Below are 100,076 nucleotides of genomic sequence, written 5' to 3'. Positions count from 1 at the left end.
GAGCGCGCAGTCCCGCGGTTGGCCCCAGAGCCGGCCGCGGGACTTTTTTGTGCCGTCAGTGCGGCGTCGGGCGCTGCGGCGTCAGACGAAATCCATCTCCACCTGGAGGAAGCGCTCTGCCTCCGCTATGGCGGCTTCAAACGCCTCCCGCTCCGTGGGGGACTTCCGCGGCTCGCGGGGGTGCCACTCGTGGGGCGAGGAGTGCACGCGTGTGAAGCCGCCGTCGGGCGGGGCATAGAAGATGCCGAACCGCTGGACGGGCCATTCGGGAGAGGTTTCGGGGGCCACCAGCAGGGCGGCATTGAAAGCCGGGTTGAACCACTGGGCTATGGGCCGGCGCCGGTCCTCGGTGAAAAGTCCCGCCGCATAGAGCGCTGCCGACTGCGCACTGGTCTGGGTGCACAGCCGGTCCCACCACAACGGCAGAATGCCGGAGTCGCACCGCTGCCACGTGGCCGGAAGCGGGGGATGATCCTGCCAGTGGGGCACGTAACAACTTTATCGCGCAGGTACCCCAGCGAACAGATGGCCTGACGTCGATCGCCCCCGGTCCGGAGGTACGGCGCGGCTTGGTGGGAGCGGCGGGTCAGGACCGGTTCCACGGTCCTGGATTGACGCGGTACAGCAGGGCAGAACCGACGACGGCGCCCACCAGGATGCCCAGCGCCGCGTTGCCCATCATCCTGCCGGCGAAGAATCCGGCCACGGCGCCGAGGATGGCTCCGAGGAACAGCCCTCGGCCGTTGCGGTGGGGTTTGCGGGTCATGGTGCCAGCCTACCCGGGGTGCAGCAGGGGACCTCAGTGGATCGAAGGCACCGTCCGGGGCCGGACCACAAGCCACAGGGCGGCGGCTGCGAGGAAGATGCAGCAGGCCTGGACCGCGCCCATGGGGGTGGCGGAATTGCCTCCCAGCCACCCGACGACTGGGGAGATGATGCCGGCCATCATGAACGTGGACGCGCCGAGCAGGGACGCAGCCGTGCCGGCCTGCGCCCCGTGGCTGGCCAGCGCCAGGACCTGCACGCAGGGGAAGGTGAATCCGGTGCCCAGGATGTAGAACCACAGCGGAACCAGGACGCCCCAGAGCCCGAACCCCAGCTGGTCGAACACGACGATCAGCACGGCCATCAGGAACATCCAGGCCGTGGAGCAGGCCAGGATCCACTGCGGCGGGACGCGCCTTATCAGCCGGGAGCTTGTCTGGACCCCCGCGACGATGCCCAGCGAGTTGATGCCGAAGAGCAGGCCGTACTGCTGGGGTGAGAACCCGAAGACGTCCTGGAACAGGAAAGGGGAGGCCGAGAGGTAGGTAAACAGGCCACCGAAGTTCATCCCGCCAAGCATCAGCAGCCCCACGAAGATCCGGTCGGAGAAGAGCACACCGTACCGTTGCCGGGCCGTCAGTCCGGACTGGCCGCGTTTCTCCCGCGGCAGCGTCTCCCGGACCAGCACGATGGCGGCGAGGATCACCACGGTGCCGTAGCAGGCCAGGAACACGAAGATGCCGGGCCACGGCATGACCAGGAGCAGCTGGGATCCAATGACGGGCGCCAGGATGGGCGCGAGCCCGTTGACCAGCGCCATCCGGGAGAACATCCGGACCATGGCGTACCCGCTGAACAGGTCGCGGACCATGGCCATCGCCACCACGCCGCCGCCGGCCGCGCCGATACCCATGAGGACGCGGAACACGCCAAGGGTCGCGATGTCGGTCGAGAACGCCGCCCCGAGGGAGGCAGCGATGTGCAGGGCCGTGGCCAGGATCAGCGGGAGCCTGCGCCCGAACTTGTCGCTGAAGGGTCCCACCACCAGCTGCCCCAGGGCGAAGCCGACGGTGGTGCCGGTGAGCGTCAGCTGGACGGCGGCTTCCGAGACGTTGAGGCTCGCTTCCAGGGCAGGGAAGGCGGGCAGGTAGAGGTCCACGGTGAAGGGCCCGAGGGCGGTGAGCGCGCCGAGTAGAAGGATGTACAGGAGTTTCTGCCGGCGGCTGAGCGCATCGCCCGGGTTGGTGGTGGTCACAGAGAACCATCCTAGGGCTGACAGATCAGACTTTTACAGCGTTGGAGGGCTCGCCGGGGCTAATTCCAGAAGTTCAGGCTGACCCTGAATGATAGTTTTGTCAGCGGGGGCGCGCGGACGCACCGGAAACCCCCGAAAGCAGCGAAAAAAATCGACGACGGACCAGTAAGGCGGAACCTATGAGCGGGCGTCACAGCGGGCGGACCAACCAAGGACTGCGTATCACTGCGCTGCCAAAGACAGTGAAACTGGCCCTCAAACTTGCGCCGCGCCAGCTCAATGATGAGATCGCCCTGGCCAAGATCGAAGCGAAGCGCAAAGGCAAGCAGCTCGGCGTCGCCGGTGCGTTCTTCGGCGTGGCCGCCGTTTTCCTTGCACTGCTGGTCACCGGTCTGATCGTGGCAGCCATCATGGGCCTGGCCACCATCATGCCGGCCTGGCTGGCTGCGCTGCTCGTCAGCGCGGTCTTCCTGCTTATTGCGCTGATTGGCGGGCTCATCGGCCTCCGGAAGTTCAAGCAGGCCATGCCGCTGATTCCGGAGGACACGGTCCGCGGCCTGAAACACGATCTGGGCATCGCCAAAGAGGGCTCGGACTTCAACGCCGCCGTGCTTGATCCCAATTCGCCCCAGGCGAAGGCCGCCGCGGAAGCAAAGGCCGCGGAGAAGGCCAGAGAGAAGGCGGACAAGGAAGCCAAGAAGTCGGCCGAGGCTGTGGATGTCCCTGTGGCCACCGAGCCTGAACTCCGCCGCCGGCTGAAGCAGCGCCGTGAACACCTGACCGGTGTGCGCGATGAGCTTGGCGAGGAACTGGACGTGAAGACCCAGGCCCAGGCCCTGCTCGGCGTCGCGAAGCACCGCGCCGCGGAGGGCAACGAGAAGTTCCAGGAGGCCCGCGGACGTGCCGCCGAACGTTTCGCCGCCATGTCGGCGTCGGCGCGCTCCGGGGCTTCGGAGGCCTCGCTGCCCGGACAGCTGGAGGCGCGCTGGAAGCCGCTGCTGGCCCTCGCTGCATCCACGGCCGTCCTGCTCACGCTGCTGCGGAAACTCTTCAAGAGCTGAGCCTTGCCCTGAACGAAGACTGTAAGAGGCCGCCGGCCGCGGAGAGGGAGGCCTGATGAGATTCATCGGCGCTGGTTCCCGTGCCGGGCGGCCGCATGTCGATCGTGATCTGGTCTACACCGTCCCCAACCTCCTCACGGTACTGCGCTTCATGGGCGTGCCGATTTTCGTCTGGCTTGTTTTGGCCCGGAAGGAATACGGAGTAGCAGTGCTGGTGCTGGCCATCATGGGCAGCACCGACTGGATTGACGGATATGTCGCCCGGCGGTTCAACCAGACTTCCAAACTGGGGCGCGTCCTGGACCCCATCGCCGACCGGCTAGCCCTGATAGCCGTCGCGGTCACCCTGGTGATCGCCGGCGTCGTGCAGTGGTGGTACCTGGCAGCGTTGGTGGTCCCCGATGCCGTCCTGCTGGGCATGTCGCTGTTCTACTTCCGCGGCCACCCGGACCTTCCCGTCAGCCTGGTGGGCAAGGCCCGCACGGGCCTGCTGCTGCTGGGTACTCCGCTCCTGATGCTGTCCAAGCTGCCCATTCCGTTCGCCGGGGCATGGTTCGTGGCAGCCTGGGTGGTTTTGGGGCTGGGTCTCGTTGGACACTGGATTGCCGGCTACAACTATTTCTGGGCGATCCGCCGCAAAGGAAAAATGCTGGCTCCCGACGACGGCGGGAACGGCTGATGGTCTGGGTGGCGGTTGCGCTTGCGGTCATGGGCGCCTTTTGCCTCGCCTTTGGCGCCCAGCGCCAGGGCAGTGCCGTCAAGGCGGACACCGGGGGGCTGGCGCTGAGTTCCAACGGCTTCCTGCGGCTCCTGCGGAACCCACGGTGGGTCTTTGGCCTCTTCCTCCTCTGCCTTGGCATGGCCATGAACTCGGTAGCACTGGTTACGGCACCGCTGACCGTGGTCCAGCCCATTGGCGCCATCGCCCTGGTGATCACCACCGTGGTCAACACCAAGGACCAGGGGTTGAGCATCAACCGGGCCACGGTGGTGGCCATCACCGCGTGCGTTACGGGTTCGGCGCTGTTCGTCCTGCTTGCCGTGACTGTCACGCAGGAGAGCCACCACGTCACGCCTGAAGACGAACTCACGATTGTGCTGCTGCTTGCCCTGGCGGTGGGCATCTTCGGCAGCCTCGCGGCCATGTTCAAGCACCGCATGAGCGCGTTCATTTACATTTTGGGTGCCGGCATCCTGTTTGGTTTCGTGGCCGTGCTGACCCGGATCATCGGCAAGCATCTCCTGGACCCGAACGGCCTGTTCCTCCTCAACGTGCCGTGGTATTCGGTGGTGGCCATTGCAGCGGCCGGGGGACTCGGGTCATGGTTCGTCCAGAGCGCCTACTCCTCCGGTCCGCCGGATCTGGTGATCGCCGGCCTCACCGTGGTGGACCCTATTGTGGGCATCGCGATTGGCATCACGATCCTCGGCGAGCTGCGCCCCGATGTCCACGCCGTCCAGGCGATTGCCATGGGTACGGCGGCAACCCTTGCTATCGTGGGGGTAATTGCCCTTTCAAGACACCATCCCGAGGTCACCAAGCGGAAGAAGGACGTTCGGAAGGCCACGGGCAGGGCGTCCCACTAGCCGGTTTTACTGCGGAACAGGCAAGAATGTGCCGGTGCATCACGTGCCGGCACCGGCCGGTGTGGTCAGCCGCAGCCGACCACCATGACCACCAGGAGCTTTCTACGTGACCATGCCCGACGCCCAGCGTCCACTGACCATCCTTATCGCGGCCGACACGTACCCGCCACACGTTAACGGAGCCGCCCAGTTCGGCTACCGGCTGGCCAAAGGCATGACGGCTCGCGGACACGATGTCCACGTGCTGGCGTGCCGGCAGGACAAGGGCAGGAGCTTTACGGAGTTCCGCGCCGAAGCCACTGTCCACCGCCTCCGCTCGCACAGCGTTTTCACGCACGAGTACTTCAGGGTCTGTTTCCCGTGGGAGATCAAGAAGGAAATCAGCCTCCTGTTCGACAAGGTCCAGCCGGACGTAGTGCACATCCAAAGCCACTACATGATCGGCGAGCACGTCCTGTATGAGGCAGTGAAGCGCGGCGTCCGCGTCGTCGCCACCAACCACTTCATGCCGGAGAACCTCAACCCGTTCCTGCCGTTCCCGCAGTGGTTCAAGGACATCATCGGAAAGATCTCCTGGAAGGACATGGGGAAGGTCATGGGCCTGGCGGACGTCGTTACGACGCCCACGCCGCTGGCCGCGAAGGCCATGCATCAGCATGCCTTCCTGCGCAAGGTACTGCCGCTGTCCAACGGCATCGACTCGGCAGCCTACGAACCCAAGCCCGACGAGGTCATTGAGCCGCACGAACACCCCACGGTGCTGTTCGCGGGCCGCCTGGCCGAGGAGAAGCACGTGGACGTGCTGATCAAGGCGGTGGCCGCCACCCCCGCGGACCTGAAGGTCCATCTTGAAATCGTCGGCGGCGGCGAGGTCCGCCCGTCGCTGGAGGCCCTGGTGGAACGGCTCGGCCTGCAGGACCGGGTGAAGTTCCTGGGCCTGGCCAGTGATGACGAACTGCGTGAGGCCTACATCCGGGCTGACCTGTTCTGCATGCCCGGTACCGCGGAACTGCAGTCACTGGTGACCCTGGAGGCCATGTCCGCGTCGACGCCTGTCCTGCTGGCGGACGCAATGGCCCTTCCGCACCTGGTGCGCGACGGCGAGAACGGCTACCTGTTCACGCCCAACGACAGCGCAGACCTGGCAGCTAAGATCACCCGGATTCTCCGGCTGCCGGCCGAAGAGCGCAAGGCCATGGGCGACGCCAGCCGGTGCATGGTGGAACCGCACAGCATCCAGGGGACCCTGCAGACATTTGAGGACCTCTACTACGGGGCGAACTACGAGGACAAAGTGGTCTAGGGGCCGGGGTTGCTTGAGGTTGCCGGTGTGTGAAGTGGTCTGAAGCCCTTCGCCGGTTTGCTAGAGTGAATCTGCCCCGCCGACGACGGGCCCCCTTCCGGGCCGGCGCTGGCCGGGCGCACCTCCCGGTATGCGGGGCCGGTGCACGGGGCTATAGCTCAGCTGGTTAGAGCGCGGGACTCATAATCCTAAGGTCCTCGGTTCAAGTCCGAGTAGCCCTACCTCCAGAGCCCTGATTCGCGTCATCGCGGGTCAGGGCTCTTCTTCTTTTCCAGGCTGGTCGCCGGGCATAGAGTTCGGCCATGACCATAGACGTCTCCACGGCCGGGTTGCTGGCGGAGGTCATTCCCGCCCTTCTCGTTTTCCTGGCACTCGAGGACCGGCTGTCACCATCCAACATCCCACGCCGAAAATGGCGGCGGCGGCTGACGCGCTGGCGTGAAGCCGCAGTAGTGGCCAACCTGTTTGCACTCGCTTTCTGCCTGGCCATTGTTGTGACCAAGGCCGAGTACTTTCTGCTGAGTTGGTTCATCGCGGCCAGTGTCGCCTACCTCGTCGGAGTGCTCGCGCTGCTGTTCGCCGGCATGTTCCGAAGCGAAGAGGGCCGGGTTCCCCGGGAGGACTGAGCCATGGAGGATCGGGCGGTGTTGCGCTTTCCTTCTGCCTTCCCGTGCTGTAAGTTACTCATCAGTAACAAGTCCTGGCCGCGGCCTTCTCCGCCGCGGCCGCAGGGCACTGGGTCACTGCAAGGAGCGCCATGTCCGCCGCTGAAACCGACATCAACAGCCTGCCCTACGCCGACGGCGACTTCTTCTCCTTCGAGCAGCTGCTCACTTCCAAGGAGCGGGACAGGCTGGCCGAGGTCCGCTGCTTCCTGGCCCGGGAAGTGAAGCCCATTGCGGTGGACTGCTGGAACCGCGGCGAATTTCCCATGGACCTGATTCCCAGGCTGGCCGAGCTCGACCTCGTCAGCCCGGTGCGGCGGCAGGGCTATTCCAATCTGTTCGCCGGCATTGTGCACGCGGAAGTGACCCGCGCGGACGCGTCCATCGCCACCTTCATGGGTGTGCACGACGGGCTCTTCGCCGGCTCCATCGAAGCCCTGGCTTCCCGGGAGCAGCAGGATGCCTGGCTGCCGGACATCTACTCGCTGCGCAAGATCGGTGCCTTCGGGCTGACGGAACCCCTCGGCGGTTCCGATGTCGCCGGCGGCACGCGCACCACCGCAAGGCGGGACGGTGACCGCTGGGTCCTCAACGGCGCCAAGCGCTGGATCGGCAACGCAACATTCTGCGACTGGGTGGTGGTCTATGCGCGTGATGTGGCTGACAACCAGGTCAAGGCTTTTCTCGTGGACACCACGCTGCCGGGGTTCAGTGCAACGAAGATCGAGAACAAGATCTCGCTGCGGACCGTGCAGAACGCGGACATCACCCTCGACAACGTGGTGGTGCCGGACTTCTTCAAGCTGGCCAACGCCAACAGCTTCCGCGATACCAATAAGGTCCTCAAGGTCACCCGCCTCGCCGTCGCGTGGCAGGCAGTGGGCCAGCAGCTCGCCGCCTTCGACGTGGCCAGGCGCTACGCCGTGGAGCGGCACCAGTTCGGGCGCCCGCTGGCCTCCTTCCAGCTGGTGCAAAGCCAGCTGGTCCAGATCCTGGGGAACGCCGTCAGCTCCATGGGCATGATGGTGCGGCTCGCCCAGCTCGAGGATGCCGGCCAGGCCAAGGATGAGCAGTCAGCCCTCGCCAAGGCCTTCACCACTGCGCGGATGCGGGAAAGCGTTGCAATCGGCCGCAGCCTCCTCGGCGGTAACGGCATTGTGACGGACTTTGAAATGGCAAAGATCTTTGCCGACGCCGAGGCGATCTACTCCTATGAGGGCACCCACGAAGTGAATACCCTGGTGGCGGGGCGGGCCATCACCGGCGTCTCCGCGATCGTCTAGTCCGCGACCGTCCAGTCCGCGATCGTCGGGCAGCTCAGTTCAGCAGCTTAGTTCACAACAGCTCAGTTCAGCGGCAGCAGCACCGAGGGCCGCAGGTCCAGGATGAAGGACAATGGGTTGAGGTACTGCTCTCCGCGGCGGACGCCCCAGTGCACGCAGGGCGAGGAGCCGCAATGGCCGGCCAGCAGGGTGCCCACCACGGCGCCCTTGGCCACGGAAGCGCCCTTCCTGAGTGTGCTCCGCACCGGTTCGAAGCTGCTGCGCAGGCCATTGCCGTGATCAATGGTGATGACGGACCGGTCCACCACCACGCCCACGAAGCTGACGGTGCCGGACTCCGGGGCGGTGACCGGACCGCCGTCGGACGCTGATCCAAGGTCCACGCCCCGGTGCCCGCTCAGCCACGGTTTGTCAGGCGGGTCGAATGGGCGCAGGACCGCCGGCCGCGGCGCAAGTGGCCAGCTCCAGCCCGCCGGCGCCGCCGTGGTGGCCCGAACGGGGGAGACCGGTGGCAATGCTAACGGTACGGGTGCGGCGGCCGCCGTCGTGAGCAGGAGCAGCGACGCCATCACAAAAGCTCTCATGTCCCCAGCATGGGCGCCCGATCCACCGGCAGGAACGGGGCCTCCGGCCTATGTGGAAAACGCCGCAAGTTGCACCAGGGACGCGGCGGGACCGGTGCATTTGCCGCGGTCCGCTGTAGTACACTTGGTGGAGCAGTTTGCTGTGCCCTCAACGCATTCCATTTCGTGGCTAGCGTCAGCACACCCCATTCAGGAGTGCGGGGGAGCAGCAGCTGACTACGCGTATCCAGCCCTCCACCACCGGTAAGCAGTCGCTTGCTGCTGCGGAGGATTGTGCCTCTTGCGGTCAGGCCCGGCCACGGTCCTGATGAGAAGTGCAATGGATGCCAGGAGCCTGTGCCCGCCCGGGTAAGGCTAATAACCGTCAACTATTGGCAGGGTAAGAGCGGCCGCGGCCGCTCTCATGAATGACCTGCCGGAAGGAGCGTCGGCATGCCCGTCGTAACCATGCGCCAGCTGCTTGACAGCGGCGTCCACTTTGGACACCAGACCCGCCGTTGGAACCCGAAGATGAAGCGCTTCATCTTCACCGAGCGCAACGGCATCTACATCATTGACCTCCAGCAGTCGCTGTCCTACATCGACCGCGCCTACGAGTTCGTCAAGGCCACCGTTGCCCACGGCGGCACCGTGCTGTTCGTCGGCACCAAGAAGCAGGCTCAGGAAGCCATCGCCGAGCAGGCCACCCGCGTTGGCCAGCCGTACGTCAACCAGCGTTGGCTCGGCGGTATGCTCACCAACTTCCAGACTGTTGCCAAGCGTATCCAGCGCATGAAGGAACTCGAAGAGATCGACTTCGACGACGTCGCCGGTTCCGCTTACACCAAGAAGGAACTGCTGCTTCTGCGCCGCGAGCTCACCAAGCTCGAGTCCAACCTCGGCGGTATCCGCAACCTGACCAAGGCACCGTCCGTGCTGTGGGTTGTCGACACCAAAAAGGAGCACCTGGCTGTTGACGAGGCCAAGAAGCTCAACATCCCGGTTGTTGCCATCCTGGACACCAACTGCGATCCGGACGAAGTCGACTTCCCGATCCCGGGCAACGACGACGCCATCCGCTCCGTGAACCTCCTGACCCGCGTTGTTGCTGACGCCGTTGCTGAGGGCCTCATCGCCCGCAACCAGCGCGCAACCGGCACCACCGAGACCCCGGAAGAGCCGCTGGCTGAGTGGGAGCGCGAGCTCCTCGAAGGCAGCAAGACCGAGGAAGCCCCGGCTGCCGAGGCTGCTCCCGCCGCAGAAGAAGCTCCCGCCGCAGAGGAAGCCCCGGCTGCTGCCGAGGGTACCGACTCCGCGAAGTAACAACTTCATCGGGATTTCCGGGCGCTGTCCGCAGCGTCCGGGCAACTGACAGGATGGCCGCTCACCATGTGAGCTGCCGTCCTGTCGGTCCGTACACACAAAAATTTTCTAGACAGAGGGGTTCACATGGCGAACTACACTGCCGCTGATATCAAGGCTCTGCGCGAGCGCACCGGCGCCGGCATGATGGATGTCAAGAAGGCTCTCGACGAAGCCAACGGCGACGCCGAGAAGGCGATCGAGATCATCCGCATCAAGGGCCTGAAGGGCGCCACCAAGCGCGAAGGCCGCTCCACCGCTGAAGGCCTGGTTGCTGCCAAGGTCGCCGGCGGCGTCGGCGTAATGATCGAGGTCAACTGCGAGACCGACTTCGTCGCCAAGGCTGACAAGTTCATCCAGCTGGCTGACAAGGTGCTGGCCGTCGCCGTCGAGTCCGGCGCTGCCGACCTCGAGACCCTGCTCGCCACCGATGTTGACGGCAAGCCGCTGTCCGAGGTTGTCGTCGAAGAGGGCGCAATCCTCGGCGAAAAGGTCGTTGTCCGCCGCATCTCCCGCATCGAGGGCGCTACGGTCGACGCTTACCTGCACAAGACGTCCAAGGACCTCCCGGCCCAGGTCGGCGTCCTGTTCGCTGTTGACGGCGAAGGCGAAGCAGCTGCCACCGCCGCGCACGACGTTGCCGTTCACGTTGCAGCCATGGCCCCGAACTACCTCTCCCGTGAGGACGTTCCGGCTGAGCTCGTCGAGTCCGAGCGCCGCATCGCCGAGGAAACCGCAAAGGCCGAGGGCAAGCCCGAAGCTGCGATGACCAAGATCGTCGAAGGCCGCGTTACCGGCTTCTACAAGGGTGAGGTCCTGGTTGACCAGGCCTTCGCCAAGGACGCCAAGAAGTCTGTGGCGCAGGTCCTCGAAGAGGCCGGCGTCAAGGGAACCGCGTTCACGCGTTTCCGCGTCGGCTCCTAGTCTGACAAGCAAGGGGGTGGCCACTTCGGTGGCCGCCCCTTTTGCATGCACCGGCCACATAAGAAATATGAGCGCTGGCCGGATGCGCGATAACCTAGCTCAGAGTTCACCAACCGGAAGGCACCATGGAAGCCGTCAATACTCCCGTCCAGTCAGAGAAGAGCAGGCGCCGGGTTCTCCTGAAGCTGTCCGGTGAAGTCTTCGGCGGCGGCAAGCTGGGCGTCGACCCGGACACCGTTCGCGCAGTGGCCAAGCAGATCGCTGCCGCCGTTCCCGACGTCGAGGTGGCCATCGTGGTTGGCGGCGGCAACTTCTTCCGCGGTGCCGAGCTGTCCCAGAGCGGGATGGACCGTTCGCGTGCCGACTACATGGGCATGCTGGGAACCGTCATGAACTGCCTCGCCTTGCAGGACTTCCTGGAGCAGGCCGGTGTTGAGACCCGGGTCCAGAGCGCCATCACCATGGGACAGGTGGCCGAGGCCTACATTCCCCGCCGCGCCATCCGCCACATGGAAAAGAACCGCGTAGTCATCTTCGGTGCCGGCGCAGGCCTGCCGTACTTCTCCACGGACACCGTGGCTGCCCAGCGCGCACTCGAGGTGCACGCCGACGTGGTGCTCATGGCCAAGAGCGGCGTGGACGGCGTATACACCGCCGACCCCAAGAAGGACCCGACCGCTGAAAAGCTGGAAAACCTCAGCTACGACGACGCGCTGCGCCGCGACATCCGCGTCATGGACCAGACCGCCATGACGATGTGCAAGGACAACAAGCTCTCCATGGTGGTGTTCGGCATGGAAGGCGAAGGCAACGTCACGCGTGCCATCCGCGGCGAAAAGCTGGGAACGCTGGTCACGCCCTAGTTACAGCTAGGATATTTCTAGGACGGTTCCGCCCACTGGGCGGGACCAGGATTGTGAAATGCCCGGTTTGCCGGGAACCAATTTCTGAGGAGAGACCGTGATCGAAGAAACCTTGCTCGAAGCCGGGGACAAGATGGACAAGGCTGTTGAGGTCGCCAAGGAAGACTTCGCCTCGATCCGCACCGGGCGGGCAAACCCGGGCCTGTACAACAAGGTCATGGTGGAGTACTACGGCACCCCCACCCCGCTGCAGCAGCTGGCATCCTTCGCGATCCCGGATGCCCGCACCATCCTCATCACGCCGTTCGACAAGACCGCCCTGCGCGACATCGAACGGGCACTGAGCGACTCCGAGGTCGGCGCCAACCCGTCCAACGACGGCAACGTCATCCGCATCACCATTCCGGAGCTGACGAAGGAACGCCGCAAGGAATACGTCAAGATCGTCAAGGCCAAGGGCGAGGACGCCAAGGTGTCCATCCGCAACATTCGCCGCAAGGCCAAGGAAACCCTGGACCGGCTTGTCAAGGACGGCGAAGCCGGCGAGGACGAGGGCACCCGCGGTGAAAAGGAACTCGACGCGATCACCAAGCAGCACGTCGAGGGAATCGACGAGCTCCTCAAGCGCAAGGAAGCTGAGCTGCTCGAGGTCTGATGGGCCAGGCACAGCAGGCCCCCGGTGCGCGGGCCCGAACCCGGACCCGCCAGCCAAGGCCCAACCCCACTCCTGGGGCCGGGCGTAACCTTCCGGCGGCAATCGCCGTGGGCCTGGCCATGCTCCTGGCGGTGCTCGGCGGGCTGCTCTTCCTGCCGCTCGGCTTTGTTGCCGTGGTTACGGCCTTCGCCGCCTTCGGCGTGTGGGAGGTCTTCCGCGCGCTCGAAGCCAACGGCACACGCCTGCCCATTGTGCCCGTCATGGTGGGCACGGTGGCCATGCCGTTCTCGGCCTACTTCGGCGGGCTGGAAAGCCTGCTGTTCGCGATGCTCGCCAGCAGCGTGGCGGCGCTGCTCTGGCGGTCCGTGGAAAGCGCAACCGGCTCGGCCCGCAGCATTTTCGCCGGGGTGTTCACCCTCGCCTGGGTGCCCTTCCTGATCAGTTTCGCCGCGCTGCCGCTGCACGTCGAGGGCGGCGCCTCCCCGGTGGGCCCATGGCCGGGCGGAACTGTGCCGGAGGGCGCCTGGCAGATCGTCATCCTGCTGCTCCTGGTGGTTTCCAACGACACTTTTGGGTACCTCGTAGGCGCGCGGCTGGGCAAGCACCCCATGGCGCCAAAGATCAGCCCGAAAAAGTCCTGGGAGGGTTTTGCCGGATCCATTGCGGGCGCCATGGTCGTCGGGATCCTGGCCAGCATCTTCCTGCTGAACAAGCCCTGGTGGGTGGGCGTCGTGCTGGCCATCGGCATGGTTGCGGCCGCCACCGCCGGAGACCTCGCCGAATCGATGGTCAAACGCGAACTCGGCGTCAAGGACATGAGCAGCATCCTGCCGGGACACGGCGGGGTGATGGACCGGCTCGACTCGATCGTGTTCGCCTCGCCGGTGGCCTTCATGCTGTTCGTCCTGTTTTCCGGGACCTGAGTTCCGCCAGGCCTGCTTGTCGCAGGAGTGCCTTCCCGCAGGTGCCTCTGGCACCCGGCCATCCGCGACGCCCTAGAATAATGCGGTTACGAACCGCCGAAGAAGTATCGAAGGAAACATGGTGAGAGTGGACAGCAAGCGGCAGATTCCGGCGTCGTTCGAACGCGTGGCGCGGACGGACTACGGCTACAACGCAAAGCAGGTGGACCAGTTCCTGCAGCAGGCCCGCGTATCACTGGAGACGCCCGAAGCGGCCGCCCACCCGCTCAAGAGCGCCGACGTCCGGTCCGTGTCCTTCGACCCCATCAAGGGCGGATACTCCGCCACCGCCGTGGACGCCGCCCTGGACCGTCTGGAAGACGCCTTCGCCCGCAGGGAGCGGGACGACCTTATCGCCGAACGCGGCGAGGACGCCTGGCTCCGTCAGATCGGACAGCTTTCCGGAACGCTGCGGGGCCGCCTTCACCGGCCCGACGGCGAGAGGTTCCGCCGCCCGGTCAAGAAAAAGGCGCGCAGCTACAACACCAAAGACGTGGACGCCCTGTGCCTGGACCTGATCGGCTACCTGGAACAGGACAAGCCCCTCAGCGTTGACAACGTACGCCGGGCCGTCTTCCGGCCTGCCGCCGGCAAGGACGGCTATGAGGAGACCCAGGTGGACGCCTTCCTCGACCGGGTGGTCGAGCTGATGGCCGCCATCGACTGACAGCCTGGCCAGCAGTGCTGGCTGGCCGCTCAGCGCTCCGTGGCCAGCGGCCGCTCGGGCGTGTGGAGCCGGGTCATCACCCTGGTGATGGTCCGCGGCACCCGGGAACTGGTGGCACGCGACGCCAGCACCATCACGGTGAAGGCTGCCGGTACCGTCCAGGCTGCGGGCTGCGCCAGCCACGGCGGCGTTCCCGCCACCCCCAGCAGTGTGCCCGCCACCATGGCGCCGCCGCACAGCAGACCGCCGGTCACCATCCCCGCGATGGCCCCGGCGTCGGTCAGGCCGCGCCACCAGATGCCGAGCAGCAGGACCGGACAAATGGTGGACGCCGTAAAGGCGAACACCAGGCCCACGCTCCCGGCGAGGGCCAGCGAGTCCGTCATGAGCGCCAGGCCCAGCGGAACGGTGATCGAGACCAGGGCCGCCACCCGGAAGCCGCGCACGCTGCCGCCCAGCACGTCCTGGCTGATCACACCGGCCAGCGAGACGACGAGCCCCGATGTTGTGGACAGGAACGCGGCGAAGGCCCCCGCCACGACGAGCGCGGACAGCAGCTCTCCGGCCGGGCCCCCGACGAGGCGGCCCGGAAGCAGCAGCACCAGGGCATCCGCCTGCCCCGCCCGTGCCAGGTCCGGGGCGAACAGGCACCCGGCCAGTCCGTACGCCGTCGGAAACAGATAGAACACAGACAGCAGGCCCAGCACGATCAGCGTGGTCCGGCGCGCCGATTGCCCGTCGGGGTTGGTGTAGAAGCGGACCAGGACGTGCGGCAGTCCCAGCGTTCCGAACAGCAGGGCCACGAGCAGCGAGATGCTCTGGTAGGGGCTGGCCGGATTCGCCCCGCCCGGGTTCGTGGCCACTGCCGGCAGGGCGGGACCGCCATCCTCCGCCAGCACCAGCAAAATGAAGATGAAGGGCACGGCCAGTGCCGTGAGCTTCAGCCAAAACTGAAAGGCCTGGACGAAGGTGATGGAGCGCATGCCGCCAGCCACCACGGTGAGGCACACCACCACCACGACGGCGGTCGAACCGGCCCAGGACGGCAGTCCGGTGGTGGTCCGGATGGTCAGGGCAGCGCCGTGCAGCTGCGGGACGATGTAGAGCCAGCCCACAATGACCACGGCAAGGCTGGTGACACGGCGCACGGCCCGCGAGTCGAGCCGGGCTTCGGTGAAATCGGGGATGGTGTAGGCGCCGGAACGCCGGAGCGGCGCGGCCACGAACAGCAGAAGCATCAGGTACCCGGCGGTGTAGCCAACGGGGTACCACAGGGCATCCGTGCCGGACAGGAGGATCAGGCCGGCCACGCCCAGGAAACTCGCGGCGGAAAGATACTCTCCGCCAATGGCCGACGCGTTCCACCAGGGCGGCACGGTCCGGGAGGCAACATAGAAGTCCCCGGTGGTGCGAGAGATCCGCAGTCCGTAGAAGCCGATCACCGCCGTCGCCACGGAAACGGCGGCCACCGCCGCGATGCCCACTGCCGGGTTCACCGCAGGATCACCTGTTCCCTGCGAGGTCGCGGTAACGGGCTTCGTTCCGCGCCGCGCTGCGGATATACAACCAGGCGCTGATCCCGGTGACCGGGTAGATCCCGGCGCCCAGCAGGAGCCAGTCGAACGGGATCCCGGCAACCCGGGTCTGCGCCAGGCCCGGTATGGCGGCAAGCAGCAGCGGAAACGCGCCGAGGATCAGCAGGAAGCCGCCGGCCACCACCAGGGCAAGCCGGAGCTGGGAGCGGATCAGCGAGCGGACGAACACCTGGCCGACGGCCGACTCCTCGGCGGACTCGCGCGGCTCGGCCGAGGAGTCGGCCGGCATGCGGGAGGCCGAACGGGGCGCCGTGACCCTGACCCGCGTCATGCCTGCGGCCGGATCCGGGTTGCCTCAAGCTTCTCGCGGACGGCCGGCAGGTGCCGCCGGCTGATCGGCAGTTCCGCGTCCTCGACGGAGACGCTCGGGCGGACCGCGGCGAGCTTGAGGTGTGAGACATGGGCGAGGGCCACCAGATAGGACCGGTGGGTGCGGATGAAGCCTGCGTCCGCCCACTGCTGTTCCAGGTCGGCGAGGGGAACCCTGATCAGGTAGCTGGCATCGGCGGTGTGGAGCCGGGCGTAGTCGCCCTGCGCCTGGACGTAGGTGACGTCGTCGCGCCGGATCATCCTGGTGGTGCCGCCCTGGTCCACGGTGATCATTTCCGGCGTGGCACCGCCGTCGCGGATCAGTTCACTGATCCGGCCAACGGAGCGGGCCAGCCGCTCGGCCCGAACGGGCTTCAGGAGATAATCGACGGCCGCAAGCTCGAAGGCCTCCAGCGCGCAGTCCTCGTCAGCTGTCACGAACACGACGGCGGGCGGCCGGCGGCTGCGGGAAATGGCCCGGGCGATGTCCAGGCCGGATACCGCCGGCATGTGAATGTCCAGGAAGACGGCGTCCACCGCCTCAGCGTCCAGGACCCGCAGCGCCTCGGCGCCCGAGGAGGCGCGCAGGATGGCGCCGATCCTCTCATCACGGCCCAGGAGGAAGGCAAGCTCCTCAACTGCGGGCAGTTCGTCGTCGGCGACGAGAACGTTAATCATGCTCCTAGATTATCTTTCGGACCCGCCGCTTCCGGGTTAGAACCTCCGGCGCCAGCAGTTTCAGGCATCATGGTCCGGCTGCGACTTCGGGACCCGCATGGTGATGAGCGTGCCCTCGCCGGGAGCCGTCTCGATTACCAGGCCGTGGTCGTCGCCGTACACCTGCCGGAGCCGGGCGTCGACGTTCCGTAGGCCCACGTGATCACCGTCCACATGGCCGGCCAGCATGGACTGCAGCTGCACCGGGTCCATGCCCACGCCGTCGTCCTCGATGGTGACCTCCGCGAACGCACCCGAGTCGTTGGCTGAGATGGTGATGTGGCCCGGCCCCTCCTTCGCCTCCAGGCCGTGCCGGACCGCATTCTCGACGAGCGGCTGCAGGCTCAAGAACGGGATCACCGTGCTCAGCACCTCCGGGGCGACCCGCAGGCTGACCTGCACCCGCTCGCCGAACCGAGCCCGCTCCAGCAGCAGGTACCTGTCGATGCACCGCAGCTCCTCGGCCAGCGTGGTGAAGTCCCCGTGCCGCCGGAACGAGTACCGGGTGAAGTCTGCGAACTCCACCACGAGTTCGCGCGCCCGGGCCGGATCGGTGTTGATGAAGGAGGCGATGGCGTTGAGCGAGTTGTAGATGAAGTGCGGGCTGATCTGGGCGCGGAGGGCCCGTACCTCCGCCTCCATCAGGAGCGTCCGGGAGGCGTCCAGCTCGGCCAGCTCCACCTGTGCGGCCACCCAGTCGGCCACTTCCGTGGTGGCGCGCACCAGCCCTGCGCCCGCCTGGGGCGCGAAGGCCGCCACGGCTCCCACCACGCGCGCGCCGGACCGGACGGGGGCCACGACGGCGGCGCCGACGGATCCGGACTTGGGGGAGTGGAGCTGCAGGTCGGCGGCGTTGAACACCTGGGTCCTGCCGCTCGAGAGCACGTCCGCGGCCAGCGCCATCAGACCCGGACGCAGCTCCTCGGCGGTCCCGTCCCAGGCCAGCACGCCGGATACGTCCAGAATGGCCAGCGCGTCACAGCCAAGCAGGGCCCTCAGCTGGCGGCTTGCCTTGGCGGCACCCGCGGGGTTCAAACCCGTCCGCAGATGCCGTCCGGCTTTCGACGCGGCGTGGAGGGTGTTGTAGGTGGCCCGCTCGGCGTCGGTCCCCAGCTCCCGGAAGGAGCGCAGCACCTTGAGTCCGACGGCGACGACGACGGCCACCGCGAGCGCGATGACGGCCATGGCGGCCGCGGAATAGAGAGGGGAGTCCGGCATGCTGCCAGCGTAGCGCGTGCCGTTTGGCGCAGTAGCGCCGCCGTTGACCGACGGGAGCGCGAAACCACTGGCGTATCGGCCCCTCCTCGGCGCACAGTGATGGCAGTCACATTGGCTGGTGCAGTGCGGCCGTGTGCGATTCAGTCTCAACGAGGAGGAATGATGGGTAACGATGCCCGAACCCCGGCCGCGGCGGCGGCCGCGGACTTCGAGGAAGTCCAGGCCACGCAGCAGTTCAAGGAACTGCGCAAGCGCCACCGCAGCTTTGTGTTCCCCATGGCCATCGCGTTTCTGCTCTGGTACTTCGCGTACGTCATCCTTGCCGCCTACGCCGTGGACTTCATGTCCACCAAGGTGTGGGGCAACATCAATGTCGGCATCATCATGGGGCTGCTGCAGTTCGTGACCACCTTCGCCATCACCGGCTGGTACGTCAGCTACTCAAACCGGCGCCTGGACCCGATCGCCGCGGACATCCGGCACGGCATCGAAGGCCACGAGTATGACAAGTCCGCCAGCAGCACGCCGGGCCGTTCAGTAAGCGGGGAAGCAAAATGATCACCATACCCGCAGCGGTCGACGTCGCCGCACTCAAGGACACCACGTTGCTGAACATGGGCATCTTCGCCCTGTTCGTCGCCGTCACCATGGTCATCGTTCTCCGGGCCAGCCGGAACAACAAGACGGCCGCCGATTACTATGCCGCCGGGCGTTCCTTCACGGGTTCGCAGAACGGCACCGCCATCGCGGGCGACTACCTGTCGGCGGCCTCCTTCCTGGGCATCACCGGCGCCATCGCCATCAACGGCTACGACGGGTTCATGTACTCCATTGGCTTCCTGGTCGCCTGGCTCGTGGCTCTCCTGCTGGTGGCGGAGCTGCTCCGGAACACGGGCAAATACACCATGGCCGACGTCCTGTCGTTCCGCCTTCGGCAGCGCCCGGTCCGCATCGCAGCTGCCATCTCCACGCTTGCAGTCTGTTTCTTCTACCTCCTGGCCCAGATGGCCGGCGCCGGAAGCCTGATCTCGCTGCTGCTGGGCATCAGCGACTGGGGCGGACAGGCCCTGGTGATCATCGTCGTCGGGGCCCTGATGATCATGTATGTACTGATCGGCGGAATGAAGGGAACTACCTGGGTGCAGATCATCAAGGCCTGCCTGCTCATCGCCGGTGCCGCCGTCATGACCCTCTGGGTCCTCGCCATCTACGGGTTCAACCTCTCCAGCCTGCTGGGCGGCGCGGCCGAGGCGGCGAACAACCCTGCCGTGCTCAACCCCGGCCTGCAGTACGGCAAGACCGAAACGTCCAAGCTGGACTTCATGTCCCTGGCCCTGGCCCTGGTCCTGGGGACGGCAGCCCTGCCGCACGTGTTGATGCGCTTCTACACGGTGCCCACTGCCAAGGAGGCCCGCAAGTCCGTGGTGTGGTCCATTTGGCTGATCGGGCTGTTCTACATCTTCACGCTGGTCCTCGGCTATGGCGCCGCTGCCCTGGTAGGGGCCGACACCATCAAGGGCGCCCCCGGCGGCGTCAACTCGGCAGCGCCGCTGCTGGCCTTCCACCTGGGCGGCCCGTTGCTGCTGGGCTTCATCTCGGCCGTGGCGTTCGCCACGATCCTCGCCGTGGTTGCCGGGCTCACGATTACCGCCGCCGCCTCGTTCGCCCACGACATCTATGCCAACGTCATCGCCAAGGGAAAGGCCGACGCCGACACCGAAGTTAAGGTGGCCCGCCGCACTGTCATTGTGATTGGCATCCTCGCCATCCTGGGCGGGATCTTTGCCAACGGCCAGAACGTGGCCTTCCTGGTGGCGCTGGCGTTCGCCGTGGCCGCCTCCGCCAACCTGCCCACCATCATCTACTCCCTGTTCTGGCGCCGGTTCACCACACAGGGTGCGGTCTGGAGCATGTACGGCGGGCTCGCATCCGCCATCATCCTGATTGCGCTCTCGCCCGTGGTGTCCGGCGGCGCGACCTCCATGATCAAGGGCGCTAACTTCGCCATCTTCCCGCTGAGCAACCCGGGCATCGTGTCCATCCCGCTGGCCTTCCTGCTGGGCTGGCTCGGCACGGTCCTGGACAAGAGGCAGGAGGACCGCAGCAAGCAGGCCGAGATGGAAGTCCGGTCGCTGACCGGGGTTGGCGCCGAGAAGGCCGTGGAACACTAGCAGCTTTCCGTTCGCTCAGACTCCCGACCCAGCAAGCAGGAGCCCTCGCGCGCCGCGCGGGGGCTCCTGCCGTGCCTGCCGCCGTCGGGCGTGTCCGTCGGGGGCATAAGGCGTGTGGTTCAGGGCGAGTGGTGGCCCCCGGTGTGTTCACCGTGCGGCACCGCGAACTCGCCCGCCGTCGATGCGGCGAGTCCCGGCGTCGTGATGGCGGCAACCAGCAGTGCACCGGCGAAGGCTGCGGCGATGAGTGGCCCCGCACCCAGGCGGCCCGATGCGTCCTGACCGGAACCGCCGGGAAGATTGGGGGACCTGCGGCCGAGCCATGACGTGGCCGCGAGGATCATGAGGGTCAGGAGCAGGGCGGCGAGGTGGCTGATACCCAGGCCGGCCATCCCGCTCCCCGCGCCGAGGACAATGGCCGCCCCGTGCGCGGCGGCTGCCGCGGGCAGCAGGAGGGCGGAGGCCCGCGGCACCGGGAAACGGTTCCTGCTCAGCCCGGCAACCGTCCACCCCAGCAGGGCTGCACCCCAGAGCAGGGCGGCCGTGGCTACGGCCACCCTGCCGGGGAAGTTGGTGCCGGAGGCAGCGAACAGGCTGGAGGCGACGGCGAGGTTGACCGCTGCGGCGCCGAGCCCGGCAAAGCCGGCGACGAGCCTGACGGCATCGGAACGGGACGTTCCCTGCGTTGCCGGAACTGCCGCCATGGCCTGGCTGGTCATCATCTTTCAGGCGCAGGGTCTTCTAGGCGCGTGCCGTGGCGGGGACCTTGTCCAGGGACAGGCCGACGCCGAGCAGCAGGACCGCGCTCGCCAGGTGGAGAACATTGTCCGCACCGTTGAGGGCAATGATGTTCAGGGGCGAGCTGAGCAGGAACAGACCGAGGATGCCCACGAGCAGGTACACCGCACCCACCGCCGTGTTGATGGTGCGCGCCAGCCGGACATCCTTGACTCCGGCGTAGAGGAGGGCGGCGCCGATCGCGAGGTGAATCACGTTGTGCAGCGGGTTGACCTCGAAGATGATCAGGTTGGAGCCTTCAGTGGAGAAGAAGCCGACTCCAGAGGTCACGGCGAAGCCGACGAGTCCCACCAGCAGGTAGACGGCTCCGAAGACAGTGGCGATAAGACGGTTCGGTGAGTTGCGCATGGCCCAAATTCCTTCCGGTTGCCGGCCTGGGACAGGAGCCCTGGCCAGATTTGCGGAGCCCCGGCTGGGAGTCCCGGAAGCGATTCGGTTCCGGTGCGCGCTTGGATGGGTGTGCGCTTGGATGTGTGCGCGGTCAGACGATGGTCACGCCTTTGGCCGGAGCTTGATGGTGACCAGCTTCAGTTCGTCCTTGCCGGCGAAGCGGTACACCATCTCGATGTCCTTGCCCTGGCATTTGATGAGCCCGGCGACATCCGCAATGTTGTTCTCGTTCTGGGTGCTGACTTTGAGGTCGTCGTAGGCCGTGGTGCAGGACGGGTCCAGCTGGAGGCTCTTGACGCCTGCCGCGAATTCCTCGCGACTCAGCTGCTCCTTGAGGCTCGGGTCCATGTAGTCGTTGTAGGCCTTGTCCGTGTCGCCGGCGATGACCAGCTTCGTGAAGTCGTCCGCGAGGTCGCCGGCCTGCCGGGTGGACCCGCCCACCAGGTTCACCAGGAGCAGGACGCCGACGATTACCAGCAGGAGCACGCCTGCCACAATGCCCACCACGATCCAGAGGCCCTTGCGGCTTTTGGCCGGTGGCAGGCCCGGCAAGCCGAACGGGGAAGGCGGAAGGGCCCGCCGTCCGGGCTGCTGTGGTCTGGGCTGGTAGGGGCCGGGCTGCTGTGGGGGGAGCGGGGGATTGCTCAACGGTGGGCCTTTCCGGCACCGCACTGGCGGCGCTCCGACTAACGGGGGCACAGCCGGCGCCCGGTCACTTTGTGGATTAGCCTATAGCGCCCGCGCGCTTTTGCATCGAAGCGCCAAGCCGTGATGGTTTCCCGCCGTTACAGATGGCCAGGTGCGCTCAGTCTTCCGCCGAGTTGCGGTCAAGTAGCGGCTGGATCCGGAACGGTATCAGTTCACCCATCGCCAGGGCGGTGTCGGTCCTTTCGACGCCGTCGCAGGCCAGGATCTTCCCGTTGATCCGGAAGAGGTCTTCGGCGTCCAGTGCCACCACGCGCAGCAGCAGGTCTGCCGAACCGGTCAGGCCGTAGCCCTCGAGGATCTCCGGCACGGCCGCCAGCTCCTCGGCGAGCGAGCCAAGCTTTTGCTGCTGGACATGCACCGAGATGAAAGCCATCAGCGGATACCCCAGGGACACCGGATTGATGCGCCGCTCAAACGACAGGAAAGCATGCTTCTTTTCGAGCTGGGCCATCCGCGCCTGCACCGTGTTGCGGGAGAGGCCGAGCTTCTGGGCCAGGGCCACCACGGTGCGGCGCGGGTCCTGTGCCAGGGCGGAGAGCAACCGGGTGTCTGTGCCATCCAAAGCTTGCATAATGCGCAAGGCTAGCACGGTCCGAACCTGCTAAACAGTGCATTGTGCTCAGTTTTGGCCGCGGTGGTTGTACCACTTGAACATTGTGAGTATGGTCACAATTAACCGGGGCAAAGGCGCCCGGGAGGCCGGAATGCGGCGGTATCACGAGTCCTGCCGCGGGATGGTTACACGACGTCAGAAGGTTGCGGCAACAGTGGTGACAGACGATGCGGGCCAGGGCGGAACAGCCGCCGGCCAGGACAACAATGCAGGGCACCAGGGTGGCGCGGGCCACAACATGGTCCAGCTGATCACCCCCGCGGGGGAGCGCGTCAGCCATCCGGAGTATGACCCCTGGGTCAGGGACATATCAGACGAGCAATTGTGCTCGCTCTACGAAGACCTGGTGGTGATCCGGCGGATCGACAAAGAGGCAACAGCGCTGCAGCGCCAGGGCGAACTGGGCCTCTGGCCGCCGCTGCTGGGCCAGGAGGCCTCGCAGGTGGGATCCGTTCGGTCCCTGCGGGATGACGACTTTATATTCCCCAGCTACCGCGAAAACGGCGTGGCCTACTGCCGCGGGGTAGACCTGTCGGACATCCTGCGTGTCTGGCGCGGCGCTGCCTCCGGCGGCTGGGATCCGTACGCGGTCAACATGGCCATCCCGCAGATCGTCATCGGCGCGCAGACGCTGCATGCCACCGGATACGCCATGGGAATCCAGAACGACGGTGCGGACTCCGCGGCGATTGTGTACTTCGGCGACGGTGCCACAAGCGAGGGCGACGTCAACGAGGCCATGGTCTTCGCCGCCAGCTTCCAGGTGCCCCTGGTGTTCTTCTGCCAAAACAACCACTGGGCCATCTCCGAACCGGTGCGCCTCCAGTCCCATACCCAGCTTGTGGACCGCGGGGCTGGATTCGGCATCCCCAGCATGCGGGTTGACGGCAACGATGTCCTGGCGGTCATGGCAGCCACGCGGGTTGCCCTCGACCGGGCCCGCCGGGGCGGCGGCCCCACCTTCATCGAGGCAGTCACTTACAGGATGGGCCCGCATACGACGGCGGATGATCCCACCCGGTACCGCGACCCCAATGAGCTCGAGGATTGGGCGGCCAAGGATCCGATTGGACGGGTCCATGCGCTGCTTGACCGGAAGGGCCTATTCACCGAGGAGTTCGAAGCCGGCGTGCGGACCAAGGCAGACGCCGTCGCCCGTGAGCTGCGTGCCGGCTGCGTCGGCATGCCGGACCCCGAACCCCTCGACGTCTTCAAGCACGTGTACAGCACCCCCAACTCCTGGCTGGACCGCCAGCAGGACCACTACTCCCGTTACCTTGCCTCCTTCGGCGATCCTGAAGGGGCAACACAAGAAGAAGGTGCACGTCGATGACGCAGATGACCTTTGCGCGGGCAATAAACTCAGGCCTCCGCAGATCCCTCGACAACGATCCCAAGGTGCTCCTCATGGGCGAGGACATCGGCACCCTGGGCGGCGTCTTCCGCGTGACCGACGGACTGCAGAAGGACTTCGGCAACCACAGGGTGGTGGACACGCCCCTGGCCGAGTCCGGCATTGTGGGCACCGCGGTTGGCCTGGCCTACCGCGGGTACCGGCCGGTGGTGGAAATCCAATTCGACGGCTTCGTCTATCCCGCGTTCGACCAGATCGTGTCCCAGGTGGCCAAGATGCATTACCGCAGCCGGGGCGCCGTAAAAATGCCCATCACCATCCGCATCCCGTTCGGCGGCGGCATCGGATCGCCGGAGCACCACTCCGAATCACCGGAGGCCTACTTTGCCCACACGGCGGGCCTGCGGGTGGTCACCCCGGCCAGCCCGCAGGACGCCCACACCATGATCCAGCAGGCTATTTCCTGCGATGACCCCGTGGTGTTCTTCGAGCCCAAGCGCCGCTACCACGACAAAGGCGAAGTGGACGAGTCGCTTGATCCCACTTCGGCCCCACCGATGGGCCAGGCCCGGGTGGTCACGGACGGCAGCGACGTTACACTCGTGGCCTACGGGCCACTCGTGAAGACGGCCCGTGACGCTGCCACGGCAGCCGCGGACGAGGGCGTCTCGGTTGAGGTCATCGACCTACGGTCGCTGGCTCCGGTGGATTTCGCCACCGTGGAGGCCTCGGTCCGCAAGACGGGCAGGCTGGTGATCACCCACGAGGCCGGGCAGTCGGGCGGGCTCGGTGCCGAGGTTGCGGCCAGCATCACCGAGCGCTGCTTCTACCACCTTGAGGCGGCACCGGTCCGCGTCACCGGGTTCGACGTGCCGTACCCGTATTCGAGGGTGGAGATGCACCACCTTCCGGATCTGGACCGGATCCTCGACGGTGTGGACCGCGCGCTGGGCCGGCCGAATTCGCTGAGCGGGCTGGAAGGATGACCGCCACCATGATCAAGGAATTCCGGCTGCCCGATCTCGGCGAAGGACTGACCGAATCCGAAATTGTCAGCTGGAAGGTGGGGGTCGGGGACACCGTCAGCCTGAACCAGATCATCGCCGAGGTGGAGACCGCCAAGGCAGTGGTGGAACTGCCCTCACCGTTCGCGGGGGTGATCACCGCCCTGCACGAACAGCCGGGAACCGTCGTGGAGGTGGGCAAGCCGATTGTCTCGTTCGAGGTTAAGGACGACGCCGGTAACCAGAGCGCCGCGGCCGTTCCGGCTGAGCCGGCGCTTCCCAAGAGGGAACCCAACCTCGTCGGGTACGGCGCCGTCGTCGAAAGCACCGGTCGTCCCGTCCGACGGCAGCGAACGCTGGCTGAGCCCGCCCCGGTGGTTGAGCCTGTCGAAACCAGGCCTGCGGACACCAACACAGCCGAGCGGCCACGTTCCACGCCGCCCGTCCGGAAGCTGGCCAAGGACCTCGGAGTCGATCTTGAGAGCGTCCCGGGGACCGGCCCCAGCGGTCTGATTACCCGTGACGATGTGCGCAATTTCGTGGGCGGCGGGGATGTTCCCGCGGCCGCCCAGGAGTTGGCAGCGCAGGAACTGCAGCCGGCGCGGGCACAGGGCGAGCGTGAGGTGCGGACACCGATCAAGGGTGTCCGCAAGTTCACGGCCGCTGCCATGGTCAGCAGCGCCTTTACGGCACCCCATGTGACGGAGTTCCTCACGGTCGACGTCACCCCGGCCATGGAGTTGCTGGCCAGGCTCAAGGAAAGCAAGGCCTTCGCTGGCCACAAGCTCACGCCGCTAACCCTCGTGGCCAAGGCTGTCCTGATCGCATTGCGGCGGAATCCCGGCCTGAATGCGAGGTGGGATGAGGCCAACCAGGAGATCGTCCAGTTCAACTACGTGAACCTCGGCATCGCGGCCGCAACTCCGCGGGGTCTCACCGTTCCCAACATCAAGGATGCGGACCGGCTGGCGCTCGTCGACTTGTCCACCGGGCTCGCAGAACTGACGGATACCGCCAGGGCAGGTAAGACCAGCCCGGCGGACCTCTCGGGCGGCACCATCTCCATCACCAACATCGGTGTCTTCGGGATCGACGCCGGAACGCCCATCCTCAACCCGGGGGAAGCCGCGATCCTCGCCATGGGCGCCGTCCGGAAAACTCCGTGGGAGTACCAGCATCAGGTCGCACTGAGGCAGGTCATGACGCTGAGCCTCTCCTTCGACCACCGGCTGGTGGATGGCGAGCAGGGGTCCAGGTTCCTGGCCGACGTAGGTGCGCTGCTCGCGGATCCCGGCATGGCCTTCGCGCTGGCCTAGCCGCAAGTCATAGAGGTTTGCCTGCCGCCCGGGCTGGAGCGGCAGGCAACCGGCCAGCAGGGTCAGTCGGAAAGCGGGCTGGCCGTCACCAGCAGGGCCGCCAGCGCCATGCTCTCCAGAAGCGGCCGCGCCGACTTGATGGCCATCCGGCTTCCGTGGTTACGGACGGAGTGCGGCGTGGAGTTGATCAGGCCGAACGTCGCGTGGGCGCGCATGCGGAGGTCGGCCGTGTCTGTTGTGCCATGGATGCCGGCGAGGACGTCCACCCACACTTCCACGTAGTTGCGCTGCAGGGCGCGTACCTGTGCCTGGTCTTCGCTGGTCAGATTGCTGAAATCCCTGTCCTGCACCCGGATCACGTCGGGGTTGCTGAGGGCGAAGTCCACGTGGAACTCCACCAGTCGGTGGAGGGCCGCGGAGGGATCGGCGGCGTCGGCAACCACGTGGCGGCCGCCGTCGAGCAGGTCCTGGCTGACGGTGAGCAGCAGCGCGCCCAGCACAGCCTGCTTTCCGGGGAAGTGGCGGTACACGGCGGGTCCGCTCACGCCTGCGGCTGCGCCGAGGTCCTCGAGGGAGACCCGGTTGAACCCGTTGCCGGCGAAGAGCGTGGCCGCGGCGGACAGGAGCGCCTGCCGGCGGGATTCCTTCGCCCGGCTGCGCTGCGTCGGACCGGTTGTCTCGCGGCCGGCTGCGGCCTGGCCGGGAGCGGTGAGCTCTCGATCTGTGGTGGGCACATTTCCTCCTCGGAACCCAAAGAACTTTACCAACATCCTGTGTTGGACATCACAGTTACTTGAGACTAACCTAATCTCAGTTACGAGGCACTAACCGAAATGCGGCAGGACTGCCGCTGGCAGTGCCCGGGAATGGAAGCGGTCAATGGAGACACTCGCCAGCCGGCTGGATACCGCCGGCAGCGCATTCGAGGCCAACAACCTTGCGCAGCGCGCGCTCGCCGATGAGCTGCGGAAACGTCTTGCGACGGCGGCGCTGGGCGGGCCGGAGAAGTCCCGTGAGCGGCACATGGCGCGGGGCAAGCTGCTTCCCCGCGAGCGGATCGACCGGCTTCTCGACGACGGCAGCCCCTTCCTCGAGATCGCCCCGCTGGCTGCCAACGGCATGTACAACGACGATTCGCCCGGCGCCGGCATCATCGCAGGCATCGGCCTGGTGCACGGCCGCCACGTGCTGGTGATTTCCAATGACGCCACCGTCAAGGGCGGCACCTACTATCCCATGACGGTGAAGAAGCACCTCCGGGCCCAGAAGATCGCGCTCGAGAACCGGCTCCCGTGCATCTACCTCGTTGATTCGGGCGGAGCCTTCCTCCCCAAGCAGGACGAAGTCTTTCCGGACCGTGACCATTTCGGCCGGATCTTCTACAACCAGGCCCGAATGTCTGCTGCCGGGATTCCCCAGATCGCCTCGGTCATGGGCTCCTGCACCGCGGGCGGTGCCTACGTTCCCGCGATGAGCGATGAAACGGTCATCGTCCGCAACCAGGGCACCATCTTCCTCGGCGGGCCGCCGCTTGTGAAGGCTGCTATCGGCGAAATCGTCAGCGCGGAGGAGCTTGGCGGCGGTGACGTACACTCCCGGATCTCCGGCGTCACGGACCACCTCGCCGAAAACGACGAGCACGCCCTGCAGATCGTCCGCGACATCGTTGCCACGCTGCCCCGGCCCGCCGCGCCGGCCTGGGACGTGGAAACCGCCGTCGAACCTGCCGCCGTGCCCGACCAGCTCTACGGCGCCGTCCCCACGGACGTCAACGCCCAGTACGATGTCCGCGAAGTGATCGCCCGGCTGGTGGACGGCAGCCGCTTCCACGAGTTCAAGAAGAACTACGGCCCCACCCTGGTGACGGGATTCGCCAGGCTCCACGGACACCCTGTGGGCATCGTGGCAAACAACGGCGTGCTGTTCAGCGAGTCAGCGCTGAAGGGCGCGCACTTCATTGAGCTGTGCGACCAGCGCGGCATTCCGCTGCTCTTCCTGCAGAACATTTCCGGCTTCATGGTGGGCAAGGACTACGAGCAGGGCGGAATTGCCAAGAACGGCGCCAAGATGGTGACCGCCGTGGCCACCACGCGCGTGCCCAAGCTGACGGTGGTGATCGGCGGATCCTTCGGCGCCGGCAACTACTCGATGTGCGGCCGGGCCTATTCGCCACGATTCCTGTGGATGTGGCCCGCCAGCCGCATCTCCGTCATGGGCGGCAACCAGGCCTCCAGCGTCCTGGCCACCGTCAAGCGCGACCAGTACGAGGCAGCAGGGCAGGAGTGGTCTGCAGCGGATGAAGAGGCGTTCAAGGCCCCCATCCGGCAGCAGTACGAGGACCAGGGCAGCCCCTACTACTCCACGGCGCGGCTGTGGGACGACGGCATCATTGACCCCGCCGACACCCGCACCGTGCTGGGCCTGGCCCTCGACGTCGTTTCCCGCGTCCCGCTGCCGGAGACCTCCTTCGGCCTCTTCCGAATGTGAGCCGGCGATGACCATTAGCAGCGTGTTTCGCACCGTCCTGGTGGCCAACCGCGGCGAGATTGCCTGCCGGGTGATCAGGACCCTGCGCGCCATGGGCCTCCGTTCCGTTGCCGTGTACAGCGATGCCGACGCCGGCGCCCGCCACGTGCGCGAGGCCGACGCCGCCGTCCGGATCGGCCCCGCCGCGGCCGCCCAAAGCTACCTCAGCATCGACGCGATCATCAGGGCCTGCCAGAACACCGGTGCCGAGGCGGTGCACCCGGGCTATGGATTCCTGAGCGAGAACGCGGACTTTGCCAGGGCGCTGGAGGCCGCCGGCATCGCCTTCATCGGTCCCGGGGTCGAGGCCCTGGATGTCATGGGGGACAAGATCCGCTCGAAGAACCACGTGGCCCGGTACGGCGTTCCGGTGGTTCCGGGCATCGCCGAGCCCGGCATGACGGATGAGGAACTCATCGCCGCCGCCCCGGCCGTGGGGTTCCCCTTGCTGATCAAGCCCTCGGCGGGCGGCGGCGGCAAGGGAATGCATGCGGTGGACCGGCCCGAGGACCTGCCGTCCGCCCTGGCAACGGCACGCCGGGTGGCTGCGAGCGCGTTTGGGGACGACACCCTGTTCCTGGAACGACTGGTGACGTCCCCGCGGCACATCGAGGTTCAGGTCCTGGCCGATACGCACGGCAACGTCATCCACCTGGGGGAGCGCGAGTGCTCCCTGCAACGGCGGCACCAGAAGGTTATCGAGGAGGCGCCGTCACCCCTGCTGGAATCGCTGGCCGACGGCGAGGCCGTCCGCGCCAGGATCGGCGAGGCCGCGTGCCAGACGGCCCGCAGCGTCCACTACGCCGGCGCCGGCACAGTGGAGTTCCTCGTTTCGGACGATTCCCCCGACGAGTTCTTCTTCATGGAAATGAATACCCGGCTCCAGGTGGAGCATCCCGTGACGGAAATGGTCACCGGCATCGACCTCGTCGAGTGGCAGGTGCGCATCGCCGGCGGTGAGGTGCTCACGGTCGGGCAGGACGACGTCGTTCTTAACGGCCACGCTGCGGAGGCCCGGGTCTACGCCGAGACCCCGCACCGGAACTTCCTGCCGTCCTCGGGCGAAGTGGTGCTCCTCGACGAAGGCGGCAGCCTCTTGACGCCGCGCGGTCGGCCAGCCCCGCAAGGCCCTGCGGCTCCCGGCACCGGTCATCTCCAAACCCAGGAGGTGCGCATCGACTCATCGCTGCTTCCGGGACTGGAAATTTCCAGCGACTACGACCCCATGCTGTCCAAGGTCATCGCCTGGGGGACCGACCGCAAGGCTGCCCTCGACAAACTGGACGCGGCGCTGGAGCGGTACACCGTCCTTGGCATCGACACCAACGTGGAGTACCTGCGGCTCCTGATCAATGACGAGGACGTCCGCGCCGGCCGCCTGGACACCACGCTGATTGACCGCAAGATGCCGGAACTGGGGTTCCGGGACATCGGCAGCACGGAACTCGCGGCCGCTGCCCTGTGGCTCTGGCTTGGCGAGGCCAGTGGAGTTGAGGCCGGTGGAGTTGAGCCCGGCGGGGGGCGGTCAGGCATCCTGTCGCCTTGGGACAGCGCGCGGGGCTGGCGCCTCGGCGCTCCGGCGCCTTGGCGGCTAAGCTTCGGCCTTCCCGGTGGTGCCATGGCCACCGTGGCGATCACCTGGCCGGGCGGCGGCGCCGCCGACGCCGGCCATGCCCTGGTCAGCGTCGACGGCGGGCCGGAACGGACAATCCGGGTCCCCGGACCGGCGGCTGACGCCGCCGGACGCGAAGCCGCCGGAGCTGACGCCGCGAGACCCCGAGCCGAGCCCAACGGACCCGGACTCAGTGTCATCACACTCGAGGTGGAGGACCAGCAGCACACGTTCGCCATCAGTGGTTCCCGGGAAATGGAGCCCGACGGCGACCATCGGCGGAAAGCGCGGCCGCGGCACGTTTACGTGGGCAGCGGCGGCTGGTCCTGCGGACTCGAAGTCCTCACCCGGGAGTCTCGCCTGGAGCGGGTGCTGGCCGCCGTCGAGCGGGAAGAGGGTGCCGCGGACCCGGAAGTCCGGTCACCCATGCCCGGGACCGTCGTCGCAGTGCCGGCGCGCGACGGCGAGCAAGTGACAGCAGGACAGGTGCTGCTGTCCGTTGAGGCCATGAAGATGGAGCACCAGCTCGTGGCCGAAGTCTCCGGCACGGTCCACATCAGCGTCAGTACGGGCGACCTGGTGAAGGCCGACCAGGTCGTCGCCACCATTCACGCGGCCACCATTCACGCGGCCGGCACCGCACCCCAGGATTCAACAGATGAACGTAAGGAGGCCTAGCCATGGCCGATTTTGACCTCAGCGAGGAATACCAGGATCTCAGCAAGACCGTCCGCGAATTCGCCGACGAAGTGGTGGCCCCCGTCTCCGCCAGGCACGACGAGGAGCACAGCTTCCCCTATGAAGTGGTCTCGCAGATGGCGGACATGGGGCTGTTCGGCCTGCCGTTCCCGGAGGAATACGGTGGCATGGGCGGTGACTACTTCGCGCTGGCCCTCGCGCTGGAACAGTTGGGGCGCGTGGACCAGTCCGTGGCCATCACACTTGAGGCCGGTGTTTCGCTCGGTGCGATGCCCGTCTACCGTTTCGGCACCGAGGCCCAGAAGCAGGAGTGGCTGCCGCTGCTCGCGTCCGGAAAGGCGCTCGCCGGCTTCGGCCTGACCGAGCCGGAGGCCGGCTCGGACGCCGGCGGCACGAAGACCACGGCCCGCTTGGAAGGCGGCGGCGACGCCACTAACTGGGTCATCAACGGCAACAAGGAATTCATCACCAACTCGGGAACTGACATCAGCAAGCTGGTGACCGTCACCGCCGTCACGGGGGAGCAGGAGCGCAAGGACGGCAGCATCAGGAAGGAGATCTCCACCATCCTCGTGCCCACCGACACGCCCGGCTTCAAGGCCGAGAAGGCGTACAACAAGGTGGGCTGGAACGCCTCGGACACACACCCGCTGACGCTGCGGGACGTCACTGTTCCCGAGGCGAACCTGCTGGGGGAGCGGGGGCGGGGCTACGCCAACTTCCTGTCCATCCTGGATGAGGGCAGGATTGCCATCGCCGCCCTGGCCACCGGCGCTGCCCAGGGATGCGTGGATCTTTCGGTCCGCTACGCCAAGGACCGCAGCGCCTTCGGGACCAATATCGGCAAGCACCAGGCCATTGCGTTCAAGATCGCCCGTATGGAGGCGCGTGCCCATACGGCCCGTCTTGCGTACTACGATGCGGCCGCCCGGATGCTCGCCGGCAAGCCGTTCAAGACCCAGGCGGCCATAGCTAAGATGGTCGCAGGCGAGGCGGCCATGGACAATGCGCGGGATGCCACCCAGGTATTCGGCGGCTATGGCTTCATCAACGAGTTCACCGTGGCGCGCCACTACCGGGACTCCAAGATCCTGGAGGTCGGGGAGGGCACCACGGAGGTCCAGCTGATGCTGATCGCCCGGGAACTGGGGCTGTAACAGGCCCGGTGGCCGTGTCTGTCGAAAGTCTGTGGAGACGCCGAAAGGATCAACGATGATTGACAAGGTTGTTGCCAGCGCTGACGAAGCGGTCGCCGACATAGCCGACGGCGCATCGCTCGCCGTCGGGGGTTTTGGCCTGTGCGGGATCCCGGTGGCGCTGATCGACGCCCTCCACCGACGCGGCACCACGGACCTGGAGACTGTCAGCAACAACTGCGGCGTGGACGACTGGGGCCTGGGGATCCTCCTCCGGGACGGCAGGATCCGCCGGACCGTCAGCTCGTACGTGGGGGAGAACAAGGAGTTCGCCCGGCAGTACCTTGCCGGTGAACTGGAAGTGGTCCTGACCCCGCAGGGCACCCTGGCAGAGAAGCTGCGCGCCGGCGGTGCCGGCATCCCCGCTTTTTACACCAAGGCCGGCGTGGGGACCCAGGTGTCCGACGGCGGCCTGCCGCAGAAATACGACGCCGACGGCGGCATCGCCGTCGCGTCCCCGGCGAAGGAAGTGCGGAGCTTCGGCGGCGTCGACTACGTCCTGGAGGAGTCGCTTACCCCCGACTACGGCCTGGTCCACGCCTGGAAGGGCGACCGCCACGGGAACCTCGTCTTCCACGCCACGGCCATGAACTTCAACCCCCTTTGCGCCATGGCGGGACGGATCACCATCGCGGAGGTGGAGGAACTCGTGGAGCCGGGCGAGCTGGATCCCGAACACGTCCACCTGCCGGGCATCTTCGTCCAGCGGGTGGTGGTGGTGCCGGAATCCGAGAAGCGCATCGAGAAACGGACCGTCGCACTGTCCGCGGCAGCAAGCACCGGAACCACCGAACAGGCAGGAGCGTAGCCATGGACCCGAACAGCGCGGACCCGAACAGCCCCCTGGCTCCCCGTCCCGAAGCCGTCCGTCACGAGTACCGCCGGGCCGCCTCCTCACACCCCGAGGGGAAGGGCTGGACCCGCAATGAACTGGCCGCCCGCGTGGCCCAGGAGCTGAGCAACGGCCAGTACGTGAACCTCGGCATCGGCATGCCCACCCTGATCCCCAACTACATCCCGGCCGGCGTTGAGGTGGTCCTGCACTCCGAGAACGGCATCCTCGGCGTCGGCCCCTACCCCGGCGAGGACGAGGTGGATCCCGACCTCATCAATGCCGGCAAGGAAACCGTCACCGTCAACAAGGGCGCCGCGTTCTTCGACTCTGCGCAGTCCTTCGGCATGATCCGCGGCGGGCATGTGGACGTGGCCGTGCTCGGTGCCATGGAGGTGGCCGCCAACGGGGACCTCGCCAACTGGATGATCCCGGGAAAGATGGTCAAAGGGATGGGCGGCGCCATGGATCTGGTCTTCGGAGCCAAGAAAGTGATCGTGATGATGGAGCACGTGGACCGCAGCGGGAAACCGAAGATCGTGGACCGCTGCTCCCTGCCCTTGACCGGCAAGGCGTGCGTGGACCGCATCATCACCGATCTCGCCGTCCTCGACGTGACTCCCGACGGCCTGGTCCTGCGCGAGCTCGCCCCAAACGTGTCCGCGGAAGATGTTGCCGCGGCCACGGGCGCGGAGCTGTTCGAGGAAGACCAGGAACTCACCGTATGAGTGCGGTTTCGGCAGGTCCAACCGCCGGCGGTGCCCGGGTGATCGAGCAGCGCGGACTTTACTTCGAGGAACTCGAGGAGGACGTCGTTTACGCCCACCGCCCCGGCCGGACCGTCACGGAGGCGGACAACGTGCTGTTCACCACCATGACCATGAACACGCAGGGGCTGCACCTGGACGCGGCCTGGAGTGCGGGCCAGCCCTTCGGCCAGCGGCTGGTGAACTCCATGTTCACGCTGGCGACGGTGGTGGGGCAGTCCGTCGGCCAGCTGACCCAGGGCACCATCATTGCGCAGCTCGGGCTGACGGACGTCTCCTTCCCGCACCCGCTCTACCACGGTGACACGCTGTACACCGAGACCGTCATCACCGGTAAACGCCTGTCCGGGTCACGGCCGGGGCAGGGCGTCGTCACCATGCAGCACACCGGCCGCAACCAGGACGGAACTGTGGTGGCATCTGCCACGCGCAGCTGCCTGATGTGGACGCGCGAGGCGCATATAGAGGCGCAGCGGGGCAAATAATCGGACAATGACTGTATGACTTTTGTGATGGGTCCTGCCCTGCTCTTCTGCCCTGCCGACCGCCCCGAACGCTTCCAAAAGGCCGCCGAGCGCTCCGATGCCGTCATCCTGGACCTTGAGGATGCCGTGGCGGCGCCGGACAAGCAACGGGCTCGGGGCGCCATCCTTGCCCAGCTCGGCGGCTCCGGCGACGGGCCGGAGCTCGACCCCAGCCGGACCATCATCAGGATCAACCCGGCCGGCACCGAGGACTTCGAGAAGGACCTGCACTGCCTGGCGCACACGCCTTACCGCACCGTCATGCTCGCCAAGGCAGAGAGCGCAAGCCAGCTCCGGGCCCTGCCGGACTTCCACGTGATTGCTTTGTGCGAGACGGCCGCGGGCGTGGTCCACGCGCCCGCTATCGCCGCCGAACCCAACGTGGTGGCCATGATGTGGGGCGCGGAAGACCTGCTCGCCTCCCTTGGCGGCACCTCCAGCAGGAACGACGACGGCGGCTACCGCGCCGTTGCCCTGCACGCCCGTTCCGCGGTGCTCCTGGCAGCGGGCGCAGCCGGCAAGCAAGCCGTTGACGCGGTCTACGTGAATATCCCCGACCTTGACGGGCTGGCCGCGGAGGCCCGGGACGCCGCTGCCTCCGGGTTCGGATCCAAGGCCTGCATCCACCCCAGCCAGGTGGCCGCCGTCCGATCCGCCTACGCACCCTCGGGCGAGGACGTGGCCGCTGCAACGCACCTGCTGGAGGCAGCAAAGGAAGCCGGTACGGGCGTGTTCCAGTACCAGGGCCGGATGATCGACGGCCCCATCCTCCGGCACGCGGAGTCGGTGCTCCGCAGAGCCCGGTAGGTTCCGCAGAACACGGCGGGTTCGGCAGGGCACGGTAGGTTCCACTGAGCCGGGCAGCCCGCCGTCGTCCTCGCTATATCCCGGACGCCATCATTTCCCTGCCCGCAGGGAGATGGGCGGGATTGCCTCATAGAGCGGTGTCCGGATCCAGCGCTGCCCGGTCTCCCGGAACTCCGCCCGGGTGGCGAAACGGTACAGGTAGGTGCGGGCGCGCACCCAGCGGGGGCGTTCGCCGTCGAACGGGTCGACGCGAAGCAGCCCCAGCATGGCCGCGTCAGCCTCGAGCAGCTTGCCCAAGAATGCGTAAAACCATTCCTCGTGGACCGTGCGCAGGGGCAGGAACCACATGAGCCAGTCCAGCCGCAGGTGGTAGGGCGCCCACTGCCGGGGCAGCCGGCGCACGTCGCCGGGTTTTCCCTTGAAGCCGTACTCGCGCCAGTCGGCCGCATCGTCAGGCTCCTCGTCCAGGGTGCCCTCCACCGCCACCTCGATGCGCTGCTTGGTGACCGTGCCGAATGCGCCGTACGTGTTCACCAGTTGCCAGCGGTTGAAGCTGGCGTTCATCAGCTGGTACTCGGAGAACAGATTGCGGATGGGCCAGTAGCTGAGGACCACCAGGAGCAGGGACGCGGCCAGCGTAATGAGAAGCCACCAGAGCGGCGTCTCCCCGGTGGTGTGCCATTCCAGCGGAAGGACCGGCAGCACTGCATGCGCCACGGGATCGCTGACGCCGGCGAAGGCCAGCACAATCGCAATCCAGTTCAGCCAGGCAAAATTGCCGCTGGCCACCAGCCACAGCTGGGTGAAGATGATGATGCCCGCCGCAATGCTGCCCAGCGGCTGCGGCGCGAAGAGGAAAAACGGCACCACCAGTTGGGCGAAGTGGTTTCCCACCACCTCCAGCCGGTGGAAGGGCTTCGGCAGCAGATGCGCCTGCCTGCTGAGAGGGCCGGGCATCGGCTGGGTCTCATGGTGGTAGTACAGGGCGGTGAGGTCGCGCCACTCCCGGCCGCCGCGGATCTTGATCATGCCGGCACCGAATTCCAGCCGGAACACCAGCCAGGCCACAAGGATGAGGATGGTCCTGGGCGGATCGGTCTGGTCCGATCCCAGGAACGCCACGGTGAAGCCGGCCTCCAGGAGCAGCATCTCCCAGCCGAACCCGTAGAACGTCTGGCCCACGTTGACCACCGACATGTACAGCAGCCACAAGGACAGGAAGGCGATCAGCGGCAGCCAGGGCGGGCCCAGCTGGGGGAGGCCGAGGACCAGGAGGCCGGAGATGGCCAGCCCCGCTGTACACACTGCCCGCAACAGCCGGTCCGAGTAGCGCCAGCGGAACAGCGTGGGCCTGCGCATCCGGCTGAAAGCCTTCAGATACTCCGGAACGGGAAGGAGTCCGCGCTCGCCGAGGAGCGCGGGAAACTGGTTGAGGGAGGAGAGGAACGCAACGAAATAGAGTGCGGCGACCCCGCGCTGCAGCACCTGCCGGGCGAATTCATAGTCCGGCGCGTCGAACCATGCGGCCCAGTCCACGGGCACCACGTTACCCCGGCGCCGATGGGCGTCAAGGTGCTGCAACCTACCCGCGCAGCCTGCCTGCGCCGGTCGGCCCGTCCGTCGGCCACTGGCGGTGCGGGATACTTAAGCCATGCAGATTTCCGGCTCCAGCCGTCCAGACAGCCAGCCGCGCACCATCGTCATCCTCGGATCCACCGGTTCCATCGGCACCCAGGCGATTGACGTCGTCGACGGCGCCCCCCACCTTTTTGAGGTTGTGGCGCTGAGCGCCGGGGGCGGCAACCTCGAACTCCTCGCCCGGCAGGCCGTGCACACCCGGGCCGGGGCCATCGGCATCGCCGAAGGTGATCCCGGGCGCCTCCGGGACCTGATCAGCGACGCCGCACGGGTAGCCGGGCTGGGGGACTACCGGCCCGAGATCATCGCCGGCCCCGACGCTTCAACCAGGATCGCCGCCGTGAAGGCGGACGTGGTGCTCAACGGCATCACTGGCTCGATTGGACTGGCGCCCACCCTCGCCGCGCTGGAATCCGGCGCCACCCTGGCGCTTGCCAACAAGGAATCCCTGATCGTCGGCGGCTCGCTGGTCAAGGCCGCCGCCGCGGAGGGACAGATCGTGCCGGTTGACTCCGAGCACTCCGCCATCGCCCAGTGCCTTCGCTCGGGGACGGCCGCGGAGGTGGACAGGCTCATCCTGACCGCCTCCGGCGGACCCTTCCGCGGCCGCACCCGCGAACAGCTCTTCGCCGTGACACCGGAGGAAGCGCTGGCCCACCCCACCTGGGACATGGGCCTGATGGTCACCACCAACTCAGCCAGCCTGGTGAACAAGGGCCTTGAAGTCATCGAGGCGCACCTGCTGTTCGACATCCCCCTGGACAGGATTGACGTGGTGGTCCATCCGCAGTCCGTGATCCATTCCATGGTGCAGTTCGTGGACGGTTCCACCATCGCCCAGGCCTCGCCGCCGGACATGCGCCTGCCGATTGCCCTTGGCCTGGGCTGGCCGGACCGGGTGCCCAGTGCTGCCGCACCCTGCGACTGGACCCAGGCCACCAGCTGGACGTTCGAGCCGCTGGACTCCTCCGCGTTCCCCGCCGTCCGGCTGGCCAAAGACGCGGCAAAGCACGGAAGCACCTACCCCGCTGTGTTCAACGCCGCCAATGAGGAAGCCGTCATGGCTTTCCATGCGGGCAGGATCCGGTTCACGGACATCGTGGACACCATCGAGGCCGTCCTCGGCGAACATTCGGGTTCCTCCGGGCTAACGGTCGGATCCGTGCTCGATGCTGAGAAATGGGCACGTGCGCGCACCCACGAACGTTTAGCAGTGAGCAGTCTCTAGGAAGCAGCAGATCTGAAGCATGAGTCCCGTTATCCTCTTTATCCTTGGTGTCGTCTTTGTGGCGGTCGGCATCGCGGTATCCATTGCGCTGCATGAGGTGGGCCACCTGGTACCCGCCAAGCTGTTCAAGGTGCGCGTCACCAAGTACATGATCGGCTTCGGCCCCACCCTTTGGTCGACCAAAAAGGGCGAAACCGAGTACGGCTTCAAGGCGCTGCCGCTGGGTGGCTATGTGTCGATGATCGGCATGTACCCGCCCAACAAGGAGGACGGCTCGGTCCGCCCGTCCAGCACCGGCATGTTCCAGACGCTGGCCAGCGAGGCCCGCTCCATGGCCCATGAAGATGTGGGGCCGGGGGACGAGAACCGCGTGTTCTACCGGCTTCCGGTCTGGAAGAAGATCATCATCATGCTGGGCGGCCCGGCAATGAACCTGCTGATCGGCCTGGTGCTCACGGCCGTGCTGCTCATGGGCTTCGGCATCTCTGAGCCCACCACCACCATCGCGGATGTTTCCAAGTGCCAGGTCAAGGCGGGGGAGACAGTCGACCCGAACTCGGCCGACTGCAAGCCGACTCCGGCCGCTGCCGCCCAGCTCAAGCCCAATGACGTCATCACCGCCTTCGACGGAAAAGCCGTGACCAGCTGGGACCAGCTCACGGGATGGATCCGCTCGTCCGCGGGCAAGGAAGTGTCCATCACGGTGGAGCGCGACGGCTCGCCGGTGACCAGCACTGTCACCCCTGTTCTGTCGGCACGCCCGGTGGTCGGTCCGGACGGGCGCCAGGCGAAGGACGACGCCGGGACCCTGCTGTACCAGGAGGTCGGCTTCCTGGGCATCGGTGCGCAGACCGCCCTGGTTCCCCAGCCGGCGTCGTCCGTCCTGCCCATGGCGGGGGAGAACATCAAACAGGTTGCCGGGGTGGTCCTCAATCTACCGGCCCGGGTAGCCGGCGTCGCCAAGGCGGCGTTCAGCGAAGAACCCCGCGACCCCAACGGCCCCATCAGCGTGGTGGGCGTTGGCCGCGTAGCTGGCGAGGTGGCCGCCATGGAGGAGGTGCCTGCCCAGGCCCGGCTTGCCGCCTTGGTGGGACTGCTCGCCGGGCTGAACTTTGCCCTGGCAGTCTTCAACCTGATTCCGCTGCTCCCGCTCGACGGCGGCCACGTGGCCGGCGCACTCTACGAGGCAGTGCGGCGGCGGGCGGCAAAGCTGCTCGGCAAACCCGACCCCGGCGCCTTCGACATCGCCAAACTGCTGCCGGTGACCTACGTGGTGGCGGCGCTGCTGATGGGGATGGGTGCGCTGCTGATCTATGCGGACATCGTGAAGCCGGTGAATCTCTTCGGCTAGTTCCCTCATGTTCAGCCTTGATTGGCTGATTACTGAAAATCAGCTCCAAATGATTGATTTCGGAATCTAAGCCGGATACGGTTCATTCATGTACGTCCTGACCATCGACCAGCGTGGCAGCACCGGCGACGTGGACCGTGTGCCCGAGCTCCTCGGAGACCTCGGCAGCCGTTCCGGTGTCCGTTTTGAACGCTCCGTTGGCGACGAAGTGCAGGGCGTCCTGCAGGACCCCGCCTTGGTGGTGGACGTGGCCCTGCACGCCCTGCGAAGCGGGCACTGGTACGTCGGGATCGGCGTCGGCCCGGGGGACCTGCCGCCGGACGCGAGCCCGCGCGAAGGGTCCGGCGCCGCCTTTGTTGCTGCCCGCCGGGCGGTGGAGCGTGCCAAGTCGGCCGCGAGCCATGTCCCCGCCGCCGTGGTCGCGGGGAGCCGGGAGCACGAGGCCGCCGTGGCGTGCGCCAACGCGGAAGCGGTACTGCGGTTGGTCGGCGGCCTGGTGCAGGCGCGGACCGAGGCCCAGTGGCGCGTGGTGGATGCCCTCCGTGCGAAGAGCGGTGCAGCAACCGAACAGGGCTCCGGACGCCACGGACTCCAGAAACAGGTGGCGCGGGAACTGGGAATCACGGAACAGTCGGTGAGCCGGGCCGTCCTCCGGTCGGGCTGGCAGGAAGAATGGGCCGCAAGGCCGGCGGTGGAAATGCTGCTGGCGACCGCCCACCGCCTCATCCTGGGGAACCCCGCCGCCGGGACTCAGGACGGCCATGACAACCGAGGAGAAGCGTGAACGCAGTCTGGATCGCAGCCGCCCTGCTGACGGCCGGATTCGTGGGCTGGCCGGTCACGGCCCTGGTTTTCCGGCTGGCCCGCACCATCGACGACAAAGCCGACGCCGCCGCCAGCGCCGGCAGGGACGCCGCAGACGACCCCTCGGCCGACGTGACGGTGGACAGCCCGGCCTCGGTGGACAGCCCGGCCGCAGGGGACAGGGTGAATACAGTGAACGGCGACATCACCGTGGACGCTGGTGGTGCGGCGGCGCCGGAGCCCGGAGGCGAGGCATCGGCCAAACGGATCCTGCGGGGCGGGGCCATCATCGGGGTGCTCGAGCGGCTGGCAGTCTGCCTCGCCATTCTGGCCGGGCAGCCCGTGGCAATCGCCTACGTGGTGGCCATCAAAGGCCTGGGCCGCTTCGCGGAACTCAAGGAAACGCCGGTGGCCGCGGAGCGGTTCATCATCGGGACCCTGGCCTCCATGCTGTGGGCCGCGGGAGTTGCCGCCTTCACGAAGGTCGTGCTCCTCGGCTAGCCCGGCCGCGGGATAGGGTATCTCTATGACTGTTTTTGCTGTTGAGTACGTATACGACGCCGAGTCCTCCGAAACGCGAGCGGCCGCCCGCCCCGCCCACCGCGAATGGACTGCAGGACTCGCGCAGGACGGCAGGCTTCTGGCCAGCGGACCCTACGGCGACGGCGCAGGGGCCCTGCTCATTTTCAAGGCGGCCGACGAAGCCGCACTCAACGAGATCCTCCGGCAGGATCCCTTCGCGGCAGCGGGCGTCATTTCCGGCACGCGAACCACCGAATGGGCACCCGTGACCGGTCTCCTGGCTGAGCACGCAGCCTAGCCGCCCCGCACCACCGATTTTCGAATTCAAGGAGTCCACGTGACCTCGGTCAGCCTGGGAATGCCATCCGCACCACCGCCCGTCCTTGCCCCGCGACGCAAGACGCGCCAGATCAAGGTGGGCTCCGTCGGCGTCGGTTCCGATTTCCCCATCAGCGTGCAGTCGATGACCACCACGCCCACCACGGACATCAACGCCACGCTGCAGCAGATTGCCGAGCTGACGGCCTCCGGCTGCGACATCGTCCGCGTGGCCTGCCCGTCCGCCGATGACGCGGAAGCGCTTCCGATCATCGCCCGGAAATCGCAGATCCCGGTCATCGCCGACATCCACTTCCAGCCGAAGTACGTCTTCGCGGCCATCGAGGCCGGCTGCGCTGCGGTGCGCGTCAACCCGGGCAACATCCGCAAGTTCGACGACCAGGTCAAGGAGATCGCCAAGGCGGCCAAGGACCACGGCACGTCCATCCGCATCGGCGTGAATGCAGGATCACTGGAACCGGGCATCCTGAAGAAGTACGGCAAGGCCACTCCGGAGGCCTTGGTCGAATCGGCGGTCTGGGAAGCCTCGCTCTTCGAGGAGCACGGCTTCCACGACTTCAAGATCTCCGTAAAGCACAATGACCCGGTGGTCATGGTGGCGGCCTACGAGATGCTCGCTGAAAAGGGCGACTGGCCGCTGCACCTTGGCGTCACTGAGGCCGGCCCCGCCTTCCAGGGAACCATCAAGTCGGCCACAGCGTTTGGCGCCCTCCTCTCACGCGGCATCGGCGACACCATCCGCGTCTCCCTGTCTGCCCCTCCCGTCGAGGAGATCAAGGTGGGCAACCAGATCCTGCAGTCGCTGAACCTGCGTCCCCGCAAGCTGGAAATTGTCTCGTGCCCGTCCTGCGGGCGCGCCCAGGTCGACGTCTACACCCTCGCCGAGCAGGTCACCGCCGGCCTCGAGGGGATGGAGATCCCGCTGCGCGTTGCCGTCATGGGCTGCGTCGTCAACGGCCCGGGCGAAGCACGGGAAGCTGACCTCGGCGTCGCCTCCGGCAACGGCAAGGGCCAGATATTTGTGAAGGGCGAGGTCATCAAGACTGTCCCCGAGAGCCAGATTGTTGAGACACTGATCGAAGAGGCCATGCGTATCGCGGAAGAGATGGGGGAGGCCGATGGCGAAGATGCTGTCAAGGGTAGCCCCGTGGTTAGCGTCTCATAAGGACGGCGCCGTGCCGGACGGTGCCACCGTCCGGGTACTGGGTGTTGCGGACACCCGTCAGCTGCGCGAACTGGCAGAGATCGATCCCGTCGCCAACGTGTTCATCCTGGCGCATCTGGAGTCAACAGACTCTGCCGCGCCCACCCCGGGCGGAGCCAACGTCCTGGGCGTTTTCGACGACGACGCGCTGGTTGGCGCCTGCTGGGCAGGCGCCAACCTGGTCCCCGTCCAGCTCGACCCCGAGCTGGCCGGAGCGGTGGCTGATGCGGCCCACCGCTCCGGGCGCCGGTATGCGTCGATCTTCGGACCGGCCGGAACGGTCCTTGCGCTGCACAGCCGGCTGGAGGAGCTGGGCCACGTGGCCCACGAGGTACGGCCGGACCAGCCCCTCATGACCATTTCCGGCCCTCCGGCCGTTGAACCGAACTGGGAGCTGGGGTACGGGCAGTACGCAGATTTCGACGCCATCCTCCCTGCCTGTGCAGCGATGTTCGAGGAAGAGGTTGGCTACTCGCCCTACCTCGGCGGCCGCGACTTTTACAGCCGCCGGGTGGCAGGCCTGATCCGGCAGGGACACTCCCTGGTCCACCTGAAGGACGGCGAAGTCGTGTTCAAGGCCGAGTTGGGTGCTGTCACCGCCGAGGTCACCCAAGTGCAGGGCGTCTGGATGAACCCCAGCCACCGCGGACTCGGCCTGAGCGCCGGGTACATGGCGGCCGTGGTGCTGCTGGCCCAGAAAATGGCGCCAGTCACCAGCCTGTATGTCAACGACTACAACTCCCGGGCGAGGGCCACCTACGAACGCGTAGGTTTCCGGCAGGTGGGGACCTTCGCCACAGTTCTCTTCTAGCCGCGGCCAACGCCCCACCGGTGGCACCGGATTTGAAATCGGTGACGGCTATCACATAGGTTCGTCCTACCGGGTTTTCGGACTCGGGTGGTCTCTCGAGAATTAGCGGCATGACCGGCCGCGGAGCCACGCCGCCACAGGGATGACCAGCCGTAAACGGCCAGGGGCTTCACCTGCGGGGCGTGGCTTTCCTGTTCAGCTCCCACAGGGCCCGCAACCTGTGCTGCTGCCCAGCCGGTACATTAGTACCCAGACAATCAGCACTTCCCCCAGAAACGGACACCTACCCGTGGTTCTTCGACTCTCCAAGCTTTTCCTGCGCACCCTGCGTGAAGACCCCGCTGACGCCGAGGTGGCCAGCCACCGGCTGCTCGTGCGTGCGGGATACATCCGCCGCGCGGCTCCGGGCATCTACACCTGGCTGCCGCTGGGACTGAGCGTGCTGCGCAAGGTGGAGCAGATCATCCGGGAAGAGATGGCCGCCATCGGCGCCCAGGAAGTTCACTTCCCCGCACTGCTCCCCAAGGAGCCCTACGAGGCGACCAACCGCTGGACCGAATACGGCGAAGGGCTGTTCCGGCTGAAGGACCGCAAGGGCGGGGACTACCTGCTGGCCCCCACGCACGAGGAGATGTTCACCCTGCTGGTTAAGGACCTGTACTCCTCGTACAAGGACCTGCCGCTGAGTATTTACCAGATCCAGAACAAGTACCGCGACGAGGCACGTCCGCGCGCCGGCCTTCTCCGCGGCCGTGAGTTCATCATGAAGGACTCCTACTCGTTCGATGTCGACGACGCCGGGCTGGACGCCAGTTACGCAGCCCACCGCGCGGCGTACCTGAAGATCTTCGAGCGGCTGGGCCTGGAAGTCATTCCCGTCACGGCCACCGCAGGTGCCATGGGCGGCTCCAGGAGCGAGGAATTCCTGCACCCCACCGACATCGGCGAGGACACCTTCGTGCGCTCGGCCGGCGGCTACACGGCCAACGTCGAAGCCGTGACCACGGTGGTTCCCGCGGACATCGACTTCACCAACGCCCCGGCCGCCGAGATCCGTGACACCCCGAACACGCCCACGATCGACACGCTCGTGGCAGCCTCCAATGAGCTCGTGCCCCGCAGCGAGGCCGACGGCGGCCCCTGGACTGCCGCTGACACGCTCAAGAACGTTGTTCTGGCCGTCACCCTGCCCACCGGGGAGCGCCAGATCGTGGTCCTCGGCGTCCCCGGCGACCGGGGTGTCGACCTCAAGCGCGTCGAGGCCAACATCGGCGCCTACCTCCCGGTCGCCGGCGAAATCGCCGTCGAGGCCGCCGGGGAGGAGGACCTGGCCCGGAACCCGCTCATCGTGCGCGGTTACCTCGGCCCGGGCATGTCGCTGGGCGCACCGCTCCTCGGCCTCGAAGGCGCCGCCAAGCTCCTGTACCTGGTGGATCCGCGCGTCGTCAGCGGAACCGCCTGGGTGACCGGTGCCAACATGGCGGGCAAGCACGTCTTCGGGCTCGTGGCGGGACGCGACTTCACGTGGGATGGCGTCATCGAGTGCACCGAGGTGCGCGCCGGCGACGAGGCCCCGGACGGTTCCGGACCGCTCGAAACCGCCCGCGGCATCGAGATGGGACACATCTTCGCGCTGGGCCGCAAGTACGCCGAAGCGCTGGAGCTGAAGGTCCTGGACCAGAACGGCAAGCAGGTGGTGGTCACCATGGGTTCCTACGGTGTGGGCGTCACCCGTGCCGTCGCCGCCCTGGCCGAATCCAACCACGACGCCAAGGGTCTCGTCTGGCCCCGCTCCGTGGCTCCTGCCGACGTGCACGTCGTGGCCGTCGGCCGCGGCGAGGAGATCTTCGCCGCCGCCGAGCAGCTCGCCCTTGAGCTTGAGGGCGCCGGCCTGGAGGTCATCTACGATGACCGGCCCAAGGTTTCCCCGGGCGTGAAGTTCGGCGACGCCGAGCTTGTGGGCGTGCCCACCATCCTCGCCGTAGGCCGCGGACTGGTGGACGGCGTCGTCGAAATCAAGGACCGCCGCAGCGGCGAGGCTGAAAATGTGGCCGTGGACAAGGCCGTTGACTACGTGGTCAACGCCGTCCGCAGCAACTGACCGCCCGCCCTCCCGGTGGTTTCGGGGTTTGAGTCGATCCAGCTCGCCACTATCGTCCTGATAGTGGTGGCTGGCTTCTCCGCGGGATGGGTGGACGCCGTCGTAGGCGGCGGCGGCCTGCTGCAGCTGCCGGCGCTGTTGCTTGTGCCGGGGATTACCCCGGTGCAGGCACTGGCCACTAACAAGATGGGCTCCATCTTCGGCACAACCACCAGCGCCGTTACCTACTACGGCCGGGTCCGGCCCGATCTGCGGACGGCCGTTCCGATGGCCGCGATCGCGCTGGCGGGCAGCTTCGGCGGTGCGCTGCTGGCCACCCGGCTGCCGGCGGAGGTATTCAAGCCGATCATCGTGGTGGCCCTGGTTGCCGTCGCGCTGTTTACCGCCCTTAGGCCCGACGCCGGACACCTCACCGAACTCCGGCACGGCGGCCGCACACACTACGTGGTGGCCTGCGCCATCGGCGCCGTGATCGGGTTCTACGACGGCCTGATCGGCCCCGGCACCGGATCGTTCCTGGTGATCGCGCTGGTTTCCGCCATGGGGTACGCCTTCCTCGAGGCCAGCGCCAAGGCGAAAATCGTCAACATGGCAACGAACGCCGGGGCACTCATATTTTTCCTGCCGCACGGCTCCCTGCTTTGGGGAGTCGGCCTGCTGCTCGGCGCGGCGAACATGGCCGGGGGCTACCTCGGCGCACGCACCGCCGTGAAGCAGGGGAGCAAGTTTGTCCGTGTGGTGTTCCTCGTGGTTGTTTTCGCCCTGATCGTTAAGCTCGCCTTCGACGTGTGGCAGGAGAACTTCGCCTAAGTTGGGTTGCCGGCGCGGCTGGCTTTCCGGCTTAACTGGTTTTCCGGCTGAGCCGGTCTCCGGCGAAGCTGCGTTCTCGCGGGCGGTACAGGGACGGCGTAGCATGCCTCTATGTCAGCCGGTGCGGAACCGTACAGGGATGCCCTGGCTGCCGCCGTCCGGCATGCGACGCGCTGGCTGGAAAGCCAGCCCAGCCGCCGGGTTGGTCCGCAGCAGGCAGCACGGGAACTCGCGGCAGCGTTCGACGGAGCGTTGCCGCAGTCCGGCATGCCCCCGGCGGCCGTCGTGGATTACCTGGCCAGCCACGCGGAACCTGGGCTCATGGCCATGCCATCCGGACGCTTTTTCGGCTGGGTCATCGGCGGTACGCTCCCGGCTGCCATGGCGGCCGACTGGCTCGTCAGCGCCTGGGACCAGAACTCGGTGCTCCGTTACGCCACGCCAGCCATTGCCGCCATTGAGGATGCCGCGGGCCAGTGGCTGCTGCAGCTGCTGGGCCTGCCGGAGGAATCCGACGTCGGTTTCGTCACCGGCGCCACCATGGCCAACTTCACCGGGCTGGCGGCCGCGCGCTGGCGGCTTCTGAAGGGCGCCGGCTGGGACCTGGAACGCGACGGGCTCTTCGGCGCTCCGCGGATCCACTGCCTTGTGGGGGAGGAACGGCACGAGACGGTGGACCTCGCGCTGCGCTACCTGGGAATGGGCAGCCCCACAGTGGTTCCGGCCGACAGCCAGGGACGCATCGACGCCGCGGAGCTGGACTGTGCCCTGGACCGGATTGCGCTGAAGCATGCAGCCGCGAACAGTCCAGGCGCCGCACAGTCGGGCGGATCCCAGGGTTCGGAGCCGGCCCCCGTGCTGGTGTGCCTGCAGGCCGGAAACCTCCACTCGGGAGCCTTCGACCCCTTTACCGCAGCCGTCGCGGTGTCCAAGGCACACGGCGCCTGGGTGCACGTGGACGGGGCCTTCGGCCTCTGGGCGGCGGCCGTCCCGGAGCTCGCCGGGCTGACCGCTGGCGTGGAACGGGCCGACTCCTGGGCCACAGACGCCCACAAGAGTTTGAACGTCCCGTACGACTGCGGCGTGGTCGCGGTCCGGGATGCGCAGGCGCTGCGCAGCGCCATGGGGCTGCACGCCAGCTACCTCCTCCAGGATGCCGACGGCTTGGGCGATCCCAGCCAGCGGGTTCCGGAGCTTTCCCGCAGGGCCAGGGGAGTGCCCGTGTGGGCAGCGCTGAAGTCCCTGGGCAGGGACGGTGTGGCCGGACAGATCCGCCGCCTTGCCACATCCGCTGCCCAGCTCGCCGAACAGCTCACGGCCATTGACGGGGTGGAAGTCCTCAACGACGTCGGCTACACCCAAATCTCCGTGGCCTTCGGCGACGACGCCACAAGCCGGCGTGTGGCGGAGAGGCTCATCGCCGACGGAAAGGTATGGATGTCCGGTTCCCGGTGGCACGGCAGGGACGTGGTGCGGATATCTGTCAGCAACTGGACCACCGACGCCGATGACGTCACCACCGCGGTGGAGGCGGTGCGGGCCGCCTTCCAAGCCGTCCGGTCGGGCGGGCACTGACAGCCCTGTGCTCTCTGGGGCCCTAGGACGGCCATGTGTTCATGGCATCCTCGCCGGGTTCGGGCAAGTCGTGGGCAGCCGGAAGCCCGTCCAGCGTCCGGCCGGCAAGTGTGCTCGCTACCCACAGGGACCGGGCCATGTCACCGCCGTGGCCCGGCCTCGAGGCGTAGTGCAGTGCGTTGTCCACCTCTCTGGCTAGGCTCCACTGCCGGGCCACTTCCGGGTCCAGCCCGGCCGCGACGCTGAAGTCATGGCACCTTGCCAGCAGGCCGGCGGCGGGATCTGTTGCCGGCAGGTCCGGGATCCGGTTCCAGAGCACGGGAGCCACGGCGAATTCCGCCTCGCCCACCATCGGCTGGGGGTCGATGGCGGCAAAGCCGTCGGCGGCAATGTTCCGGACCGATTGGTTCCTTGCCGTACTGTTCGCTCGGGAGTCAGGCCTGGCCAAAATATTGAGGTAGTGGAAGTCCGTGTTGACGAGGACGTCCTCCGAGGAGCGGCGGCCAACGGCGCCTCTGGTCTGGCAAACCTCGAGTGCTGCCTCCAGCAGCCACCGGGGAAACGGACGGCCCAGCTGTTCCCAGTCGGCGGGCAGGTCGTCGCTCCACTGTTCGGCCCGGGCGGCCACGTGCACAAATTCCTGCCACTGCGGCCGGGCGTCGGGCACGAGGCTCAGCTCCCGCATCAGCCCGCCCCACACCTCAAGGGCGGTGTCCATCGGCTCTGCCCGGAGTGACCTGCCGGCATCCAGGCGCTCGAGGAGCATTGAACACGTTCCGGCGTCGGAGGCCAACAACTTCACCGCGCCATGGCCGTTCCACAGTGCCAGCGCATGGCGTTCCACGAGTGCTTCATCGTGCGGAAAGGCCACCTTCAATGCTGCTGCAGATCCCGCGGCGCGGACCGGAACCACAACCGCGCCGTGTCCGCTCCAGGGAAACACTCCCGGTTCCAGGTCAAGCTCAAGCTGCCACTGGTCGAGCCGGCCGCGGATCATGTCCGGAAGGGAGGCCAGCCAGGCCCTGCCGGCGCTGCTGCGGGAGTAGCGGCGCGTCAGGTCCAGGGGGATGGGAACGTCTGCTGGCCGACTCACAGCTCCAGCGTAGTGGAGCGGTCCTTGCGGATTGGGGAGGCCGGACGGCTCCTGCCCGGGCGATACCGGTGGCACTGCCTGCACGGAGGTTCCGCCGTCGCCCTTCCCCACGTCTGGCTTGGAGTTCTTGTCCAGATAATGGCCGCTGAAGGCCCTTGAAGTCGCGACAAATGGACAAAACCTCCTAGCCGGCGGCCGGGATGGCACCTACACGATGCCGCTGGCGCCCAGCAGGTTGCCGATGGTGAACGTCGCGGCCAGGGCAAGGCCGCCACCCACCACCACGCGTGTGCCAGCCCGGGTCTTTGAACCGCCGCCGATCCACGCGCCGACGGCGCCCGTTACGGCCAGGGCCAACAGGACTGCTCCGAAAGTCACCGCAACCCGAATGTTTTCGGGAGGGAGCAGGATGGCCAGCATCGGCAGAATTGCCCCCAGAGTGAAGGCGATGGCGGACGCAAAGGCGGCATGCCAGGGGCTCACGATGTCCTCTTCGTCAATATTGAGCTCCGCGGACAGGTGTGCGGCCAGGGCGTCGTGCTCTGTCAGTTCCCGCGCCACATTCCGGGCTGTTTCCTCGCTAAGGCCCTTGCTGCGGTAGATCGCGGTGAGCTCCAGCAGCTCCACTTCCGGTTCCTCGGCAAGTTCGCGCCGTTCCTTCTCGATCAGCGCCTTTTGGCTGTCGCTCTGGCTGCTGACGGAGACGTACTCGCCCAGGGCCATGGATACGGCACCGCCCACGAGCCCGGCAGCACCGGCCGCGAGGATGGGGCCGTTGTCACTGGTAGCACCGGCCACGCCCACTACAATCGCAGCGACCGACACAATCCCGTCGTTTGCTCCGAGGACACCGGCACGCAGCCAGTTCAGGCGGTGCACGAGGTCGTTGCTGTGGGGCTCATTGGCGTGCTGCCCCTCAGAGGGCAACGCAGATCTGTCCGCTGAATCCATGGCTCCAGCAAACCACTTTGAAGCAGCCGGCTGCCAGTGGGCTGTCGCCGGCCAGCCCGCGCCTAGGGTGCGCCAGGTGTTGCCGCTGCGCTGCCGTCGGTCTGGCGCGGTGAGGGCGTAGCCGGTTCCGGAAGCTCCGGCAGGAGCGCGGTGTCCAGCACAATGCCGGGTACGGGGCCCGGATCGGACCCCCAGCGCGTGGTCCGCTGGGCAGCCGCGACCAGTGAGGTGACGGCCCACCGCCGGGTTTCACCCTCACTCAGGGCCACAAGGTCGCCGTAGACCGGGAGCGTTCCTGCTTCAAGGCTGGCCAGTCCCGCAGCCGGCTTCTGCAGGAACGAGGTGTCCAGGGTGTAGCCCGGTTCACGGGGAGGAACTGACACGCAATGAGTGCGGGTGTAGGCCTCGGCCTGGCCAACCAGGGTTTCATGCGTAGCCAGCAGGGACCTCGCTTGGTCTGCGGCCGGCGCGGCCAGGCGCGTCAGCGCTACCTGGTAGCCGTACACGGTCTCAACTTCTGTGCGGACTACCCGGTTCAGGGCGGCGGCGAGCGTGGCGCTGTCAGACGGGTCCGCTGTTTTGGTGGACTGGTTACTGTCCTTTGGCTGGGCGGCACCGCCTGTCTCGGCGGTGTTGCCTGAGGGGGCACCCTCGCCAGAGGGGCTGGTGATGGGGCACACCGTGGCCGCGTTTCGCTGCGTTGTCGCAGGCGCCGGGAGGGCAGGCGGCGGCGTGCCGGCAGCCTGTGCCAGCGTTGTCGCCTGCAGCAGCTGGGCGGTTCCTACCGCGGCGAGCAGGCGGGCCATCCCGCCGTCGGCCTTCTCTGCATGGGTGAGGCGTTCCTTGCCGCTCGTGGACAATGCGGCGACCAGCGCTGGCAGCGTGGCCGGGCGCGGCGGTGCTGTCCCCGGTGATGCAGCGGCGGACGGACCGGCGGTTCCCGGCGCCCCTGCCGTTGACTTTGCCCCGGCCTTTGCGCCAGCGCCGGGCGCTGAAGTGGGGGTGGCACCGCCCGGAAGGAGGAGCGCCCGAGCCTGCGTAGTCAGCAAAGTCACAGTGTGCGAAAACAGCTGCCGCCGCGCGCCCGACGACCCATCCGCGAGCTGCTGGCTGGCAGCCCTCAGATCCAGCGTTTGAGCGAGCGCGGCGGCACGTGCCTGTTCGGAGAACGGGGGAGCTGCCGGTGCCGGGGATTCCCGCGGAATCAACGCAAAACCGAGGCTCAGCACCAGGAAAGCGGCGAGTGCCAGCAGGCCATACCGGAGATAGCTGGCCGGCGTTCTTTTTCGCCCGCTGTCGTCGTTCACAACAGACCATGTTGTCACGGCCCCCGGGAAGTCCGTGCACCAAGCCGCCCGGAAAATCGCTACGCTAGTACACACAACATCATCTAACGGGAGGCGGCCGGCATCGTGAGCAATGCAGAAGCCACGACTTCATCAGACCGGACCGACGCGGGAAAGGCTGAACCCGCGGCTGTCCACAATCCCGAGGCTGAGCGCCTCCGGGCGCTGCTGGAGCCCGCAGTCCAGTCGCACCGGCTTTACCTCGAGGATGTTGCCATCCACATCGCAGGTTCCAACCGCGTGGTCCACGTCGTGGTGGATCTGCCGCAGGAAGAGACAGGCGGGGTGAGCCTTGACGTCATCGCAGACATCTCCAAGGAACTCTCCGAGATCCTGGACAGCGACCCCAGCACGGACAGCCGTCCCTATGACCTTGAGGTTTCATCGCCCGGCGTGGGGCGTCCACTGACCGAGCCCCGGCACTGGCACCGCGCCCGCGGCCGGATGGTTGCGGTCAACGTGATCCAGGGCGAAAACGTCACAGGCAGGATCAGCTCCGTTGACGACGCCGGCGTGACCCTGGTTCCCGAAATCGCCGTGAAAAAGGGCATGAAGCCCAGGCAGGGCGACCCCGTAAAACTTCCTTTCGACAAGATCCGCAGCGGAAAAGTCGAAATTGAGTTCAGCCGCCTCGACGAGGCCGGTCTGGAAACTGAGCACAATGGACCTTCTGAGGAGGCCTGATGGATATTGACATGAGCGCGCTGAGACTCCTGGAGCGTGAGCGCGAGATCCCGCTGGACCTCCTCATCCCCACGATCGAGCAGGCCCTGCTCGTCGCCTACCACAAGTCGCCGGGCGCCTTCGAGAAGGCCCGCGCGGAGCTGGACCGCAAGAGTGGCCACGTGACCATCTGGGCCACCGAAATCGACGACGACGGCGCACCCGTCGGCGAGTTCGAGCACACGCCCGCCGGGTTCGGCCGCATCGCCGCCAGCACCGCCCGGCAGATCATCCTGCAGCGGCTGCGCGACGTTGAGGACGACAACGTCCTGGGCGAATTCAAGGGCCGCGAGGGTGAACTCGTTGCCGGGCTGATCCAGCAGGGCAACAACCCCCACATGATCCAGGTCAACCTCGGCGCTGTGGAAGCCCTGCTTCCGCCGCCCGAGCAGGTGCCGGGGGAGAAGTACATCCACGGCAACCGGCTGCGCGCGTACGTCATCGACGTGCACCGCGGGACCAAGGGCCCGTCCATCACCCTGTCGCGTTCGCACCCGGGCCTGGTTCGGAAGCTTTTCGAACTGGAGGTCCCCGAGATCGCCGACCGCTCCGTGGAGATCGTGGCCCTGGCCCGCGAAGCCGGGCACCGCACCAAGATCGCGGTCAAGGCAAACACCCAGGGCATCAACGCCAAGGGTGCCTGCATCGGCGAAATGGGCTCGCGTGTGCGGGCGGTCATGACCGAACTGAACGACGAAAAAATTGACATCGTTGACTTCAGCGAGGATCCGGCCACCTTCATCGCAAGCGCACTGTCGCCGTCGCGTGTGAATTCAGTCACCATCACCGACGAGGCCACTCGCTCGGCCCGCGTCGTGGTGCCGGACTACCAGCTCTCCCTTGCCATCGGCAAGGAGGGCCAAAACGCCCGCCTCGCCGCCAAGCTGACGGGGTGGCGCATCGATATCGTCTCCGACGCCGCCGCTCCCCGCGGTTAGCGCTGCGCCCGGCAGGGGTCAGACCGTCCGGCACAAGCCCTCACCTCGACCGATCTGCCCGCCCCTGCGGCGGGCAGTTTCGGTTTCCCGTTTCGGGTATGGGGCCCGTGAGGGGCTAGAATAGAACGTGGCCGCGCCTAGCGGCCGGCATCAGCGTGTTCGTGCGCCCGGGTTCCTGCCGCAAAGCAGGTCCTGCCGAAAGGCAGTGGCGGGTGGCCGGGCAGGCAGATAGGTACAGGCAGGAAGATACTCGGCAGTGGCACACGTGCAACAACTCGGGAATCAGCCGCAGCGTACCTGCATTGGATGCCGGAAAAAGGGGCCGCGGTCAGAGTTGCTCCGGCTCGTCTCCGACACCGGCGGTTCGTCCGCCGTCGTGGTGGATGAACGACGCCGGATGGCTGGCCGGGGTGCATGGCTGCACCCCAGCGAAGCGTGCCTGGCCCTGGCGGTCAAGCGGCGAGCCTTCGGTAGGGCCCTCAACGGGTCAACCGGAACCGCCGCCGTCGAACGCCGGATAACGGCAGGAGCGCACGCTGCGGATGTCCCGGCGTCTGCAGTACCAACCGTCCAACCTGAAAGCGGGTCAGAAATCTGATGGAAACCCGATGAGTTCCCAGCGATGAGCGCGTAACGATGACAACTTTGTTGCGCTCTGCAATGGGCCTTTCAGCTGTAACCGCAGCGGGGGCCCGCAGTAAGAAGTAGACGGTTCGTGCCTGGCTCGGTGCGGACCGAGACAGGAGAAATGTGGCCAAGGTCCGCGTACATGAGCTTGCAAAAGAGCTCGGTATTACTTCCAAAGATGCAGTGACCAAACTGCAGGAACTGGGCGAATTTGTTCGCTCCGCCTCTTCCACCATTGAGGCCCCCGTGGTGCGGAAACTCCGCAACGCGTTCCCGGCTGCCGCCGCTTCGAAGTCCGAAGCCCCCGCAGCCGCCCCCAAGTCCCCGGTCAAGCCGGCGGAATCCCGTCCCGCGCCGGCTCCCGGCCCCGCTGCCCCCAAGGCTGCGGCGCCTGCTCCCGCACCGGCTCCGGCTCCCGCACCGGCCCCCAAGGCCGAGGCGCCTGCAGCTCCGGCTGCTCCCGCCGCCCCGGCAGCTCCGGCTGCCTCGACGCCTGCTGCGCCCTCCACTGGTGCCAAGCCGGGAGCACGTCCCGCGCCCAAGGCTGAGACCCCGTCCCGTCCGGGGGGCGCTCCGCGTCCCGGTGGCCCCCGCCCCGGCAACAACCCCTTCGCCACGTCCCAGGGCATGCCCCGCGGCCGCGGTGGAGACGGCGAACGTCCGCCGCGCCCGGGCAACAACCCGTTTGCAACTTCCCAGGGCATGCCCCGTCCCGGTGGCGGCCGCACTGACGGCGAGCGTCCCGGCGGCCCGCGTCCGGCAGCCGGTGCAGGCGGACCCCGTCCCGGTGCTCCGCGTCCCGGCGCTACGCCCGGCCCGCGTCCCGCGACCGGCGCAGGTGGCCCCCGTCCCGGCGGTCCCCGTCCGGGTGCCGGTGGAAACCGGCCCACGCCTGGCATGATGCCTAACCGCACCGAGCGTCCCGCACCTGCAGGTGCCGGCCGTCCCGGTGGCGGCGGACGCGGTCCCGGCCGTCCCGGCGCTCCCGGAACCGGCGGTCCCGGTGGCGGCGGCGGTGCTCCGGCCGGCGGTGGCTTCGGCAAGGGCGGCCGCGGTCGCGGTGGCACCCAGGGTGCGTTCGGTAAGGGCGGCGCTGGGCGCGGCAAGCAGCGCAAGTCGAAGCGCGCAAAGCGCCAGGAACTTGAGCAGATGAGCGCACCGTCGCTGGGTGGCGTGAGCGTACCCCGCGGCGACGGCAACACCGTTATCCGGCTCCGCCGTGGCTCGTCCATCACGGACTTCGCCGACAAGATCGAGGCGAACCCCGCCGCACTGGTTACCGTGCTCTTCCACCTCGGTGAAATGGCCACGGCAACGCAGTCGCTGGACGAAGACACCTTCGCCCTGCTCGGTGAGGAACTCGGCTACAAGCTGCAGGTCGTTTCCCCGGAGGATGAGGAGCGCGAGCTGCTCAGCGCCTTCGATATCGACGTCGAAGCCGAACTCGAGGCAGAAGGCGACGAAGTGCTTGAGGCGCGTGCGCCGGTTGTTACCGTGATGGGTCACGTTGACCACGGTAAGACCCGCCTGCTGGATGCGATCCGGAACTCCGACGTCGTTGCCGGCGAGCATGGCGGCATCACCCAGCACATCGGTGCTTACCAGATCAGCCACGAGCACGAAGGCGTCGAACGCGACATCACCTTCATCGATACCCCGGGCCACGAGGCGTTCACCGCCATGCGTGCCCGTGGTGCGAAGGTCACGGACATCGCCATCCTGGTTGTGGCAGCGGACGACGGCGTGATGCCGCAGACCGTTGAAGCCCTCAACCACGCCCAGGCGGCCAACGTGCCGATCGTCGTGGCCGTGAACAAGATTGACAAGGAAGGCGCGAACCCGGACAAGGTCAAGGGCCAGCTCACCGAGTACGGCCTGGTTCCCGAAGAATACGGTGGCGACACCATGTTCGTTGAGGTCTCTGCCCGCCAGAACCTCAACATCGACGAACTGATCGACGCCGTGCTGCTGACTGCCGATGCCGCGCTGGACCTCCGGGCCAACCCGGACAAGGCGGCCCGAGGCATCGCCATCGAAGCGAACCTGGACAAGGGCCGCGGTTCCGTGGCCACCGTCCTGGTGCAGTCCGGTACCTTGGCTGTCGGCGACACGATCGTGGCCGGCACGGCACACGGCCGCGTCCGTGCGATGTTCGACGAAGATGGCGAAGCCCTCGACGTCGCACTGCCGTCCCGTCCGGTCCAGGTCCTTGGCCTGTCCAACGTGCCGCGAGCCGGTGACACCTTCCTGGTGACCGCCGACGAGCGCACGGCCCGCCAGATCGCCGAAAAGCGTGAAGCGGCCGACCGCAACGCCCAGCTCGCCAAGCGCCGCAAGCGCATCAGCCTGGAAGACTTTGACCAGGCGGTCGCTGAAGGCAAGATCGACACCCTCAACCTCATCCTCAAGGGTGACGTGTCAGGTGCCGTGGAAGCCCTCGAAGACGCGCTGCTCAAGATCGACGTCGGCGAAGGCGTACAGCTCCGTGTCATCCACCGCGGTGTCGGTGCGATCACGCAGAACGACGTCAACCTGGCAACGGTCGACAGCGCCGTCATCATCGGCTTCAACGTCAAGCCCGCCGAGCGTGTTGCCGAACTGGCAGACCGCGAAGGCGTGGACATGCGCTTCTACTCCGTCATCTATGCAGCAATCGATGACATTGAGCTGGCCCTCAAGGGCATGCTCAAGCCGGAGTACGAAGAGGTCCAGCTGGGCACTGCCGAGGTCCGCGAAGTGTTCCGTTCCTCCAAGTTCGGCAACATTGCAGGCTCCATCGTTCGCTCGGGCACCATCCGACGCAACTCGAAGGCCCGCATCACCCGCGGCGGCAAGCTTATAGGCGACAACCTCACGGTGGAGACGCTCAAGCGCTTCAAGGACGACGCTACCGAGGTCCGCACGGACTTTGAGTGTGGTATCGGACTGGGCTCGTACAACGACATCACCGAAGGCGACATCATCGAGACCTTCGAGATGCGCGAGAAGCCGCGCGTCTAAGTCTCATGCTTCACTTGCGGGGCCGTTGGAATTTTTCCGGCGGCCCCGCCCCTTCGCTGGGTGGCCTACGTCTTACGACGTCGGCCACCCAGCTTCGGCAGCGGAGCTGGCCTTCCCAACACTCGCAAGCTCGCGTCGGGGCCCTAGGCCATCTCCTTAGATGCCACTCCCAGCGCCCACAATTGCTACGGGCTAACGTTGTTCCATGCGTTTGCCCGACCAAGTTTTCTATTTCCATCCAGGAGGATGTCATGGCTGATCCGGCACGCGCTGCCAAGATGGCGCAGCGGATTAAGGTTGTTGTTGCTGAGGCTCTGGGCCGGAAGGTGAAGGATCCCCGGCTTGAGGGCATTACTGTCACCGATGCCCGTGTGACCAATGACCTGCAGCATGCCACCGTCTACTACACCGTGTTTGGCGACCAGGCCGTGCAGGCTGATGCGGCCAAGGGGCTGGAGAAGGCCAAGGGCGTGCTCCGGCAGGAAGTTGGCCGGAACATCACCGCCCGGCTGACTCCCACGCTTGAGTTCATCGCCGACCAGATCCCCGTGAACGCGTCCAACCTCGAAGAACTGCTCCGGACCGCTAAGCAGCGCGATGCCGAGGTTGCCGAGCTGGCCCGGAACGCCAAGCACGCGGGCGAAGCCGACCCGTACAAGAGCGACGCGCAGCCGGACGTGGAAATCGACGAAGACGACTTCGACGAAGAGGACCTCGATCTGGCGGACGACGAGGCAATCGACGAGGACCGGAACCACTAACGGTGCCGGTTCTGCGCCGCAGAGCCCATGCCATCATGCACTGAAGGGGTGCGGTCGGATCTTTCGATCCGGCCGCACCCCTTGCTTTTCCTGTCCCTACTTTTCGCTAGTCATCGAGTGGGGCCTTTACGACTCTGCCGTCCGGCGCCGTGTTCGGTGCCGGCAGCGAGTTGACCGTCGCGTAGATGGTGCCGCCCCTGATGTCGACGTCGGCCGTGAGCGTTCCCGGAAGCACTACCGTCTGCTTGCTTGAATGGGCGGACAGCCTCAGCACACCCTTGCCGAAGAGGGACGCGACGTACACGTTCCCGTCGTCGTCCATATCCAGGCCGGTCGGTGACATCACGTCGTCGGCGAACAGCTTGACGCGGCCGTTGTGGGGGTTGACCTTGTACACCGCTCCACGGGCACCCAGTGCCGGGTCCTCCGGTCCGCCGGGCAGCACGGAGACGTACAACCAGCCGTCTGGTCCGCGCTCCACGTCGGTAGGCACGGGCTCGAACCGGTAGGTATGGCCTGCGACGCAGCCCGGAAGTTTCAGAGCCGCGGTTTCTTTGGTGGTGAATTTGTGCGGTCGGGGCGGCAGCACGGCTACAGTTCCAGCCCTGCCTGATTTCACGTCGACCGACACGATGCTATTGGCTCCGGCGTCGGCAACGTAGATGGTGTTCCCGTAAACCTCGATCCCATACGGATGGGAATCGATGTGCCCCTTGTAGGAGACCTCCACATCCTTCGGCAGCTGCTTAGCGCACGCGGCCGGAAGGTCGTTGAAGCCGTAGCTCGTGCCGCCGTCCGCGTTGTGTTTCACCTCAAGGGCAGCGAGGTCGCCGAAGGTGCGGTGCTTGCCGTCGGCGCCTATGCTTCTGAGGTGTCCGGCCAGCGGCCTGGGATCCATGGGGCCAGCGCCCTGGCTCTCGGCCAGGTAGATGGTGCGGCCGCCCCGGTCACTGCCGGCCACGTCCCAGGCTGCGTTCCGGTAAACCATCGACTTGCTGCCGTCGCGGGCAACTTTCGTCAGCTTCCCCGCGAATTCCTCGCTAACCAGAACGGAACCGTCCGGTCCGTCGCTGAGGTGTAGCGGGCTAAGCAGGCCTTTTGTGAGCACGGTCGGCGCGGACTGGCTTTCTGCTGCTTTACCTGCCGGGGCTGCGTGGCCCGCCGGCGACGCAGACAAGAGGAGTGAGGCAGCCGCGACAGCCGCCAAGAGCGCTCGTTGCTTTTCCATACCGTCTCCAATGTCAATCCTGCGCATCCAGAACATTGAGACCGATATAAGGTCCGAAAATCGGGTCCCCCGACGCGCGTATTTTAAGCCCGGCCTTCGCGGCTTGTCGATGGGCCGGAGCTTGCTTGGACCGGTGAAAGGTTTCTGGGGAGCCTGCGGACGGGCTAAAAATGTCAGACCCCCTCATCAGACTGTTTCTATGGAAGCCGTTGGGGGATTCACCGATCACCGGGCCTTATGGTCGAGTGCCGGCGGGTTGGCTTCCGTCCGGAAGAACGACGGCGGTGGGTTGCCTGCGCTCACTGGCATCGCCGGCGGGGCTAATAATGTCAGACCCCCTGATCAGACTGTTTCTATGGAAGCCGTTGGGGGATTCACCGAACACCGGGCCTTAGGGCCGGGTGCCGGTGGGTTGGCTTCTGAGCCGGTTTCCGTTGGTGCCAACGCCCTTCAGAGCGTTCCTGTTGGCGGTGGCGCCAGTGTCGTCGAGGGGGACGTGGTTGATCAGGCCTTGGCTTTGCTGGAACCGGACACGATCACTGCCGAGGACACTGCGTTGTGGGGTTTCGGGCAGGCCGCGGATTTCGCGGACCGGCTCGAGCAGCTCTCTCGGCGGGTGGAGCGTCTGCAGGTGGTCGCCGCCGGCGCGGTGGACCGTTCCCGCATCGCCGCGGTCACCGCCGCGGCATCATCCCTCGTCGCCGTCCCGGCGCCTGCCCCCGTGCCGGTGCCTGAGCCCGCCCCGGTGGCTGACCCGCCGCCGGGGGATGACGGGTCCCGGAACAGCGTCGAGTTCCTTCGGGACAGGCTGCGGATCAGCTCCGCGGAAGCCCGCCGCCGGATCGGACTGGCCGACGCCGTCCTGCCCAGGACCGGTTTCGGCGGGCAGCAGCTCCCCCCGAGGTATGAGGAGCTCGCGGCCGCGGTCGGCGGCGCCCAGATCAGCTCCCGCGCGGCGACCACCATCACTCTGGCCCTGGACCGGGCACGGCATTTCACCACCCCGGACCATACAGCCGCGATGGAACACGACCTGACCCTGGCCGCCGTCGAGAACGACGCCGACTTCCTCACCCGCGTCGCCAAACACTGGGCCGAGGCGATCGACCAGGACGGAACCGAACCCTCCGAAGCGGCCCTCCGGCAAATCCAGGGCGCCTTCATCCGCCGTCCCAAACACGGCCTGCAGCACCTGGAAATCTTCGCCACCGCCGAACAGTTCGAAACCATCACCACCGTCATGAACACCGCCACCAACCCCCGCACCCCGGCACCCGGCCACGGCACTGGGACCGACGGGACCAGCGACGACGGAAGCAGTAGTGACGGGAACGCTGAACCGGACAGCCTCGCAGGGTGGGACACCGCGGGTCCGCCGGAGGTCTCCCTGGATCACCGGTCACAGGGGCAGAAGCGGCTCGACGGGCTCGTCGGCGCGTTGCAAACTGTGCTCACCACCGACACCCTGCCGGCCAACGGCGGCCACCGGCCCCAGATCCTGGCCACCATCAACTACCGCGACCTCCTCGCCGACCTCCAACACCGGCGGGACGCACAATGGGCCCAAAACGCACAATGGACCCAGGAAGCCCAGTGGGCCAGTGATCTACAGACAGCCCAAGGCGGTCAGGAGCCGCGGCCGGCTTACCTTGGCGGGGCCAGCCGCGGCCGGACCGACCAAGGCACGGCATTGTTCGCGTTCGGCGGGCCGGTGAACCCGGCCACGATCCGCAAAATAGCCTGCGACGCCGACATCATCCCCGTCGTCCTCGGCGGCCAGGGCAGGATCCTGGACATCGGGCGCGCCTCACGCGTCTTCCCGCCCCACATCCGCAAAGCCATCATGGCCCGGGACCAGGGCTGCGCGTTCCCCGGCTGCACCATCCCCGCCGCGTGGTGCGAAGCCCACCACATCACCTACTGGTCCCGCGGCGGAACCACCAGCACCGGCAACGGCGTCCTGCTCTGCAGCCATCACCATCACCTCATCCACAAAGAACACTGGCACATCGAAGTCACCAACGAGGTGCCCTGGTTCAAACCCCCACCAGAACTCGACCCCCACCGAAAACCCCGCCGCAACAACTACTTCCACTCACGACCCCAACGGGAATGAACGTGAGCTGGCAGTCCCGCAGCACCATCAGGCTGGCTATGATCAGACCATGCGCGCCCACCCCTCAGCTGCAGACGTGACCGAATACCTGACTGAAGCCGTAGCCTTGGCCCAACGGAACGTCGCCGCGGGCGGCGGGCCCTTCGGCGCGCTCGTGGTAACAGCCGACGGCACCGTTCACGAAGGGGTCAACCGGGTCACCCGGGACAACGATCCCACCGCCCATGCCGAGGTGGTGGCAATTCGGACCGCCGCCAAGGAGACCCGGAACTTTGACCTCAGTGGCGCTGTCCTGTACGCCAGCTGCGAGCCCTGCCCGCTGTGCCTTGCGGCGGCGCTCTGGGCGCGGATCGACCAGGTCTACTTCGCCGCCGACCGACACGGAGCAGCCGCCGCGGGGTTCGACGACGCCGTCTTCTACGAATACTTTGGAGGCGCCCGGCCCGAATTGCTGCCGGTCAGCCAGGCCCAGGTTCCGACGTCGGAAGATCCGTTCGACGCCTGGCGCAAGAACGCCGAACGCACCGACTATTGAGCACACGCTCCTGAGCAGCGCTAGTCGGCGTGGGGAACGGCCGTAGCTTCAGATTCGGGCTGCGGGAGCACCTGTTCCGTGGCTTTTTTCTTATTGACGCGGTCTATACCCCGGAGCACACTGGCAGCGTGGGGGCATGGGAAAGGAGCCCCGGATGGCATGGCAAATCGAAGGCACGTACTTCGAAAACTGTAACTGCGACATGGTCTGCCCGTGTGCCACCTCTGGCCTTACTTTGCCGGGGGATGAGGACCGCTGCAAGGTTGCATTGGCCTTCCACGTCCACAAGGGTGACGTCAACGGCGTCGACGTCGGAGGCCTGAACGTCTGCGTGGTGACCGATGCTCCCGCCCTAATGAGCGACGGCGGCTGGAAGGTAGGCGTCCTGATGGACGCCGCCGCCTCACCCGAGCAGGCCGAGGCGCTCGGGGCCGTGTTTGGCGGTCAGCTGGGCGGGCCGATGGAGGGCCTGGCTCCTCTGATCGGGGAGATGCTGGGCATGGAATCCCGCGATTTCACTTATGAGGATGACGGGAGGGAGCACCGCGTCCGCATCGGCACGGCGGTCGACATGTTGGTGGAGGACTTCGTCTCGCCACTGGACCCGACCGGCGCCGGCGTCAAGGTCAGCGGCATCGGCTTCCCCGCCGACACGTTGGCTGCCGGACGTGCCACCACGTCCACGGTGGATGTCTTCGGCTTGTCGTGGGACAACGCCGGAAAGAACTCCTTCTCGGCACCGTTCGCCTGGTCGGCCTGACTTGTCGGGGCAGGCACATGTGACAGTCCGCAACCACGCGGCACTGCTGGTGTTGCTTGGCTGCGCGGCTGTCGCTTGGTACTTCACCGTCCTGGGCTTCCGGGAGATGGCTCCCGGGCCCGGGACTAGGGGGTTCGGACTTGCCGGATTCCTGGCGGCGTGGACGCTGATGATGGCGGCAATGATGCTTCCGGCATTATCGCCCCTCACCGCGGCTTATCTGCGGTCCATCCGGTCGAACGGGAGTGCCGCCGTCAGGGCGGTCCGAACCGCCGCGCTCGTTGTCGGGTACCTGGCGGCGTGGACGGTCTTCGGCGCCGTCGCCTTTGCGGCCGCGCTGCTGGCGGCCCAGTTGGCAACATCAGCGCCGGATGTCGCACCGTGGGTGGGGGCCGGGATGCTGGTGGCCGCGGGCAGTTATCAGCTGACGCCGCTCAAGGACTTCTGCCTCCGTCATTGCCGCTCACCGCTGGCGTTCCTGCTCCATGTCTCGGGCTACAAGGGCCGGCTCCGTGACCTGCGCGTCGGGCTTTACCATGGCCTGTACTGCATCGGATGCTGTTGGGGGCTGATGGTGGTTCTTGTGGCCGTGGGTGTGATGAACCTTGCCTGGATGGCCGTCATCGCCGTAACCGTGCTGCTCGAGAAGTCGTGGCGCCACGGGCGTGCGTTGAGCAGGATCGTTGGGGCGGCGCTGATCGTCTTCGCCTTTTTCGCCCCGGGCAATCCCGCCCTGCTCCCGGGCCTGTACATGTCATCTGGAATGTAGGGCTTCGTTACCCTGCCTCGAGCGGGACAACTGGTCGGGTCGGAAACGGAGTGAACCGTGGCCACCGCCTGTTCTCCTCAGTGCCTGCGGGGGAGGCGGCCCACGCCCTCGACCAACTCGCTTTGGTCCCCGCACAACGCAATCCGGATCCATCCCTCGCCGATGGAGCCAAAGGCAGTTCCCGGAGCAAAGGAGACACCGGCCTCGGCAAGGAACTGCTTGACCCAGGTCCTGACGTTTCCGCCGCTCACATGCGAGACGTCCGCCCACAGGTAGAACGCCCCCTGCGCGCTGAGGTAGGGAATGCCCTTCTCTGCCAGGACGGCCGACGCCGCGTCGCGGTTGGCGCGGTAATGCGCGTGGGCCTGCGATACATAGTCCTGCGGACCGGTCAACGCGGCGAGCGCCGCGTACTGGGACGGCGACGCCACGCAGGAGACGATGGCCTCCATGACGTTGTTCATCCGCTGCTCCAGCCCGGGCGGGCAGATCAGTGCCCCGATGCGCAGGCCGGTGAGCCCATACGTCTTGGACAGCGTCAGCGACGTGAACACCCGCGCCTCGCCGGGGTCGGTGCTGTCGAACCGGGCAGGACTAACGTGCGGGACGTCGTACGTGAAGGCCTCGTAGCACTCGTCCGAGATGATCCAAAGGTCATGGCGGCGGGCCAGTTCAACCAGCTCCCGGGTCAGATCTTCCCGGAGAACGGCACCCAGGGGGTTCGACGGCGAGTTGAGCATCAGGACACGCGTCCGGTCCGTGATGAGCGCCTCGATGTCCGCGATCCGGGGCTGGAAATCATGGGCGGGGTACAGGGGATACTCCACGGGGACGGCATGCAGCAGCCGGCTGGTCATGGCAAACGTGGGATAGCCGGGATTGGGAATCAGGATTTCGTCGCCGGGGGCGAGCAGCAGGCTCATAGCGAAGTGCAGGCCCTGCTGGGCGCCGTCGACCACGTATACGCGGTCTGCCCCGATGTCTACGCCGGACTGTTCACGGAACCTGGCGGCGAAAGCCTCCCGGAGAGACGGGATGCCGGCGTTGGGGGTGTAGTTGGTTTCGTCGCGGTCCAGGCAAGCTATTCCGGCATCCAGGACATGGCGGGGGAGCGGGAACCCGGGCTCCCCGATGCTCAGGATCAGCGCTCCGGGTGTGCGCCACGCCGCCTCGGTGATCTCGCGGATTTGGTTGACGGGGACGTCGCGTATGTGCGCGGAAAGCTCGGGCATGACTGCCATCCTAGCGCCGGCTCCGGCAGCGCCACCGATACGTCCCAATACCCCTGCCACGTGCCCGATATACTGATAGGCGTGCTTTCTGGACTGGTAATAGTGGACAAGCCGCAGGGATGGACCAGCCACGATGTGGTTGGACGGATGCGGAGGATAGCCGGTACCCGGAAAGTGGGCCACGCGGGAACGCTGGATCCCATGGCCACAGGCGTGCTGGTGCTCGGTATCAACAAGGCCACACGGCTCCTCACGTACATCGTGGGCACGTCAAAGACCTATACGGCCACCATCCGCCTAGGGGAATCCACCATTACCGACGACGCCGAAGGCGAAGTTGTCAGCCGGGCGAGCGCCGCCTCCGTGACCGAGGATGCCATCCGCTCCGGTGTGGAGTCCCTGACAGGGGAGATCCAGCAGGTGCCCAGCAGCGTCAGCGCCATTAAGGTCAACGGTGAACGCTCCTACGCCCGCGTCCGTTCCGGGGAAGACGTCCAGCTGGCTGCCCGGCCGGTCACCATCCACCGTTTCGACATTCACGGAATCCGCCGGAAGCAGGCTGCCGGACATGACACGGAAGTCGTGGACGTCGACGTGACGGTGGAATGCTCCTCGGGTACGTACATCCGTGCCCTGGCCCGGGACCTCGGCAGCTCCCTCGGCGTCGGCGGGCACCTGACCTCATTGCGCCGGACCAATGTGGGCCCCTACTCGCTGGACCAGGCACGCACCCTCGAGCAGCTCGCGGAAGACCTCGAAATCCTCGAAATGTCGCAGGCTGCCAGGGCGCTCATGCCCAACAGGGAGCTGAGCGCCGACGAAACCACCGAGATTTCCTTCGGCCGGCGCATCGCGGCCGGAGCCGCCGCAGGCACACCGGCCGCCGCGACAGCGGAAAAGCCTGCAGCCGCGTTCGCGCCAGACGGATCGCTGGTGGCGCTGCTCGCGGACAGCGGAAGCTTCGCCAAACCAGTGCTGGTCTTCGCCCCGGGCACCGGACCCGGCGGGTCCAACACTTCCGGCGGCGCCAACAGTTCCGGGGGCTCCGGCAGTTCAGGCGCCGACGCCGGCGTTCCGAACGGTTCCCGTGCCGACGGCGGCGGGTTGGCCTGACGTTGGACGCGTATTTCTACATCATCCTGGGCGTCGGCCTCCTGTCCACGCTCATCTGCGTGACGGCGGGCATCATGAAGAAGGCCCCGAACGACATCACCATCCTTTCGGTGGCCGCCGTCGAACTGGCCCTGCTGGTCTACCTCGTGGGCTCGGTAGTGCGGGTCATCGCGGGGGAGCAGATCGCGGGAGAAGCCTGGGAATTCTGGGGCTACCTCGCCACCGCGCTGCTGCTGCCGGTAGCCGCGGTGTACTGGTCCATCCTGGAACGGACCCGCTGGAGCAACTTTGTCCTGGCCGCCGTCGGCGTTACCGCCCTCGTCATGGCCGCCCGCATGAATCAAATCTGGTACTGAAGTGGAAGAAGCACGCAACGTGGCTCATACGTCCGAACACACCGGCAAGCGCCCCACGGACACGAGGAACACCGGTCCCGGCCGGCTACTCATCGCCGTCTACGCCATCTTTGCCATTTCGGCCACCGCCCGGGCCGGCTACCAGATCCTCACCAAGTTCTCCGAAGCCCCGCTTGCCTACCTGCTCTCCGCCTTCGCCGCCGTCGTCTACGTGGTAGCCACGGTGTCGCTGGCCAAGGCCGGCCGCACCTGGTTCAAGGTTTCCCTGGTCGCCGTCCTGGTGGAACTGGTGGGCGTGATTGTCGTGGGGGCGCTGAGCCTGTTCGACCCCGTGCAGTTCCCGCACGAAACCGTGTGGTCCGCGTTTGGCCGCGGCTACGCCTTCGTTCCCTTCATCCTGCCCATACTGGGACTGATCTGGCTTTACCGACGGCGGCCTGCCGCCCCTGCCGCCCCTGCCGCCCGGATCTAGCGGTTCTCGTCCGGCAGGTCCACCTCGATCAGCTCGCCGGGCGTCACCGACCGGTGCGAGGGTGCCGCCGAATCGTTCGTCTGGCCTGAATCGTTCAGCTGCCCTGAGTCGTTCGTCTGCGCACGGCCGGATTGCGCGGGTGGTTCCTGGTCCTGCTCCGTCAGCGGAGCCTGCTGCGGCTGCGAGCCGCCGCCAAGAATGCCGCCCAGGATATCGCCAAGGCCGCCCGAACCGAACCCGCCGGAACCGGGTGCGCCCGCACCCTGTCCACCGGAACCAAGACCGCCGAGGCTGCCGCCCAGGATTCCCCCGAGGATGCTGCCCAGGTCGATTCCGCCACCACCGGCAGGGGAGGGCTGTGCGCCGGAACCCTGCCCGCCGCCCAGGACCTTCTTGGCCAGGTAGGACATGACGATCGGGGCGAGGATCGGCAGCAGCTTGCGGACGAGGTCGCCGCCGACTCCGCCGAGGTTCGCTGTGCCCGCCAACTGACTGGCCACCTGGTCCTGCTGGCCGCCGAAGACATGGCCAACGATCTTTTCGCCGTCCTGGGTGTCCACCTGCGATGGGTCCACGCCTCCGTCGGCCAGCCCGTTCCGGTGCCTGGCCAGCTCGGACTCCAGCGCAGCGGCGCCATCCGGCGCCTGGACGTTGTTCTGCATTCCGGCAAGCAGCGTCGGCACGGCGGCTTCCACGGCAGCCTGGGCGGACGCCGTATCTGTCCCCAGCAGGGTGGCGATCTGCTGGACAGGGATCTGTCCTAGCAACTCCTGGATGTCGCTCATGGCGTGGCTCCTTCCCGCCCGCTTGTCTCGCAGGCGATCCGTGCGGTTAGAACGCGAATGAAACTCGAAGGCTCAGGGCAGTGCTGCCTGAGCCGCTGCCTTTGCATCCTAGCGGGGCGTACCTGCAAGACGGTAGGCCACCGGGCTGCCCCCAGCGCGGTTCACCAGGCGACCTGCCGCGCCGCACCCCGGGGCGTCCGTGACCGCCAGGGATTGCGGGTAACCTTAGAGAGTTCCGGCCCTGGCGCGCCGGAAGCAAGTTCTGGCAGGCAGTAAAAGGCGAGGTTGATGGTCCACATCTGGAACGATCCGACCGAGGTCCCCGACGACTTTGGTCCTTCCGTTGTCACTATCGGCAATTTCGACGGCGTCCACCGCGGCCACCAGCAGGTGCTGTCACAGCTCATCAGGACCGCGCGGCTGAACAACGCCAAGTCGGTTGCGGTGACGTTCGACCCCCACCCTGCCCTGGTCCATCGGCCCGAGAGCGCGCCCGAGCTGATCATGGGCCTGCAGGACAAACTCCAGGCACTTGGCGAGCTTGGACTGGACGCCGTTCTGGTCATGAAGTATTCCCTGGAGCTCGCCAGCCTTACCCCGGAAGAGTTCGTCGGCTCTGTCCTGGTGGACAGCCTCCATGCCAGCCACGTCGTCATCGGCCATGACACCCGCTTCGGCAAGGGCAACTCCGGGGACCTGAACACCATGCAGGATCTGGGGGAGAAGTTCGGCTTCGAGGTGCTGGTGATCAGCGAGTTCGGTTCGGAAGGCTTCCCGTTGCATGACGACGGCGGGACGGACCGCCGCTGTTCCTCCACCTGGGTGCGCGAAGCCCTCCGGGAGGGCGATGTCGGCACCGCCGCCGCGGTCCTGGGCCGGGCGCACCGGATGCGGGGCGAGGTAGTCCACGGAGCCGCGCGCGGCCGGGACCTCGGTTTCCCCACTGCCAACCTCTCCAGCGACGCAAGCGGCCTGATTCCGGCGGACGGCATCTACGCGGGCTGGCTCGTGGACGAGGCGGGGACGCGCTGGCCTGCCGCCATCTCTGTTGGCTCCAACCCCACTTTCGACGGCGTGAGCCGCCAGGTGGAGGCGCACGTCATCGACAGGCCCGAAGAACGCATCGAGGACTTCGATCTCTACGGACAGACAGTAGTTGTGGAGTTCGTGGCCAGGCTGCGCGGCATGGTGGCATACCGTGGGCCTGAAGCCCTCGTGGAGCAGATGCGCCAGGACGTCCTGCAGACGCACGACATCCTGCTCAAGCGCTGACCCGCTTGCACCCCCGGGCCTGCCACACACAGTCCCGCATCACACAGTATTGGCAAGGAAGGCGACGCTGTGACCGTAGAGAAGAACACCAGGAAACTGGACAAGGGCATTGTGCGCGATTTCAGTTCCCGCATGAGTTACGCGTCCTACCTTCAGCTGCCCACACTGCTCAGCGCCCAGCAGCCCGTCAGCGTCCCGGAACACCATGACGAATTGCTCTTCATCATCCAGCACCAGACCACGGAACTGTGGCTGAAGCTGGTGCTCCACGAGCTACGCAGTGCCGCCCAGTGGCTGCGTTCCGATGATCTCGGGTCGGCACTGAAGGGCATCGCACGGGTCAAGCACATCCAGAAGACCCTCACCGAACAGTGGTCCGTCCTGGCCACGCTGACACCCACCGAGTACGCGGAATTCCGCGGGTTCCTGGGCAATTCATCCGGCTTCCAGTCCAGCCAGTACCGTGCCGTCGAGTTCGTGCTGGGCAACAAGAACAGAAAGATGCTTCCCGTCTTCGAATCCGATCCCGAAGCCCACGCCCTGCTGACCGAAGTCCTGTACGCGCCAAGCATCTACGACGAATTCCTCGCCTACCTGGACCGCCAAGGCTTCGATGTTCCCGCGGAGGTGCTCAACAGGGATGTGACGCGGGCGCACGAGTTTGAGCCGGGGCTGGTGCCTCTCTTCAAGCACATCTACGAGAACGCCGCGCAGAACTGGGGAGCGTACGAGGCGTGCGAGGAACTCGTTGATTTGGAGGACAACTTCCAGCTGTGGCGGTTCCGGCACCTGCGCACCGTACAGCGGACCATCGGCATGAAGACGGGCACCGGCGGCTCCACGGGAGCGGCGTTCCTGCAAAAGGCCCTTGAGCTGACGTTCTTCCCGGAGCTGTTCGCCGTGCGTACGGAGATCGGACAGTGACCGCCCTGGACGGCGCCGGAGACCCGACCCCCCAAGCGGGCGAGGCCCTGGCAGCACACGAGGCCCTGTTGCAAAAGGCCACACGCCTCGACGCCGAAGACCGCCTGGCCCGGTACCGGGACCTGTTCGTCGGCGCGGACACCGAGCTGTCCTACCTCGACGGCAATTCACTGGGACGCCCGCTCAAGCGGACCGCAGGCGACATTGCCAGTTTCATCGAGAAGGGCTGGGGCGGGCGCCTGATCAGGGGCTGGGACGAGGAATGGCTGGACATGCCCCAGACCATCGGCGACCAGCTGGGGCGGGCGGTGCTGGGCGCCGCCGCGGGCCAGACCATCATCGCCGACTCCACCACCGTGGTGTTGTACAAGCTGATCCGGGCAGCCCTGGCCGCCGTCGGGGATCCGGCGCGGACAGAGATTGTGGTGGACACGGACAACTTTCCCACCGACCGGTACCTCGTCGAAGGCATTGCCAAGGAGGAGGGGCTGACGCTGCGATGGATTGAGGCGGATCCCGCCTCCGGTGTCCACCTGGACCAGGTGCGGGAGGCTGTGGGGCCGGCCACCGCCGTCGTCCTCCTCAGCCATGTGGCCTACCGTTCCGGTTACCTGGCGGACCTGCCGGCCATCACGGAGGCAGTGCACGACGCCGGCGGGCTGGTGGTCTGGGACCTGTGCCATTCCGCCGGGTCGGTGGAGCTGCAGCTGGACGCCTGGAACGTTGACTTTGCCGCGGGCTGCACCTACAAGTACCTGAACGGCGGGCCGGGCTCGCCCGCCTTCGCCTACGTCAACGACCGGCACCTGCCCGGACTCGCCCAGCCGATCTGGGGATGGATGGGCCGGAAGGATGCGTTCGAGATGGGGCCCGGCTACGAACCGGCCGCCGGTATCCGCGGTTTCCTGAGCGGCACGCCGGCCATCTTCGGAATGATCGCCATGCGCGGCACCCTCGATCTGATCGAAGAGGCCGGCATGGCCGCCATCCGCGAGAAGTCGCGGCAGCTGACCGCCTACGCCCTGGAACTGCACGATGCCTGGCTCGCGCCGGCCGGCGTGAGGCTTGCCACGCCGCGGGATGCCGATCGCCGCGGAGGCCACATCACCGTTGACCATCCCGCCTTCCGCGAGGTGACAGCGGCGCTGTGGGAGAAGGATGTCATCCCCGACTTCCGGGCCCCGCAGGGCATCAGGATCGGACTTTCGCCGCTGAGTACCGGCTTTGCCGAACTCCACCGCGGCATGGCAGCCATCCGGGACCTGCTTCCGGAGGCCTGAACCGCAACCCCGGACAGCACTGTTGCCGTTTCGACAAGATTGCAACACGGCCGGTAAACTAAGCGGTGGATCCGGCTGCAGTCCGTGGTTGCTGGATCCTGCTGTGTGTGGAAACTTCTTCGGAAGTCGGCGCCGGCACCCCCGGCAGTGAATTACTGACTCGGGCCTCACGGCACATCTCTAGGAGTTATTGTGGCACTTGACGCCGCCGTAAAGCAGTCCATCATCAAGGATTTCGCAACGTCCGAGGGCGACACCGGTTCGCCGGAGGTCCAGATTGCGGTCCTGACTCAGCGGATCAAGGATCTGACTGAGCACATGAAGGAGCACAAGCACGACTTCCACACCCAGCGCGGTCTGCTGGCCATGGTTGGTCGCCGCAAGCGCATGCTGACTTACCTGAAGAACACCGACATCGCCCGCTACCGTTCGCTCATCGAGCGTCTCGGCCTGCGCCGCTAGTCTGGTTTTGAGGCGGCCCTTTCCTGCCGGAACGGGCCGCCTCGTCGGTACGTAAAAAACTAAACAGGAGGATCAACCGCATCACGCATTCGCGGTCCTCGGTAGTGATCCCCGGGAAGCTTCGCTGACTGAAGCCGGCCCGTGGGTCTCGATCGATGACCGGGTGCAGGGCCAGTAGACAGATGCTGGCTGGGTTGATGCGGCTGGACTTCCGTTAAACAAGAAACGGAGGTGACTCTCTTGGAGGGTCCCGAAATCCAGTTCTCAGAAGCAGTCATTGACAATGGCCGCTTTGGCAAGCGTGTAATCCGCTTCGAAACCGGCCGCCTTGCCAAGCAGGCAGCCGGCGCAGCCATGGTGTACATCGACGAGGACACCGCGCTGCTTTCCGCCACCACCGCCGGTAAGCACCCGCGTGAAGGCTTCGACTTCTTCCCCCTGACGGTGGATGTCGAAGAGCGCATGTACGCCGCCGGCCGCATCCCGGGCTCGTTCTTCCGCCGTGAAGGCCGTCCGTCCACGGAAGCCATCCTGGCCTGCCGCCTGATGGACCGCCCGCTGCGCCCCGCGTTCGTCAAGGGCCTGCGCAACGAGGTCCAGATCGTCGTCACCGTCCTGGCGATCAACCCGGACGAGCTCTATGACGTCGTGGCCATCAACGCCTCCTCGATGTCCACCCAGCTCTCCGGCCTGCCGTTCTCCGGCCCGATCGGCGGCGTCCGCGTTGCCCTCGTCGCCGACGAGCAGGGTTCGCAGTGGGTTGCCTTCCCGAAGCACTCCCAGCTCGAGAACTCCGTGTTCAACATGGTCGTCGCAGGCCGCGTTGCCGGTGACGACGTCGCCATCATGATGGTCGAAGCCGAAGCCACGGACAACTCCTGGAGCCTCATCAAGGAACAGGGCGCCACCGCCCCCACCGAAGAGGTTGTTTCCGAGGGCCTGGAGGCTGCCAAGCCGTTCATCAAGGCACTCTGCGAAGCGCAGCAGGACCTGGCCGCCCGCGCCGCCAAGCCCACCGTCGAGTTCCCCGTCTTCCTGGACTACCAGGACGACGTCTACGCCGCCGTCGAGGCTGCTGCCGCGGAGAAGCTCACCGCCGTCTTCCAGATCGCTGACAAGCAGGACCGCGACAACGCCGCGGACGAGCTGAAGGACGAGGTTGTTGGCTCCCTGGCCGGGCAGTTCGAAGGCCGCGAGAAGGAACTGTCCGCAGCTTTCCGCTCGGTGACCAAGCACGTGGTCCGCCAGCGCATCCTCAAGGACCAGATCCGCATCGACGGCCGCGGCCTGACGGACATCCGCCAGCTCACCGCCGAGGTCGAGGTCCTGCCCCGCGTTCACGGCTCCGCCATCTTCGAACGTGGCGAAACCCAGATCATGGGCGTCACCACGCTGAACATGCTCAAGATGGAACAGCAGATCGACTCGCTGTCGCCGGTCACGCGCAAGCGCTACATGCACAACTACAACTTCCCGCCGTACTCCACCGGTGAGACCGGCCGCGTCGGTTCCCCGAAGCGCCGCGAAATCGGCCACGGTGCCCTGGCCGAGCGCGCGCTTGTGCCGGTGCTGCCGTCCCGCGAGGAGTTCCCGTACGCCATCCGCCAGGTGTCCGAGGCCCTCGGCTCCAACGGCTCCACCTCCATGGGCTCGGTCTGCGCCTCGACGCTGTCCATGCTCAACGCCGGTGTCCCGCTGAAGGCTGCCGTTGCCGGCATCGCCATGGGCCTGGTTTCCGACCAGGTGGACGGCCAGACCCGCTACGCTGCGCTGACCGACATCCTCGGCGCCGAAGATGCCTTCGGCGACATGGACTTCAAGGTTGCCGGTACGTCTGAATTCGTCACCGCCATCCAGCTCGACACCAAGCTCGACGGCATCCCGGCGTCCGTGCTGGCAGCAGCACTGAAGCAGGCCCGCGAGGCCCGCCTCCACATCCTCGAGGTCATCAACGCCGCGATCGACACGCCGGACGAGCTCTCCGAGTTCGCTCCGCGCGTCATCGCCGTGAAGATCCCCGTGGACAAGATCGGCGAGGTTATCGGCCCCAAGGGCAAGATGATCAACCAGATCCAGGAGGACACCGGCGCCGACATCTCCATCGAGGACGACGGCACCGTCTACATCGGCGCCACCAACGGCCCGTCGGCAGATGCCGCCCGCTCCGCGATCAACGCCATCGCCAACCCGCAGGTGCCGGAAATCGGTGAGCGCTACCTGGGTACGGTCGTCAAGACCACGACCTTCGGCGCCTTCGTATCCCTGACCCCGGGCAAGGACGGTCTGCTGCACATCTCCGAGCTGCGCAAGATCGCCGGCGGCAAGCGCGTGGACAACGTCGAGGACGTCGTCTCCGTGGGCCAGAAGATCCAGGTCGAGATCACCAAGATCGATGACCGCGGAAAGCTGTCCCTGTCTCCGGTAGTGGCTGAAGAGGAAGGCGCCGGCGACGCCGACCGCGTTCACGCTTCCGCTCCGGCAGAAGGCTCGGACGCTTCCGAGTAGTTCCAGGCTCCGGCAGCTGCGTGCAGCCGGAACCGATTAGGCGGGGCCGTTGGTTGTACCACCGGCCCCGCCGCATTTAACCACCCCTCTCAACACCGCTCTGCGGCGGCAAATAAGCCCACGTCAGGGCCACGCCGACGGCGTGGCCCGCTGGTACGATTGCAGGCAGATTTGGCTCCGCTTCCCGAAAGGCCTTGATGACTGTCGTACCCCTGCCGCTGGAGCAGAACCACCCCGGCGACACCCTGATCCATGGAGCCGACGGCGGTTCGGAAGTCCGCCGTTCGGTCCTTCCCGGCGGGGTGCGTGTCCTGACTGAGGCGATGCCGGGGCAGCGTTCAGCCACCATCGGGTTCTGGGTGGGGGTGGGGTCCCGGGACGAGGCTCCCGGGCAGCACGGCTCGACTCACTTCCTGGAGCATCTGCTGTTCAAGGGCACGAAGAGGCGTACTGCCCTGGAGATCGCGTCCGCCTTTGACGAGGTGGGCGGTGAATCCAACGCTGCCACTGCGAAGGAAAGCACCTGCTACTTCGCCCGCGTGCTGGATACGGACCTGCCGATGGCCATCGACGTCATCGCCGACATGATCACCGGCGCCGTGCTGGACCCTGCGGAGATGGAGCAGGAGCGGGACGTCATCCTCGAAGAGATCGCCATGGACAGCGACGACCCCACGGACGTCGCCCATGAACACTTCGTCGCCGCCGTGCTCGGCACCCACCCGCTCGGGCGCCCGATCGGTGGGACCCCGGACGCCATCCGTGCCGTGGCCCGCGACTCCGTCTGGGACCACTACCGCCGTTACTACCGCCCGGATGAACTGGTGATCACCGCCGCGGGCGGCTTGGAGCACGACGTCGTCTGCCGGCTTGTGGTGGATGCCCTCCACGCAGCAGGGTGGCCACTTGAGTCCGGGGCGGCTCCCGTGGAGCGCCGCTCCACCGAGCGCGCAGAGATCACCGGCACCGCCGGGCTGCACGTGGTCACCCGCCCGGTGGAACAGGCCAACATCATCATGGGCTGCCCCACCATCGTGGCCACCGATGAGCGCCGCTACGTCATGAGCGTGCTGAACGCGGTGCTTGGCGGCGGTATGTCGTCAAGGCTGTTCCAGGAGATCCGCGAAAAGCGCGGGCTCGTGTACTCCACGTACTCCTTCGCCTCGTCCTACGCCGACGCCGGCTACTTCGGCATGTACGCCGGCTGCACACCCACCAAGGTCCGCCAGGTCCTTGAACTCCTCGGCGCCGAACTCGACAGCCTCGCGGCCGGCGGCATCTCCGAAGAGGAGCTCCGCAAGGCGGTCGGGCAGCTCTGCGGCGGGATCGTCCTGGCCCTCGAAGACACCGGCTCCCGCATGTCGCGGCTGGGCCGCGCCGAGCTGGTCTCCGGTGAATACCAGGACATCGACGAGACCCTGCGGCTCATCAAAGCCGTGACGGCGGAACAGGTCCAGGAGCTGGCCAGTGAGCTGGCCGCGGCCCCCCGGACCGTGACGGTGGTCGGCCCCTTCGACGAATCGGAAACCTTCGGGCTCTGATAAACGGAAGTTCCGGCGTAGGAGGAATGATGGACCAGCCGCTACCGGGCACAGCGCCCCAGCCAAGTACGGCGCACGAGGCACTGGAGATCTTCGTCGGGCGCTGGCTGGGAACCACCGAGCTGGCTGCCTCGCCGTGGGGTCCGGCTCGCACCGCCAAAGCGGAGGTGACGTTCACCCGCGCCGCCGGAGGGTTCGCCGTCGTCCAGTCCTACCGCCATACCGAAGCCGACGGCACGCACTTTGAGGGCCATGGGGTTTTCACGGTGGATCCCGACCACGATGAAACGCTCTGGTATTACGTCGACAGCATGGGCCGGCCCCCGTCAGCCCCGGCCCGGGGCGTCTGGCACGACTCGACCCTCACGGTGGAGCGGCACAGCGACCGCGGCACCGCCCGCCACACTTTCCGGGTGGACCAGGGCGTGCTGACCCACACGGCTGAACTGCGGCTGGGGGAGACCCAGGACTTCCAGCCGTTCATGACCTCGATCTGTCGCCGCGCCTAAATCAGCCCCGCGGTATATGTCCGCGGCGGTCAGCCCACCAGCTCGATGACCCGGGTCTGCGGGGAACCGGACAGGGCGGGAGCGACATCGGGGGAGTTCCACACAGTTTCCCGCAGCTTGGTCAGGAAGGCCTCGGCCTGCTCGCGGCGCTCGAAGTCCAGTTCCACCACGATGTATCTGTCGTCCCCAACGGGACGGCCGATCCGGTGGGCCACGACGCCGGAACCAGCCCGGTCTGCGGGGTCACGGTCAAAGACCGCCTTCCACGTTTCGAAGTCCTTGACGGCGTGTTCAATCTGCAGGGCGAACATTCCAGATCTCCTTCGGCTGGCCCCGGCTCATTCCGGCCGGTCCATCCCGGCGCGGTGAATGGCGAGGTACAGCCATGGTAGGCCGCGGCATCCCGTCCCACCACCCACCGCGAAGCCCGGTGCCAGGCCGCACCCTCTATCAGTTCCTGCCAGCTTTTCCCCGACGCGTCCTCACGTCATGTCGGTTTCTTCTGGACGCTTCCTCACATCTTGTCGACACGTGAGGAAGCGTTGTTCAAGAGGCGGCGAAACGTGAAAAAGCGTTGGTCTAAACGCAGCGAAACGTGAAGGATCGTTGTGGGCGATCCAGTTGGGTTAGCCGCCGGCGAACGGCGGGAGGACGTCCACCACGTCGCCAGCTGCCAGGACGGTGGTCCGGTCCCGGACGGCGACCTCGTTCAGCAGGAAGCTGCTGCGGGCCAGGATCCTGTCCAGCGGCGGTGTCCCGGCCGGAGGTTCCGGACGGTCGACGTCGAGCACTGCGGCCAGGAGGGACTCCACCGTGGATCCGGCGGCAAGTTCGAAGCGCTCTTCATCCATGCCTGCCGCGGCGCGTGCGGCAGCGAAGTATCGTACGTTCAAGGATTAGCCTCCGATGGCGCTCATGCTGCGGTCCGGCTGGACGAAGTCCGGAGCGTCGAGTCCCACGTGGTCCATGCCGTGGGCTTTGGGCTTCAGCCACATGGCATCCTGCCAGCGTTCGGCGAGCTGCTCGTCGCTGGCCCCCTGCCTCAGCAGGCCGAGCAGGTCGAATTCCTCGCGGGAGAAGAGGCAGCTCATGATCTTGCCTTCGGCCGTGATCCGGGTCCGCCGGCAGTCAGAACAGAAAGGCTCGGTGACCGAGGCGATGATTCCCACGGTTCCCAGCACGGGGGCGTGTGAGTCAGCGGAACTGCCTGGTGCACCGGAACCGGCAGTCCGGCGTCGTACTTCAAAGCGTTCCGCGGGTGCACCGTCGCGGGCGCGCGGATCCGGGCTCAGCACGAACTCCTCGGAGAGGAGTTCGCGGATCTCGGCCGCGGTGATCATGTTCCGGCGGGTCCAGCCGTGGTCGGCGTCCAGCGGCATCTGCTCGATGAAGCGCAGTTCGTAGCCGCGCTCCAGCGCCCAGCCGAGGAGGGACGGCGATTCGGTGTCGTTGATGCCCCGCATCAGCACGGCGTTGAGCTTCACGGGACCGAGGCCGGCGGCCCAGGCGGCGTCCACCCCGGCGAGGACCCGGTCCAGGAACGGACGCCGTGTCAGTTTGGTGAAAGTTTCTTCGTGCAGGGAGTCAAGGGAGACGTTGATGCGCGTCAGCCCGGCAGCCTTAAGGGCTGCAGCCTTCCGGTCCAGGCCCACGCCGTTCGTCGTCATGGAAATGGGGAGCTCGGGGTGTGCCTGGCGCAGGGCTCCAATGATGCCGACGAGGTCGGCCCGGACCAGGGGTTCGCCGCCGGTCAGGCGCAGCTCGCGCACGCCAAGCAGGTTCACGCCGATGCCAACGATCCGCACGATTTCCTCGCCGGTCATGACCGCCTGCTTCGAGAGCCACTCCAGCCCCTCGGCCGGCATGCAGTAGGTACAGCGCAGGTTGCACTTGTCCGTCAGCGAAAGCCGCATATCGGTCGCCCTGCGGCCGTAGCGGTCCGCGAGGCCGGCGGGAGCGTCAGCCGGGCGGCGGTCGGGGACCCCGGCCGGGCGCGCAGCGGGAAGGGGCTGCGAACCCGAATCGGGTGCGCCACCTTCGCGGAGCTGCGGTATGCCAAGCTGAACACTCATGACTTCAGGCTACGCCACGATGGGGCGCCGATCACATTCGGCCCGTCCCGTGACCGGCGGCTGCGGCTGCGGCCCCGGAGGCAATGCGGCCGCCGGGCTGGCGGCGGTGCCGGAATGCGCTGCTGAACCTATGCTGGAAGGGTGAACGGGTCCCAGGAGCCAGGCCGGCACCGGCGCCGGTGGGCTGCGGCCGCAGGCGTGGTGGCAGCCGGCACCGGACTCGTCGCGAGCGAACTCATCGCCGGCTTCGTCAGTCCTTCACTTTCCACGATGACCGCCCTGGGCGGCGCAGTCATCGACGCTGTTCCGCCGGGCGTCAAGGACTGGGCCGTTTCCCTCTTCGGTACAGCGGACAAGCTGGCGTTGCTGGCCGGCATGGCGCTGGGTATCGCAGTCTTCGCTGCCGCGGCAGGTGTCCTCGAGCTGCGCCGGCGCTTCGCGGGTGCGGCTGTCTTTGCAGTCTTCGGCGTCGTGGGCCTGGCCGCAGTCCTGACCCGTGCCCAGATGACCGCCGCCGCCGTCGTGCTGCCGCTGCTTGCGGCCGGGATCGGGATCGCGGTGCTGCTGAAGCTGGTCACGCGCCTGGCTGCCGCGGGTAGCGGGGAGGCCGGCCCGGGACCGGCCCGTCGGGGTTTCTTCCAGTTGCTGGGAGGCACCGCCGCCGGTGTGCTGGTGGGCGGCGCCGTCGTCACCGTCTGGCGCGGCGGGGCGGCCGGCGTCAACGAGGTCCGGCGGACCCTGCGGCTGCCCGTGCCGCAGTCCCCGGCGCCGCCCATTCCGGCCGGCGCTGACATCGGGCTCGCGGGAGTCGGCCCACTGGTTACGCCCAATCCCGACTTCTACCGGATTGACACTGCGCTGTCCGTTCCCGTTCTTGATTCCCGCGAGTGGAGGCTCAAGGTCACCGGGCTGGTGGAACGGGAGGTTGAGCTCACCTTCGAGGACCTGATGTCGAAGCCCCTGATCGAACGGCACGTGACCATAGCCTGCGTGTCCAACGAGGTGGGCGGCAACCTGATCGGCAACGCACGCTGGCTGGGCTGGCCGGTGCGGGAACTGCTGGCGATGGCCGGTCCCAAGCCGGACGCGGACATGGTCCTGTCGCGCAGCGCGGACGGCTTTACGGCCAGCACTCCGCTTGAGGTGCTCACCGACCGCCGTGCTGCACTGCTGGCCGTGGGCATGAACGGCGAACCGCTCCCGCTCGAACACGGCTTCCCCGTGCGGATGATCGTCCCCGGGTTGTACGGATACGTGTCCGCGACCAAGTGGCTCACCCACCTGAAGGTCACCAGGTTTGCCGACGACGTGGCCTACTGGACGCCGCGCGGCTGGTCGGAGCGCGGCCCCATCAAGATCTCGTCAAGGGTGGATGTGCCCCGGAACGGAGCCTCGGTACCGGCCGGGAACGTGGTGTTTGGCGGCGTGGCCTGGGCGCAGCACACCGGGATCGGCAAGGTCGAGCTGCGCGTGGACCGGGGGAGCTGGCAGCCGGCCCGGCTCGCCCCGGCCATCTCGGTGGACACCTGGTACCAGTGGCAGCTCGGCCTTGACCTGCAGCCCGGGCAGCACGAGGTTCAGGTCCGGGCCACGGACCTGTTGGGCACGGAACAGGCTGAGGAACGCCGTTCCGTGGCACCCGACGGTGCCACAGGCTTCCACACCATTAGAGTGGACGTGAAAACGTAGCCCACCAAAGGCCGGACCATGCACAGCCTGCACGAACACAGCACCCACGAGCTCGGCCAATACACCCACGGCGCGCACAAGAGCGTGGCGGACCATCGGCGCGCGGTCAGGGAGCTCCTCGGTCCGCTGCTGTCCCAGGAGCGGACCGAAAGGCTTCCGCTGGTCCAGGCCTTGGGCCGCGGGCTGGCGGAGGACGTCACTGCTCCGCTGAGCCTGCCCCCGTTTCCGAACTCCCAGATGGACGGCTTTGCCATCCGCTCCGCGGACGTGCCCGACGGCGGGGCGAACCTGCGCGTGGCCGCTCCGGTTCCGGCAGGCGCGAAACCCGCGCCGCTGCAGCCGGGCAGCGCTGTTCCAATCATGACCGGTGCCATGGTGCCCGCCGGGGCAGACGCCGTCGTACCCATTGAACAGGCGGTCCCGTCCATCTTTCCGCCCGAGGGCGAAGAGGCCGGGGTGAGACTGCCGGCCACGGTTGCCGGGACGTACATCCGGGCCGCCGGAAGCGACATCGAGGCCGGCCAGCAGGCCCTGGCCGCCGGAACCTGCCTCGGCCCGGCTCAGCTGGGTCTGCTCGCGGCCCTGGGGTTGCCGGAGGTCCTGGTCCACAAGCAGCTTTCGGTCCTGCTGGTAACCACCGGCGACGAAGTGGTGGAACCCGGGGAACCGCTCGGTGACGGCAAGATCTACGATGCCAACGGCACCCTCCTGGAATCCGCGCTGCGGCAGGCGGGACTTGCCGTGACCCGGGCGGGCATTTCCGCCGACAGCCCGGATGGCCTGCGGACGCTGCTGCGCACCCACACGTCCGTGGTGGACCTGATTGTCACCACCGGGGGAGTCAGCAAGGGGGCCTACGAAGTGGTGCGGCAGGCCATGGACGGCCAGGACGTCGCGTTCCAGCACGTCGCCATGCAGCCCGGCGGCCCCCAGGGACTGGGAACGTTCGACGGCGTCCCCCTCCTTGCGTTTCCGGGAAACCCCGTCAGCTGCCTCGTCTCCTTTGAGATGTTTCTCCGGCCGGTGCTGGGCGAACTGTTTGGCGCGCCCGCGCCCAGGCCCGCCGTCCGGGCGCGGCTGGCCCAGCCGCTGACGTCCCCGGCCGGCAAGCACCAGGTCCGGCGCGGGTCCCTGCAGGCTGACGGCACCGTCCGGCTGCAGGGCGGCGAAAGCTCGCATCTGGTGCAGGCGCTGGCCCACTCCAACGCCCTGGTCCACGTGCCCCCAGGCACTGCCGCTCTCGACGAGGGCGCCGAAGTGGAAGTATGGATGTTGTGACTGCAGAAAATGACCACGGCGCCCTGACCCACCTGCGCCGTGACGGCACGGCCCAGATGGTGGACGTCTCAGAAAAACCGGAAACCACCCGCGAGGCCACGGCCACGGCCACGGTCCGCAGCACCGCCGAGGTCCTCGCGCTGCTGGGCACCGGCGGCCTGCCCAAAGGCGACGCCCTGGCCGTGGCCCGGGTCGCCGGAATCATGGCGGCCAAGAAAACTCCTGAACTGATCCCGCTGTGCCACCCGCTCCCGATTTCAAAGGTGACTGTCGACTTTGAACTCGGACCGGAGACCGTGGACATCCTGGCCACGGTCAAGACCCGGGGCGTGACCGGCGTCGAAATGGAGGCTCTGACTGCGGCCTCCGTGGCGGCGCTGAGCGTCTACGACATGATCAAGGCCGTGGACAAGCACGCTGTCCTCACGGACATCAAGGTCCTGGCCAAGAGCGGCGGCAAGAGCGGGGACTGGGCCCTGTGAGCACCCCCGACTCCAAAACCGCGGCACCTCACGTCCACGGCGAGGTCCAGGGCCGCAAGGCCGGCGTGGTGATTGCGTCAACGCGTGCTGCCTCCGGCGTCTACCAGGACGAGACCGGCCCGGTCATCACTGACTGGCTCACCGAACACGGTTTCGTGCCGTATCCGGTGATGGTGGTGCCCGACGGTGAACCGGTGGGCGCCGCGATCCGCGCGCTCCTGACCCAGGAGCCCGCCGTCGTCATCACCAGCGGCGGCACCGGCCTGAGCCCGGACGACCGCACGCCGGAAATGACGCTACCGCTGCTGGACCGCGAAATCCCTGGCATCATGGAGGGCATCCGCCAGGCCGGAACGGCCAAGACGCCGCACGCCATGCTCAGCCGCGGACATGCCGGCGCGGCCGGCAGGACTTTCATCATCAACCTGCCCGGATCACCCAAGGGGGTCATGGACGGTCTCTCCGTCCTGGACCCGGTGATCGGGCACCTGTGCGACCAGTTGGAGGGCGGACATGGCCACTGAGGCATCGTTCGAAGTAGTAACCGCGGTGCTCAGCGCCGAACCCATCTCCGTGGACCAGGCCATCGCGGCCGTGGAGTCCGAGACCGCCGGAGCTGTAGTCAGCTTCAGCGGCGTGGTCCGGAACCACGACGGCGGGAAGCCGGTTGACCGGCTCAGCTACAGCGCCCATCCGACGGCCCGGAAGGTGCTGGACGACGTCGTGGCGCAGCTGGTGGCCGAACAGGCCGAAGCGGCTGGACCTGGCACGGCTCCGCCGGTCCGGATCTGGGTCGCGCACCGGGTGGGCCCGCTGGCAATTGGCGACCCTGCCCTCGTCTGCGCCGTTGCGGCCGCCCACCGCGGGCAGGCCTTCACCGTGTGCTCGGAGCTGGTGGACCGGGTCAAGGCGCAGGTGCCGATCTGGAAGGAACAGTTCTTCAGCGACGGCACCGTCGAATGGGTCGGGGCGGGGGAATAAAGGCCGGCAACGGCGGGGGAGTAGGGCCGGCAGCGTCGGGGAAAACGCCGTCTGCGCGTGAGGTAACGCATGTGCCACGGTTCAGTCCGGCCGCTGCCTGAACGGTAGTGTTGAAGCCATGACCCAACAACTTCCTGTCGCCGTTCTGGGCGCAAACGGGCGCATGGGCGCCGAGGCCGTGAAAGCTGTGGAGGCCGCCCCGGACATGGTGCTCGTCGCCGCGCTGGGACGCGGCGACTCCCTCGATTCGCTGCTCGACGCCGGTGCGCGGTACGTCGTCGATCTCACCGTTCCGGAAAGCACCGAGGAGAACGTCCGCTTCGCCGTCGAGAACGGCATGCACGCCGTGGTGGGCACCACGGGCTGGGACCTGGGCAGGCTGGAGTCGCTGGAGACCCTGCTGGCCGGCCACCCGGAAGTCGGCGTGCTCATAGCACCCAACTTCGCCCTCGGCTCGGTGCTCACGTCGGCGTTTGCCGCCAAGGCATCGAAGTACTTCGAATCCGTGGAGATCATCGAACTCCACCACCCGGACAAGGTGGATGCGCCCTCCGGTACTGCCGTTCGCACTGCCCAGCTGGTGGCAGCGGAACGCGAGGCGGCCGGTGTCGGCCCCAGCCCGGACGCCACTACAACTGAACTGGCCGGAGCCCGGGGCTGCGAGGTGGACGGCGTGCGCGTCCACAGCGTCCGGCTCCGCGGGCTCGTGGCCCATCAGGAAGTCCTCCTCGGCGGGCCGGGGGAGCAGCTGACGCTCCGTCATGATTCATTCGACCGGGCCTCGTTCATGCCCGGGGTCCTCCTGGGTGTCCGCAACGTTGCCGCCCACCCGGGACTCACCGTCGGACTGGACGGCTACCTGGATCTGGGGCTGTAAGGCAGTGAAACCGTTTCTTGGCAGGCTGAAGACCAACCGCACCAAGATCTGGGTGGGCGCGGTGACGCTCCTGCTGGTCTTCTACCTGGTGGTGTCCCTGCAGCGCTCGGTCCTGCTGCTGACCGATCCCGAGCCCGTGGCCAAGGCCATCGGCGCGGCGTACCTCGTGCTGCCGGTGATCGGCGCCTGGGCCCTGATCCGGGAACTCCTCTTCGGCGCCAGGACCGAGCAGATGGCGCGGGTGCTTGAGGCCGAAGGCGGCCTGCCGGAGGACAACCTGCCCCGCACGCCGGCCGGCCGGATCATCCGGGCTGCGGCGGACCAGGAGTTCGAGAAATACCGCGCGGAAGCCGAGGCGGCCCCGGGCGACTGGCGGTCCTGGTTCAGGCTCAGCTGTGCCTATGACGCATCGGGTGACCGGAAGCGCGCACGTTCCTCCATGCGGGATGCCGTGCGGCTGTTCCGTGCCTCCGGCGACGCCGTGGCGCGCTAGCCGGGCAGCCGCCCCAGCGAGAGTCAGGTTTAGCGGATCCTTGCCGGCTGGTGGCGGCCCACCTGGTTGGCGGCGTGTCCGAGCCATTCCAGCGGACCGCGCCATTTCAGGATCGCGAAAGCCATCCCGATCAGCACGGCCAGCGCCGCGTGGGCAAAGTACATCCCGTCCTCGGTCCAGCCCACAGGCAATGGCTTGAGGTGGAACGACGCCACCACGCACACATGGGCCGTGTACAGCGTCAGCGTCATGGCACCCGGTCCGCGCAGCGGAAGCAGCAGGTCCAGTGCCAGCCACTGGCCGAGTCTGCCCACCAGAAGGCAAAGGCCGACGACGGCGGCCGCCACGCCGCTGGTATGCAGCAGGTCCAGCGTGGTTCCGGAGTGGGGCGCACTGCTGGCCAGCCACCACCAGGATCCCTCCTGGCGGACGCCGGCCAGATTGACCTGCAGGAGGCTGTCCAGCGGATAGTTGGGGTCAGTGAGGATATCCTGCAGGGCGGCGCGGCCGCCCCACGGCCCCATTGCCGCCGTCCCCAGGACCTTGGAGAATGCCGCTACGGCAGTGCCGCCGAGCAGCATCAACACGGGAACTATCGCCGTGGTCAGCGCGAGCCTGCCAATGATGAGACCCACCAGCAGATATGAGATCCACTGGAACACGGGGTAGTACCCCGTCAGGAACAGGTCGCCAAGCAGCTGGCCCGGAGTGGTGAGGTCCTCCCACCCCGGGTTGTGGCTGAGCTGCAGCGGCGGATCCGCTGCCATGAGCCACGGCCGCAGCAGGAAGGCAATCACCGGGGACAGCAGGATCCAGCCCGTTGCCCAGGCGCACAGGGCCTTCAGCCGCAGCCCGATGAACGGCAGGACGCACAGGAACAGCGCGGCGTAATGCACCAGGATTACCGCCACGTTGACGTCAAGTCCGCCGAGCGCGAGCCCGACGACGGCAATCACCAGGGCGCGCATCGCGATGCCGCGCCGTGCGGCGGTCAGTGCCGGGCCGTCAAGAGGCTGTTGCTTGCCGGTGGACAGGGCGAGGCCGATTCCCGCGAGCACGGCAAACAGTGCGGCGGCACGGCCGGAAAATGTCAGGCCCACCCAAGTCGGGGTCAGGGCGGCGTTCGGCTCGAAGGTCGGGAGCAGGTGGGTGGCCATCATGCCCAGGAGGGCCAGGCCGCGGGCAGCGTCGATACCGGCCAGCCTGACGCCTGTTGCGGGCCCCTTCGCTGTTTTGGAAGATGCAGCCGTGCTCCGCGAGGTCATGATGTGATCGTCTCACATCCGCATAGCTGCACTGTTTTTCTTGAACCGGGGCCGCTCGAGTAATGAAGTAAAACCACGCCGTTGCCGAACGGCCTCGTCCCTTCGAGCCTCAGGCTCAACCGGAGGCCGGGATCTTCGAACAGAGGCCGGCCTGCCCCAGAACCACAGGATGGACGAGAATCCGGAACTCGTCGATCAGGCCCAGCCGCATAAAGGCGGAAGCCAAGTTGGCGCCGCTAAGGGCGAGGTCGCCGCCGGCGGGCCGGCGTCGTTCTTTCCAGTGAAGCAGTACTTCGCCAAAAGTGGGAGGTTTCCTGTGCTGAGCAGGACCGCTGGCAGTAGGGTTTCTTTATCCGCAAGCTGGTCGGTCTTTGGGGGACGAAGATGATGGCATCCATTGCAGCCGGGACGGCAGAACCGTTAGTGCCGCCCTTTGGAATCCTGGGGTTCCTCCTGACTGTGAACGTTGTGCTGTTCATGGCTGCACTGGTCAGCATCGCTCGGAACAGGAATCACACCTCCGGCGGCAAGGTGGTTTGGGCGTTGCTCGTTCTTGCGGTTCCAGTGCTTGGACCGTTGGCGTGGTTTCTGATTGGCCGCAGGGCGCCGTCTGCAGGAAAAATCCCTTTGCGGCTAGAGCAATAGGGCCGGCGGCCTGGCCGCGTCGTCCTCGGTTGCTTCGAACCATGCCCGGTCGTGGCGATACCGGAATGCGAACCCGTTGTATCCGGCAGGCCGGAGGTCAATCGCGTCGAGCACGCCCGCTGCCGGGCGCTCGGCTTTGTCCCAGCCGGGAACGACGACGCCGGGCGCAGCTTCCCGTGCAAGTCCAATCTCGGGGAAGCTCGCGTCGACGTATCCGGCGCGTGCCGTGAGGGGTACCCCCGTGTAGGTGCGGCCGGCAAATCCGTACAGCAGCAGCCGGTTCTCGTCCGGCCCCGACCTTTCCGGCAGATCGGACTGCTCATCCCAGAGCCAGGATTCCGATGCCATCGCCGCAAACTGCGCCGCAGACAGGTCATTAATCCTGTCTATTCCGTGGAGCGGGCAGTAGGCCGAAGCGTGCACGCCCTCCTCCTCCACGAGGCGGTCGTCGGCATCCGGAAAGGACCGGCGGAATTCGAACAGGCAGATGCATCCACTGGTCTTGGCATCCTTTGCGGGTACGAGCCCGGACGCGTCATCGACGAAAGGCCAGGACGGCGCCAGGCCCACCCCGGCCGGAACCTCCCAGACGAGGCGCTTTCCGACCCGACTCATCGCGAACAGCGCCAACCCTGACTCACCACCGTGGCGATGGCCATGATGCTGAGTGCAGCCGCCGCTGCAGCAAAAGCGCTTGCGGAGGATTCCCTGGCCATTTCCTCATAGGTTCGACCGAGCTCAGTGGGAAGCGCCGCGAAAGCAACTGCCCAACCTGCGCTGGCCGTGATAACAAAAACGAGGGCCGGGATCAGGCCGCGGAGAAGCGCCCGCTTGCTGGCTTTCAAGGCATTGGCGCCCACTGCGACCGTGCGTCCCGTGATTGACTGCGCCAGCGTCCGGACGGCGCGCAGTTCACGCCAAGAGCGGGAGGCCACAGCCAGGGCCAGCGCGGCCCCCGCCGCAGAGCCGAGCCACCACACCGGGCCCGACGCATACCCGTCCAAGGTGTGGGGCACGGCTGCGAAGCCGAGGACCAACGGTGCTGCCACGACGGCATACCGTCCCAGCATCCAGCCAAGGACACAGAAACCTGAGGCGAGAAGAATGCTCGCGATGCCCATCATGTCGATGAAGCGGAAGGCTCCGTACCAGGAGGGGTCACCGAAGGATTCCCAACCACGATCGGCGATGAAGGCTGCGGCTGTCCCGAATAGGCCCGTGAGCCAACCGAGGAACCTCAGCCGCCGGGAAGGAATCCGCTCCGGGAGTGCGGCCCAGGCCCGCGTTTCCGGGCGAACGATGGCACAGCTGAGTGTCACAATCACTCCTTCCCGCAGCCTGACTATCGTTGATCATTCCACGGCCAATCACAGCGGGTAGCATGATCGCGGGTTTCCGCGAGCCTTGTATTCGAATATATATTCGAATAGGATTTCGGCATGAAGAAGTCATCAGGGCGCCCGGCGGGCCGCCAGCTGGAAGGGCGCGAGGTTGGGGGACACCGGCTCAACAGTGATCCCATCAAGGCTCCTGCGCCCAGGGCCGACCCGCTCAAACCTGATCCGCGCAAAGGTGATCCACGCAACGGTGATCCGCTGAAGGCAATGAGTCCCGGCGTGGTCGACTTCCTTTTCCGGCAGCTCGTGGCGGGGGAGCCTGCCGAGGACGTCCAGTGGGGCCGGGAAGGTGTTGCTCTCTTGGACCAGGCGCCAGGGGCGGAGCTGGCACGCCGGCTGTCCGAAACGGACGTCGATGCGCTGACGCCCACCGAGCTGTTCCACTACGTCCGCGCCGCGCAGCGGCTCACCCTTTGGGCTGAGTCGTTACGGGAGACGGCCGTGGAGCGATACTGCTCAGGGGCGGACCCTGCCTAGGATGGGCTCGTGACCGCACTGCTGAGCGCACCGCTGACCGTATCCGCCATTCAGTACGAGGCCCTGGGCGGTGGCATTGATGCCAATGTGCCGGAGCATGTGCGCCTCATCGAGGACGCCGACTCGCACGGCGCCCGGCTGGTGGTGTTCCCCGAGCTCTCGCTAACGGGGTACGACCTGCCGCTGCTTCGCGGGGGAGATCGGTTTGACGGCGCAGTTCAGTTTCATGACGGGGAACAGTGGGTGGCGCCCGCTGACCACCGTTTGGACCCCATCCGGGAGATCTGCCGCAGAACCGGGATCACCGCCGTCGTTGGTGCACCCTTCCGGGAGCCGGACGGCACGCCGCGGCTCGCCTCCCTGGCCGTCCATCCGAACGGCGCAGAAGAGGCCAGCTTCAAGACGCACCTTCACGGCGACGAACTGCCCCTTTTTGAAGCAGGGCAGGAACCGCTCCTGCTGGACGTGGACGGCTGGAAGGTTGCACTGGCCATCTGCTTTGATGCTGCCCATCCCGCGCACTCCGGCGCTGCTGCCGCCGCGGGAGCTGACGTGTATGCCGTCTCGGCGCTTTACACACAGGAGGAAGGCCACCGGCTGGGGTTGCATCTCGGGGCGCGGGCCATGGACAACCGCATGTATGGCATCCTTGCCAACCTGGGTGGCCCAACGCCGCTGGGTCCGTCCTGCGGTCTGAGCGGTTTCTGGGGACCGGACGGGCTGCCGATGCAGCAGGCGGGCGGGACCGGAACGGAAGTGGTCACAGCTGTGCTGCGGCGGGGTTCCCTGGAGAGGTACCGGTAGCCGGCGTGGTACCGCGGCCACCTGCGCGCCGGAATTTGACGATCATCACGCGGTGGCCATTGTCCTAACCTGCACGTGACAGGGTAACGTTTTTCCCATGGCTGACACTTCCGCGAACCTTCCTGCCCTGGGCACCCTCCTGACCGCCATGGTCACCCCGTTCACGACGGACGGCAAGGTCGATTACCAGCAGGCAGCGGAACTGGCCAGCAAGCTCGTTGACGACGGCTGCGACGGCCTGGTTGTCACCGGAACCACCGGCGAGACGTCCACCCTCACCGACGAGGAAAACCTCGGTATGTTCCGCGCCGTGATGGAAGCCGTTGGCGGGCGTGCCGCCGTTATCGCCGGCACCGGAACCAACGACACCGCCCACTCAGTGCACCTGTCCCAGGAAGCCGCCAAGCTCGGCGTCGACGGCCTGCTGATCGTCACGCCCTACTACAACAAGCCCAGCCAGGCCGGCGTCCGGGCGCACTTTGAGACGGTCGCATCCGCCACCGACCTGCCCGTCATGCTGTATGATATCCCCGGACGGTCCTCCATCGAAATCGCGCCGGACACCATGATCCGCCTCGCGCAGCACCCGAACATCGTTGCCGTCAAGGACGCCAAGGCGGACTTCGCCGCGGCAACCCGCGTCCTGGCCGAGACCGATCTTGCCTTCTACTCCGGCGACGACGGCCTGACCCTGCAGTGGATGGCCCTGGGAGCCGTGGGCCTCGTGGGTGTCACCACCCACGTTGCCACCCGCCGCTTCCGGGAGCTCATTGATGCGATTAACGCGAGCGACCTCGGCACGGCCCGCAAGATCAACTTCGAGCTTGAGCCGGTGGTGCGCGCCACGATGACCCGCGTCCAGGGCGCCGTTGCAGCCAAGCAAATTCTTAAATGGCAGGGAGTCCTGCCCAACTCGATTGTCCGCTTGCCCCTCGTGGAGCCGGACGAAGCCGAGATCGAAACCATCCGCGAGGACTTGGCGAAAGGAGGGCTGGTCTTTTCCTGACGGACTGAGACCGGCACTCTTCCGTCTGGAAAGAAGTGCATTATGACCCAAGTAGCCCTCCCCGGCCTCGTTACGCCTCCCCGCCTTCCCCAGGGCACCCTGCGGATTGTTCCGCTGGGCGGGCTCGGTGAAATCGGCCGGAACATGGCTGTGTTCGAAATCGACGGCAAGTTGCTGGTCGTCGACTGCGGCGTCCTCTTCCCCGAGGAAACCCAGCCCGGCGTTGACCTGATCCTGCCCGATTTCTCCTACATCGAGGACCGGATCGACGACATCGTGGCTGTTGTCCTCACGCACGGCCACGAGGACCACATCGGGGCCGTTCCGTACCTGCTGCGGCTCCGCAACGACATTCCGCTGGTTGGATCGCAGCTGACCCTGGCGCTGATTGAAGCCAAGCTCCAGGAGCACCGGATCAGGCCTTACACGCTGTCCGTCACCGAGGGACAGGTGGAGCAGTTTGGCCCCTTCCAGTGCGAGTTTGTTGCGGTCAACCACTCCATCCCGGACGCCCTTGCGGTCTTCATCCGCACAGCCGGCGGCACGGTGCTGCACACGGGCGACTTCAAGATGGACCAGCTGCCCCTCGACGGCCGCATCACCGATCTCCGGCACTTCGCCAAGCTGGGTGAAGAAGGCGTGGACCTGTTCATGTCCGACTCCACCAACGCCGACGTCCCGGGTTTCACCACCGCGGAGAAGGAGATCGGCCCCACCCTGGACCGGCTCTTCGGTCAGGCCACCAAGCGCATCATCGTGGCGTCGTTCTCATCACACGTGCACAGGGTGCAGCAGGTCCTGGACGCTGCGGCCAAGCACGGCCGCAACGTCGCCTTCGTGGGACGTTCCATGGTGCGGAACATGGCTATCGCCGCCAAACTTGGCTACCTGCACGTGCCGGACGGCATCCTGGTGGACCTGAAGAACATCGACTCACTGCCCGACAACCGGGTGGTGCTGATGTCCACCGGGTCCCAGGGCGAGCCCATGGCCGCGCTGTCACGCATGGCCAACGGTGACCACCGCGTGGTGGTGGGCCAGGGCGACACCGTCATCCTGGCCTCCAGCCTCATTCCCGGCAACGAGAACGCCGTCTTCCGCATCATCAACGGCCTGCTGAAGCTCGGCGCCGACGTGATCCACAAGGGCAACGCCAAGGTCCACGTGTCCGGCCACGCTGCGGCAGGGGAGCTCCTCTACTGCTACAACATCCTCGAGCCACTCAACGCCATGCCGGTGCACGGTGAGACGCGGCACCTGATCGCCAACGGCAAGATCGCGGAGGAGTCCGGCGTTCCGACGGCCAGCATCCTGCTGGCAGACAACGGCACGGTGATCGACCTGCGGGACCACCAGGCCGACATCGTGGGCCAGGTCGAGGTCGGCTTCGTGTACGTGGACGGCTCCAGCGTCGGCGAAATCACCGATGCAGACCTCAAGGACCGCCGCGTCCTGGGCGATGAAGGCTTCATCTCCATCATCACGGTCATCAACAGGGCCACCGGCAAGGTCGTCTCCGGGCCCGAGATCCACGCCCGCGGCGTCGCCGAGGACGACTCGGTCTTCGACGACATCATTCCCAAGATCAACGCCGCACTGGAGGAGGCCGTGCTCAGCAACGCTGACCACACCAACCACCAAATGCAACAGATCGTCCGCCGGGTGGTCGGCACGTGGGTCAACCGCAAGCTGCGCCGGCGCCCCATGATCATCCCGGTGGTCCTGGAGGCCTAACCGCCGGCGCCCGGGGGCTGAACACAGCCCCCGGAAGGCCCGGAAATCCGCGGTTCCACGGCCAGGGTGGAGTACCGTGGCAGATATGGCCACACGTACTTCCCCCGCGCCAAAACGTACCCCCAGCAGTAAAACGGGCGCATCCGCGGGCCGCAGCGGCTCTTCCGCGGCCAAATCCGGCCGGGCCGGATCGTCCGCCGGCAGCGCCCGCACGCGCCAGCTTCCCGCCGTCGAACACCGGCAGCCCTGGCTGCTGCGGGTGGCCGGCGGGGCCTGGCTGGGCATCGGCCACCTGGTGGGCGGGGGAGTGCGCCGCATCGGCCAGGACGTCAGCGACCTGGCCCCCGAAGACCGCCGCGACGGCGCCGCCCTGTTCAACCTGGCCCTCGCGGTCTTCATCGCCACCTTCGCGTGGTGGGGTTTCCGTGGCTGGTTCCCGGACGCCGTCTACGCCGTGGTCAACGGCACCTTCGGCTGGATGTCGCTGGTCCTGCCGCTCATGCTCTTCGTGTGCGCCTGCAGGCTTTTCCGGCAGCCTGTGGACGGCCGCGGAAACAACCGCGTGGGCATCGGCTTCCTCATCATGACGTTCGCAGGGTGCGGGATCGCGCACATCGTGGGCGGCCAGCCGACCGTGAGCGAGGGCTTCGACGGGCTGCGGCAGGCCGGCGGCATGCTGGGCTTCCTGGCGGCCTCGCCGCTGGCCGCCATTCACCCCGCGGTCCCGGTGGTCCTGTACGGGCTGCTGGCCTTCGTGTCTGTCCTCATCGTCACGGCCACGCCGTTCGGGGCCATACCGCGGCGGCTGCGCGGCGCCTATGAGCACCTGATGGGGATCGACCTGCAGGAGAACGACGGCGACGCCCACGACCGCAGCTACCTGTACGAGAACAGCCCGCCCGCCCCCAAGAAGAAGCGCAAACGGCTCTTCGGCAAGGACGAGGAAGCCGACCCCCGGCTGGAAGGCTACGTCGGAGACGAAGCCTTTGAACATGCCGTGGTCGACGACGACGAGCCGTCACCGGAGGCCGGCAAGGGACGCCCCGCCGTGGCCCCCGGAGTCCGGCGGCCCACCCAGGCGGAGATCGCCGTCGAGAAGATCAAGGCAGCCCAGGGACTCGGCGCCAAGGGCGCCGACACCGAGAACGCCACCGAGGCCATTCCGCTCGTGGTCCCGGGCATGGCCGGTTCGCCGAATGCACCCGGCGCGACTCCCGCTGCAGCCGCGCAGGTGCCGTCCAAGCCGGTGGCGCCCGCGCCGCCGCCCACACCGATTCCGCAGCGCACGGAGCAGCTGTCCCTCGCAGGCGATGTCACCTACACGCTGCCGTCATCCGACGTGCTCACGCCCGGCTCCATTCCCAAGGAACGCACGGAAGCCAACGACGCCGTCGTCGCCGCCCTGACCGACACGCTCCAGCAGTTCAACGTGGATGCCACGGTGACCGGTTTCAGCCGAGGTCCGACCGTGACCCGGTACGAGATCGAACTGGCGCCGGGCACCAAGGTGGAACGCGTCACCGCGCTGTCCAAAAACATCTCCTACGCCGTCGCCTCGAGCGATGTCCGCATCCTCAGCCCCATTCCCGGCAAGTCGGCCATCGGCATCGAGATCCCCAACACCGACCGCGAGACCGTGTCCCTGGGCGACGTCCTGCGCAGCCAGAACGCCCGCCGCACGGACCACCCCATGGTCATGGGCGTCGGAAAGGACGTCGAGGGCGGCTACGTCGTGGCCAACCTGGCCAAGATGCCCCACCTGCTGGTGGCCGGTGCCACCGGTGCCGGTAAGTCCTCCTTCGTGAACTCCATGATCACGTCCCTGCTGATGCGGGCCACCCCCGACGAGGTCCGCATGGTCATGGTGGACCCCAAGCGCGTGGAGCTCACCGCCTACGAAGGCGTGCCGCACCTCATCACGCCCATCATCACCAACCCCAAAAAGGCTGCCGAGGCGCTGCAGTGGGTGGTCCGTGAAATGGACGCCCGCTACGACGACCTCGCCAACTACGGCTTCAAGCACGTCGACGACTTCAACAAGGCAGTACGCGCCGGCAAGGTCCAGCCGCCGGTGGACTCCAAGCGGGTCATCCGGCCCTACCCGTACCTCCTGGTGATCGTGGACGAGCTCGCCGACCTGATGATGGTCGCGCCGCGGGACGTGGAAGATTCGATCGTCCGCATTACGCAGCTGGCCCGCGCCGCCGGCATCCACCTGGTGCTCGCCACGCAGCGGCCGTCCGTTGACGTGGTCACCGGCCTGATCAAGGCCAACGTGCCGTCCCGCATGGCCTTCGCCACCTCGTCCGTGACCGATTCGCGCGTGGTCCTCGACCAGCCCGGCGCGGAAAAGCTGATCGGCCAGGGTGATGCTCTCTTCCTGCCGATGGGCGCCTCCAAGGCGATGCGTGTGCAGGGCGCCTGGGTCACCGAATCCGAGATCCACAAGGTGGTCGAACACGTCAAGGGCCAGCTCCAGGCCGTCTACCGTGACGACGTCGCGCCCGAGGCGCAGAAAAAGCAGATCGACGACGACATCGGGGACGACCTCGAGGTGCTGCTGCAGGCCACGGAGCTGGTGGTCACCACCCAGTTCGGCTCGACGTCCATGCTGCAGCGCAAGCTCCGCGTCGGGTTCGCCAAGGCAGGCCGCCTCATGGACCTGCTCGAATCACGCGGCGTCGTTGGTCCGTCGGAAGGCTCCAAGGCGCGCGACGTGCTGGTCAAGCCGGACGACCTCGCCGCGGTGCTGGCGGCGATGAAGGGCCAGGAGGCACCGGCCGCGGCCGATTCGCAGACCGCCGCCTTGAGTGAGAACGCCAACGCCAACATCGCGCAAGGCGGCTACGCGGAGGACCTCGTTGCCGCCGACCTGGACAACCGCACCCAGAGCGTCGACTATTACGACGGCGCCGACAGTTCCGGTGACGACGAGGACGGTTCCGAGGACGCCTGGTCCCTCACCGGCCGGTAGTCCTCACGGGCATCAGCAAGAAAGCGGTAGCGCCGAAGACGGTAGCCTAGAAGGGTGACTAGCACCGAAGCGACCGCGGCCGGCTCCAACAGCTCCGGGATCTGGAATCTTCCCAACATCCTCACGATGCTCCGCATCGTGCTGGTGCCGTTCTTCGTATGGTTCCTGATCGCCGACGCCCCGGGCTTGCGGAGCGAGTCCGGCGGGTGGCGCTGGGCGGCTGTGGCGGCATTCGCCGTCGCCATTTACACGGACAAGCTCGACGGCGACATCGCCCGCAGCCGGGGACTGGTCACCGACTTCGGCAAGATTGCCGATCCGATCGCGGACAAGCTGCTGACCGGATCCGCTCTGGTCATGCTGTGCGTCCTGAATGAGCTGCCCTGGTGGATGACGATCGTGATCCTGGTCCGTGAGTGGGGCATCACAGCGCTGCGGTTCTTCGTCATCCGGTACGGCGTCATCCCGGCGTCACGCGGCGGCAAGCTTAAGACGGTCGTCCAGACCGTGGCGATATTCCTCTACCTCCTTCCGCTGGCGTCCATCGCACCGTGGCTGACCTGGGTTGCCTTCGCGGTGATGCTGGCCGCCGTGCTAATTACCGTCTGGACCGGTGCCGAATACGTCGTTCAGGCACTGAAAGTCAGGTCCGAGGGGCTGCGCCGGCGGGCTGCTGACGTCCGCCACGAGGAAAACGAGGAGGGCCAGCCATGACCAATCTGCACCGGATTGCCGGGGAGGCCGTCGCTGCGGCTATCGGCCGTGGCGTCACCGTGGCCACCGCGGAATCGCTCACCGCAGGAATGGTCGCCGCCGTACTGGCCGACACCCCGGGAGCGTCCGCCATGCTGCAGGGCGGCGTGGTCTCCTACAGCAACACCGTGAAGCGGGACGTCCTTGGCGTTCCGCAGGGCCTGCTGGACGCCGTCGGATCGGTGGATGAAGCGGTGGCTGCCGCCATGGCCGACGGCGCCCGGCGGGTATGCGGCGCGGACTTCGGTGTCTCCACCACGGGCGTGGCCGGACCCGAGGCCCACGACGGCAAGGCCGTCGGAACGGTGTTCGTAGGCGTCGCCACCGCAGAGGGTGTGCAGGCCTTTCCCTACAGCTTCCAGGGCACCCGGGCAGAAATCCGCGGACTGGCCTGTGGCGCGGCTTTGGAGCGGCTGCAGGAGGCACTGGCTGCGTTAAGCTGAGTTTCGGGCTTCGCTGACCTGGGTCCCGGACTGCGCTAAGCTACCCGGAGTAAGGTTGCCGGGAACAAAAAGCGAGTCCGAATAGTTGTCACATTGTGTCGCCTCTCCTTGAGGGAGGCGCCTAGGATGAAGAGAACATATGCGGTTTACGTCACAGTGAACCGGAACCATGAGGGAGCAAGGCGATACAGATGGTAAAGCAGCCCGTGTCCGTAAACGGCGTTGTCCGCTGGAAGGACGTGGGCCTCGCCGATCAGGCCAAGAGCGAACAGAAGGAGCGCAAGATGGTTGTACTTCGTCACGAAATCGGTGATGTACTGCGCGATGTCCGCCAGCGGCAAGGGCGTACCCTCCGCGAAGTTTCGCACAGCGCCCGGGTCTCCCTGGGCTACCTGAGTGAAGTGGAACGCGGCCAGAAGGAAGCTTCCTCGGAGCTCCTGTCCTCGATCTGTTCGGCGCTGGATGTACCGCTTTCCAGCATGCTCCGTGAGGTCAGCGACCGCGTGGCTGTCGCCGAAGGCGTTGCCGTGCCGGACACCGTTCCGCAGGAATTCTCCCAGCGCTATGGCCGTGACCTTGAGCGCGACCTGAGCAGCGAGCTCAACAACGAGCTCGCCACCGAAATGCTGTCGGGCGCCCGCTAAACGGAACCCGGTAGCCCGGCCCAGATAACTACAGCGAAGGCCTCCGGCGATCTGCCGGAGGCCTTCGTCGTGCCCTGAAAGCGAGTCTTGATCTAGGCGTCGTCCCGCGGGAATCCGTCACGTTCGTACGTGGCGTTAAGCTTGGCCATGTAGGTGGCCAGTGCGTCGAGGTCCTCCACCGGCCATTCGCCCAGGCGCTCACGGAACACCTGCCGCCGGGCATCCTGGACCTGGTGCATCTTTTCTTCGCCCTCGGCTGTGAGCCGGATCGTTTGCGCCCTGCCGTCCAGCGGGTCGGCTTCCTTGAGCACCAGGCCGATGCTTTCAAGGAATGCGATTTGCCTGCTGACGGACGGCTTGCCGACGCCGATGCTGGATGCAAGTTCGGTGAGGCGGATGGGGCCGCTCTTGCGGATCACGCTGAGCAGTCCGTAGGCGGCTGGTTCCATGTCCGGGTGGACCTCGCGCGACAGTTGCTGGGAAATGGACCGGGCCCGTCGCCAGAACAGACTGATCTGGTGCTCCACGTTGGTCAGTGCCGTATCAAGCGTGTCCTCGAAGGGGGCAGTGGTTCCGGGGGCTTCAGCGGGGTTGCTCATGGCAACCATTCTAGAGTCAGGGTCCGTGAGAGACTGTATTGAGTGAGGATTAGTGATTTCTGGCGGCTGATGGACGACGAATTCGGGGCCGGCTACTCGCGTGTGCTGGGCGGCTCCCTCGTCCTTGCCGGAGTCGGTGGCCGGACCGCCAACCAGGCCCTCGCCGCGGGCGTCAGTCCGCGGGACATCTGGCTGGCGGTGTGCGACGTGCAGGACGTCCCCGAGGAGCGCCGCCTCGGCCGCGATATCAAGCCGCGACAGCACGGGCCAGACCTGGTCTGAGCCGATCCCGACCCGCCTGGGAACCTGCTGACACGCCGACAGATTGTTCGAATATCTGTTCGGGTGCGACTATGCTTTTTGCCAGCGGGTTATCCACATACGTGCGCCTGCCCGGTAAGAATGTCAGCGGGTGGCGCTAGCGTCGGGGATGACAGACAAAGGGCCGCAGAGGCCCCTCCAAAGCGAGAAAGCATTAGAGGTGTGAACCATGGCGGCAGCCCCGGATCGTGAAAAAGCGCTTGAAGCAGCGCTCGCGCAGATTGACAAGCAGTTCGGCAAGGGATCGATCATGCGGCTGGGCGACGAAACACGCGCCCCCATCGAGGTCATCCCGACCGGCTCCATCGCGCTGGACGTCGCACTGGGAATCGGAGGGCTCCCGCGGGGCCGCGTCGTCGAGATCTACGGCCCGGAATCGTCAGGTAAGACCACCGTGGCCCTGCACGCTGTGGCCAACGCCCAGCGCGCCGGTGGCATCGCCGCCTTCATCGACGCCGAGCACGCCCTCGATCCCGAGTACGCCGCAAAGCTCGGCGTGGACACGGACGCCCTGCTGGTCTCCCAACCGGACACCGGGGAGCAGGCCCTGGAGATCATGGACATGCTGGTGGGCTCCGGCTCGCTGGATATCGTCGTCATTGACTCCGTGGCAGCGCTGGTGCCGCGCGCGGAAATCGAAGGCGACATGGGCGACAGCCACGTTGGTCTGCAGGCCCGCCTCATGAGCCAGGCCCTGCGAAAGATCACCGGCCGGCTGAGCCAGACCAAGACCACCGCCATCTTCATCAACCAGCTGCGCGAAAAGATTGGTGTGTTCTTCGGTTCCCCGGAAACCACCACCGGTGGTAAGGCGCTGAAGTTCTACGCCTCCGTGCGTATCGACGTCCGCCGCATCCAGACCCTGAAGGAAGGTGCCGATTCCGTCGGCAACCGCACCAAGGCCAAGATCGTCAAGAACAAGATGGCCCCGCCCTTCAAGATCGCCGAATTCGACATCATCTACGGCCAGGGCATCTCCCGCGAGGGCGGCATCATCGACATGGGCGTGGAGCACGGCATCATCAAGAAGTCCGGGTCGTGGTTCACCTACGACGGCGACCAGCTCGGCCAGGGCATGGAGAATTCGCGCCGCTTCCTGCGCGACAACCCGGAACTCGCCGCGGAACTGGAACGGCTCATCAAGGAAAAGCTCGGCGTGGGAACCAAGCCGGCGGCCGACGCCGAAGCTTCACCGAAGCTGAAGGCCGTTGACGGCTTCTAGCAGACGCCGGTCCTCTTCGGCCTTTGCCAAGGCCGGAGGGGACCGGGAAGCAGGGCCCAGCCCGGACCCCGATGAGGACCGGGACTCAGATCCGGTATCGGTGGCGCGCGCCATCGTGCTGCGCCAGTTGACCGCATCGCCCAAGAGCCGGCTGCAGCTTGAACGCAAGCTGGCCGAGCGCAACGTGCCGGAGGACGTCGCCGCGGCCGTGCTGGACCGTTTCGAAGAGGTCCGGCTCGTCGACGACGCCGAATTCGCGGACATGTGGGTGCGGAGCAGGTCGCAGTCGCGCAGGCTCGCCAGGGGCGCCCTGCGCCGGGAGCTCGCGGACAAGGGCATTGACCCTGACACGGCGGCCTCTGCCCTGGAGCAGGTCAGCGACGAGGACGAGGAAGCCGCCGCCCGCCACCTCGTGCAGCGCAAGCTACGGCCGGGCACGGACCTGACTGACCGGGCGGAACGCGACAAGACCACGCGGCGGCTCGCGTCCATGCTCGCGCGCAAGGGGTACCAGCCCTCGCAGGCTTTCCGGATCGTGGGGGAGGTCCTGGACGCCGCAGCCGGCGGCGCCGCGTCCGGGGAGGACACCTACGGGGCCGCCCCGTCCTGGGAGTGATCGAACGCCGGGAGTGAACGCGGCCGGCACTCGTGGCAGCCGGTACCCTTAATGGGTGAGTCTGACCTACCCTTCCCCCGCATCCGGCACCGAAAACGCAACCGGCGGCGCCGTCGTGCCCCGCACCTACCAGGTGCGCACCTTCGGCTGCCAGATGAACGTTCACGACTCCGAGCGCATAGCGGGCATGCTGGAGGCCGCCGGTTATGTACCGGCGGACGGTGCCCAGGCCGACGTCGTCGTCTTCAATACCTGCGCAGTGCGGGAAAACGCCGACAACAAGCTCTACGGCAACCTCGGCCAGCTGGCCCCCATCAAAGCCGCCAACCCGGGGATGCAGATCGCCGTCGGCGGCTGCCTGGCCCAGAAGGACCGCGAAACCATCCTGAAGAAGGCGCCCTGGGTGGATGCCGTCTTCGGCACGCACAATGTCGGCGCCTTGCCTGCCCTCCTGGACCGGGCGCGCCACAACAACGAGGCGCAGCTGGAAATCCTTGAGTCGCTGGACGTCTTCCCGTCCACGCTGCCCACCAAACGCGATTCCGTCTATTCGGGCTGGGTGTCCATTTCGGTCGGCTGCAACAACACCTGCACCTTCTGCATCGTCCCTGCCCTGCGGGGCAAGGAAAAGGACCGCCGGCCGGGGGAGATCCTCGCCGAGGTCCAGGCCTTGGTGGACGACGGCGCCATCGAAGTGACGCTCCTCGGCCAGAACGTGAACTCCTACGGGGTGGAGTTCGGCGACCGCCAGGCCTTCTCCAAGCTGCTCCGCGCCTGCGGCGAGATCCCGGGCCTGGAACGGGTGCGTTTCACGAGCCCTCACCCGGCTGCGTTCACCGATGACGTCATCGACGCCATGGCCGAGACGCCCAACGTCATGCCGCAGCTGCACATGCCGCTCCAGTCGGGATCGGACAAGGTCCTGCGGGACATGAAGCGTTCCTACCGGTCGGCGAAGTTCCTGGGGATCCTGGACAAGGTCCGCGCCAAGATGCCGCATGCGGCGATCTCCACGGACATCATCGTTGGTTTCCCGGGGGAGACGGAGGAGGATTTCCAGGCGACCCTGGACGTCGTCGAAAAGTCTCGCTTCGCCACGGCCTTCACCTTCCAGTACTCGAAGCGGCCCGGCACGCCGGCCGCGGACCTGCCGGACCAGCTGCCCAAGGCGGTGGTGCAGGAACGCTTCGAGCGCCTCACCGCTCTCCAGGACCGCATTGCCGCGGAGGAGAACGCCAAGCAGCTGGGACGCCGCGTCGAGGTCATGGTCACCGCCCAGTCCGGCCGCAAGTCCGAGGAAACGCACCGCCTCTCGGGCCGTTCGCAGGACCAGCGCCTCGTCCACTTCACGGTTCCCGAGGGCGCTCCTGCCCCGCGTCCCGGAGACCTGGTGACCGTCACCATTACGGAAGCGGCCGCCTTCCACCTGGTCGCCGATCCTGCCTCCGCAGCCGACTACTCCCTGCGCCGGTCGCGCGCCGGCGATGCCTGGGACAGGGCGCAGGCCGATTCCTGCGGTGCGCCCGCCCCTGGCGCGGCGGGTGCAGCGGGCAGGACGGGCGTGTCGCTCGGCATGCCCTCGCTCCCGGTGCGGAGCCGCTGACCCGGTGGCGGGCCAACTCCCCGTCATAGCGGTTGTCGGCCCCACCGGTTCAGGCAAGTCCGACCTCGCCGTCGATCTTGCCCTGGCCCTGGACGGCGAAGTGATCAACGCCGACGCCATGCAGTTCTACCGCGGCATGGACATCGGCACCGCCAAGGTCACCGAGGCTGAACAGCGCGGCGTCCGGCACCACCTGCTGGACATCCTGGACGTGACGCAGGAAGCGTCGGTGTCCGACTTCCAGCAGCAGGCAAGGGACGCCGTCGCGGATATCCACCGCCGCGGCAAGCGGGCCATCCTGGCCGGCGGGTCGGGCCTGTATGTCCGCGCCGCCCTCGATGTGCTGGACTTCCCGGGAACCGATCCGGAAATCCGTGCCCGGCTGGAACAGGAGAACGCTGCGGAAGGATCCGCGGTGCTGCTGGACCGCCTGCGGGCGGTAGACCCCGTCTCCGCCGGCCGCCTCGGCGACGCCCGCCGCATCATCCGCGCGCTGGAAGTGTTCGAGCTGACCGGGCGCCCGTTCAGCTCCTTCATGCCGACCCGCGAGTACCACCAGCCCGCCCTCCAGATCGGGCTGGAGGTGGACCGGGAGCAGCTGCGCGACCGGCTCGCCGTCCGCGTGCACCGCATGGTGGAGCGGGGGCTGCTGGCCGAAGTCGAACGGCTGGACGCCCAGGGCCTTCGCCGTGGCAAGACCGCACCCCGCGCACTCGGCTACGCCCAGTTCCTCAAGGTGCTCGACGGCGAAGCGGATGCAGCGCAGGCAGCCGAAGAAACCATCGTGGCCACCAGGCAGTTCGCCCGCCGGCAGCTGACGTGGTTCCGGGCCGACCCCCGCATCAGCTGGCTGGACTGGCAGGACCCTCATCTCGCCGCCAAGGCAGCCGGGCTCTGCCGCTGAGCCAAGCCCGCAACAACGCACTGGAAGAAAGACCCGTATGACCCT

General features: G+C 66.8%; 103 protein-coding genes and 1 tRNA gene (1 of these 104 cut by a window edge). 76 read left to right on the top strand and 28 right to left on the bottom strand.

Going from position 1 to position 100,076, the window contains the following annotated elements:
• Positions 1-81: 81 nt before the first annotated feature.
• The 3 genes from ACTHQX_RS02955 to ACTHQX_RS02945 all read right to left on the bottom strand — a co-directional run bounded on the left by ACTHQX_RS02955 (position 82) and on the right by ACTHQX_RS02945 (position 2,020).
• Positions 82-489, bottom strand: a complete 408-nt coding sequence (locus tag ACTHQX_RS02955; protein ID WP_076798221.1) for a hypothetical protein — start codon at positions 487-489, stop codon at positions 82-84.
• A gap of 97 nt (positions 490-586) precedes the next feature.
• On the bottom strand, positions 587-766 hold the full coding sequence (locus ACTHQX_RS02950) for a complement resistance protein TraT (RefSeq protein ID WP_236807812.1): 180 nt from the start codon (positions 764-766) through the stop codon (positions 587-589).
• 33 nt (positions 767-799) lie between these two features.
• Positions 800-2,020, bottom strand: a complete 1,221-nt coding sequence (locus ACTHQX_RS02945) for a multidrug effflux MFS transporter (protein WP_236807813.1) — start codon at positions 2,018-2,020, stop codon at positions 800-802.
• Positions 2,021-2,199: 179 nt separating this feature from the next.
• Between ACTHQX_RS02945 and ACTHQX_RS02940 the strand changes: the two genes are divergently transcribed.
• From ACTHQX_RS02940 to ACTHQX_RS02910, 7 genes are all read left to right on the top strand, one after another.
• Positions 2,200-3,081, top strand: a complete 882-nt coding sequence (locus ACTHQX_RS02940; protein WP_440155543.1) for a phage holin family protein — start codon at positions 2,200-2,202, stop codon at positions 3,079-3,081.
• 55 nt (positions 3,082-3,136) lie between these two features.
• On the top strand, positions 3,137-3,760 hold the full coding sequence (locus ACTHQX_RS02935; protein ID WP_440155541.1) for a CDP-alcohol phosphatidyltransferase family protein: 624 nt from the start codon (positions 3,137-3,139) through the stop codon (positions 3,758-3,760).
• Positions 3,760-4,668: a DMT family transporter gene (locus tag ACTHQX_RS02930; protein ID WP_236807816.1), complete on the top strand. Its 909-nt coding sequence runs from the start codon at positions 3,760-3,762 to the stop codon at positions 4,666-4,668. Before ACTHQX_RS02935 ends, ACTHQX_RS02930 begins: the two co-directional genes overlap by 1 nt.
• A 106-nt stretch (positions 4,669-4,774) precedes the next feature.
• Complete coding sequence (locus ACTHQX_RS02925) at positions 4,775-5,971, top strand: glycosyltransferase (protein WP_440155539.1); 1,197 nt, start codon at positions 4,775-4,777, stop codon at positions 5,969-5,971.
• Positions 5,972-6,118: 147 nt separating this feature from the next.
• Positions 6,119-6,192: transfer RNA gene (locus ACTHQX_RS02920), tRNA-Ile, on the top strand.
• An 81-nt stretch (positions 6,193-6,273) separates the two neighbouring features.
• Entirely contained in the window at positions 6,274-6,597 is a 324-nt protein-coding gene (locus ACTHQX_RS02915; RefSeq protein ID WP_236807818.1) for a hypothetical protein, read from the top strand.
• A 131-nt stretch (positions 6,598-6,728) separates the two neighbouring features.
• Complete coding sequence (locus ACTHQX_RS02910; protein WP_440155537.1) at positions 6,729-7,919, top strand: acyl-CoA dehydrogenase family protein; 1,191 nt, start codon at positions 6,729-6,731, stop codon at positions 7,917-7,919.
• Positions 7,920-7,981: 62 nt separating this feature from the next.
• Here ACTHQX_RS02910 and ACTHQX_RS02905 read toward each other — a convergent pair whose 3' ends face one another.
• Complete coding sequence (locus ACTHQX_RS02905) at positions 7,982-8,503, bottom strand: M23 family metallopeptidase (protein WP_440155535.1); 522 nt, start codon at positions 8,501-8,503, stop codon at positions 7,982-7,984.
• 432 nt (positions 8,504-8,935) lie between these two features.
• Here ACTHQX_RS02905 and rpsB point away from each other — a divergent pair, with 432 nt between their 5' ends.
• The 6 genes from rpsB (at position 8,936) to ACTHQX_RS02875 (ending at position 13,915) form a co-directional block, all read left to right on the top strand.
• Complete coding sequence (gene rpsB / locus ACTHQX_RS02900; RefSeq protein WP_102970810.1) at positions 8,936-9,805, top strand: 30S ribosomal protein S2; 870 nt, start codon at positions 8,936-8,938, stop codon at positions 9,803-9,805.
• Positions 9,806-9,931: 126 nt separating this feature from the next.
• Positions 9,932-10,768, top strand: coding sequence for a translation elongation factor Ts (tsf, locus tag ACTHQX_RS02895; RefSeq protein WP_102970811.1), 837 nt, complete (start codon positions 9,932-9,934; stop codon positions 10,766-10,768).
• Between the two features lie 125 nt (positions 10,769-10,893).
• Positions 10,894-11,631: a UMP kinase gene (gene pyrH, locus ACTHQX_RS02890; RefSeq protein WP_236807821.1), complete on the top strand. Its 738-nt coding sequence runs from the start codon at positions 10,894-10,896 to the stop codon at positions 11,629-11,631.
• Positions 11,632-11,728: 97 nt separating this feature from the next.
• The gene (gene frr / locus ACTHQX_RS02885; RefSeq protein ID WP_102970813.1) at positions 11,729-12,286 is read left to right on the top strand and encodes a ribosome recycling factor; all 558 of its coding nucleotides are present in this window, start codon (positions 11,729-11,731) and stop codon (positions 12,284-12,286) included.
• On the top strand, positions 12,286-13,209 hold the full coding sequence (locus ACTHQX_RS02880; protein WP_236807822.1) for a phosphatidate cytidylyltransferase: 924 nt from the start codon (positions 12,286-12,288) through the stop codon (positions 13,207-13,209). The genes frr and ACTHQX_RS02880 overlap by 1 nt, the downstream gene beginning before the upstream one ends.
• Before the next feature lie 118 nt (positions 13,210-13,327).
• Positions 13,328-13,915: a DivIVA domain-containing protein gene (locus ACTHQX_RS02875; protein WP_440155533.1), complete on the top strand. Its 588-nt coding sequence runs from the start codon at positions 13,328-13,330 to the stop codon at positions 13,913-13,915.
• A 29-nt stretch (positions 13,916-13,944) separates the two neighbouring features.
• On the opposite strand, the gene ACTHQX_RS02870 is transcribed toward ACTHQX_RS02875, so the two are convergent.
• Genes ACTHQX_RS02870 through ACTHQX_RS02855 form a run of 4 tightly spaced genes read right to left on the bottom strand, consistent with a single transcriptional unit; the run spans position 13,945 to position 17,754 of the window.
• Positions 13,945-15,411, bottom strand: coding sequence for a sodium/solute symporter (locus ACTHQX_RS02870; protein WP_440155532.1), 1,467 nt, complete (start codon positions 15,409-15,411; stop codon positions 13,945-13,947).
• A 7-nt stretch (positions 15,412-15,418) separates the two neighbouring features.
• Entirely contained in the window at positions 15,419-15,781 is a 363-nt protein-coding gene (locus ACTHQX_RS02865) for a hypothetical protein (protein ID WP_236807825.1), read from the bottom strand.
• Complete coding sequence (locus ACTHQX_RS02860; RefSeq protein ID WP_236807826.1) at positions 15,778-16,497, bottom strand: LytR/AlgR family response regulator transcription factor; 720 nt, start codon at positions 16,495-16,497, stop codon at positions 15,778-15,780. The genes ACTHQX_RS02865 and ACTHQX_RS02860 overlap by 4 nt, the downstream gene beginning before the upstream one ends.
• Before the next feature lie 60 nt (positions 16,498-16,557).
• Complete coding sequence (locus ACTHQX_RS02855) at positions 16,558-17,754, bottom strand: sensor histidine kinase (protein WP_236807827.1); 1,197 nt, start codon at positions 17,752-17,754, stop codon at positions 16,558-16,560.
• Between the two features lie 162 nt (positions 17,755-17,916).
• Here ACTHQX_RS02855 and ACTHQX_RS02850 point away from each other — a divergent pair, with 162 nt between their 5' ends.
• Positions 17,917-18,312, top strand: a complete 396-nt coding sequence (locus ACTHQX_RS02850; protein WP_236807828.1) for a DUF485 domain-containing protein — start codon at positions 17,917-17,919, stop codon at positions 18,310-18,312.
• On the top strand, positions 18,309-19,925 hold the full coding sequence (locus tag ACTHQX_RS02845; RefSeq protein WP_440155531.1) for a solute symporter family protein: 1,617 nt from the start codon (positions 18,309-18,311) through the stop codon (positions 19,923-19,925). Before ACTHQX_RS02850 ends, ACTHQX_RS02845 begins: the two co-directional genes overlap by 4 nt.
• Before the next feature lie 119 nt (positions 19,926-20,044).
• Here the strand turns inward: ACTHQX_RS02845 and ACTHQX_RS02840 are convergent, their stop codons facing one another.
• The 4 genes from ACTHQX_RS02840 to ACTHQX_RS02825 form a co-directional block, all read right to left on the bottom strand.
• A complete protein-coding gene (locus tag ACTHQX_RS02840) occupies positions 20,045-20,647 on the bottom strand; it encodes a hypothetical protein (RefSeq protein WP_440155530.1) in 603 nt (200 codons plus the stop codon).
• Between the two features lie 19 nt (positions 20,648-20,666).
• Positions 20,667-21,071, bottom strand: a complete 405-nt coding sequence (locus ACTHQX_RS02835) for a DUF4383 domain-containing protein (protein ID WP_440155529.1) — start codon at positions 21,069-21,071, stop codon at positions 20,667-20,669.
• A gap of 144 nt (positions 21,072-21,215) precedes the next feature.
• Positions 21,216-21,761: a hypothetical protein gene (locus ACTHQX_RS02830; protein WP_440155527.1), complete on the bottom strand. Its 546-nt coding sequence runs from the start codon at positions 21,759-21,761 to the stop codon at positions 21,216-21,218.
• A 157-nt stretch (positions 21,762-21,918) separates the two neighbouring features.
• On the bottom strand, positions 21,919-22,392 hold the full coding sequence (locus tag ACTHQX_RS02825) for an Lrp/AsnC family transcriptional regulator (RefSeq protein WP_214850604.1): 474 nt from the start codon (positions 22,390-22,392) through the stop codon (positions 21,919-21,921).
• A 196-nt stretch (positions 22,393-22,588) separates the two neighbouring features.
• On the opposite strand from ACTHQX_RS02825, the gene pdhA reads away from it, so the two are divergent.
• Genes pdhA through ACTHQX_RS02810 form a run of 3 tightly spaced genes read left to right on the top strand, consistent with a single transcriptional unit; the run spans position 22,589 to position 26,108 of the window.
• Positions 22,589-23,767 carry a pyruvate dehydrogenase (acetyl-transferring) E1 component subunit alpha gene (gene pdhA, locus ACTHQX_RS02820; protein WP_440155526.1) on the top strand — a complete coding sequence of 393 codons (1,179 nt, stop codon included), beginning with the start codon at positions 22,589-22,591 and terminating at the stop codon, positions 23,765-23,767.
• Positions 23,764-24,774 carry an alpha-ketoacid dehydrogenase subunit beta gene (locus tag ACTHQX_RS02815; RefSeq protein ID WP_236807833.1) on the top strand — a complete coding sequence of 337 codons (1,011 nt, stop codon included), beginning with the start codon at positions 23,764-23,766 and terminating at the stop codon, positions 24,772-24,774. The genes pdhA and ACTHQX_RS02815 overlap by 4 nt, the downstream gene beginning before the upstream one ends.
• Complete coding sequence (locus ACTHQX_RS02810; protein ID WP_440155525.1) at positions 24,771-26,108, top strand: dihydrolipoamide acetyltransferase family protein; 1,338 nt, start codon at positions 24,771-24,773, stop codon at positions 26,106-26,108. The genes ACTHQX_RS02815 and ACTHQX_RS02810 overlap by 4 nt, the downstream gene beginning before the upstream one ends.
• Before the next feature lie 62 nt (positions 26,109-26,170).
• Here the strand turns inward: ACTHQX_RS02810 and ACTHQX_RS02805 are convergent, their stop codons facing one another.
• The gene (locus ACTHQX_RS02805; RefSeq protein WP_440155523.1) at positions 26,171-26,842 is read right to left on the bottom strand and encodes an SACE_7040 family transcriptional regulator; all 672 of its coding nucleotides are present in this window, start codon (positions 26,840-26,842) and stop codon (positions 26,171-26,173) included.
• A gap of 145 nt (positions 26,843-26,987) precedes the next feature.
• On the opposite strand from ACTHQX_RS02805, the gene ACTHQX_RS02800 reads away from it, so the two are divergent.
• The 7 genes from ACTHQX_RS02800 to ACTHQX_RS02770 are packed head-to-tail and all read left to right on the top strand — an operon-like array spanning position 26,988 to position 35,071.
• On the top strand, positions 26,988-28,595 hold the full coding sequence (locus ACTHQX_RS02800) for a carboxyl transferase domain-containing protein (protein WP_440155521.1): 1,608 nt from the start codon (positions 26,988-26,990) through the stop codon (positions 28,593-28,595).
• Between the two features lie 7 nt (positions 28,596-28,602).
• Positions 28,603-30,924, top strand: a complete 2,322-nt coding sequence (locus ACTHQX_RS02795; protein ID WP_440155520.1) for an ATP-binding protein — start codon at positions 28,603-28,605, stop codon at positions 30,922-30,924.
• 2 nt (positions 30,925-30,926) lie between these two features.
• A complete protein-coding gene (locus tag ACTHQX_RS02790; protein WP_440155518.1) occupies positions 30,927-32,102 on the top strand; it encodes an acyl-CoA dehydrogenase family protein in 1,176 nt (391 codons plus the stop codon).
• Between the two features lie 55 nt (positions 32,103-32,157).
• Positions 32,158-32,949, top strand: a complete 792-nt coding sequence (locus tag ACTHQX_RS02785) for a CoA transferase subunit A (protein ID WP_440155517.1) — start codon at positions 32,158-32,160, stop codon at positions 32,947-32,949.
• A 2-nt stretch (positions 32,950-32,951) separates the two neighbouring features.
• Positions 32,952-33,701, top strand: coding sequence for a CoA transferase subunit B (locus ACTHQX_RS02780; RefSeq protein ID WP_236807839.1), 750 nt, complete (start codon positions 32,952-32,954; stop codon positions 33,699-33,701).
• Positions 33,698-34,225: a MaoC family dehydratase gene (locus ACTHQX_RS02775; RefSeq protein WP_236807840.1), complete on the top strand. Its 528-nt coding sequence runs from the start codon at positions 33,698-33,700 to the stop codon at positions 34,223-34,225. Before ACTHQX_RS02780 ends, ACTHQX_RS02775 begins: the two co-directional genes overlap by 4 nt.
• 15 nt (positions 34,226-34,240) lie before the next feature.
• On the top strand, positions 34,241-35,071 hold the full coding sequence (locus tag ACTHQX_RS02770) for an HpcH/HpaI aldolase/citrate lyase family protein (protein WP_102970833.1): 831 nt from the start codon (positions 34,241-34,243) through the stop codon (positions 35,069-35,071).
• Positions 35,072-35,161: 90 nt separating this feature from the next.
• Here the strand turns inward: ACTHQX_RS02770 and ACTHQX_RS02765 are convergent, their stop codons facing one another.
• Complete coding sequence (locus ACTHQX_RS02765) at positions 35,162-36,607, bottom strand: lipase maturation factor family protein (RefSeq protein ID WP_440155514.1); 1,446 nt, start codon at positions 36,605-36,607, stop codon at positions 35,162-35,164.
• Positions 36,608-36,722: 115 nt separating this feature from the next.
• On the opposite strand from ACTHQX_RS02765, the gene dxr reads away from it, so the two are divergent.
• From dxr to ACTHQX_RS02715, 10 genes are all read left to right on the top strand, one after another.
• Positions 36,723-37,937, top strand: coding sequence for a 1-deoxy-D-xylulose-5-phosphate reductoisomerase (dxr, locus tag ACTHQX_RS02760; protein WP_440155513.1), 1,215 nt, complete (start codon positions 36,723-36,725; stop codon positions 37,935-37,937).
• Positions 37,938-37,956: 19 nt separating this feature from the next.
• The gene (locus ACTHQX_RS02755) at positions 37,957-39,288 is read left to right on the top strand and encodes a M50 family metallopeptidase (protein WP_440155511.1); all 1,332 of its coding nucleotides are present in this window, start codon (positions 37,957-37,959) and stop codon (positions 39,286-39,288) included.
• 88 nt (positions 39,289-39,376) lie between these two features.
• On the top strand, positions 39,377-40,072 hold the full coding sequence (locus ACTHQX_RS02750; protein ID WP_236807844.1) for a MarR family transcriptional regulator: 696 nt from the start codon (positions 39,377-39,379) through the stop codon (positions 40,070-40,072).
• Positions 40,069-40,593: a hypothetical protein gene (locus ACTHQX_RS02745; protein WP_440155509.1), complete on the top strand. Its 525-nt coding sequence runs from the start codon at positions 40,069-40,071 to the stop codon at positions 40,591-40,593. The genes ACTHQX_RS02750 and ACTHQX_RS02745 overlap by 4 nt, the downstream gene beginning before the upstream one ends.
• A gap of 25 nt (positions 40,594-40,618) precedes the next feature.
• Positions 40,619-40,912: a YciI family protein gene (locus ACTHQX_RS02740; protein WP_111902073.1), complete on the top strand. Its 294-nt coding sequence runs from the start codon at positions 40,619-40,621 to the stop codon at positions 40,910-40,912.
• Between the two features lie 39 nt (positions 40,913-40,951).
• Complete coding sequence (gene ispG / locus ACTHQX_RS02735; RefSeq protein ID WP_003805892.1) at positions 40,952-42,118, top strand: flavodoxin-dependent (E)-4-hydroxy-3-methylbut-2-enyl-diphosphate synthase; 1,167 nt, start codon at positions 40,952-40,954, stop codon at positions 42,116-42,118.
• The gene (locus tag ACTHQX_RS02730) at positions 42,081-42,968 is read left to right on the top strand and encodes a GNAT family N-acetyltransferase (RefSeq protein WP_440155821.1); all 888 of its coding nucleotides are present in this window, start codon (positions 42,081-42,083) and stop codon (positions 42,966-42,968) included. Before ispG ends, ACTHQX_RS02730 begins: the two co-directional genes overlap by 38 nt.
• 289 nt (positions 42,969-43,257) lie before the next feature.
• Positions 43,258-45,069 (top strand): proline--tRNA ligase, encoded by a 1,812-nt coding sequence (locus ACTHQX_RS02725; RefSeq protein WP_190606960.1) that lies wholly within the window; start codon positions 43,258-43,260, stop codon positions 45,067-45,069.
• 15 nt (positions 45,070-45,084) lie between these two features.
• Positions 45,085-45,879, top strand: coding sequence for a sulfite exporter TauE/SafE family protein (locus ACTHQX_RS02720; protein WP_111902076.1), 795 nt, complete (start codon positions 45,085-45,087; stop codon positions 45,877-45,879).
• A 111-nt stretch (positions 45,880-45,990) separates the two neighbouring features.
• Positions 45,991-47,454 carry a pyridoxal phosphate-dependent decarboxylase family protein gene (locus ACTHQX_RS02715; RefSeq protein ID WP_236807846.1) on the top strand — a complete coding sequence of 488 codons (1,464 nt, stop codon included), beginning with the start codon at positions 45,991-45,993 and terminating at the stop codon, positions 47,452-47,454.
• A gap of 22 nt (positions 47,455-47,476) precedes the next feature.
• On the opposite strand, the gene ACTHQX_RS02710 is transcribed toward ACTHQX_RS02715, so the two are convergent.
• The 3 genes from ACTHQX_RS02710 to ACTHQX_RS02700 form a co-directional block, all read right to left on the bottom strand.
• Complete coding sequence (locus ACTHQX_RS02710; protein ID WP_236807847.1) at positions 47,477-48,547, bottom strand: aminoglycoside phosphotransferase family protein; 1,071 nt, start codon at positions 48,545-48,547, stop codon at positions 47,477-47,479.
• Between the two features lie 207 nt (positions 48,548-48,754).
• Positions 48,755-49,498, bottom strand: a complete 744-nt coding sequence (locus tag ACTHQX_RS02705) for a VIT1/CCC1 transporter family protein (RefSeq protein ID WP_440155505.1) — start codon at positions 49,496-49,498, stop codon at positions 48,755-48,757.
• 62 nt (positions 49,499-49,560) lie between these two features.
• Positions 49,561-50,805 carry a DUF4439 domain-containing protein gene (locus ACTHQX_RS02700; protein WP_440155504.1) on the bottom strand — a complete coding sequence of 415 codons (1,245 nt, stop codon included), beginning with the start codon at positions 50,803-50,805 and terminating at the stop codon, positions 49,561-49,563.
• Between the two features lie 105 nt (positions 50,806-50,910).
• Between ACTHQX_RS02700 and rimP the strand changes: the two genes are divergently transcribed.
• The 5 genes from rimP (at position 50,911) to rbfA (ending at position 56,893) form a co-directional block, all read left to right on the top strand.
• Positions 50,911-51,528, top strand: a complete 618-nt coding sequence (gene rimP / locus ACTHQX_RS02695) for a ribosome maturation factor RimP (protein WP_440155503.1) — start codon at positions 50,911-50,913, stop codon at positions 51,526-51,528.
• Positions 51,528-52,505, top strand: a complete 978-nt coding sequence (gene nusA, locus ACTHQX_RS02690) for a transcription termination factor NusA (RefSeq protein WP_236807850.1) — start codon at positions 51,528-51,530, stop codon at positions 52,503-52,505. Before rimP ends, nusA begins: the two co-directional genes overlap by 1 nt.
• Positions 52,506-52,761: 256 nt before the next feature.
• Complete coding sequence (locus ACTHQX_RS02685) at positions 52,762-53,103, top strand: YlxR family protein (RefSeq protein WP_102970850.1); 342 nt, start codon at positions 52,762-52,764, stop codon at positions 53,101-53,103.
• Positions 53,104-53,255: 152 nt separating this feature from the next.
• Positions 53,256-56,132 carry a translation initiation factor IF-2 gene (gene infB, locus ACTHQX_RS02680; protein WP_440155501.1) on the top strand — a complete coding sequence of 959 codons (2,877 nt, stop codon included), beginning with the start codon at positions 53,256-53,258 and terminating at the stop codon, positions 56,130-56,132.
• Positions 56,133-56,383: 251 nt separating this feature from the next.
• Entirely contained in the window at positions 56,384-56,893 is a 510-nt protein-coding gene (rbfA, locus tag ACTHQX_RS02675) for a 30S ribosome-binding factor RbfA (protein ID WP_440155499.1), read from the top strand.
• Positions 56,894-56,999: 106 nt separating this feature from the next.
• Here the strand turns inward: rbfA and ACTHQX_RS02670 are convergent, their stop codons facing one another.
• The gene (locus tag ACTHQX_RS02670) at positions 57,000-58,121 is read right to left on the bottom strand and encodes a ScyD/ScyE family protein (RefSeq protein ID WP_236807853.1); all 1,122 of its coding nucleotides are present in this window, start codon (positions 58,119-58,121) and stop codon (positions 57,000-57,002) included.
• A 355-nt stretch (positions 58,122-58,476) separates the two neighbouring features.
• On the opposite strand from ACTHQX_RS02670, the gene ACTHQX_RS02665 reads away from it, so the two are divergent.
• The 4 genes from ACTHQX_RS02665 (at position 58,477) to ACTHQX_RS02650 (ending at position 62,301) form a co-directional block, all read left to right on the top strand.
• Complete coding sequence (locus tag ACTHQX_RS02665; RefSeq protein ID WP_440174529.1) at positions 58,477-60,237, top strand: DUF222 domain-containing protein; 1,761 nt, start codon at positions 58,477-58,479, stop codon at positions 60,235-60,237.
• 49 nt (positions 60,238-60,286) lie between these two features.
• Positions 60,287-60,772 (top strand): nucleoside deaminase, encoded by a 486-nt coding sequence (locus ACTHQX_RS02660; protein ID WP_440158639.1) that lies wholly within the window; start codon positions 60,287-60,289, stop codon positions 60,770-60,772.
• A 154-nt stretch (positions 60,773-60,926) separates the two neighbouring features.
• The gene (locus tag ACTHQX_RS02655; RefSeq protein ID WP_440158588.1) at positions 60,927-61,532 is read left to right on the top strand and encodes a DUF1326 domain-containing protein; all 606 of its coding nucleotides are present in this window, start codon (positions 60,927-60,929) and stop codon (positions 61,530-61,532) included.
• A 19-nt stretch (positions 61,533-61,551) separates the two neighbouring features.
• Complete coding sequence (locus ACTHQX_RS02650; protein WP_440158589.1) at positions 61,552-62,301, top strand: DUF2182 domain-containing protein; 750 nt, start codon at positions 61,552-61,554, stop codon at positions 62,299-62,301.
• A gap of 77 nt (positions 62,302-62,378) precedes the next feature.
• On the opposite strand, the gene ACTHQX_RS02645 is transcribed toward ACTHQX_RS02650, so the two are convergent.
• Positions 62,379-63,533 (bottom strand): pyridoxal phosphate-dependent aminotransferase, encoded by a 1,155-nt coding sequence (locus ACTHQX_RS02645; RefSeq protein WP_440158591.1) that lies wholly within the window; start codon positions 63,531-63,533, stop codon positions 62,379-62,381.
• An 81-nt stretch (positions 63,534-63,614) separates the two neighbouring features.
• Between ACTHQX_RS02645 and truB the strand changes: the two genes are divergently transcribed.
• From truB to ACTHQX_RS02630, 3 genes are read left to right on the top strand one after another with little or no spacing between them, the layout of a single operon-like run.
• Positions 63,615-64,646 (top strand): tRNA pseudouridine(55) synthase TruB, encoded by a 1,032-nt coding sequence (gene truB / locus ACTHQX_RS02640; protein WP_440158593.1) that lies wholly within the window; start codon positions 63,615-63,617, stop codon positions 64,644-64,646.
• Positions 64,647-64,648: 2 nt separating this feature from the next.
• A complete protein-coding gene (locus tag ACTHQX_RS02635) occupies positions 64,649-65,002 on the top strand; it encodes a hypothetical protein (RefSeq protein ID WP_440158594.1) in 354 nt (117 codons plus the stop codon).
• Between the two features lies 1 nt (position 65,003).
• Complete coding sequence (locus ACTHQX_RS02630) at positions 65,004-65,474, top strand: hypothetical protein (protein WP_440158595.1); 471 nt, start codon at positions 65,004-65,006, stop codon at positions 65,472-65,474.
• Here the strand turns inward: ACTHQX_RS02630 and ACTHQX_RS02625 are convergent.
• A complete protein-coding gene (locus ACTHQX_RS02625) occupies positions 65,471-66,259 on the bottom strand; it encodes a DUF937 domain-containing protein (RefSeq protein ID WP_440158596.1) in 789 nt (262 codons plus the stop codon). The two genes, ACTHQX_RS02630 and ACTHQX_RS02625, sit on opposite strands and share 4 nt — an antisense overlap.
• 288 nt (positions 66,260-66,547) lie before the next feature.
• On the opposite strand from ACTHQX_RS02625, the gene ACTHQX_RS02620 reads away from it, so the two are divergent.
• From ACTHQX_RS02620 to ACTHQX_RS02590, 7 genes are all read left to right on the top strand, one after another.
• A complete protein-coding gene (locus tag ACTHQX_RS02620) occupies positions 66,548-67,531 on the top strand; it encodes a bifunctional riboflavin kinase/FAD synthetase (RefSeq protein WP_236807862.1) in 984 nt (327 codons plus the stop codon).
• 69 nt (positions 67,532-67,600) lie between these two features.
• Positions 67,601-68,455 (top strand): tryptophan 2,3-dioxygenase, encoded by an 855-nt coding sequence (gene kynA / locus ACTHQX_RS02615; protein WP_440158597.1) that lies wholly within the window; start codon positions 67,601-67,603, stop codon positions 68,453-68,455.
• A gap of 5 nt (positions 68,456-68,460) precedes the next feature.
• Complete coding sequence (kynU, locus tag ACTHQX_RS02610; RefSeq protein ID WP_440158640.1) at positions 68,461-69,735, top strand: kynureninase; 1,275 nt, start codon at positions 68,461-68,463, stop codon at positions 69,733-69,735.
• 192 nt (positions 69,736-69,927) lie between these two features.
• Positions 69,928-70,197 carry a 30S ribosomal protein S15 gene (gene rpsO, locus ACTHQX_RS02605; protein ID WP_102970860.1) on the top strand — a complete coding sequence of 90 codons (270 nt, stop codon included), beginning with the start codon at positions 69,928-69,930 and terminating at the stop codon, positions 70,195-70,197.
• Positions 70,198-70,437: 240 nt separating this feature from the next.
• Positions 70,438-72,702, top strand: a complete 2,265-nt coding sequence (locus ACTHQX_RS02600; protein WP_102970861.1) for a polyribonucleotide nucleotidyltransferase — start codon at positions 70,438-70,440, stop codon at positions 72,700-72,702.
• 197 nt (positions 72,703-72,899) lie between these two features.
• Complete coding sequence (locus ACTHQX_RS02595; RefSeq protein WP_440158598.1) at positions 72,900-74,243, top strand: M16 family metallopeptidase; 1,344 nt, start codon at positions 72,900-72,902, stop codon at positions 74,241-74,243.
• A gap of 29 nt (positions 74,244-74,272) precedes the next feature.
• The gene (locus tag ACTHQX_RS02590) at positions 74,273-74,752 is read left to right on the top strand and encodes a DUF1579 family protein (protein ID WP_440158599.1); all 480 of its coding nucleotides are present in this window, start codon (positions 74,273-74,275) and stop codon (positions 74,750-74,752) included.
• 29 nt (positions 74,753-74,781) lie between these two features.
• On the opposite strand, the gene ACTHQX_RS02585 is transcribed toward ACTHQX_RS02590, so the two are convergent.
• From ACTHQX_RS02585 to moaA, 3 genes are all read right to left on the bottom strand, one after another.
• Positions 74,782-75,063, bottom strand: coding sequence for a hypothetical protein (locus ACTHQX_RS02585; RefSeq protein ID WP_440158600.1), 282 nt, complete (start codon positions 75,061-75,063; stop codon positions 74,782-74,784).
• A 315-nt stretch (positions 75,064-75,378) separates the two neighbouring features.
• Positions 75,379-75,645: a MoaD/ThiS family protein gene (locus ACTHQX_RS02580; RefSeq protein ID WP_440158601.1), complete on the bottom strand. Its 267-nt coding sequence runs from the start codon at positions 75,643-75,645 to the stop codon at positions 75,379-75,381.
• 3 nt (positions 75,646-75,648) lie between these two features.
• Positions 75,649-76,824, bottom strand: a complete 1,176-nt coding sequence (moaA, locus tag ACTHQX_RS02575; RefSeq protein ID WP_236807868.1) for a GTP 3',8-cyclase MoaA — start codon at positions 76,822-76,824, stop codon at positions 75,649-75,651.
• Positions 76,825-77,094: 270 nt separating this feature from the next.
• On the opposite strand from moaA, the gene ACTHQX_RS02570 reads away from it, so the two are divergent.
• The 7 genes from ACTHQX_RS02570 (at position 77,095) to ACTHQX_RS02540 (ending at position 82,624) form a co-directional block, all read left to right on the top strand.
• Positions 77,095-78,513, top strand: coding sequence for a molybdopterin-dependent oxidoreductase (locus ACTHQX_RS02570; RefSeq protein WP_440158641.1), 1,419 nt, complete (start codon positions 77,095-77,097; stop codon positions 78,511-78,513).
• 18 nt (positions 78,514-78,531) lie between these two features.
• Entirely contained in the window at positions 78,532-79,791 is a 1,260-nt protein-coding gene (locus tag ACTHQX_RS02565; RefSeq protein ID WP_440158602.1) for a molybdopterin molybdotransferase MoeA, read from the top strand.
• The gene (moaC, locus tag ACTHQX_RS02560; RefSeq protein ID WP_190607009.1) at positions 79,779-80,273 is read left to right on the top strand and encodes a cyclic pyranopterin monophosphate synthase MoaC; all 495 of its coding nucleotides are present in this window, start codon (positions 79,779-79,781) and stop codon (positions 80,271-80,273) included. The genes ACTHQX_RS02565 and moaC overlap by 13 nt, the downstream gene beginning before the upstream one ends.
• Positions 80,270-80,797 (top strand): MogA/MoaB family molybdenum cofactor biosynthesis protein, encoded by a 528-nt coding sequence (locus ACTHQX_RS02555; protein ID WP_236807870.1) that lies wholly within the window; start codon positions 80,270-80,272, stop codon positions 80,795-80,797. Before moaC ends, ACTHQX_RS02555 begins: the two co-directional genes overlap by 4 nt.
• Positions 80,787-81,254: a molybdenum cofactor biosynthesis protein MoaE gene (locus tag ACTHQX_RS02550; protein WP_440158603.1), complete on the top strand. Its 468-nt coding sequence runs from the start codon at positions 80,787-80,789 to the stop codon at positions 81,252-81,254. Before ACTHQX_RS02555 ends, ACTHQX_RS02550 begins: the two co-directional genes overlap by 11 nt.
• A 118-nt stretch (positions 81,255-81,372) precedes the next feature.
• Positions 81,373-82,131 carry a 4-hydroxy-tetrahydrodipicolinate reductase gene (dapB, locus tag ACTHQX_RS02545; protein WP_190607016.1) on the top strand — a complete coding sequence of 253 codons (759 nt, stop codon included), beginning with the start codon at positions 81,373-81,375 and terminating at the stop codon, positions 82,129-82,131.
• A gap of 4 nt (positions 82,132-82,135) precedes the next feature.
• Positions 82,136-82,624: a hypothetical protein gene (locus tag ACTHQX_RS02540; RefSeq protein ID WP_236807873.1), complete on the top strand. Its 489-nt coding sequence runs from the start codon at positions 82,136-82,138 to the stop codon at positions 82,622-82,624.
• 29 nt (positions 82,625-82,653) lie between these two features.
• Here the strand turns inward: ACTHQX_RS02540 and ACTHQX_RS02535 are convergent, their stop codons facing one another.
• Positions 82,654-83,889: a heparan-alpha-glucosaminide N-acetyltransferase domain-containing protein gene (locus ACTHQX_RS02535; RefSeq protein WP_440158604.1), complete on the bottom strand. Its 1,236-nt coding sequence runs from the start codon at positions 83,887-83,889 to the stop codon at positions 82,654-82,656.
• A gap of 115 nt (positions 83,890-84,004) precedes the next feature.
• The gene (locus tag ACTHQX_RS02530) at positions 84,005-84,100 is read right to left on the bottom strand and encodes a hypothetical protein (RefSeq protein ID WP_440158642.1); all 96 of its coding nucleotides are present in this window, start codon (positions 84,098-84,100) and stop codon (positions 84,005-84,007) included.
• Between the two features lie 173 nt (positions 84,101-84,273).
• Between ACTHQX_RS02530 and ACTHQX_RS02525 the strand changes: the two genes are divergently transcribed.
• Positions 84,274-84,534 carry a PLD nuclease N-terminal domain-containing protein gene (locus ACTHQX_RS02525; RefSeq protein WP_440174527.1) on the top strand — a complete coding sequence of 87 codons (261 nt, stop codon included), beginning with the start codon at positions 84,274-84,276 and terminating at the stop codon, positions 84,532-84,534.
• Here the strand turns inward: ACTHQX_RS02525 and ACTHQX_RS02520 are convergent.
• Both ACTHQX_RS02520 and ACTHQX_RS02515 read right to left on the bottom strand, forming a co-directional pair.
• Positions 84,523-85,149, bottom strand: a complete 627-nt coding sequence (locus ACTHQX_RS02520; protein WP_440158605.1) for a hypothetical protein — start codon at positions 85,147-85,149, stop codon at positions 84,523-84,525. The two genes, ACTHQX_RS02525 and ACTHQX_RS02520, sit on opposite strands and share 12 nt — an antisense overlap.
• Positions 85,146-85,853 carry a hypothetical protein gene (locus tag ACTHQX_RS02515; RefSeq protein WP_440158606.1) on the bottom strand — a complete coding sequence of 236 codons (708 nt, stop codon included), beginning with the start codon at positions 85,851-85,853 and terminating at the stop codon, positions 85,146-85,148. The genes ACTHQX_RS02520 and ACTHQX_RS02515 overlap by 4 nt, the downstream gene beginning before the upstream one ends.
• Before the next feature lie 120 nt (positions 85,854-85,973).
• On the opposite strand from ACTHQX_RS02515, the gene ACTHQX_RS02510 reads away from it, so the two are divergent.
• The 8 genes from ACTHQX_RS02510 to ACTHQX_RS02475 all read left to right on the top strand — a co-directional run bounded on the left by ACTHQX_RS02510 (position 85,974) and on the right by ACTHQX_RS02475 (position 94,766).
• Complete coding sequence (locus tag ACTHQX_RS02510; RefSeq protein ID WP_440158607.1) at positions 85,974-86,408, top strand: hypothetical protein; 435 nt, start codon at positions 85,974-85,976, stop codon at positions 86,406-86,408.
• Between the two features lie 9 nt (positions 86,409-86,417).
• Positions 86,418-87,212, top strand: coding sequence for a carbon-nitrogen hydrolase family protein (locus ACTHQX_RS02505; protein WP_440158609.1), 795 nt, complete (start codon positions 86,418-86,420; stop codon positions 87,210-87,212).
• A 97-nt stretch (positions 87,213-87,309) separates the two neighbouring features.
• Entirely contained in the window at positions 87,310-88,218 is a 909-nt protein-coding gene (dapA, locus tag ACTHQX_RS02500) for a 4-hydroxy-tetrahydrodipicolinate synthase (RefSeq protein ID WP_102970876.1), read from the top strand.
• A 42-nt stretch (positions 88,219-88,260) separates the two neighbouring features.
• The gene (locus ACTHQX_RS02495) at positions 88,261-89,952 is read left to right on the top strand and encodes a ribonuclease J (protein WP_236807879.1); all 1,692 of its coding nucleotides are present in this window, start codon (positions 88,261-88,263) and stop codon (positions 89,950-89,952) included.
• Between the two features lie 85 nt (positions 89,953-90,037).
• Positions 90,038-92,926 carry a DNA translocase FtsK gene (locus ACTHQX_RS02490; protein WP_440158610.1) on the top strand — a complete coding sequence of 963 codons (2,889 nt, stop codon included), beginning with the start codon at positions 90,038-90,040 and terminating at the stop codon, positions 92,924-92,926.
• A 54-nt stretch (positions 92,927-92,980) separates the two neighbouring features.
• Entirely contained in the window at positions 92,981-93,640 is a 660-nt protein-coding gene (pgsA, locus tag ACTHQX_RS02485) for a CDP-diacylglycerol--glycerol-3-phosphate 3-phosphatidyltransferase (protein WP_440158611.1), read from the top strand.
• A complete protein-coding gene (locus tag ACTHQX_RS02480) occupies positions 93,637-94,122 on the top strand; it encodes a CinA family protein (protein WP_440158612.1) in 486 nt (161 codons plus the stop codon). The genes pgsA and ACTHQX_RS02480 overlap by 4 nt, the downstream gene beginning before the upstream one ends.
• A 191-nt stretch (positions 94,123-94,313) precedes the next feature.
• Complete coding sequence (locus ACTHQX_RS02475) at positions 94,314-94,766, top strand: helix-turn-helix domain-containing protein (RefSeq protein ID WP_003798764.1); 453 nt, start codon at positions 94,314-94,316, stop codon at positions 94,764-94,766.
• Between the two features lie 92 nt (positions 94,767-94,858).
• Here the strand turns inward: ACTHQX_RS02475 and ACTHQX_RS02470 are convergent, their stop codons facing one another.
• Positions 94,859-95,365 carry a MarR family winged helix-turn-helix transcriptional regulator gene (locus ACTHQX_RS02470; protein WP_440158613.1) on the bottom strand — a complete coding sequence of 169 codons (507 nt, stop codon included), beginning with the start codon at positions 95,363-95,365 and terminating at the stop codon, positions 94,859-94,861.
• Positions 95,366-95,407: 42 nt separating this feature from the next.
• Here ACTHQX_RS02470 and ACTHQX_RS02465 point away from each other — a divergent pair, with 42 nt between their 5' ends.
• The 6 genes from ACTHQX_RS02465 to ACTHQX_RS02440 all read left to right on the top strand — a co-directional run.
• On the top strand, positions 95,408-95,647 hold the full coding sequence (locus ACTHQX_RS02465; RefSeq protein ID WP_440158614.1) for a DUF3046 domain-containing protein: 240 nt from the start codon (positions 95,408-95,410) through the stop codon (positions 95,645-95,647).
• A 208-nt stretch (positions 95,648-95,855) separates the two neighbouring features.
• The gene (gene recA / locus ACTHQX_RS02460) at positions 95,856-96,908 is read left to right on the top strand and encodes a recombinase RecA (protein WP_003798759.1); all 1,053 of its coding nucleotides are present in this window, start codon (positions 95,856-95,858) and stop codon (positions 96,906-96,908) included.
• Between the two features lie 100 nt (positions 96,909-97,008).
• Positions 97,009-97,524, top strand: a complete 516-nt coding sequence (locus ACTHQX_RS02455) for a regulatory protein RecX (protein ID WP_236809162.1) — start codon at positions 97,009-97,011, stop codon at positions 97,522-97,524.
• Positions 97,525-97,579: 55 nt separating this feature from the next.
• Positions 97,580-99,127 (top strand): tRNA (N6-isopentenyl adenosine(37)-C2)-methylthiotransferase MiaB, encoded by a 1,548-nt coding sequence (gene miaB, locus ACTHQX_RS02450; RefSeq protein ID WP_440158615.1) that lies wholly within the window; start codon positions 97,580-97,582, stop codon positions 99,125-99,127.
• A 4-nt stretch (positions 99,128-99,131) separates the two neighbouring features.
• Positions 99,132-100,031: a tRNA (adenosine(37)-N6)-dimethylallyltransferase MiaA gene (gene miaA, locus ACTHQX_RS02445; RefSeq protein ID WP_440158616.1), complete on the top strand. Its 900-nt coding sequence runs from the start codon at positions 99,132-99,134 to the stop codon at positions 100,029-100,031.
• Between the two features lie 37 nt (positions 100,032-100,068).
• Positions 100,069-100,076: the 5' end (the start) of a DMT family transporter gene (locus tag ACTHQX_RS02440; RefSeq protein ID WP_440158617.1), read on the top strand. The gene runs 964 nt beyond the window's last position; the window shows 8 of its 972 coding nt (coding positions 1-8); it begins with the start codon at positions 100,069-100,071; the stop codon falls past the right edge of the window.

It is taken from the genome of Arthrobacter sp. SAFR-023, from assembly GCF_051965295.1.
In the GTDB taxonomy this organism is placed as follows: Bacteria; Actinomycetota; Actinomycetes; order Actinomycetales; family Micrococcaceae; genus Arthrobacter.
The sequence above is the reverse complement of the archived record's forward strand: the minus strand, read 5'-3'. Positions and strand labels throughout refer to the sequence as shown.

Excerpts from the sequence above, each read along its gene's own strand:
- ACTHQX_RS02950 (WP_236807812.1), bottom strand. The coding sequence starts at position 766 with ATGACCCGCAAACCCCACCGCAACGGCCGAGGGCTGTTCCTCGGAGCC.
- ACTHQX_RS02940 (WP_440155543.1), top strand. The coding sequence starts at position 2,200 with ATGAGCGGGCGTCACAGCGGGCGGACCAACCAAGGACTGCGTATCACT.
- ACTHQX_RS02935 (WP_440155541.1), top strand. The coding sequence starts at position 3,137 with ATGAGATTCATCGGCGCTGGTTCCCGTGCCGGGCGGCCGCATGTCGAT.
- ACTHQX_RS02930 (WP_236807816.1), top strand. The coding sequence starts at position 3,760 with ATGGTCTGGGTGGCGGTTGCGCTTGCGGTCATGGGCGCCTTTTGCCTC.
- ACTHQX_RS02915 (WP_236807818.1), top strand. The coding sequence starts at position 6,274 with ATGACCATAGACGTCTCCACGGCCGGGTTGCTGGCGGAGGTCATTCCC.
- ACTHQX_RS02910 (WP_440155537.1), top strand. The coding sequence starts at position 6,729 with ATGTCCGCCGCTGAAACCGACATCAACAGCCTGCCCTACGCCGACGGC.
- ACTHQX_RS02905 (WP_440155535.1), bottom strand. The coding sequence starts at position 8,503 with ATGAGAGCTTTTGTGATGGCGTCGCTGCTCCTGCTCACGACGGCGGCC.
- rpsB (WP_102970810.1), top strand. The coding sequence starts at position 8,936 with ATGCCCGTCGTAACCATGCGCCAGCTGCTTGACAGCGGCGTCCACTTT.
- tsf (WP_102970811.1), top strand. The coding sequence starts at position 9,932 with ATGGCGAACTACACTGCCGCTGATATCAAGGCTCTGCGCGAGCGCACC.
- pyrH (WP_236807821.1), top strand. The coding sequence starts at position 10,894 with ATGGAAGCCGTCAATACTCCCGTCCAGTCAGAGAAGAGCAGGCGCCGG.
- ACTHQX_RS02880 (WP_236807822.1), top strand. The coding sequence starts at position 12,286 with ATGGGCCAGGCACAGCAGGCCCCCGGTGCGCGGGCCCGAACCCGGACC.
- ACTHQX_RS02875 (WP_440155533.1), top strand. The coding sequence starts at position 13,328 with ATGGTGAGAGTGGACAGCAAGCGGCAGATTCCGGCGTCGTTCGAACGC.
- ACTHQX_RS02865 (WP_236807825.1), bottom strand. The coding sequence starts at position 15,781 with ATGACGCGGGTCAGGGTCACGGCGCCCCGTTCGGCCTCCCGCATGCCG.
- ACTHQX_RS02860 (WP_236807826.1), bottom strand. The coding sequence starts at position 16,497 with ATGATTAACGTTCTCGTCGCCGACGACGAACTGCCCGCAGTTGAGGAG.
- ACTHQX_RS02855 (WP_236807827.1), bottom strand. The coding sequence starts at position 17,754 with ATGCCGGACTCCCCTCTCTATTCCGCGGCCGCCATGGCCGTCATCGCG.
- ACTHQX_RS02850 (WP_236807828.1), top strand. The coding sequence starts at position 17,917 with ATGGGTAACGATGCCCGAACCCCGGCCGCGGCGGCGGCCGCGGACTTC.
- ACTHQX_RS02845 (WP_440155531.1), top strand. The coding sequence starts at position 18,309 with ATGATCACCATACCCGCAGCGGTCGACGTCGCCGCACTCAAGGACACC.
- ACTHQX_RS02840 (WP_440155530.1), bottom strand. The coding sequence starts at position 20,647 with ATGATGACCAGCCAGGCCATGGCGGCAGTTCCGGCAACGCAGGGAACG.
- ACTHQX_RS02835 (WP_440155529.1), bottom strand. The coding sequence starts at position 21,071 with ATGCGCAACTCACCGAACCGTCTTATCGCCACTGTCTTCGGAGCCGTC.
- ACTHQX_RS02825 (WP_214850604.1), bottom strand. The coding sequence starts at position 22,392 with ATGCAAGCTTTGGATGGCACAGACACCCGGTTGCTCTCCGCCCTGGCA.
- ACTHQX_RS02815 (WP_236807833.1), top strand. The coding sequence starts at position 23,764 with ATGACGCAGATGACCTTTGCGCGGGCAATAAACTCAGGCCTCCGCAGA.
- ACTHQX_RS02810 (WP_440155525.1), top strand. The coding sequence starts at position 24,771 with ATGACCGCCACCATGATCAAGGAATTCCGGCTGCCCGATCTCGGCGAA.
- ACTHQX_RS02800 (WP_440155521.1), top strand. The coding sequence starts at position 26,988 with ATGGAGACACTCGCCAGCCGGCTGGATACCGCCGGCAGCGCATTCGAG.
- ACTHQX_RS02795 (WP_440155520.1), top strand. The coding sequence starts at position 28,603 with ATGACCATTAGCAGCGTGTTTCGCACCGTCCTGGTGGCCAACCGCGGC.
- ACTHQX_RS02790 (WP_440155518.1), top strand. The coding sequence starts at position 30,927 with ATGGCCGATTTTGACCTCAGCGAGGAATACCAGGATCTCAGCAAGACC.
- ACTHQX_RS02785 (WP_440155517.1), top strand. The coding sequence starts at position 32,158 with ATGATTGACAAGGTTGTTGCCAGCGCTGACGAAGCGGTCGCCGACATA.
- ACTHQX_RS02780 (WP_236807839.1), top strand. The coding sequence starts at position 32,952 with ATGGACCCGAACAGCGCGGACCCGAACAGCCCCCTGGCTCCCCGTCCC.
- ACTHQX_RS02775 (WP_236807840.1), top strand. The coding sequence starts at position 33,698 with ATGAGTGCGGTTTCGGCAGGTCCAACCGCCGGCGGTGCCCGGGTGATC.
- ACTHQX_RS02770 (WP_102970833.1), top strand. The coding sequence starts at position 34,241 with ATGACTTTTGTGATGGGTCCTGCCCTGCTCTTCTGCCCTGCCGACCGC.
- dxr (WP_440155513.1), top strand. The coding sequence starts at position 36,723 with ATGCAGATTTCCGGCTCCAGCCGTCCAGACAGCCAGCCGCGCACCATC.
- ACTHQX_RS02755 (WP_440155511.1), top strand. The coding sequence starts at position 37,957 with ATGAGTCCCGTTATCCTCTTTATCCTTGGTGTCGTCTTTGTGGCGGTC.
- ACTHQX_RS02750 (WP_236807844.1), top strand. The coding sequence starts at position 39,377 with ATGTACGTCCTGACCATCGACCAGCGTGGCAGCACCGGCGACGTGGAC.
- ACTHQX_RS02740 (WP_111902073.1), top strand. The coding sequence starts at position 40,619 with ATGACTGTTTTTGCTGTTGAGTACGTATACGACGCCGAGTCCTCCGAA.
- ACTHQX_RS02730 (WP_440155821.1), top strand. The coding sequence starts at position 42,081 with ATGCTGTCAAGGGTAGCCCCGTGGTTAGCGTCTCATAAGGACGGCGCC.
- ACTHQX_RS02715 (WP_236807846.1), top strand. The coding sequence starts at position 45,991 with ATGTCAGCCGGTGCGGAACCGTACAGGGATGCCCTGGCTGCCGCCGTC.
- ACTHQX_RS02705 (WP_440155505.1), bottom strand. The coding sequence starts at position 49,498 with ATGGATTCAGCGGACAGATCTGCGTTGCCCTCTGAGGGGCAGCACGCC.
- nusA (WP_236807850.1), top strand. The coding sequence starts at position 51,528 with ATGGATATTGACATGAGCGCGCTGAGACTCCTGGAGCGTGAGCGCGAG.
- rbfA (WP_440155499.1), top strand. The coding sequence starts at position 56,384 with ATGGCTGATCCGGCACGCGCTGCCAAGATGGCGCAGCGGATTAAGGTT.
- ACTHQX_RS02670 (WP_236807853.1), bottom strand. The coding sequence starts at position 58,121 with ATGGAAAAGCAACGAGCGCTCTTGGCGGCTGTCGCGGCTGCCTCACTC.
- ACTHQX_RS02665 (WP_440174529.1), top strand. The coding sequence starts at position 58,477 with ATGGAAGCCGTTGGGGGATTCACCGAACACCGGGCCTTAGGGCCGGGT.
- ACTHQX_RS02660 (WP_440158639.1), top strand. The coding sequence starts at position 60,287 with ATGCGCGCCCACCCCTCAGCTGCAGACGTGACCGAATACCTGACTGAA.
- ACTHQX_RS02655 (WP_440158588.1), top strand. The coding sequence starts at position 60,927 with ATGGCATGGCAAATCGAAGGCACGTACTTCGAAAACTGTAACTGCGAC.
- ACTHQX_RS02645 (WP_440158591.1), bottom strand. The coding sequence starts at position 63,533 with ATGCCCGAGCTTTCCGCGCACATACGCGACGTCCCCGTCAACCAAATC.
- ACTHQX_RS02625 (WP_440158596.1), bottom strand. The coding sequence starts at position 66,259 with ATGAGCGACATCCAGGAGTTGCTAGGACAGATCCCTGTCCAGCAGATC.
- ACTHQX_RS02620 (WP_236807862.1), top strand. The coding sequence starts at position 66,548 with ATGGTCCACATCTGGAACGATCCGACCGAGGTCCCCGACGACTTTGGT.
- ACTHQX_RS02595 (WP_440158598.1), top strand. The coding sequence starts at position 72,900 with ATGACTGTCGTACCCCTGCCGCTGGAGCAGAACCACCCCGGCGACACC.
- ACTHQX_RS02590 (WP_440158599.1), top strand. The coding sequence starts at position 74,273 with ATGGACCAGCCGCTACCGGGCACAGCGCCCCAGCCAAGTACGGCGCAC.
- ACTHQX_RS02585 (WP_440158600.1), bottom strand. The coding sequence starts at position 75,063 with ATGTTCGCCCTGCAGATTGAACACGCCGTCAAGGACTTCGAAACGTGG.
- moaA (WP_236807868.1), bottom strand. The coding sequence starts at position 76,824 with ATGAGTGTTCAGCTTGGCATACCGCAGCTCCGCGAAGGTGGCGCACCC.
- ACTHQX_RS02570 (WP_440158641.1), top strand. The coding sequence starts at position 77,095 with ATGACCGCCCTGGGCGGCGCAGTCATCGACGCTGTTCCGCCGGGCGTC.
- ACTHQX_RS02565 (WP_440158602.1), top strand. The coding sequence starts at position 78,532 with ATGCACAGCCTGCACGAACACAGCACCCACGAGCTCGGCCAATACACC.
- moaC (WP_190607009.1), top strand. The coding sequence starts at position 79,779 with ATGGATGTTGTGACTGCAGAAAATGACCACGGCGCCCTGACCCACCTG.
- ACTHQX_RS02550 (WP_440158603.1), top strand. The coding sequence starts at position 80,787 with ATGGCCACTGAGGCATCGTTCGAAGTAGTAACCGCGGTGCTCAGCGCC.
- dapB (WP_190607016.1), top strand. The coding sequence starts at position 81,373 with ATGACCCAACAACTTCCTGTCGCCGTTCTGGGCGCAAACGGGCGCATG.
- ACTHQX_RS02535 (WP_440158604.1), bottom strand. The coding sequence starts at position 83,889 with ATGACCTCGCGGAGCACGGCTGCATCTTCCAAAACAGCGAAGGGGCCC.
- ACTHQX_RS02530 (WP_440158642.1), bottom strand. The coding sequence starts at position 84,100 with ATGCGGCTGGGCCTGATCGACGAGTTCCGGATTCTCGTCCATCCTGTG.
- ACTHQX_RS02525 (WP_440174527.1), top strand. The coding sequence starts at position 84,274 with ATGATGGCATCCATTGCAGCCGGGACGGCAGAACCGTTAGTGCCGCCC.
- ACTHQX_RS02520 (WP_440158605.1), bottom strand. The coding sequence starts at position 85,149 with ATGAGTCGGGTCGGAAAGCGCCTCGTCTGGGAGGTTCCGGCCGGGGTG.
- ACTHQX_RS02510 (WP_440158607.1), top strand. The coding sequence starts at position 85,974 with ATGAAGAAGTCATCAGGGCGCCCGGCGGGCCGCCAGCTGGAAGGGCGC.
- dapA (WP_102970876.1), top strand. The coding sequence starts at position 87,310 with ATGGCTGACACTTCCGCGAACCTTCCTGCCCTGGGCACCCTCCTGACC.
- ACTHQX_RS02495 (WP_236807879.1), top strand. The coding sequence starts at position 88,261 with ATGACCCAAGTAGCCCTCCCCGGCCTCGTTACGCCTCCCCGCCTTCCC.
- ACTHQX_RS02490 (WP_440158610.1), top strand. The coding sequence starts at position 90,038 with ATGGCCACACGTACTTCCCCCGCGCCAAAACGTACCCCCAGCAGTAAA.
- ACTHQX_RS02480 (WP_440158612.1), top strand. The coding sequence starts at position 93,637 with ATGACCAATCTGCACCGGATTGCCGGGGAGGCCGTCGCTGCGGCTATC.
- ACTHQX_RS02475 (WP_003798764.1), top strand. The coding sequence starts at position 94,314 with ATGGTAAAGCAGCCCGTGTCCGTAAACGGCGTTGTCCGCTGGAAGGAC.
- ACTHQX_RS02470 (WP_440158613.1), bottom strand. The coding sequence starts at position 95,365 with ATGAGCAACCCCGCTGAAGCCCCCGGAACCACTGCCCCCTTCGAGGAC.
- recA (WP_003798759.1), top strand. The coding sequence starts at position 95,856 with ATGGCGGCAGCCCCGGATCGTGAAAAAGCGCTTGAAGCAGCGCTCGCG.